The 93023-nt window shown below is 68.6% G+C and carries 98 protein-coding genes, 2 tRNA genes and 5 pseudogenes; 61 read left to right on the top strand and 44 right to left on the bottom strand.

Features of this window, described 5'->3' with window-relative positions; all coding sequences use genetic code 11:
• Window positions 1–818: 818 nt before the first annotated feature.
• The 5 genes and pseudogenes from GI374_RS14010 to GI374_RS13990 form a co-directional block, all read right to left on the bottom strand.
• Entirely contained in the window at window positions 819–1934 is a 1116-nt protein-coding gene (locus tag GI374_RS14010; RefSeq protein ID WP_154337683.1) for an ABC transporter permease, read from the bottom strand.
• Complete coding sequence (locus tag GI374_RS14005; RefSeq protein WP_195759931.1) at window positions 1931–2851, bottom strand: ABC transporter ATP-binding protein; 921 nt, start codon at window positions 2849–2851, stop codon at window positions 1931–1933. The genes GI374_RS14010 and GI374_RS14005 overlap by 4 nt, the downstream gene beginning before the upstream one ends.
• Window positions 2848–3789 (bottom strand): HlyD family secretion protein, encoded by a 942-nt coding sequence (locus GI374_RS14000; protein ID WP_154337681.1) that lies wholly within the window; start codon window positions 3787–3789, stop codon window positions 2848–2850. The genes GI374_RS14005 and GI374_RS14000 overlap by 4 nt, the downstream gene beginning before the upstream one ends.
• A pseudogene (locus GI374_RS13995) lies at window positions 3782–4410 on the bottom strand (CerR family C-terminal domain-containing protein). Before GI374_RS13995 ends, GI374_RS14000 begins: the two are co-directional and overlap by 8 nt.
• 289 nt (window positions 4411–4699) lie before the next feature.
• Window positions 4700–5080, bottom strand: coding sequence for a hypothetical protein (locus GI374_RS13990; RefSeq protein WP_154337680.1), 381 nt, complete (start codon window positions 5078–5080; stop codon window positions 4700–4702).
• Between the two features lie 34 nt (window positions 5081–5114).
• Here GI374_RS13990 and GI374_RS13985 point away from each other — a divergent pair.
• Window positions 5115–6085: pseudogene (locus GI374_RS13985) on the top strand (transposase).
• Between the two features lie 234 nt (window positions 6086–6319).
• Here the strand turns inward: GI374_RS13985 and GI374_RS13980 are convergent.
• A complete protein-coding gene (locus GI374_RS13980) occupies window positions 6320–6901 on the bottom strand; it encodes a peroxidase-related enzyme (RefSeq protein WP_154337679.1) in 582 nt (193 codons plus the stop codon).
• Window positions 6902–7101: 200 nt separating this feature from the next.
• On the opposite strand from GI374_RS13980, the gene ffh reads away from it, so the two are divergent.
• From ffh to rpmE, 7 genes are all read left to right on the top strand, one after another.
• The gene (ffh, locus tag GI374_RS13975; protein WP_154337678.1) at window positions 7102–8604 is read left to right on the top strand and encodes a signal recognition particle protein; all 1503 of its coding nucleotides are present in this window, start codon (window positions 7102–7104) and stop codon (window positions 8602–8604) included.
• 87 nt (window positions 8605–8691) lie between these two features.
• Window positions 8692–8994, top strand: a complete 303-nt coding sequence (locus GI374_RS13970; protein WP_154337677.1) for a chorismate mutase — start codon at window positions 8692–8694, stop codon at window positions 8992–8994.
• A gap of 19 nt (window positions 8995–9013) precedes the next feature.
• Window positions 9014–9451 (top strand): 30S ribosomal protein S16, encoded by a 438-nt coding sequence (rpsP, locus tag GI374_RS13965; RefSeq protein ID WP_154337676.1) that lies wholly within the window; start codon window positions 9014–9016, stop codon window positions 9449–9451.
• A gap of 16 nt (window positions 9452–9467) precedes the next feature.
• On the top strand, window positions 9468–9965 hold the full coding sequence (rimM, locus tag GI374_RS13960) for a ribosome maturation factor RimM (RefSeq protein ID WP_370515362.1): 498 nt from the start codon (window positions 9468–9470) through the stop codon (window positions 9963–9965).
• Window positions 9962–10762 (top strand): tRNA (guanosine(37)-N1)-methyltransferase TrmD, encoded by an 801-nt coding sequence (trmD, locus tag GI374_RS13955; protein WP_370515361.1) that lies wholly within the window; start codon window positions 9962–9964, stop codon window positions 10760–10762. Before rimM ends, trmD begins: the two co-directional genes overlap by 4 nt.
• Window positions 10734–11126: a 50S ribosomal protein L19 gene (gene rplS / locus GI374_RS13950; RefSeq protein ID WP_154337674.1), complete on the top strand. Its 393-nt coding sequence runs from the start codon at window positions 10734–10736 to the stop codon at window positions 11124–11126. Before trmD ends, rplS begins: the two co-directional genes overlap by 29 nt.
• 11 nt (window positions 11127–11137) lie before the next feature.
• On the top strand, window positions 11138–11359 hold the full coding sequence (gene rpmE, locus GI374_RS13945) for a 50S ribosomal protein L31 (protein ID WP_154337673.1): 222 nt from the start codon (window positions 11138–11140) through the stop codon (window positions 11357–11359).
• Between the two features lie 54 nt (window positions 11360–11413).
• Here rpmE and GI374_RS13940 read toward each other — a convergent pair whose 3' ends face one another.
• Window positions 11414–12604: a MalY/PatB family protein gene (locus GI374_RS13940; RefSeq protein WP_154337672.1), complete on the bottom strand. Its 1191-nt coding sequence runs from the start codon at window positions 12602–12604 to the stop codon at window positions 11414–11416.
• Between the two features lie 76 nt (window positions 12605–12680).
• On the opposite strand from GI374_RS13940, the gene def reads away from it, so the two are divergent.
• Window positions 12681–13208, top strand: a complete 528-nt coding sequence (def, locus tag GI374_RS13935; RefSeq protein WP_154337671.1) for a peptide deformylase — start codon at window positions 12681–12683, stop codon at window positions 13206–13208.
• Window positions 13209–13275: 67 nt separating this feature from the next.
• Complete coding sequence (gene fmt, locus GI374_RS13930; RefSeq protein WP_154337670.1) at window positions 13276–14169, top strand: methionyl-tRNA formyltransferase; 894 nt, start codon at window positions 13276–13278, stop codon at window positions 14167–14169.
• Window positions 14170–14183: 14 nt separating this feature from the next.
• Here the strand turns inward: fmt and GI374_RS13925 are convergent, their stop codons facing one another.
• The 9 genes from GI374_RS13925 to GI374_RS13885 all read right to left on the bottom strand — a co-directional run bounded on the left by GI374_RS13925 (window position 14184) and on the right by GI374_RS13885 (window position 21813).
• On the bottom strand, window positions 14184–14339 hold the full coding sequence (locus tag GI374_RS13925) for a hypothetical protein (protein WP_154337669.1): 156 nt from the start codon (window positions 14337–14339) through the stop codon (window positions 14184–14186).
• Entirely contained in the window at window positions 14336–14758 is a 423-nt protein-coding gene (locus GI374_RS13920) for a PaaI family thioesterase (protein ID WP_154337668.1), read from the bottom strand. Before GI374_RS13920 ends, GI374_RS13925 begins: the two co-directional genes overlap by 4 nt.
• The gene (gene ruvB, locus GI374_RS13915; protein WP_154337667.1) at window positions 14751–15770 is read right to left on the bottom strand and encodes a Holliday junction branch migration DNA helicase RuvB; all 1020 of its coding nucleotides are present in this window, start codon (window positions 15768–15770) and stop codon (window positions 14751–14753) included. The genes GI374_RS13920 and ruvB overlap by 8 nt, the downstream gene beginning before the upstream one ends.
• A 115-nt stretch (window positions 15771–15885) precedes the next feature.
• A complete protein-coding gene (locus GI374_RS13910; protein ID WP_154337666.1) occupies window positions 15886–16758 on the bottom strand; it encodes a M48 family metalloprotease in 873 nt (290 codons plus the stop codon).
• A gap of 14 nt (window positions 16759–16772) precedes the next feature.
• Window positions 16773–17435 carry a Holliday junction branch migration protein RuvA gene (gene ruvA / locus GI374_RS13905; RefSeq protein ID WP_154337665.1) on the bottom strand — a complete coding sequence of 221 codons (663 nt, stop codon included), beginning with the start codon at window positions 17433–17435 and terminating at the stop codon, window positions 16773–16775.
• A gap of 85 nt (window positions 17436–17520) precedes the next feature.
• A complete protein-coding gene (gene ruvC, locus GI374_RS13900) occupies window positions 17521–18015 on the bottom strand; it encodes a crossover junction endodeoxyribonuclease RuvC (protein WP_154337664.1) in 495 nt (164 codons plus the stop codon).
• A gap of 51 nt (window positions 18016–18066) precedes the next feature.
• Window positions 18067–19395, bottom strand: a complete 1329-nt coding sequence (locus tag GI374_RS13895; protein WP_154337663.1) for an amidase — start codon at window positions 19393–19395, stop codon at window positions 18067–18069.
• Between the two features lie 62 nt (window positions 19396–19457).
• On the bottom strand, window positions 19458–21494 hold the full coding sequence (gene recQ, locus GI374_RS13890; RefSeq protein WP_154337662.1) for a DNA helicase RecQ: 2037 nt from the start codon (window positions 21492–21494) through the stop codon (window positions 19458–19460).
• 25 nt (window positions 21495–21519) lie between these two features.
• Window positions 21520–21813: a YggT family protein gene (locus GI374_RS13885; RefSeq protein WP_154337661.1), complete on the bottom strand. Its 294-nt coding sequence runs from the start codon at window positions 21811–21813 to the stop codon at window positions 21520–21522.
• A gap of 186 nt (window positions 21814–21999) precedes the next feature.
• Here GI374_RS13885 and GI374_RS13880 point away from each other — a divergent pair, with 186 nt between their 5' ends.
• The 5 genes from GI374_RS13880 (at window position 22000) to GI374_RS13860 (ending at window position 26407) form a co-directional block, all read left to right on the top strand.
• Window positions 22000–22575 carry an acyl-CoA thioesterase gene (locus GI374_RS13880; protein ID WP_154337694.1) on the top strand — a complete coding sequence of 192 codons (576 nt, stop codon included), beginning with the start codon at window positions 22000–22002 and terminating at the stop codon, window positions 22573–22575.
• A 3-nt stretch (window positions 22576–22578) separates the two neighbouring features.
• Window positions 22579–23934 (top strand): MFS transporter, encoded by a 1356-nt coding sequence (locus GI374_RS13875; protein WP_154337660.1) that lies wholly within the window; start codon window positions 22579–22581, stop codon window positions 23932–23934.
• Window positions 23931–24791 carry a penicillin-insensitive murein endopeptidase gene (gene mepA / locus GI374_RS13870; RefSeq protein ID WP_154337659.1) on the top strand — a complete coding sequence of 287 codons (861 nt, stop codon included), beginning with the start codon at window positions 23931–23933 and terminating at the stop codon, window positions 24789–24791. The genes GI374_RS13875 and mepA overlap by 4 nt, the downstream gene beginning before the upstream one ends.
• 56 nt (window positions 24792–24847) lie before the next feature.
• Window positions 24848–25720 carry an esterase-like activity of phytase family protein gene (locus tag GI374_RS13865; protein WP_370515360.1) on the top strand — a complete coding sequence of 291 codons (873 nt, stop codon included), beginning with the start codon at window positions 24848–24850 and terminating at the stop codon, window positions 25718–25720.
• Between the two features lie 63 nt (window positions 25721–25783).
• Window positions 25784–26407, top strand: coding sequence for a queuosine precursor transporter (locus GI374_RS13860; RefSeq protein ID WP_154337658.1), 624 nt, complete (start codon window positions 25784–25786; stop codon window positions 26405–26407).
• 238 nt (window positions 26408–26645) lie between these two features.
• Here the strand turns inward: GI374_RS13860 and GI374_RS13855 are convergent, their stop codons facing one another.
• From GI374_RS13855 to rbfA, 3 genes are read right to left on the bottom strand one after another with little or no spacing between them, the layout of a single operon-like run.
• On the bottom strand, window positions 26646–27224 hold the full coding sequence (locus GI374_RS13855) for an alkylhydroperoxidase (protein WP_154337657.1): 579 nt from the start codon (window positions 27222–27224) through the stop codon (window positions 26646–26648).
• A 46-nt stretch (window positions 27225–27270) separates the two neighbouring features.
• The gene (locus GI374_RS13850; protein WP_154337656.1) at window positions 27271–28038 is read right to left on the bottom strand and encodes a phosphodiester glycosidase family protein; all 768 of its coding nucleotides are present in this window, start codon (window positions 28036–28038) and stop codon (window positions 27271–27273) included.
• Window positions 28016–28489, bottom strand: coding sequence for a 30S ribosome-binding factor RbfA (rbfA, locus tag GI374_RS13845; protein ID WP_154337655.1), 474 nt, complete (start codon window positions 28487–28489; stop codon window positions 28016–28018). Before rbfA ends, GI374_RS13850 begins: the two co-directional genes overlap by 23 nt.
• A 72-nt stretch (window positions 28490–28561) precedes the next feature.
• On the opposite strand from rbfA, the gene dapB reads away from it, so the two are divergent.
• The 9 genes from dapB to trpS all read left to right on the top strand — a co-directional run bounded on the left by dapB (window position 28562) and on the right by trpS (window position 35469).
• The gene (gene dapB / locus GI374_RS13840) at window positions 28562–29380 is read left to right on the top strand and encodes a 4-hydroxy-tetrahydrodipicolinate reductase (RefSeq protein ID WP_154337654.1); all 819 of its coding nucleotides are present in this window, start codon (window positions 28562–28564) and stop codon (window positions 29378–29380) included.
• 297 nt (window positions 29381–29677) lie between these two features.
• Window positions 29678–30289, top strand: coding sequence for a ribonuclease D (locus GI374_RS13835; protein ID WP_154337653.1), 612 nt, complete (start codon window positions 29678–29680; stop codon window positions 30287–30289).
• A gap of 10 nt (window positions 30290–30299) precedes the next feature.
• On the top strand, window positions 30300–31241 hold the full coding sequence (locus GI374_RS13830) for an SIS domain-containing protein (RefSeq protein WP_154337652.1): 942 nt from the start codon (window positions 30300–30302) through the stop codon (window positions 31239–31241).
• Window positions 31241–31834 carry a hypothetical protein gene (locus GI374_RS13825; RefSeq protein ID WP_154337651.1) on the top strand — a complete coding sequence of 198 codons (594 nt, stop codon included), beginning with the start codon at window positions 31241–31243 and terminating at the stop codon, window positions 31832–31834. Before GI374_RS13830 ends, GI374_RS13825 begins: the two co-directional genes overlap by 1 nt.
• A 20-nt stretch (window positions 31835–31854) precedes the next feature.
• Entirely contained in the window at window positions 31855–32337 is a 483-nt protein-coding gene (gene lptA, locus GI374_RS13820) for a lipopolysaccharide transport periplasmic protein LptA (RefSeq protein WP_154337650.1), read from the top strand.
• Window positions 32334–33089, top strand: coding sequence for an LPS export ABC transporter ATP-binding protein (lptB, locus tag GI374_RS13815; protein WP_370515359.1), 756 nt, complete (start codon window positions 32334–32336; stop codon window positions 33087–33089). The genes lptA and lptB overlap by 4 nt, the downstream gene beginning before the upstream one ends.
• 185 nt (window positions 33090–33274) lie before the next feature.
• Complete coding sequence (gene hpf / locus GI374_RS13810; protein ID WP_154337691.1) at window positions 33275–33859, top strand: ribosome hibernation-promoting factor, HPF/YfiA family; 585 nt, start codon at window positions 33275–33277, stop codon at window positions 33857–33859.
• Window positions 33860–33897: 38 nt separating this feature from the next.
• Complete coding sequence (locus tag GI374_RS13805) at window positions 33898–34362, top strand: PTS sugar transporter subunit IIA (protein WP_154337690.1); 465 nt, start codon at window positions 33898–33900, stop codon at window positions 34360–34362.
• 81 nt (window positions 34363–34443) lie between these two features.
• Complete coding sequence (gene trpS / locus GI374_RS13800) at window positions 34444–35469, top strand: tryptophan--tRNA ligase (RefSeq protein WP_154337649.1); 1026 nt, start codon at window positions 34444–34446, stop codon at window positions 35467–35469.
• 10 nt (window positions 35470–35479) lie between these two features.
• Here trpS and argF read toward each other — a convergent pair whose 3' ends face one another.
• The 3 genes from argF to GI374_RS13785 form a co-directional block, all read right to left on the bottom strand.
• The gene (gene argF, locus GI374_RS13795) at window positions 35480–36406 is read right to left on the bottom strand and encodes an ornithine carbamoyltransferase (protein WP_154337648.1); all 927 of its coding nucleotides are present in this window, start codon (window positions 36404–36406) and stop codon (window positions 35480–35482) included.
• Entirely contained in the window at window positions 36403–37197 is a 795-nt protein-coding gene (locus tag GI374_RS13790) for a methyltransferase domain-containing protein (protein ID WP_154337647.1), read from the bottom strand. The genes argF and GI374_RS13790 overlap by 4 nt, the downstream gene beginning before the upstream one ends.
• 118 nt (window positions 37198–37315) lie before the next feature.
• Window positions 37316–38494, bottom strand: coding sequence for an aspartate aminotransferase family protein (locus tag GI374_RS13785; RefSeq protein WP_154337646.1), 1179 nt, complete (start codon window positions 38492–38494; stop codon window positions 37316–37318).
• A gap of 145 nt (window positions 38495–38639) precedes the next feature.
• On the opposite strand from GI374_RS13785, the gene GI374_RS13780 reads away from it, so the two are divergent.
• Window positions 38640–39206, top strand: coding sequence for a GNAT family N-acetyltransferase (locus GI374_RS13780; RefSeq protein ID WP_154337645.1), 567 nt, complete (start codon window positions 38640–38642; stop codon window positions 39204–39206).
• Here GI374_RS13780 and GI374_RS13775 read toward each other — a convergent pair.
• Complete coding sequence (locus GI374_RS13775; protein WP_154337644.1) at window positions 39203–39988, bottom strand: ABC transporter permease; 786 nt, start codon at window positions 39986–39988, stop codon at window positions 39203–39205. The two genes, GI374_RS13780 and GI374_RS13775, sit on opposite strands and share 4 nt — an antisense overlap.
• Window positions 39989–40101: 113 nt before the next feature.
• On the opposite strand from GI374_RS13775, the gene GI374_RS13770 reads away from it, so the two are divergent.
• Window positions 40102–40683: a GcrA family cell cycle regulator gene (locus GI374_RS13770; protein ID WP_154337643.1), complete on the top strand. Its 582-nt coding sequence runs from the start codon at window positions 40102–40104 to the stop codon at window positions 40681–40683.
• Between the two features lie 62 nt (window positions 40684–40745).
• Here the strand turns inward: GI374_RS13770 and ligD are convergent, their stop codons facing one another.
• From ligD to GI374_RS13750, 4 genes are all read right to left on the bottom strand, one after another.
• The gene (gene ligD / locus GI374_RS13765; RefSeq protein WP_154337642.1) at window positions 40746–43184 is read right to left on the bottom strand and encodes a DNA ligase D; all 2439 of its coding nucleotides are present in this window, start codon (window positions 43182–43184) and stop codon (window positions 40746–40748) included.
• On the bottom strand, window positions 43184–44116 hold the full coding sequence (locus GI374_RS13760; protein WP_154337641.1) for a Ku protein: 933 nt from the start codon (window positions 44114–44116) through the stop codon (window positions 43184–43186). Before GI374_RS13760 ends, ligD begins: the two co-directional genes overlap by 1 nt.
• A 112-nt stretch (window positions 44117–44228) precedes the next feature.
• Window positions 44229–45011 carry a division plane positioning ATPase MipZ gene (locus GI374_RS13755; protein WP_154337640.1) on the bottom strand — a complete coding sequence of 261 codons (783 nt, stop codon included), beginning with the start codon at window positions 45009–45011 and terminating at the stop codon, window positions 44229–44231.
• A 107-nt stretch (window positions 45012–45118) separates the two neighbouring features.
• Window positions 45119–45511, bottom strand: coding sequence for a group III truncated hemoglobin (locus GI374_RS13750; RefSeq protein ID WP_154337639.1), 393 nt, complete (start codon window positions 45509–45511; stop codon window positions 45119–45121).
• A 199-nt stretch (window positions 45512–45710) separates the two neighbouring features.
• Here GI374_RS13750 and ileS point away from each other — a divergent pair, with 199 nt between their 5' ends.
• A complete protein-coding gene (gene ileS / locus GI374_RS13745; protein WP_154337638.1) occupies window positions 45711–48671 on the top strand; it encodes an isoleucine--tRNA ligase in 2961 nt (986 codons plus the stop codon).
• Between the two features lie 6 nt (window positions 48672–48677).
• On the opposite strand, the gene GI374_RS13740 is transcribed toward ileS, so the two are convergent.
• Window positions 48678–48761 (bottom strand) — tRNA-Tyr (locus GI374_RS13740).
• A 137-nt stretch (window positions 48762–48898) separates the two neighbouring features.
• Between GI374_RS13740 and GI374_RS13735 the strand changes: the two genes are divergently transcribed.
• The 3 genes from GI374_RS13735 to GI374_RS13725 all read left to right on the top strand — a co-directional run bounded on the left by GI374_RS13735 (window position 48899) and on the right by GI374_RS13725 (window position 50833).
• Window positions 48899–49693 carry an RNA methyltransferase gene (locus tag GI374_RS13735; protein WP_154337637.1) on the top strand — a complete coding sequence of 265 codons (795 nt, stop codon included), beginning with the start codon at window positions 48899–48901 and terminating at the stop codon, window positions 49691–49693.
• Window positions 49694–49798: 105 nt separating this feature from the next.
• Entirely contained in the window at window positions 49799–50218 is a 420-nt protein-coding gene (locus tag GI374_RS13730) for a YHS domain-containing (seleno)protein (protein WP_154337636.1), read from the top strand.
• 189 nt (window positions 50219–50407) lie between these two features.
• A complete protein-coding gene (locus tag GI374_RS13725) occupies window positions 50408–50833 on the top strand; it encodes a CoA-binding protein (protein ID WP_154337635.1) in 426 nt (141 codons plus the stop codon).
• A gap of 277 nt (window positions 50834–51110) precedes the next feature.
• On the opposite strand, the gene GI374_RS13720 is transcribed toward GI374_RS13725, so the two are convergent.
• The 4 genes from GI374_RS13720 to GI374_RS13705 all read right to left on the bottom strand — a co-directional run bounded on the left by GI374_RS13720 (window position 51111) and on the right by GI374_RS13705 (window position 55192).
• The gene (locus GI374_RS13720; RefSeq protein WP_154337634.1) at window positions 51111–52421 is read right to left on the bottom strand and encodes an FAD-binding oxidoreductase; all 1311 of its coding nucleotides are present in this window, start codon (window positions 52419–52421) and stop codon (window positions 51111–51113) included.
• The gene (locus tag GI374_RS13715; protein ID WP_154337633.1) at window positions 52418–53773 is read right to left on the bottom strand and encodes a glutamine synthetase family protein; all 1356 of its coding nucleotides are present in this window, start codon (window positions 53771–53773) and stop codon (window positions 52418–52420) included. Before GI374_RS13715 ends, GI374_RS13720 begins: the two co-directional genes overlap by 4 nt.
• A 112-nt stretch (window positions 53774–53885) precedes the next feature.
• Entirely contained in the window at window positions 53886–54497 is a 612-nt protein-coding gene (locus GI374_RS13710) for an FMN-binding negative transcriptional regulator (protein WP_154337632.1), read from the bottom strand.
• A complete protein-coding gene (locus GI374_RS13705; protein WP_154337631.1) occupies window positions 54497–55192 on the bottom strand; it encodes a type 1 glutamine amidotransferase in 696 nt (231 codons plus the stop codon). Before GI374_RS13705 ends, GI374_RS13710 begins: the two co-directional genes overlap by 1 nt.
• 125 nt (window positions 55193–55317) lie before the next feature.
• Here GI374_RS13705 and GI374_RS13700 point away from each other — a divergent pair, with 125 nt between their 5' ends.
• Both GI374_RS13700 and GI374_RS13695 read left to right on the top strand, forming a co-directional pair.
• Window positions 55318–56469 (top strand): aminotransferase class V-fold PLP-dependent enzyme, encoded by a 1152-nt coding sequence (locus GI374_RS13700; RefSeq protein ID WP_370515357.1) that lies wholly within the window; start codon window positions 55318–55320, stop codon window positions 56467–56469.
• Window positions 56466–56819, top strand: a complete 354-nt coding sequence (locus GI374_RS13695) for a hypothetical protein (RefSeq protein WP_229583259.1) — start codon at window positions 56466–56468, stop codon at window positions 56817–56819. The genes GI374_RS13700 and GI374_RS13695 overlap by 4 nt, the downstream gene beginning before the upstream one ends.
• Window positions 56820–57148: 329 nt before the next feature.
• Here GI374_RS13695 and GI374_RS13690 read toward each other — a convergent pair whose 3' ends face one another.
• The gene (locus GI374_RS13690) at window positions 57149–58450 is read right to left on the bottom strand and encodes an FAD-binding oxidoreductase (protein ID WP_154337629.1); all 1302 of its coding nucleotides are present in this window, start codon (window positions 58448–58450) and stop codon (window positions 57149–57151) included.
• 16 nt (window positions 58451–58466) lie between these two features.
• Entirely contained in the window at window positions 58467–58889 is a 423-nt protein-coding gene (locus GI374_RS13685) for a RidA family protein (protein WP_154337628.1), read from the bottom strand.
• 81 nt (window positions 58890–58970) lie between these two features.
• Between GI374_RS13685 and GI374_RS13680 the strand changes: the two genes are divergently transcribed.
• From GI374_RS13680 to GI374_RS13660, 5 genes are read left to right on the top strand one after another with little or no spacing between them, the layout of a single operon-like run.
• Complete coding sequence (locus GI374_RS13680) at window positions 58971–59762, top strand: ABC transporter ATP-binding protein (protein ID WP_154337627.1); 792 nt, start codon at window positions 58971–58973, stop codon at window positions 59760–59762.
• Window positions 59759–60514, top strand: a complete 756-nt coding sequence (locus GI374_RS13675; RefSeq protein ID WP_154337626.1) for an ABC transporter ATP-binding protein — start codon at window positions 59759–59761, stop codon at window positions 60512–60514. Before GI374_RS13680 ends, GI374_RS13675 begins: the two co-directional genes overlap by 4 nt.
• Complete coding sequence (locus GI374_RS13670; RefSeq protein WP_154337625.1) at window positions 60495–61400, top strand: branched-chain amino acid ABC transporter permease; 906 nt, start codon at window positions 60495–60497, stop codon at window positions 61398–61400. The genes GI374_RS13675 and GI374_RS13670 overlap by 20 nt, the downstream gene beginning before the upstream one ends.
• On the top strand, window positions 61397–62404 hold the full coding sequence (locus GI374_RS13665) for a branched-chain amino acid ABC transporter permease (protein ID WP_154337624.1): 1008 nt from the start codon (window positions 61397–61399) through the stop codon (window positions 62402–62404). Before GI374_RS13670 ends, GI374_RS13665 begins: the two co-directional genes overlap by 4 nt.
• Window positions 62401–63669: an ABC transporter substrate-binding protein gene (locus tag GI374_RS13660; protein WP_154337623.1), complete on the top strand. Its 1269-nt coding sequence runs from the start codon at window positions 62401–62403 to the stop codon at window positions 63667–63669. The genes GI374_RS13665 and GI374_RS13660 overlap by 4 nt, the downstream gene beginning before the upstream one ends.
• Window positions 63670–63718: 49 nt before the next feature.
• Here the strand turns inward: GI374_RS13660 and GI374_RS13655 are convergent, their stop codons facing one another.
• The gene (locus tag GI374_RS13655; RefSeq protein ID WP_154337622.1) at window positions 63719–64543 is read right to left on the bottom strand and encodes an alpha/beta hydrolase; all 825 of its coding nucleotides are present in this window, start codon (window positions 64541–64543) and stop codon (window positions 63719–63721) included.
• Window positions 64544–64620: 77 nt separating this feature from the next.
• Here GI374_RS13655 and GI374_RS19310 point away from each other — a divergent pair.
• Window positions 64621–65339 (top strand): annotated as a pseudogene (locus GI374_RS19310) (pyridoxal phosphate-dependent aminotransferase).
• 348 nt (window positions 65340–65687) lie between these two features.
• Here GI374_RS19310 and GI374_RS13645 read toward each other — a convergent pair.
• From GI374_RS13645 to GI374_RS13635, 3 genes are all read right to left on the bottom strand, one after another.
• Window positions 65688–65764, bottom strand: a tRNA-Arg gene (locus GI374_RS13645).
• Window positions 65765–65814: 50 nt separating this feature from the next.
• On the bottom strand, window positions 65815–67218 hold the full coding sequence (locus GI374_RS13640) for a HAMP domain-containing sensor histidine kinase (RefSeq protein ID WP_154337621.1): 1404 nt from the start codon (window positions 67216–67218) through the stop codon (window positions 65815–65817).
• A gap of 113 nt (window positions 67219–67331) precedes the next feature.
• Window positions 67332–67832, bottom strand: coding sequence for a nucleoside deaminase (locus GI374_RS13635; RefSeq protein ID WP_229583252.1), 501 nt, complete (start codon window positions 67830–67832; stop codon window positions 67332–67334).
• A gap of 142 nt (window positions 67833–67974) precedes the next feature.
• On the opposite strand from GI374_RS13635, the gene rpmH reads away from it, so the two are divergent.
• The 10 genes from rpmH to GI374_RS13585 all read left to right on the top strand — a co-directional run bounded on the left by rpmH (window position 67975) and on the right by GI374_RS13585 (window position 75151).
• Window positions 67975–68109 carry a 50S ribosomal protein L34 gene (rpmH, locus tag GI374_RS13630; RefSeq protein WP_154337620.1) on the top strand — a complete coding sequence of 45 codons (135 nt, stop codon included), beginning with the start codon at window positions 67975–67977 and terminating at the stop codon, window positions 68107–68109.
• A gap of 53 nt (window positions 68110–68162) precedes the next feature.
• Window positions 68163–68543, top strand: a complete 381-nt coding sequence (gene rnpA, locus GI374_RS13625; RefSeq protein WP_195759929.1) for a ribonuclease P protein component — start codon at window positions 68163–68165, stop codon at window positions 68541–68543.
• The gene (gene yidD / locus GI374_RS13620; RefSeq protein ID WP_154337618.1) at window positions 68540–68782 is read left to right on the top strand and encodes a membrane protein insertion efficiency factor YidD; all 243 of its coding nucleotides are present in this window, start codon (window positions 68540–68542) and stop codon (window positions 68780–68782) included. Before rnpA ends, yidD begins: the two co-directional genes overlap by 4 nt.
• On the top strand, window positions 68779–69669 hold the full coding sequence (ttcA, locus tag GI374_RS13615) for a tRNA 2-thiocytidine(32) synthetase TtcA (RefSeq protein ID WP_154337617.1): 891 nt from the start codon (window positions 68779–68781) through the stop codon (window positions 69667–69669). Before yidD ends, ttcA begins: the two co-directional genes overlap by 4 nt.
• A 99-nt stretch (window positions 69670–69768) precedes the next feature.
• Window positions 69769–71646: a membrane protein insertase YidC gene (yidC, locus tag GI374_RS13610; protein WP_154337616.1), complete on the top strand. Its 1878-nt coding sequence runs from the start codon at window positions 69769–69771 to the stop codon at window positions 71644–71646.
• Window positions 71643–72410, top strand: coding sequence for an MOSC domain-containing protein (locus tag GI374_RS13605; RefSeq protein ID WP_154337615.1), 768 nt, complete (start codon window positions 71643–71645; stop codon window positions 72408–72410). The genes yidC and GI374_RS13605 overlap by 4 nt, the downstream gene beginning before the upstream one ends.
• Complete coding sequence (gene yihA / locus GI374_RS13600) at window positions 72407–73057, top strand: ribosome biogenesis GTP-binding protein YihA/YsxC (RefSeq protein ID WP_370515356.1); 651 nt, start codon at window positions 72407–72409, stop codon at window positions 73055–73057. The genes GI374_RS13605 and yihA overlap by 4 nt, the downstream gene beginning before the upstream one ends.
• Window positions 73058–73131: 74 nt before the next feature.
• Window positions 73132–74031 carry an acetylglutamate kinase gene (gene argB, locus GI374_RS13595; RefSeq protein WP_154337686.1) on the top strand — a complete coding sequence of 300 codons (900 nt, stop codon included), beginning with the start codon at window positions 73132–73134 and terminating at the stop codon, window positions 74029–74031.
• 104 nt (window positions 74032–74135) lie between these two features.
• Window positions 74136–74636, top strand: a complete 501-nt coding sequence (locus GI374_RS13590; protein ID WP_370515355.1) for a ferredoxin — start codon at window positions 74136–74138, stop codon at window positions 74634–74636.
• Complete coding sequence (locus GI374_RS13585; protein ID WP_154337613.1) at window positions 74633–75151, top strand: histidine phosphatase family protein; 519 nt, start codon at window positions 74633–74635, stop codon at window positions 75149–75151. The genes GI374_RS13590 and GI374_RS13585 overlap by 4 nt, the downstream gene beginning before the upstream one ends.
• Before the next feature lie 38 nt (window positions 75152–75189).
• Here the strand turns inward: GI374_RS13585 and GI374_RS13580 are convergent, their stop codons facing one another.
• Together GI374_RS13580 and GI374_RS13575 are read right to left on the bottom strand one after the other, a co-directional pair.
• Window positions 75190–75636, bottom strand: coding sequence for a DUF1178 family protein (locus GI374_RS13580; protein ID WP_154337612.1), 447 nt, complete (start codon window positions 75634–75636; stop codon window positions 75190–75192).
• 37 nt (window positions 75637–75673) lie between these two features.
• Window positions 75674–76879, bottom strand: coding sequence for a 3-deoxy-D-manno-octulosonic acid transferase (locus GI374_RS13575; RefSeq protein ID WP_154337611.1), 1206 nt, complete (start codon window positions 76877–76879; stop codon window positions 75674–75676).
• 223 nt (window positions 76880–77102) lie between these two features.
• Between GI374_RS13575 and GI374_RS13570 the strand changes: the two genes are divergently transcribed.
• On the top strand, window positions 77103–77321 hold the full coding sequence (locus GI374_RS13570; protein ID WP_154337610.1) for a hypothetical protein: 219 nt from the start codon (window positions 77103–77105) through the stop codon (window positions 77319–77321).
• Window positions 77322–77387: 66 nt separating this feature from the next.
• On the opposite strand, the gene GI374_RS13565 is transcribed toward GI374_RS13570, so the two are convergent.
• Window positions 77388–77573 (bottom strand): hypothetical protein, encoded by a 186-nt coding sequence (locus tag GI374_RS13565; protein WP_154337609.1) that lies wholly within the window; start codon window positions 77571–77573, stop codon window positions 77388–77390.
• Between the two features lie 26 nt (window positions 77574–77599).
• On the opposite strand from GI374_RS13565, the gene GI374_RS19850 reads away from it, so the two are divergent.
• Entirely contained in the window at window positions 77600–77731 is a 132-nt protein-coding gene (locus GI374_RS19850; protein WP_370515354.1) for a WGR domain-containing protein, read from the top strand.
• 54 nt (window positions 77732–77785) lie between these two features.
• Here GI374_RS19850 and GI374_RS13555 read toward each other — a convergent pair whose 3' ends face one another.
• On the bottom strand, window positions 77786–78052 hold the full coding sequence (locus GI374_RS13555; protein ID WP_154337608.1) for a hypothetical protein: 267 nt from the start codon (window positions 78050–78052) through the stop codon (window positions 77786–77788).
• Window positions 78053–78610: 558 nt separating this feature from the next.
• Here GI374_RS13555 and GI374_RS13550 point away from each other — a divergent pair.
• Window positions 78611–78895 (top strand): annotated as a pseudogene (locus GI374_RS13550) (transposase); the annotation flags it as partial.
• A gap of 129 nt (window positions 78896–79024) precedes the next feature.
• Here the strand turns inward: GI374_RS13550 and istB are convergent.
• Both istB and istA read right to left on the bottom strand, forming a co-directional pair.
• Window positions 79025–79753, bottom strand: coding sequence for an IS21-like element helper ATPase IstB (istB, locus tag GI374_RS13545; RefSeq protein ID WP_195759928.1), 729 nt, complete (start codon window positions 79751–79753; stop codon window positions 79025–79027).
• Window positions 79754–79758: 5 nt separating this feature from the next.
• Window positions 79759–81251 (bottom strand): annotated as a pseudogene (gene istA / locus GI374_RS13540) (IS21 family transposase); the annotation flags it as partial.
• A gap of 116 nt (window positions 81252–81367) precedes the next feature.
• Between istA and GI374_RS13535 the strand changes: the two are divergent.
• From GI374_RS13535 to GI374_RS13485, 10 genes are all read left to right on the top strand, one after another.
• Window positions 81368–81994, top strand: a complete 627-nt coding sequence (locus GI374_RS13535) for an IS110 family transposase (RefSeq protein ID WP_154337607.1) — start codon at window positions 81368–81370, stop codon at window positions 81992–81994.
• Window positions 81995–82494: 500 nt separating this feature from the next.
• On the top strand, window positions 82495–83487 hold the full coding sequence (locus tag GI374_RS13530) for an ABC transporter substrate-binding protein (protein ID WP_154337606.1): 993 nt from the start codon (window positions 82495–82497) through the stop codon (window positions 83485–83487).
• A 127-nt stretch (window positions 83488–83614) separates the two neighbouring features.
• Window positions 83615–84409: an ABC transporter ATP-binding protein gene (locus GI374_RS13525; protein ID WP_370515353.1), complete on the top strand. Its 795-nt coding sequence runs from the start codon at window positions 83615–83617 to the stop codon at window positions 84407–84409.
• Window positions 84348–85196, top strand: coding sequence for an ABC transporter permease subunit (locus GI374_RS13520; RefSeq protein ID WP_154337605.1), 849 nt, complete (start codon window positions 84348–84350; stop codon window positions 85194–85196). Before GI374_RS13525 ends, GI374_RS13520 begins: the two co-directional genes overlap by 62 nt.
• Window positions 85189–85983 (top strand): ABC transporter permease, encoded by a 795-nt coding sequence (locus tag GI374_RS13515; protein WP_154337604.1) that lies wholly within the window; start codon window positions 85189–85191, stop codon window positions 85981–85983. Before GI374_RS13520 ends, GI374_RS13515 begins: the two co-directional genes overlap by 8 nt.
• Entirely contained in the window at window positions 85980–87164 is a 1185-nt protein-coding gene (locus GI374_RS13510; protein WP_195759926.1) for a thiolase family protein, read from the top strand. The genes GI374_RS13515 and GI374_RS13510 overlap by 4 nt, the downstream gene beginning before the upstream one ends.
• 433 nt (window positions 87165–87597) lie before the next feature.
• Window positions 87598–89199: an AMP-binding protein gene (locus GI374_RS13500; protein WP_154337601.1), complete on the top strand. Its 1602-nt coding sequence runs from the start codon at window positions 87598–87600 to the stop codon at window positions 89197–89199.
• Between the two features lie 85 nt (window positions 89200–89284).
• Window positions 89285–90331, top strand: coding sequence for a succinylglutamate desuccinylase/aspartoacylase family protein (locus tag GI374_RS13495; RefSeq protein ID WP_229583250.1), 1047 nt, complete (start codon window positions 89285–89287; stop codon window positions 90329–90331).
• A gap of 88 nt (window positions 90332–90419) precedes the next feature.
• Window positions 90420–91583 (top strand): 3-hydroxy-D-aspartate aldolase BhcC, encoded by a 1164-nt coding sequence (bhcC, locus tag GI374_RS13490; protein WP_154337600.1) that lies wholly within the window; start codon window positions 90420–90422, stop codon window positions 91581–91583.
• Window positions 91584–91875: 292 nt separating this feature from the next.
• Complete coding sequence (locus GI374_RS13485; protein ID WP_154337599.1) at window positions 91876–92694, top strand: SDR family oxidoreductase; 819 nt, start codon at window positions 91876–91878, stop codon at window positions 92692–92694.
• Window positions 92695–93023 lie beyond the last annotated feature (329 nt).

The following is a 93023-nucleotide window of genomic DNA, read 5'->3' as shown; positions in this document are numbered from 1 at the left end:
TGATGGTCGAGGCCTTCGCCCAGATCGACAAGGAGGAGATCGACCCCATCCTCAGCATCACGGCCAAGGCCGCCTGATCATGATCTCAGGCCATCTCACGATTTACACCACGTTGACGGACGTGACCAGCCATGTAGGGCAGGGCGATCGCTCACTGGCCTTCGGTCAGAACAAGTGCCGCGTCTGAGCGGCTTTGGAATCCAGAACCTATCTCTTCGACGAGAGAGGTACGTGAGGCGATCGATTGGTCAATCGGTCTTTCCGCGGCAAGGGACTTCTAAAATGCTCGGAGTAAGCAAGGACAATGACGGCGACTCCCGCGGCACCTCGGGATGGCGCAGACTGCTTCGGCAAGCTCTCGGCGCCTCGCTCGCCGAATACGGGATGCTCGCCGCGCTCGTCGCGGTGGTCCCGATCGCCGCGGTTCCGGCGAGCGGCGGTCAGGTTGCTACAAGTTTCTGCATCGCGGCCGACAACATCCGTTCAGCCATGGGGCGAAGCGTGGCGGGAGATTGCCTTGCAGGCGCTCGCGCGGGCGAAGAGGCAGACGAAGAGGCCGCCGAAGAAGTTGGCGAGAATGAAACAGGAGAGAACTCACCTAACGACGGAAATGGCGTCACCGGAGGATCTCTGCCGCCGCCCTCGCCAGGGCTGGTGCGCCAAGATGGATGGATGCGGGTTCGCACTCAGGCGCGGCTCACCTATGATCGCGTCCGCCCCGACGACGCGGAGGGCAGAGCTGCGCAGGTGCGCAATGGCGGCCATGACGGGGCCAGCGGCCGCCTGGACCCGTCGCAAGGACCTATCCGCCCCGCTGCTCAGTCGAGCGTGCGCTTGAACCGGGTCAATGCCAGTAGTGCAAGCACCACCACCATTGCCGCCAGCGCCATGAACTGCGCCCGTACCTCGCCGAGGCCGGCGCCCTTCAGCATCACCGCCCGGACCAGCCGAAGGAAATGCGTGACGGGCAGCACCTCGCCGATCACCCGCGCCCAGCCCGGCATTCCGCGGAAGGGAAACATGAACCCTGACAGCAAAATCGAGGGCAGGAAGACGAAGATCGACAGCTGCATTGCCTGCATCTGCGTGCGCGAGACAGTCGAGATCAGGTAGCCCAGCAGCACCAGCACCAGCACGAAAAGGAACACCCCGGCCAGCAGCAGGCCGGACGAGCCCTCGAACGGAACGCCGAAGATCGCCCGCGCGGCGATCAGGACCACGGCGACCTGCACCGCGCCGACGGCGAGGAAGGGCGTGATCTTGCCGACCATGATCTCGGCCGGGGTGGCGGGCATCGCCAGCAGGTTCTCCATCGTCCCGCGCTCGATCTCGCGGGTCAGCGCCATGGCGGTCATCATCACCATGGTCATCTGCAGGATGATCCCGAGGAGGGCGGGGACGATGTTGAGCTGGCTCGAGCCCTCGGGGTTGAAGCGGCGGTGGACGACGATCTCGGGGCCGCGGACGGGCGGACCCGGCCCCAGCTCGCGGGTGAGCGCCTGCGCGGCCACGGTCTCGAGTGTCGAGATCGCGCCGGAGGCGGCGGCGGGATCGGTCGCGTCGGCCTCGATCAGCACCTGCGCCCGCTCGCCGGCCAGCAGGTCGGCGCCGAAGCCCGGCGCCATGGTGACGACGAAGGACACGCGGCCGTCGGTCAGCATCCGCTCGGCCTGCGCCGCGGACACATCCGCCTCGACGAAGCGATAGTAGCCTGTGTTCTCGAGCGCCGTGACCATGGCGCGGGCGAACGGGTCGCCCGGCGGCGCGACGAGCGCTGCGGGCATCAGCTTGGGGTCGTTGTTGATCGCGAAGCCGAACAGCATGAGCTGCATCACCGGTACTACCAGCATCATCGCGAAGGTGATCCGGTCGCGGCGCATCTGGATGAACTCCTTGCGCAGCAGCGCGAGGATGCGGGCGGGCGAGAGGATCATCGGATATTGTCCTCGGACTGCTCCATCAGGCGGATGAAGACGTCCTCCAGGCTGGTGTCGGCCGGCAGCGGCGTGGCCCCGGCGCCGAGGATCGCCGCGTCGAGCGCCGCCGGATCGGTGCCGGTGACGTGCAGCGAGGCGCCGAAGGGTTCGACCTGCGCCACCCCCGGCGACCGGCGCAGCGCCTCGGCAAGCGCCGCGGGCCGGCCGGTCTGGACGGTCCGGGTGACGAGGCCGGCCTCGGCGATCACCTCCTCGACCGTGCCGCTGGTGATGAGGCGGCCATAAGCGATGTAGTGGATGCGATGGCAGCGTTCCGCCTCGTCCATGTAGTGGGTCGAGACCAGCACCGTCATGCCCTGCGCCGCGCGGGCGTGGATCTCGTCCCAGAAGGCCCGCCGGGCCTTGGGATCGACGCCGGCGGTCGGCTCGTCCAGCAGCAGGAGGCGCGGGCGGTGCATGATGCAGGCCGCGAGCGCCAGCCGCTGCTTCCATCCGCCCGACAGCGACCCGGCCAGCTGGTCGCGGCGCGAGGTCATGCCCAGGTCCGCCAGCGTGTCGGAGACGGCCTGCCGCGGCAGGCCGTAGAGGCCGGCGACGAAGGCGAGGTTCTGGCTGATTGACAGGTCCTCGTAGAGCGAGAAGCGCTGCGTCATGTAGCCGACCTGCAGCCGGATCGCGCGCTGCTCGCGCATGAGGTCGAGCCCCAGCACCGTACCGCGCCCCGCATCAGGCGTCAGCAGCCCGCACATCATGCGGATGCAGGTGGTCTTGCCCGATCCGTTCGGACCGAGGAACCCCGCGATCTCGCCTGCAGCCACGGTCATGCCGACGCGGTCAACGACCCGGCGGCCGCCGAAGGATTTGGTCAGCCCCTCGACGGCAATGGCCGGAGCCTCGGGCGCCGGAGGGGTCATGGCGCGATCCGCACCTCGACGATCTGGCCCGGCTTCAGCACCCCGGCGGGCTCGGGCACGGCCTCGACCATGTAGACGAGCTTCTGGCGAGTCTCGCGGGAGTAGATGACCGGCGGGGTGAACTCGGCGTGGTCGGCGATCCAGGTGACGCGGGCGGACAGCGGTTCGCAGCCGTCGCATCCGACCGCGAGGCGCGTGCCGACGGAGACCGAAGACAGTGCGGCTTCGGGCAGGAACACCCGCAGCGTGACGGCGCCTTCGGGCAGGTAGGCGAGGACCGGGGCCGAGGGGCCGGCGATCTCGCCCGGATTGCGGATGATGTCGGTGACGACGCCCGCGCCCTCGGCCCGAAGGCTGCGCTGCGCGAGTTGCCAGAGGCTGGTCTCGCGCGCCGCGCGGGCCTCGGCAACCGCCGCGCGGGCGGCCTCGATGCGGTCGGCGCGGGCAGGAAGGCGTGCGGCCTCGAGCCGCGCCTCGGCCTCGGCCACGGCGGCCTGGGCGACTTCGGCGGCAGCCCGCAACGCCGCGGTCTGCGCCTGCGAGGAGATGCCGCGCGCCTGCAGCCGGTCCTCGCGCTGGGCATCCCCGGCGGCGCGGACGGCATTGGCGCGCGCCGCCGCGAGCGCCGCTTCCAGGGCGGCAAGCTCCTCGGGGCGGCTGCCATGTGTCAGGTCGGCAAGCTCGGATTCCGCCCGCTGCAGCCGCGCCTCGGCCGCCTCCACGGCCGCCCGCGCATCCGCGGTCTCGACCTGCGCCAGAACTTGCCCCGGCGCCACGGGATCGCCCCGCTGCACGGCGATGCTGCCGATCCGGGCCGTGACCAGCGGCGCCACCTGCACATACTCGCCCTCGACATAGCCCGTGGCGAGTGGCGGCGGCGGCGCGCAGCTGCCCATCAGGGCCGAGAGTAGCGGCAAGGCGCAGAGGAACTCACCCATCGGCGGCGTCCATCATCGCGTCCAGATTGGCGAGAAGCCGCCGCTGGATTGCTCGCGCCTCGCGGCGCGAATAGCCTGGCCAGCCCATCCGCCGCTGCACCAGCGGCGCCGCGAGCCGGAAATAGGCGGTCTGTCCGATGAGCGAGAACACCGCGAGGCGCGTGTCCTCGCTCTCCGGCCGGTGGCCGCCCCCCAGAGCCGGCAGAGCGCCCGGTGGCGTGGTTCGACCAGCGTGGCATGGAGCCGGTCGAGCACCGGGCTGCCGGGCTGCGCGAACTCCCGCAGCAGGAAGCCGACGGCATCCGACGCCGCGGGCGTCACCAGAAAGGTGACGATCCGGCGCAGCAGCCGGTGCAGGATCATCCGGGCCTGCTCGCGGTCGATCGCGGCGGGATAGGCCGGGATCGTCTGCGCCACCTGCCCGATGGCCGCCGCCACGGCATCGGCGCAGGCGATCCGCAGCCCCTCCTTGCCGCCGAAATGATAGGCGATGGAGGAGATGTTCGTCCCCGCGCGCGCCGCGATGGCGCGGGTGGAGGCCGCCTCGAACCCGTCGCGGCCGAACAGATGCAGGCCGGCGGCGACGAGCTGAGCCGTGGTGGGGAGTTCAGCCTGCCTCATGCCAGCAGAATGGATCAAGCGATTGAACCAGGGAAGGGGTCGCTCGCGAATCGCCGGCGAGACGCTCGACATCAGCGGCTAGCCGTGCGGGAGATGAATCATGTTCCTCAGACCGCGTCGATGGCCGACTTCTTCAGCAACCTGTCAGGACAGAGGCAGACAAGGTCATCCAGGCAGGTAACGATCTCATTTGCGGCATTGCCTAGCGGGTTCAAATGATGCGCGTCGATGATCTATTGTCCCCGGAACAGCTTTCGATAGCCGCACGCTTGACACGTGTTTGAGTCTCTCAGGCGGGCGGCTTTGACCAGCCGGATGTTTCTCGATTTCGTCGGATGCGTCCTCTCAACAGATACTTCTTCCGTCCCTTCAAGGTACGCGGGCTGCAATCTGGCATGTTGTAGACGGGAGTGATACTCGGCCGATGATTGTGCGTCGGGCCGCCGTACCGATTGATGCTCTTGGGACTACGGGTGCTCAAGCGTGGCTCAGGATACCCGAGCCGCAGCCGAATGGATGCCTGGACTTCATTGAGCTCACCGCTCTCGAAGAGCTGGTCGATGTCGCCGTAGTTCTCCTCAATGCGGCCGAGGTCACCGATGTAGGTTAGAACGCTTTTCATACTAACAGGTTGCTGAAGAAGTCGGCCATCGCGCGGTCTGAGGAACATGATTCATCCTCCGCACGGCTACGGCGGGGTGATGATGCGCGGCACGGACGAGACGAACAGGTCGCTGTTCAGCTATGTCGATCTGGAGGCGCGCATCCCGGCGCGGCATCCGCTCGCAAGATCAGGCAGGTGGTGAATGACGCGCTGGCCAGCCTCGATGCCGAGTTCGAGACGCTCTACACCAATTTCGGCCGCCCTTCGATTGCTCCGGAACGGCTGATCCGGGCGAGCCTGATCCAGATCCTGTTCTCGGTCCGCTCCGAGCCGCAGCTGATGGAGCAGATGCAGTATGACCTGCTGTTCCGCTGGTTCGTGGGGCTTTGGGATTGACGATCCTGTCTGGGGTGAAGGGCGCCCGGATATCTGTCCAGTGGACAGATTTCAGCCCTGGACGGGCGAAGCCCCGGGCCGATGGCGGACCGTCTTCACCAAGAACCGCGACCGCTGCTGACCACCGAAATGTCGCGGAAGGTGATGGCGGCGATTCTGGCGCACCGCGAGGTCGCGCCGCTCCTGTCGGACGAGCATTTCTCGGTCGACGGCACGCTGGTCAAGCTGTACTTCATCGGCCATGCGCTGATGGAGAACCGTTCTGGCCTGTTCGTTCAGGGCGATCTGACCCAGGCCGACGGCCATGCTGAACGGCGTGCCGCGCTCGACATGGTTCATCGCCACTCGCCGGGATCGACCCGCAGGCTGACCCTCGGGGCAGACAAGGGATATGACGCCGCCGCGTTCATTGCTGACCTGCGCCAGGCCTGCGTCACCCCGCATGTCGCCCGGAAGTCGCGATACTCCGCGATCGACGGGCGCACCACCCGGCACGAGGGCTACACCCGGTCCCTGAAGCACCGGAAGCGGATCGAAGAGGCGTTCGGCTGGGCCAAGACCGTGGGCGGCATGGCCCCGACCGTCCATCGCGGCATCGAGCGGGTGCGCTCCCGCTTTATCCTGACAATGGCGGCCAACAATCTCGCCCGACTGCCCCGGCTGCTGGCACCGTGAAGTCGAAAGAGGCGGGCGGAACTGTTCACCCCTCGTCAGGACCTGTCTGGATACCCAGGCTTCCCAATCGGCAGGCCGGGAAACCGTTCCCACGCCTCCACTAATTCAGCAGGCCTCTAAGCATCTGGCCCCGCCGAGATCCTCTCATAGCTACTTGTCTACTGAAAAAATCACGAAATCTCGGGTCCATTATCGTTGCTTACCTGTGTCCCGCAAGTTCCACATCTCGTCCTCTCACCGCCCCAACGCATGAAACTCCGCATTCGGCGGGATGTCGAACGCGTTCACCAGCCGGTTCGACATGCCGAAGAACGCCGCGATTGCGGCGATGTCCCAGATTTCGTCGTCGCTGAAACCCTCATCGCGCAGCGCCTGCCGGTCGGCCTCGGTGATCTCCTGCGCGCGCTCCGTCACCTTCAGCGCGAAGTCCAGCATCGCCCGCTGCCGCGCCGACAGCGGCGACTTACGCCAGTTTACCGCTACGAGATCGGCGATCAGCGGGTCCTTGGCGCGGATGCGGAGGATCGCGCCGTGGGCGACGACGCAATACTGGCACTGGTTCGCGGCGCTCGTGGCCACCACGATCATCTCGCGCTCGGCCTTGTTGAGGCCGCCCTCGCGCTCCATCAGCGCGTCGTGGTAGGCGAAGAAGGCGCGGAACTCGTCGGGGCGGCGGGCGAGGGCGAGGAAGACGTTCGGCACGAAGCCGGATTTCTCCTGCACCTTGCCGATCACGGCGGCGATGTCCTCGGGCAGGTCCTCGAGGCGCGGCACGTCGAAGGCGCTGATTGGGCGCACGGGCGACTGGTCGTTCATGGGTTCCTCCTCGGGCTGCGGCCAGACTAGCGCCACAGGGCCGCTGCGCCAGCCTTGACTCGCCCCCCGTGCGCCGCTACCTGCCAGCGGATTCCCGGAAGGTCTCCCTTCCGGTCCCCGCCGGCCGGGGATCGCCCCCCGTCAGCGCGTCGCGCCCACGGGGGCGGCGCCGCATTCAGGAAGCCCGAAGGAGGGCCGCCATGTTCGAGAACCTCTCCGACCGCCTCGGCGGCGTCTTCGACCGGCTGACCAAGCAGGGCGCCCTGACCGAGGCCGACGTGACCGCCGCCATGCGCGAGGTCCGCACCGCGCTGCTCGAGGCCGACGTCTCGCTGCCGGTGGCGCGCGACTTCGTCAAGCGGGTGACGCAGAAGGCGACCGGCGCGGCGGTGACGAAGTCGATCACGCCGGGCCAGCAGGTCGTGAAGATCGTCCATGACGAGCTGATCCGGGTGCTGCAGGGCGAGGACCCGCCGGAGGCGTTGCGGATCGACAACCCGCCGGCGCCGATCCTGATGGTCGGGTTGCAGGGCTCGGGCAAGACGACGACCACCGCCAAGCTGGCGAAACGGCTGATGGACCGCGAGAAGAAGCGGGTGCTGATGGCGTCGCTCGACACCAACCGCCCGGCGGCGATGGAGCAACTGGCGATCCTCGGCACGCAGATCGGCGTCGATACGCTGCCGATCGTGCCCGGCGAGAGCGCGGTCCAGATCGCGCGGCGGGCGAAGCAGCAGGCGTCGCTTGGCGGATATGACGTCTTCATGCTCGACACCGCCGGGCGCCTTCACATCGACGAAGTGCTGATGGACGAGGTCCAGCAGGTCCGCGACGTGGCGAACCCGCGCGAGACGCTGCTGGTGGTGGACGGTTTGACCGGCCAGGACGCGGTGAACGTCGCGAGCGAGTTCCAGGACAAGGTCGGCATCTCGGGCGTCGTCCTCACGCGGATGGACGGCGACGGGCGCGGCGGCGCGGCGCTCTCGATGCGCGCCGTCACCGGCAAGCCGATCCGCTTCGTGGGCCTTGGCGAGAAGCTGGACGCCATCGAGCCCTTCGAGGCCGAGCGGATCGCCGGCCGCATCCTCGGCATGGGCGACATCGTGGCGCTGGTCGAGAAGGCCCAGCAGGTTCTGGAGGTCGAGCAGGCCGAGCGCATGATGAAGCGCTTCCAGAAGGGCCTGTTCAACATGAACGACCTCAGAAACCAGCTGGAGCAGATGCAGAAGATGGGCGGGTTGCAGTCCATCATGGGCATGATGCCGGGCATGGCGAGGATGGCGAAGCAAGCGGATGCGGCGGGCATGGACGACGCCGCGATCCGGCGTCAGATCGCGCTCATCAACTCGATGACCAAGAAGGAGCGCGCCAATCCCGAGATGCTGCAGGCGAGCCGCAAGAAGCGCATCGCGGCGGGCGCGGGCCTTGAGGTGTCGGAGCTGAACAAGCTGCTGAAGATGCAGCGGCAGATGGCCGACACGATGAAGAAGCTCGGCAAGATGGGCAAGGGCGGGCTGATGAAGCAGGCCATGGCCGCCATGCAGGGCAAGGGCGGCGGGCTGCCGGACCTCGCCGATGTCGACCCGGCGAAGATGGCCGAGGCGACGAAGCTGCTGCAGGACCCGCGGGGCCTCGGCGGGCAGCTTGGGGGGATGAACCTGCCGGGCGGGTTGTCGGGGCTCTTCAAGGGCGGCAAGCGGTGAGGCCGGCGGCGCCGGGGCAGGGGGGCGCTGCCCCCCGCCGCGCTTGGCGCGGCTCCCCCCGGGATATTTCTGTCAAGGCGAAGAGCCATGAGTGACGACACCGCCCGCGCCGCCGCGCTGCTGAGGGGGCATCGCGCCTCGATCGACCGGCTGGACGCGATCCTCGTCTATACGCTGGCCGAGCGGTTCAAGCACACGCAGGCCGTGGGCCGGCTGAAGGCCGAGCATGCGCTGCCGCCCTCGGACCCCACGCGCGAGGCGGCGCAGATCGCGCGGCTGGAGAGCCTCGCGCGCGAGGCCGATCTCGACCCGGCCTTTGCCCGCAAGTTCCTCAACTTCGTGATCGCCGAGGTCATCCGGCATCACGAGCAGTTCCAGAACACCGACTGACACCAAGGAGAAACAGCTCATGTCGATGAAGATCCGCCTCGCCCGCGGGGGCAGCAAGAAGCGCCCGCATTATGCCATCGTGGCCACCGATTCGCGCATGCCGCGCGACGGCCGCTTCCTGGAGAAGCTGGGCACCTACAACCCGCTGCTGGCCAAGGACAGCGAGGACCGGGTGAAGATGGACATGGAGCGGGTGCAGTACTGGCTTGGCCAGGGCGCGCAGCCGACCGACCGCGTGTCGCGCTTCCTCGAGGCCGCGGGCGTGAAGGAGAAGGCCGACCGCGCGAACCTCAAGAAGGGCGAGCCGGGCAAGGCCGCGAAGGATCGGGCCGAGAAGCGCGCCGCGCGCGAGGCCGCCGCCGCCGAGGCTGCCAATGCACCGGCCGAGGACACCGTTGCGACCGACCAGACCGCGCTCGACGCGGCCGAGGCCGAGAGCGGCACCGAGTCGCCCTGACCGAACGGAGGCCGCGGTGGAGGAGCGCATCTGCGTCGGCGCGATCGCCGGGGCCTTCGGGGTCCGCGGCGAGGTGCGGCTGAAAAGCTTCTGCGCCGTGGCCGAGGACATCGCCGCCTATGGCGCGCTCACGACCGAGGACGGGGCGCGCCGCTTCACGGTGACGCTGACGCGGCCCGTGGCCGGCGGCCTTGGCGCCCGGCTCTCGGGCGTGGGCACCCGCGAGGAGGCTGAGGGCCTGCGCGGCACGACCCTCTGGGCCGACCGCGCGCGCCTGCCCTCGCTGCCCGATGACGAGTTCTACCACGCCGACCTGATCGGGCTGCCGGTCTTCGATCCCGGCGGGGCCCCCCTGGGCACCGTTCGGGCGATCTACGACCACGGCGCCGGCGACATCCTCGAGGTCGCCGGGCCGAAGGGGCAGTTGCTCCTGCCCTTCACCCGGCAGGCGGTGCCGACCGTGGACCTCGCCGCACGCCGGATCGTGGCCGATCCGCCGGAGAGCGACGAGTGACGCCCTGGCGGGCCGAGGTGGTGACGCTGTTTCCCGAGGCGTTTCCGGGCGTGCTCGGGCTGTCGCTGACCGGCAAGGCGCTGAGGGACGGGCTGTGGAGCCTGCGGACCATCGGCCTGCGCGACTTCGGCATCGGCCGCCACCGCAACGTGGACGACACGCCTGCGGGCGGCGGCGCGGGGATGGTCATGCGCGCCGATGTGATGGCGGATGCGCTCGGGGGCGCGACGCCGGGGCTGCCGGTGATCTATCTCTCCCCACGCGGGCGGCCCTTCACGCAGGGGCGCGCGCGGGCGCTTGCGGACGGGTCCGGTGCGGTGCTGGTCTGCGGCCGCTTCGAGGGGCTGGACCAGCGGGTGATCGACGCCCACGGGATCGAGGAGGTCTCAATCGGCGACTATGTCCTGACCGGGGGCGAACTGGCGGCGCAGGTCTTGCTCGACGCGACGGTGCGCCTTATACCGCGCGTGCTGGGGAACCGGGAATCACTGGCCGAGGAATCCTTTTCCCACGGCCTGCTCGAGCATCCGCAGTACACGAAGCCTGCCCTCTGGGACGGCCGCGCGATTCCGGAGGTCCTGCTTTCCGGCAACCACGCGGCCATTGCCCGTTGGCGGCAGGACGAAGCCGAAAGGCTGACCAAGGAACGCCGCCCCGACCTGTGGCGGGCATATGCGGAGACGCATGTGGACCCGGTGAAGGACCGACAGCTCTCGGGCGCATCAGACCAATCGCGGGACAGCCGCGAGCATGTGAAGGACCAATGCGATGAACCTGATCGCCCAACTCGAGGCTGAGCAGATCGCCCAGCTCGGCAAGGACATTCCCGACTTCAAGGCCGGCGACACCCTGCGCGTCGGCTACAAGGTGACCGAAGGCACCCGCACCCGCGTGCAGAACTACGAAGGCGTCTGCATCGCCCGCAAGGGCGGCAGCGGCATCGGCGCCTCCTTCACCGTCCGCAAGATCTCGTTCGGCGAGGGCGTGGAGCGGGTGTTCCCCCTCTACTCGACCAACGTCGACTCGATCGAGGTCGTGCGCCGCGGCCGCGTGCGCCGCGCCAAGCTCTACTACCTGCGCGACCGGCGCGGGAAATCGGCGCGCATCGCCGAAGTCACCAACTACAAGCCGAAGGCCCCGCGGGCCGACGCCAACGCCTGAGGTCGCCCGAGATGAAAGCCGACATCCACCCCGACTACCACATGATCACCGTCCAGATGACGGACGGGACCACCTACCAGGTCCGCTCGACCTGGGGGAAGGAGGGCGACACCATGACCCTCGACATCGACCCGACCTCGCATCCGGCCTGGACCGGCGGCTCGGCCAAGCTGATGGACACCGGGGGGCGCGTCTCGCGCTTCAAGAACAAATACGCGGGCCTCGGCTTCTGAGCCTTTCGCCTGCACTCGACGGAAGGGCCGCCCCGCAAGAGGCGGCCCTTTTCGTTACTGAAGGTCGGCGAAGGCGTCCTGCAGCCGCGACACCGCCTCGGCCACCCGCGAGCGGGGGCTGGCGAGGTTGAAGCGCAGGAAGCTCTCGCCGCCCTTGCCGAAGCTGCCGCCGTGGTTGGCGGCGATGCGGGCGACGCGCTCGACCCGCGCGGTGAACTCCGGCGGGGCCATGCCGGTGGCGGCGAAATCGACCCAGGCGAGATAGGTCGCCTGCAGCGGCATCGACCGCAGGCCGGGAATCGGCGCGAGCCCCTCGTCGAAGATGCGGCGGTTGCCGTCGATGTAGGCGGTCAGCGCGTCCACCCATGCCGCGCCCTCGGGCGAGTAGGCGGCCGTGACCATCGGCAGCCCGAAGAGGCCGGGGCTGAGGCCGAGGCCCGCCATGCGCCCGGCATAGCGACGCCGAAGCTCCGGGTCCGGGATGATCGCATTGCCGATATGAGCGCCCGCGATGTTGAAGGTCTTGGTCGCGGCGGTGAGCGTGACGAGCCGGTCCGCGATCTCGGGCGCTACGGTCGCCATGACCTGGTGCCGGGGCGCGCCGGGCAGCACGAGGTCGTGGTGGATCTCGTCCGAAACGAGGATCATGTCGTGCCGGCGGCAGAAATCGGCGACCGCGCGCAGTTCGTCTTCGGACCAGACCCGGCCGCCGGGGTTATGGGGCGAGCAGAGGATGAAGACCCGCTCGGACCCGGTCAGCATCCCCTCCCACGCCTTCCAGTCGAAGCAGTAGAGACCCGCCTCGTCGATCCTCAGCGGCAGTTCGCGCACCTCGCGGCCGAGCGCGCGGATGACGCGGGCGAAGGCGTGGTAGACCGGCGTCGTCAGCACCACCGCCTCGCCCGGCGCGGTGAACGCGTCGACGGCCAGCGCTGTGCCGTTCACGAGCCCGTGGACCGTCAGGATGTCCTCCGCCGCGACCTGCCAGCCGTGGCGTTCGCGCATCCACCAGCGGATCGCCTCGGTGTAGGCAGGATGCGCGTCGGGATAGCCGTAGACGCCGTGCTCCACGACCTCCCGCAGCGCGCGGCTGACCGAGGCGGGCGGGCGGAAGTCCATGTCCGCGACCCACATCGGGATGCCGTCGTCGGGCGAGACGCCGTAGACGGCCTCCATCGCATCCCATTTGCTGCAGCCGGTGCCGCGGCGGTCGATGATCTCGTCGAAATCCGGCATCGCGCTCATGCGGCCCTCCCTGGTTTCGCCGCGCACCCTAGGCCGGGTCGTTGCGAAACGCCAAGAGCGGGACTAGATCGCGGCCATGACCCTGCGCCCCATCCTTTTGCACCCCGATCCCCGCCTGAAGAAGGTCTGCGCCCCCGTGGGCCGCGTCACGCCCGAGATCGAGGCGCTCGCCGCCGACATGCTGGCGACGATGTATGACGCCCCCGGCGTCGGCCTCGCGGCGCCCCAGGTGGGGGTGCTCTCGCGGCTGTTCGTGATGGACTGCAACAAGGACCCCGAGGCGCCGCCGCGACCGATGGTGCTGATCGACCCCGAGATCGAATGGACCTCGGAGGAGGGCAACACCTACGAGGAAGGCTGCCTGTCGATCCCTGAGCATTACGCCGAGGTGACGCGCCCGGCGCAGGTGCGGATGCGGTGGACCGGTCTCGACGGGGCCAGTCACGTGCAGGAGTTCGACGGCCTCTGGGCCACCTGCGCGCAGCACGAGCTGGACCACCTGAACGGCAGGCTCTTCATCGACCACATCGGCCCCATGCGGCGGCAGATGATCACGCGGAAGATGGAGAAGATGAAGCGCGAACTGGCGCGGGACATGGCCTGAGGCAAGGCCGGGGGGTTCGCGCCCCCGGACCCCCGCGGGATATTTTAAGACAGAAGAAGGAACGGCGATGCGGGTGATATTCATGGGCACGCCGGAGTTTTCAGTGCCCGCGCTCGAGGCGATTGCCCTGCGGCATGAGGTGGTCGCCGTCTATTCGCAGCCGCCGCGGGCCGCGGGGCGGGGGCAGAAGCCACGGCCGACGCCGGTGGCTGCGGCGGCCGAGGCGCGGGGGATCGAGGTCCGCACGCCCGTGAGCCTCAAGGCGGCCGACGACCAGGCGGCTTTTGCGGAACTCGGCGCCGATGTGGCGGTCGTCGTCGCCTACGGGCTGATCCTGCCGCAGGCGATCCTTGATGCGCCGCGGCTCGGCTGCCTCAACATCCACGCCTCGCTGCTGCCGCGCTGGCGGGGGGCGGCGCCGATCCAGCGGGCGGTGATGGCGGGGGATGCCGAGACGGGCGTGTCGATCATGCAGATGGACGCCGGGCTGGATACCGGGCCGGTGCTGGCCGAGGCGCGCACGGCCATCGGGCCACAGGACACCACCGCCGACCTGCATGACCGGCTGGCGGCGATGGGCGCGGCGTTGATCGTCGAGACGCTGGACCGCCTGCCACTGCCCGCCGCGCCGCAGCCGGAAGCGGGCGTCGCCTATGCCGCCAAGATCGACAAGGCCGAGGCGCGGATCGACTGGACGCGCCCGGCGGAGGACGTCGACCGCCTGATCCGCGGCCTCTCGCCCTTTCCCGGTGCATGGTGCCTCGCGGGCGAGGAGCGGCTGAAGCTCATCCGCTCACGGCTGGCCTCGGGCGAGGGCGCGCCGGGCGAGGTGCTGCCGGGCTTCCGCGTCGCCTGCGGCACCGGCGCGGTCGAGGTGCTGGAGGCGCAGCGCGAGGGCAAGGGGCGCGTGGCCGCCGCCGACCTTCTGCGCGGCTGGACGCCGCCTGCCCGGCTGGGGTGAGCCGGGGCTTCCGTTCAAATATCCGACATGAAGGCGCGGTGAAACGCCCAGCCGGAGACAAGGACGCCCGGTACCGCGGCGACCATCACGCCATGCGAGAAGGCGGCAATGGTGACGGCGAAGGGCACCGCGACCACGAAGATCTTCAGCCAGAAGGGCCAGCCGCTCATGCCGTCACCGGGACCATGGTGCCCAGCATCACGGCGACCGGCTTGCGGCTGCCGTCCGCGGCTTCGGCCTCGACCTCCGACTGCACCGTGACGATCCGCCGGCCCGCGCGCAGCACGCGGCCGGTGGCGATCAGGCGGCTGCCGACGGCGGGCGCGAGGAGATTGATCTTCATCTCGACGGTCACCACGTCGCTGCCCTCGGGCATGGTCGTCAGCGCGGAATAGCCCGCGGCGCTGTCGCCGAGGCCGAAGGCCACCGCCGCATGGGCAGACCCGGCCTGCTGCAGCAGATGCGGCGCGATGGGCGCGGCGATCACCACGCTTCCGCGCCCGACCTCCAGCAACTCCCCGCCGAAGGTCTCCATGATCGTCTGGCGGGCGAAGCTCGCCCGTATCCGCGCTTCAAGATCATCATTCATCGAACAGTCCCGCCTGCACCACCTTCGGCACCTCGAGCCCGAGATGCCGCCATCCCCCTTGCGCCAGCATACGACCGCGCGGCGTGCGCTGGATCAAGCCCTGCTGCAGCAGATAGGGCTCGATCACCTCCTCGATGCTGTCGCGGCTCTCGCTCAGCGCCGCCGATAGGGTCTCGACGCCCACCGGCCCTCCGCCATAATGCTCGGCCATCAGCGCCATGTAGCGGCGGTCGGCGGCGTCGAGGCCGAGGTGGTCCACCCCGAGCCGGGTGAGCGCCCGGTCGGCGATGGCGCGGCTGAGGCGGCCGTCGCCCTCGACGAGCGCGAAGTCCACCACCCGGCGCAGCAGCCGCCCCGCGATCCGGGGCGTCCCGCGCGAGCGGCGCGCGATCTCGGTCACGCCCTCCGGGTCAGCCTCGATCCCCATGAGCCGCGCGCCGCGGGCGACGATCAGTTCCAGTTCCTCGGGCGTGTAGAAGACGAGGCGCGTGGGGATGCCGAAGCGGTCGCGCAGGGGCGTCGTCAGCAGCCCGAGGCGCGTCGTGGCGCCGACCAGCGTGAAGGGTTGCAGCTCGATCCTGACGGTGCGGGCGGCGGGCCCCTCGCCGATCACGAGGTCAAGCTCGAAATCCTCCATCGCCGGGTAGAGGATCTCCTCGACCGCCGGGTTCATGCGGTGGATCTCGTCGATGAAGAGGACGTCGCGCGCCTCGAGGTTCGTCAGGATCGCCGCGAGGTCGCCTGCGCGGGCGAGGACCGGGCCGGAGGTCATGCGGAAGTTGACGCCCAGTTCGCGCGCCATGATCTGCGCGAGGGTGGTCTTACCGAGGCCGGGCGGGCCGTGGAACAGCGTGTGGTCCATCGCCTGTCCGCGGCGCCGGGCGGATTCGATGAAGACCTTGAGATTGGCGCGGGCATCGGCCTGGCCGATGAACTCGTCGAGCTTCTGGGGCCGGAGGGCGCGATCCTCGGGGTCGCCCTCCTGGCGTTCGGGGGAGAGGACGGGGTTCATGCGGTGTGGCACCGGGGGAATGCTGCGTGGAGACCACGCACCCTACGGCGGAGTTTTGCGGACGCGGAAGGATGCGCAGTGTGTGTGGTCTCCACGCACCTCTTGCCCGATACCCTCACCGCCCCACCACCGGCACACCCGACCGCCGCATCGCGCCTCCGCTCCCCATCGCCATCAACCGCGCGATCCGCTCCTCCGTCGGCGGATGCGTGGCAAACATCCGGTCCAGCCTGAGCGCCCCCAGCGGATTGACGATGAACATCGCCGCGCTCGCCGGGTTGCGCTCGGCCGGAACATTCATCACCCGCCCCGCGGCTGACGCAATCTTGGCGAGCGCGCCCGCCAGCCCCTGCGGGTGCCCCGCGATCTCGGCCCCGAGGGCGTCGGCCTGATATTCCCGCGTCCGCGAGATCGCCATCTGCACCAGCCCCGCCGCGATCGGGGCGAGGATCATGGCGAGGATGCCGAGGCCCCGGTTCCCGTCGCCCCGCGCGCCGGTGAACAGGAACATGTTCCCCAGCATCGCGATCGCCCCCGCCATCGTCGCCGTCACGGTCATTAGCAGCGTGTCGCGGCTACGGATATGGGCGAGCTCATGCGCGATCACCCCGGCCAGTTCCTCGCGGTCGAGGATCTGCAGCAGCCCCTGCGTCACCGCCACGGCCGAGTTCTGCGGGTTGCGCCCCGTGGCGAAGGCGTTCGGCTGCTCGGTCGGCAGCAGGTAGACCTTGGGCATCGGCAGCCCGGCGTTGTCCGCCAGCCGACGCACCATCGCCACCAGCTCGCCGCCATTGGCGTCGCTCAGCAGCTGCGCCCCATGCTGGCGCAGGACCGCCTTGTCGCTGTTCCAGAAGGCCCAGAGGTTCGTGCCCGCCGCGAAGATCAGCGCGAAGACCAGCCCGCCGCGCCCGCCGAGAAGCCCGCCGAGGCCCATCAGCAGGGCCGTCATCACCGCCATGAGGATGAAGGTGCGTGCGTTGCCCGACATCGTTGTCTCCCCCGTCAGCCCTGCGGCGCCAGTGACTTGAGCGCCGCGCGGATCAACGCGGGCGTCGCCGCCTCCGGTTCCGCCGCAGCCGCACCGGCGACCGCGGCGGCGGCCTCCGAGGCGCCGTAGCCGAGGTTCTGCAAGGCCGAGAGCGCCTCGGCCGAGGCCGCGGCCGTGCTGGGAAGGGGCACGGCGACAGGCGCCGCCGGGCCCGTGTCGCCCTCGACCACCGCCGCGCCCACGTCCACCGTCAGCGCCCCGCCCATCGCCATGATCGCGGGCGCCTTGTCCTTCAGCTCCAGCACCACCCGCTGCGCCAGCTTCGGGCCCACCCCCGGCGCCCGCCGCACCGACGCCGCGTCGCCGAGCGCGATCGCCCGCCCCAGACCTTCGGCCCCGAGCGTGCCGAGGATCGACAGCGACGCCTTCGCCCCCACGCCCTGCACCGTGGTCAGCAGCCGGTGCCACTCGCGCTCCAGCAGCGAGGGAAAGCCGAAGAGCTGCAGCAGGTCCTCGCGCACCTGAAGGTCGGTATAGAGCGCCGCCGCCTCGCCCACGCGGGGCAGCGCGGCGGCAGTGCGCTCGGAGACATGCACCTCGTAGCCGACGCCGCGCACGTCGAGCAGCACCCGGTCGGCGGCGCGGTGCAGGATCACCCCGGAAAGCCGCCCGATCATGCCCCCCTCTCCGCTTTCTTCTGTCCAAAAATATCCTCGGGGGTCCGGGGGTGGAAAACCCCCGGCCCTGCGCGCGCCACCCGCCTCACGCCACCACCCGCGCGCGGGCCGCGCCGCCCTGCAGGTGATGCGCGTGGCAGATGGCGATTGCCAAAGCATCGGCCGCGTCCGCGCCCGCCAGCACCACGCCCGGCAACTGGAACCGCACCATGTATTCGACCTGCCCCTTGCCAGCGTGGCCCACGCCCACCACCGCCTTCTTCACCGCGTTCGGCGCGTATTCCCCGATGCTGAGGCCCGCCTCGGCCGGGGCCAGCATGGCAATGCCGCGCGCCTGTCCCAGCTTCAGCGTGCCGGCCGCGTCCTTGTTCACGAAGGTCTGCTCGACCGCCGCGGCGTCGGGCGCGTGCTCGGCGATCACCGCGCACAAGCCGCGATAGAGCGTCAGCAGCCGCACCCCGAGGTCGGTCCCTTCCGAGCGCACGATCCCGTTCGCCACATGCCGCAGGCGCGACCCCTCGACCAGGACCACGCCCCAGCCCGTCGCCCGCAAACCGGGATCGATCCCCAGCACCCGCATGACCGCCCCTCGCGTCTTTTCGGCGACGCTAGCACGAAGCGCGAACACCGCCTAGACCGCCAGCGCCGCCTCCATCGCCGCCGCCACGCGCAGCAGCCGCCGGTCCTCATTCGCCGCGCCCATTGCCATGATGCCGCAGGCTGGATGGCCGGTCGGCAGGCTGATCCCGGGCAGGCCCAGTACGTTGCCGATGCGGGTGTTGCGAAGCGTCATCAGGTTCTCGCTGGTGAAGAAAGCCTGGTCGGTCAGCGAGCGTTCGATCGGCGGCGGCGTGATGGCCGAGGTCGGCAGGATCACCGCGTCCACGCCCGCGACCGCCTCGGCCCATTCGGCCCGGTGCCGCTCCAGGGCGGCGCCGAGCGCCGCGTAATCCGCGCCGCTCATCTCCGCGCCGATGCGGAAGCGCGCGAGCGTCGGCGGGTGCATCACGTCCGGCGCGGCCTCGATCTGCTCCCGCCAGATGCCCCAGGCCTCGGCCGCGTAGAGGGGCGAGCCGTCGCGCATCGCCGCCCGCGCGGATTCGGGCGCGCCGTGCAGGATCACCGCGCCAGCCTTCGCCAGCCGCGCCACCGCGTCCTCGAAGGCCGCGACCGGGGCCTCTCGGGCATCCTCGAAGGGCAGCCCGTCCAGCACCATCAGCCGCAACCCGCGGATGTCGGCGCCGCGCAGGTCCACGGCCGTCTCGCCTTTCATTACCGCGAAGACCTCGGCGCAGTCCTCGACCGTCCGGGCCAAGGGGCCGGGCGCGTCGTAGCGCGGGCAGAGCGGCACCAGGCCGTCCACCGGCAGCTGTCCAACCGTGGGCTTGAACCCCACCACGCCGTTCCAGGCGGCAGGCAGGCGGATGGAGCCGCCTGTGTCGGTGCCGATCGCCGCCGCGCAGAGGCCGAGCGCCACGCTGACCGCCGCCCCGCCGCTCGACCCCCCAGCGACGAGCGCGGGGTCATAGGCGTTCGGCACGTTGGCGGTCGCCGGATTGATCCCGACGCCCGAGAAGGCCAGCTCCGTCATATGCGTCTTCCCGAGGCAGACCAGCCCCGCCTGCGTTGCACGCGCGAGGATCGGCGCATCCGCCGCCGGCAACCGCCCCTCGAGCAGCTTCGAGCCGGCCTCGGTCGCGATCCCGGCGGTGTCCACGTTGTCCTTCCACGACAGCGCCACCCCGTCGAGCGCCCCCTGCCGCAACCCGGCCTTGGCCCGGTCATGTGCCGCGATCGCCTCGGCCCGCGCCCGCTCCGGCGTCAGGCGGGCATAGATGCGCTCGCCATAGGGATGCGCGCGGGCGGCATCGAGATAGGCCTCGGCCTGCTCCACGGGGTCCAGCACCCCGTTCATGATCGCCTCGCCCTGCGCGGTGGCGCTCGCCTTGAGCCAATCCATTGGGGCCTCCCGTGGTGATGTCGCGGCAGAGGTTAGGTCGGGGCGGGGGCGGGGGGAAGGGGTCAGGCCTCCGCTTCGATCTCCGCGAGAAACGCCGCCCCGAACCGCTCCGCCCGCGCCTCGCCGACGATCCGCTCCAGCGCCGCCATGTCCCGCGGCCGCGCCTTCGCCACCTGCGCCAGCATCCCGCGCGTGCAGGCGAGATATTTCAGCGTCCCGCACTCGCCCCGGATCAGCGCCGCCTGCGCCGCCTCCAGCCGGTCGGCCAGCGCGCCCTCGGGCCGCCCGGCCAGCCGCCGCCGCGCGGGGTGCATCGGCTCGGGCGCGCCGCCGGTCACGACCTCGAGGAAGGCGGTGCCGTAGCGTTCCAGCTTCACCGCGCCGACGCCGGAGATCGTCGCCATCTCGTCGAGGGTCCGCGGACGGCGCTCGGCGATCTCCACCAGCGTTCGGTCGGGGAAGATGACATAGGCCGGGACGCGCTGCGCCTCGGCGAGCGCGCGGCGCTTGCCCTTCAGCGCGGCCAGCAGCGGTGCGTCTTCCTCCGCCACCATCTCGCGCGGCTCGGGCCGCGGCGCGCGCGAGGGCGTCTCCCGGCGCAGTTCCACCGTCACCTCGCCGCGCAGCACCGGATGCGCGGCCTCGGTGATGGCAAGGCCGCCATGCCGTGCCGGGTCGGGCCGGATCAGGTCGCGGCCGAGCATCTGGCGGACGACGCCCTGCCATTCGGATTTCGACAGCGCCTTGCCGACGCCGAAGGTCGGCAGCGTGTCGTGGCCCCATTGCCGGATCTTGTCGGTCACGCTGCCCACGAGGATGTCGATCACATGCCCGGCCCCGAAGCGCTCGCCCGATCGCAGGATCGCCGAGAGCGCCATGCGGACCGGCTGCGTGGCGTCGAAGGTCGCGGGCGGCGCGTCGCAGAGGTCGCAATTGCCGCAAGGGGCCGCGTCCTCGCCGAAGTAGCCCAGCAGCACCTGGCGGCGGCAAGCGGTGGCCTCCGCCAGCCCCAGCAGCGCGTTCAGCCGCGCGTGGTCGGCGCCCTTGCGGGCATCCTCGGCCAGCCCCTCGTCGATCTGCGTCCGGCGCAGCCGGATGTCGTCCTGGCCGTAGAGGGTCAGCGTCTCGGCCGGCGCCCCGTCGCGACCGGCGCGGCCGATCTCCTGGTAGTAGGCCTCGATCGACTTCGGCAGGTCGGCATGGGCGACCCAGCGGATGTCGGGCTTGTCGATGCCCATGCCGAAGGCAACCGTCGCGGCGACGATCAGCCCGTCCTCGCGCTGGAACCGGGCCTCGGCCTCGCGCCGGGCGTCCGCCTCCATGCCGCCGTGATAGGCGATGGCGGGCTGGCCGGCGGTGTTCAGCGCGGCGGCCACGGTCTCGGTCTTGGCGCGGGTGGCGCAATAGACGATGCCCGACTGCCTCCGCCGGGCGGCGGCGAAGTCGAGGATCTGGCGGCGCGGCCCGTCCTTCGGCGCGAAGGCGAGGTGGATGTTCGGCCGGTCGAAGCCGCGCAAGAACGTCTGCGGCTGCGCGCCCTCGAACAGGCGGGTGACGATCTCGCCCCGCGTCTCGGCATCCGCCGTGGCGGTGAAGGCGGCGAGGGGCACACCGAGCGCCCGCTTCAACTCGCCGATCCGCAGGTAGTCGGGGCGGAAGTCGTGGCCCCACTGACTGACGCAATGCGCCTCGTCCACGGCGATGGCGGTGACGCCCGCGCGCCGCAGCATCGGCAGCGTGGCGCCGGAGGCGAGGCGCTCGGGCGCCATGTAGAGGAGTTTCAACGTCCCCTCGCGCAGGCCGGCGAAGACCTCCTCGCTCTCGGCTTCGGTATTGCCGGAGGTCAGCGCCCCCGCCGCGACCCCGGCCTCGCGCAGACCCCGGACCTGGTCGCGCATCAGCGCGATCAGCGGCGAGATGACCACTGTCACGCCCTCGCGCAGCAGGGCGGGCAACTGGAAGCAGAGCGACTTGCCGCCGCCCGTCGGCATGATCGCCAGCACATCGCGGCCCGCGGCGACCGCCTCCACGATCTCGGCCTGTCCCGAGCGGAAGGCGTCGAAGCCCCAGATCTCGCGCAGCAGCCGTTCGGCGCCCAAGTCCCGCCCTCCGGCCGTCAGTGCCTCAGAAGCCGTAGAACCAGCCGGCGTTGTTGGCGAGCGCCCGCTGCAGGATGATGATGCCGATGAACACCACGAGCGGCGCGAGGTCGAGCCCGCCGGTATTCGGCAGCACGCTGCGGACCGGCGCGTAGATCGGCTCCAGCAGGCGCGTGAGCCCGTCCCAGAGTTGCCCCACGATCGGCTGGCGCAGGTTCAGCACGTCGAAGTTGATGAGCCATGACAGGATGATGTGGGCGATCATGATCCACCACACCACGTTCAGCAGGATCTGCAGCGCCTCGTAGAGGGTTCCCATCGTCGGCCCTTCCCGTTTCCGGCCCCCGAGGTAAGCGAGTGCCGCCCGCTTCGCAACCGGGGCCCGCCCCCCTTCTTCTGTCCGCAAATATCCCGGGGGTGCGGGGGCACGCCCCCGCGGCGTCGGCGGTTGACGCGGCCGGCCCGGACGGGCAGGCGGGGCGCGATGCCGCAGCCCGGAGGCCCGATGTATCCCTTCCTGCGCTTCCACGCCAGTCTGGCCGCGGCCCGCCGGGCGCCGCTGCTGGCGCCGCTCGCCACCCATGTCTCGCGCCACATCTGCTGGCCCTGGGACCTCGACCCCTGGGTGGAGCTGAACAACGGCCGGACGCTGACGCTCTACGACCTCGGGCGCATCCCGATGGCCACGCGCATGGGGCTGATCGGCGTGCTGCGCCGCGAGACGTGGGGGATCGCAGTTGCCGGTGTGTCGGTGCGCTACCGGCGTCGGATCAGGGCCTTCGACCGCTTCACCATGGTCTCGCGGATGATCGGCTGGGACGCGCGGTTCTTCTACATGGAGCAGTCGATCTGGCGCCGGGGCGAGTGCCACAACCACATGCTGCTGCGCTCGGCCGTGACCTCGTCCGCGGGGATCGTGCCGCCCTCCCGCGTCCTGGAGGCAATGGGGCACGACGGTCCCGCGCCCGAGCTGCCCGGCTGGGTGCAGGACTGGATCGCGGCCGAGGCCGGGCGGCCCTGGCCGCCGGTCCTGCCAGCCGATGCGGCTGGGGCCGGGCATCCCGACCTGCTGGACGCCTGAGGCATGGACCGCAAGCGCGTCCTCGGCTGGTGGTGGTTCGACTGGGCCTCGCAGCCCTATGCGACGCTGCTGCTGACCTTCATCTTCGCGCCCTATTTCGCGCAGGTCGCCACCGCGAGCTTCGAGGCCGGCGGCGCGGCCCCCGAGGCCGCGGCGGCGCAGGCGCAGAGCCTCTGGGGCACCGGCCTCGGCCTCGCGGGGGCGGCGATCGCGGTCATGGCGCCGATCCTCGGGGCGGTGGCCGACAACAGCGGGCGGCGGATGCCGTGGATACGCGCCTTCTCGATCCTCTACGTCATCGGCGCGGCAGGCTGTTGGTTCCTCGCGCCCGACGATCCGGCGCTGTGGCGGGCGGTGATCCTGTTCGGGATCGGCGTGATCGGGATGGAGTTCACCACCATCTTCACCAACGCGCTGCTGCCCGGCCTCGGCCCGCGGCACGAGATCGGGCGCATCTCCGGCACCGGCGCGGCCTTCGGCTATGTCGGCGGGCTCGTCGCGCTGATCCTGATGCTGCTGTTCTTCGCCGAGGGCGCGGGCGGCAGGACGCTCATCGGCCTCGCGCCTGCCTTCGGCCTCGACGCCGAGGCGCGCGAGGGCACCCGCTTCGCCGGGCCGTTCACCGCGCTCTGGTATGTCCTCTTCATGGTGCCGTTCTTCCTCTGGGTCCGCGAGACGCCGGGGCAGCCGCGCGGCTTCTCTGCGGCGGCGGCATGGGCCGACCTGCGCCGCCTGATCGGCGGGTTGCCGAAGCGGCCGAGCCTGCTCGCTTGGCTCGGTTCCTCGATGCTGTCGCGGGACGCGCTGAACGGGCTCTACAGCTTCGGCGGCATCTATGCCGCGACGGTGCTGGGCTGGCCGATCACCTGGATCGGGGTCTTTGGCATCGTCTCCGCAATTGCCGCGGCGGCGATCACCTGGGCCGGGGGTCACGCCGACCGCCGCTTCGGACCAAAGCCCGTGACCGTCGCCGCGACACTGATCCTCATCGCCGTTTGCTCCATCGTCATCGGCATGAACCGCGAACAGGTCTTCGGCATCCCGCTGTCGCCCGGCTCGATGGTGCCCGACGCGCTGTTCTTCGCCTGCGGCGCGCTGATCGGCGGTGCGGGGGGCGTCGTCCAGTCGGCCGGCCGCACCCTCACCGTCCGCCACACCACGCCCGAGCGCGCGACCGAGGTCTTCGGCCTCTACGCGCTCTCGGGCAAGGCCACGGCCTTCCTCGCGCCGCTCTCCATCGCCGCGGTCACGGCGGCGACCGGGAGTCAGCGCATGGGCATCTCTCCGCTGATCGTGATGTTTCTCGCCTCGCTTCTGCTGTTAGCCTGGGTGCAAGCAGAAGGAGAGACAGGGACATGATCCGCCGCCTGATCGCCGCCGCCGCCGCGGCGCTGAGCCTCGCGCTTCCCGCCGCCGCCGATCCGCTGGCCAAGGACGTCTTCGGCGGCGTCCCCGGTCCGACCGCGGGACCGGCGCAGGTCATTGGTTTCTACTCCAAGGGCTGCGCCAGCGGCCTCGTGCAGCTGCCCGAGACCGGGCCGACCTGGCAGGCGATGCGGCTAAGCCGCAATCGCAACTGGGGCCACCCTGAGCTGATCGACGTGATCCAGCGCCTCGGCGCGGTGGCGCGGCAGGTCGGCTGGCACGGCATCTATGTCGGCGACATGAGCCAGCCGCGCGGCGGGCCGATGCTGACCGGCCACGCGAGCCACCAGCTCGGCCTCGACGCCGACATCTGGATGCTGCCGGCGACCAATCTCGGGCTCAGCCGCTCGCAGCGCGAGAGCCTCAGCTCGCAATCCGTCGTCGCGTCGAACGGGGTCGAGCTGAGCCGCCTCTGGTCGGCCGCCCATGCCACGCTGCTGAAGGCCGCGGCCTCCGATCCGCGGGTGCAGCGGGTGTTCGTCGATCCCGTGGCAAAGGTGCAACTCTGCCGGGCCGAGCGGGGCGACCGCTCGTATCTGCGCAAGATCCAGACGATCAATGATCACGACTATCATTTCCACGTGCGCCTGCGTTGCCCCTCAGGGTCGCGCGGTTGCGAGGGACAGGCCGAGGTGCCTGCGGGGGACCATTGCGACGCCGCCGAGCAGATGATTCGCGACCGGCTGAACCCGCCGCCGCCCGGACCCGCCGATCCGAACTACCGCCACCCGCGCAGCTACCGGCTGAGCGAACTGCCGGGCGTCTGCACCAACGTGGGCCTCGCGCGCTGAGCCTCGCCGCGGCGCTGATCGCGCTCGCGGTCGCCACCCCGGCCCCGGCGGCGCCGGTGGTCGAGCATCTGGGCACCCATGTCTGGCAGGTCGATCACCCGGATTTCGGCGGCTTCTCGGGTCTCGACATCGGTCCCGACGGCGCCAGCTACACGGCGCTGTCGGACCGCGCGACCCTCTGGTGGGGCAGCGTGCTGCGCGAGCCGGACGGGCGCATCCGCGGCCTCACGGTCGCCGGATCGGCCCGGCTCCAGAGCAGCAAGGGCGAGCCGCTGCCGCCGGGCCTGATCGGCGATGCCGAGGGGCTGGCGGTCGGCAAGGACGGCAGCATCTGGATCAGCTTCGAGGGCTCCACCCGCGTTGCCCGCCACCCGACCCCCGACAGCCCGGCCGAGGTCCTGCCGATCCCGGCGGGGTTCAAGGAGCTTCCGCGCAACGCCTCGCTCGAGGCGCTCGCCATCGACGCGGACGGCACGATCTGGACCCTGCCCGAGCGCAGCGGCGGCCGCTCGCGGCCCTTCCCGGTCTGGCGCTACCGGGACGGCGTCTGGGATCAGCCCTTCTCGCTGCCGCGGCTCGACGACTGGCTGCCGGTCGGCGCCGATATCGGCCCGGACGGGCGCTTCTACCTGCTCGAGCGCCGCTTCCACGGCATCCGCGGCTTCAGCAACCGCGTGCGCCGCTTCGATCTGGGCGAGGGCGGGCTGACCGGGGCCGAGACGCTGCTGGAGACCCGGCCGCTGCAATACGACAACCTCGAGGGGATCGCGGTCTGGGATGACGGGCAGGGCATCCGGCTGACGATGATCTCGGACGACAACTTCCTGTTCCTGCAGCGGACCGAGGTGGTGGAATACCGCGTGCGCGAGCCGGAAGACGGGATCGCGGGCACGAGGGCCGGCGTTGACTCCGGGGCAGGGGCGTCCTAACCGCCCCCCTTGCCCCGGCACCGGGGCCGAGTTCCTCCGCCACCTTGTCAAAACGGAGCCAGCATGACCCGCCCTTTTCCGCTGCTGCCGGCCATTCTTGCCATGGCCGCAGTCGTCACCGCCTCGAACATCCTCGTCCAGTTCCGCCTCGGCGAGGCGCTGACCTGGGGCGCGCTGACCTATCCCTTCGCCTTTCTCGTGACGGATGTGACGAACCGCCTGGCCGGGGCCGCCGCCGCGCGCCGTGTGGTGCTGGCGGGCTTTGCCGCGGGCGTGGTCTGGTCGCTCGTCGCCGCGCTGATGGGCGCCACGACCTTCCGCATCGCGCTCGCCTCCGGCACGGCCTTTCTCGCGGCGCAGATGCTGGACGTGATGGTGTTCGACCGGCTGAGGAACGGAAGCTGGTGGAAGGCGCCGCTGGTCTCGACGCTCTTCGGCTCCACCCTCGACACCACGATCTTCTTCTCGCTCGCCTTCGCGGCCGGGTTCACGGCGCTTGGGCCGGCGGCCGAAGTCGCCTGGGCGAACGGGCTCGTGCCGCTGCTCGGGGCGGGGCCGATGGTGCCGCTCTGGATCTCGCTCGGCACCGCCGACTGGATGGTGAAGCTGGCGCTCGCCGCCGTCGCACTGGTGCCGTTCCGCATGATTGTCGTCATTCTCATGCGACCCCGCGCAGAAAGCCGTTGATTTATTCCGCGGCGATGCCACCTTGTCCCTGTCGCCTGATACCGGGGCGTCGATTTTGAAAGGAGGTGGTCCAGTGTCGAGAGTGATGTTGGAGAGAGGTGTCGGAACAGTCGGAGGCGCGCGCGCCTGAGGGCAGCCCCGAGGGGGCGCACCACCGGCTGGGAGGCGTCAGCCATCCCTCACCGGACCATCTCTTGGTAGCTCGCGGGCCGCTCCATCGGGGCGGCCCGTTCGCATTTTATGGGCGGTGTCCGGTCAATGCCGCCCGGACCTCGGGATCGGCGTCGAGGAACTCCGCCTCGGCCGTGGCGCCGACCGCGTCGAAATAGCGGCTGAGGAAATTGCGGAACGATGCCGCGAGGGCGATGTCAGCGATGTTGAGGTCGCTGAAGCCGACCTCCCGCAGCCGCGCGATGTCGCGCTGGGTGATCTTCGAGGCGTCGCGGGTGATCTGCTCGGCATAGGCCAGCATCTCGACCTGTTGCGCGCTCAGGCCCGCGTTGCGGTAGTCGCGCAGCACCGCGACCGCCTGCTCGCGCCCGATCATCCCCGAGAGCGCGCGGAAATAGACCTGTGCGCAGTAGCTCGACGGGACGAAGCGCGCCGCGACAAAGGTGATGAGCCGGAAGTCCAGCAGGCCGAGCGAGAAGCCGTCGCGGATCTGGTGCAGCAGCGCCTCGACCGGCAGGATGATATCGGGCCGCGCCGACCAGCAGCGCGTCGCCTCCATCACGCGGCCCATCGAGGCGCGCTCGGCCTCGTAGAGCGCGGCGATCTCGCCCTCCGCCTCCTCGGGCGCAATGGTCTTCACAAACAAGCCAGCCTCCCCGCGGACAGGCACGGGAAATCTAGCACGCGGCGGCTCAGCCCGCCACGAATCCGATGATCGGCCCCAGGCTGCGGCCCCAGTCGGCGCGGCCGACCTCGGGCGCGTAGAGGCGCGAGATCGAGCCGTCGAAATAGAGGGCGTCGCGGGCGCCGAGGGCGTCGCGGAAGAAGCGGCCGAACTGGTGGAAGGTGACGGCCGAGGAGGAGATGGCGAACCACGCCGTGCGGCCGTCATCCGAGACGCCGACGCCATTGCGGATGTAGCGGCTGTCGGAATCGGGCAGGAAGCGCGGGTGCAGATCGCCGTCGATCACCAGCATCGGCCCCGACTGGGTGGCGAGGCGGCATTCGGGCTGCGCCTGCGCGAAGGCGCGGCTCTCGATCACCTGGAAGGGCCGCCCGCCGCCGGTACAGAAGACGCCGTTGGGCAGCAGGCCGAAGTTGCCGCCGCCACCCCCGGTGACGAGCGCGCCGCGGTTCTCGCCGTCCATCACCAGCAGCCCCACGGGACTGAAATCGGCGTGATACATGCCCGCGTTCATGGCGAAGCCCAGCACCTCGCCGGGCGGCAATATCCGGCGGATGCCGTCGAAATGCCTCAGCGGCTGCCCGTCCGGGCCGTCGAGCCAGAGGCGCAGGCGCGGCTCGTCCTCGGCCGCGACGGTGCAGAGGACGTAGCCCACGCCCTCGAACTCGGTCCGCTCGCAGAGGCCCTCGGCCGCGGCTGGCAGGCTCAGCGCGACCAGCCAGCCCGCGGCGATGCCGAGGCGGCGGCGCAGCCTAAGGCCGATCCCGTCCGCCATCGCCATCCTCCTGCGCGTGGACCTCGTCCCAGTCGGGCTCCTCGTCGCCGTCCTCCGCCGCCTCGACATCGCGGCGCACGCGCTCGTCGGCGAAGATGCGGCGGGTGTCGTCGAGACGGTCGAAGGTCTCGTCCAGCGCGAAGCGCAGGGCGGGGGCGTATTTCAGGTCGAGCCCCTTGGCCACCAGATGCCGCAGCTCGGCCGTGTTGCGGCGCAGGTCGGCCAGCGCGGCTTCGGCGTCCTGTCCGCCCAGCGGCAGGACATAGGCGGTCGCCACCTTCAGGTCGGGCGACAACCGCACCTCGCCCACGGTGATCGAGTGGCGGTTCAGCTCCGGGTCATGGACATCGGCGCGCTGCAGCACCTCCGAGAGGCGGCGGCGGACCAGTTCGCCCACGCGCAGCTGGCGCTGCGAGGGACCGGAACCTTGGGGAAAGCGCGAGCGTGACATGGGTCCGATCTAGGGTCTCGCCGGGACCGCCGCAACGGGGTAAGCCCGGACGCGGCAGCGGCGGAGGGATCGATGGCAGGCGCAGAGCTTCCGGGCATGGTGGTCACGGGCGTCTCGGGCCGCATGGGGCGGATGCTGGTCGAGACGCTCGCCGCAGACGGGCGCGCGCGGCTGGTCGGCGCCATCGTGCGCGAGGGGCATCCGTGGGTCGGGCGCGACCTCGGCGAGGCGATGGGGGGCGCGGCCAATGGCGTGACCGTGACCGGCGACGCGGTGGCGGCGATTGCGCGGGCGCAGGGCATCCTCGACTTCACCACGCCCGAGGCGAGCCTCGGCTTCGCCGAACTCGCCGCGCAGGCGCGGGCGGTGCATGTGATCGGGACGACCGGCTTCACGGCCGAGCAGATCGAGCGGCTGAAACCGGCGGCGCGGCATGCGCCAATCATCCGGGCTGGGAACATGAGCCTCGGCGTGAACCTGCTGGTCGGATTGACCCGGCGGGTGGCGGCGGTCCTGGGCGAGGACTGGGACATCGAGGTGGTCGAGGCGCATCACCGCATGAAGGTGGACGCGCCCTCGGGCACCGCGCTGATGCTGGGCGAGGCGGCGGCTGAGGGGCGCGGCAGGCCGCTTGCGGAGCTGCGCGTGCCGGCGCGCGAGGGTATGACCGGCGCGCGGCAGCCCGGCTCCATCGGCTTCGCGGCGATCCGTGGCGGCGACGTGGTGGGCGAGCATGACGTGATCTTCGCGTCACCGGGCGAGCGGCTGGTGCTGCGCCACATCGCCACCGACCGGGCGATCTTTGCCCGCGGCGCCGTGGCCGCTGCGCTCTGGGGGCAGGACAAGGGGCCGGGCAGCTACGACATGGCGGATGTGCTGGGGCTGGGGTGAGGTTACGGCACGCCCATTCCTGACCCTTCGCGCGACGGTCTCGCCCGCCCGCCGGCAGCATTCCCGTCCCGCGTCTGCAAATGGGACCCTGTGCCCATTTGCGCGCACCGTCAGCCACGGGACGACCGATCCGCCCCGCGGATCGGTCAGCGTCCGCCCTCCCCACGGCGGACGCTTCGCGTCCGCCAGGGCGGACGCCGCCCTCTGTTGCGACAGCGCCCGTGAAGATCCCCTGCGCGGCATGATTGACCCACCGGAGCCGCGAGCGTAGGGGCTGCGGCCAGCAGCGAGGCCCCCATGACCAACCACCTCCACCAGCACGACCTGCCCGACGGCCTCGACCTCGGGCCCGTGGTCGCCATCGACACCGAGACCATGGGCCTAGACCCGCGCCGCGACCGGCTCTGCCTCGTGCAGCTCTCCTCCGGCGACGGGAACGCGCATCTGGTGCAGATCGCGCGCAATCCGCAGCCGGCGCCGAACCTCGTGCGGATGCTGGCCGACCCGGAGGTGGAAAAGCTCTTCCACTTCGGCCGCTTCGACATCGCCGTGCTAGACAAGACCTTCGGCGTCCTCGCGCGGCCGGTCTGGTGCACCAAGATCGCCTCGAAGCTGATCCGCACCTTCACCGACCGCCACGGGCTGAAATACCTGCTGGCCGAGATCGGCGTCGACATCTCCAAGCACCAGCAGACCTCCGACTGGGGCGCCGAGGTGCTGACCGAGGCGCAGCTCGACTATGCCGCCTCGGACGTGCTGCACCTGCACCGGCTGAAGGCCGAGCTCCAGGACCGGCTGGCCCGCGAGGGGCGGCTGGAACTGGCGCGGGCCTGCTTCGACTTCCTGCCGGTGCGCGCGCGGCTCGACCTGATGGGCTGGGGGGATGAAACCGACATCTTCCGCCACTAGATCGGCGGCCATGAGCTATCTCGACACCGCGCGGCGCGTGATCCGCACCGAGGCTGAAGCCTTGGCGCTACTCGAGGACAGCCTCGGCCCGGCCTTCGAGCAGGCGGTCGAGACGATCCTCGCGGCCCAAGGGCGTGTGATCGTCTCGGGCATGGGCAAGTCCGGCCATGTCGGGCGCAAGATCGCGGCCACCCTCGCCTCGACCGGCACCCCGGCGTTCTTCGTCCACCCGGCCGAGGCCAGCCACGGCGACCTCGGGATGCTGACCGAGGCGGATGTGGCGATGGTGCTGTCGAACTCCGGCGAGACGACCGAGATCGCGGATATCGTCGCCCATACCCGCCGCTTCCGCATCCCGCTGATCGGGGTCGCCGGGCGCGCCGGCTCCACGCTGCTGCGGCAGGCCGATGTGGCGCTGCTGCTGCCCTCGGCGCCGGAGGCCTGCGGCAACGGCATCGTGCCGACGACCTCGACCACCATGACGCTCGCCCTCGGCGATGCGCTCGCCATCGCGCTGATGGAGCATCGCCGCTTCACGCCCGAGCATTTCCGCACGTTCCATCCCGGCGGCAAGCTGGGCGCGCGGCTGGCGAAGGTGGGCGACCTGATGCACGAGGCGCTGCCGCTGGTCGCCGAGGACGCGCCGATGAGCGAGGCGCTGCTGACCATCAGCCGCGAGGGCTTCGGCGTGACCGGCGTAACCGATGCCGACGGGCGGCTGACCGGCATCATCACCGACGGCGACCTGCGCCGCCACATGGACGGGCTGCTCACCCGCCGCGCCGACGAGGTGATGACCCGCAGTCCCCGCACCATTGCGCCCGATGCCCTGGCGGAGTCCGCCCTGGCGGAGATGCAGGGGCGCAAGATCACCACTCTCTTCGTGGTCGGGGACGGGCGGCCGGCGGGCATCCTGCATATCCACGACCTGCTGCGGGCCGGATTCGCCTGATGGCTTCGGTGGGCCTGCGCTCGGTCGTCGTGGCCTGGCTCAGGGTGCTGCTGCCGCTCGCCGCGCTCGCCGTGCTCTCGACGCTGTTCCTGCTCTCGCGCCACCCGGAGGAGGGCCGCGGCATCCCTTATGCCCGCGTGGACGCCGAGGCGCGCGCCCGCGACCCGCAGATCACGGCGCCCCGCTGGGCCACCGTGACCGAGGACGGCGCACGGCTCACCGTCGCGGCCGACAGCGCGGCGCCGGATGCCGCGGGCGGCCTCACCGGGGCGCGGCGGCTGCGCGTCGACTGGCGGGCGGCGGACGGGCTCGCGGCGCAGCTGACGGCGCCGCAGCTCACGGTGGGCGACGAGGCGATCACGCTCGACGGCGGCGTGGCGCTGAGCCTCAACTCCGGCTGGACACTCGACGCCCCGCAGGTCGCGGCCGCCACCGACCGTTCGGCGGTCGAGGCGACGGGCGGCGTGCAGGCCACCGCGCCCTTCGGCGAGATCGAGGCCGACCGCGCCCGCCTCGCCCCTGCCGACGATAGCCAGGACCCCGACTACCTTCTGGATTTCACCGGCGGGGTGCGGCTGATATACCGCCCCTGAACCCGCCGCCGAGGTCCGCCATGCTCCGCCCCCTGCTCGCCGCCGCCTTCCTCCTCGCCGCGCCCGCCTACGCGCAGCAGGCCACCGGCTTCGGCAGCATCCGCGCGGACACCGACGCGCCGGTCGAGGTCGCGGCCGACGCGCTCTCGGTCAACCAGGCGGACGGCAGCGCGGTCTTCAACGGCAACGTGGCGATTGCCCAGGGCGAGATGCGGCTGACCGCCGACAGCGTCTCGGTCCGCTACGCCGAGGGCGACATGAGCCGGATCAGCAGCCTCGAGGCCTCGGGCGGGGTCACGCTGGTCAGCGGCCCCGATGCGGCCGAGGCGGAAGCGGCGTCCTATGACGTGGAATCGGGCACCGTCACGCTGACCGGCGACGTGGTGCTGACGCAGGGGCAGAACGTGCTCTCGGCCGAGCGAATGGTCGTGAACCTCGCCTCTGGCACCGCGCAGGTCGAGGGCCGCGTCCGCAGCGTGCTGCAGCCCGGCGGTAGCCAGTGACGCAGGCCGACGCCGCCGCGCCGGTGCCGCTGGGCCTCGCGGTCCGGGGCCTGAGAAAATCCTACCGCCGTCGCCCGGTGATCCACGACGTTTCGCTCGATCTGGCGCGCGGCGAGGTGGTGGCGTTGCTGGGGCCCAACGGCTCGGGCAAGACCACCTGCTTCTACTGCGTCGCGGGCCTCGTCACGCCCGACGCGGGCGAGGTCCGCATCGACGGCCGCGACGCCTCGGGCCTGCCGATGTTCCGCCGCGCTCGCCTCGGGATCGGCTACCTGCCACAGGAGATGTCGATCTTCCGCGGCCTCTCGGTCGAGCAGAACATCATGGCCGTGCTCGAAGTGGCCGAGCCCGAGCGCCATCACCGCCGCGACCGGCTGGAAGAGCTGCTGGGCGACTTCTCGATCGGCCACCTGCGCCACGCCCCCGCCCTCGCCCTCTCGGGCGGCGAGCGCCGGCGGGTCGAGATCGCCCGCTGCCTCGCCGCCGACCCGCGCTACCTGCTGCTCGACGAGCCCTTCGCCGGGGTGGACCCGATCGCCGTGGGCGAGATCCGGGTGCTGGTCGCGGCGCTGAAGGATCGCGGCATCGGCGTCCTCATCACCGACCACAACGTGCGCGAGACGCTGGGCATCGTGGACCGCGCGGTGATCCTGCATGACGGGCGGATGCTGATGGCCGGGACCGTGGCCGAGGTGGTGGACGACCCGGACGTGCGCCGCGTCTATCTGGGCGAGGATTTCCGGATCCAGTGAAACCCGGCCCCGCGAAGGCCGTTGACACTGCAGGGGGTTCGCGGCCTCATGGGGCCATGTCGCCGCGATTGCGTCACGCCGCATCTTCCCCCTCCGCCACCGGATTCCCACCCGCGCCGGACGCGGGCCGGATGGGCGGTCCCGCAGCGGCCGGCGACGGCTGAGAGATGGAGAACACACCCGAAATGCGCACCCAGATCAGCGGCAAGCAAATCGACATCGGTGACGCGCTCACCACCCATGTCCGTTCGGAGATCGGCGAGACGGTCGAGAAATACGCGCAGCGGCCGACCGACCTGACGGTCATCTTCTCGAAGGACGCGTTCAACTTCATCTGCGACGCCGTGGTGCACCTCTCGACCGGGCTGACGGTCCAGGCCAAGGGGCAGGCGCCCGAGATCTATGCCGCCTTCGAGGCCTGCCGCGAGAAGATGGACAAGCAGTTGCGCCGCTACAAGCGCCGGCTGAAGGACCACCACCAGGGCCGCGCCGAACCCGTTGAGTTCAGCGCCGCCGGTTCGTATGTGCTGACCGGCGACGAGGACGACTGGCACGAGGCCGAGGACGACCAGGGCCTGCAGCCGATCATCGTGGCCGAGATGGAGACGCGGGTGCCGACGCTCTCGGTCGGCGATGCGGTCATGCAGATGGAGCTGTCCGGCATGCCGCTGCTGGTCTTCCGCAACGAGAAGCACGGCGGCGTCAACGTCGTCCATCGCCGCGACGACGGCAACGTGGGCTGGATCGACCCGCGCAACATCAGCAACTGAGGCGTCCGCCCGCGCGCCGGGCGGCAGAAGTGACCGACATGCAGATCGCCGAGATTCTCCCGCCCGCCGCGGTGCGTTCCGTGGCGCAGGTTGCCAGCAAGAAGCGGCTGTTCCACGAAATCGCGGAACTGGCGCAGACGGTCTATGGCCTGCCCGCCGCCACCACCCTGGACGCGCTGCAGGAGCGGGAGGCCCTCGGCCCGACCGGGGTGGGGCAGGGCGTGGCGCTGCCCCATGCCCGGCTGCACGGGGTGGAGAAGGTGCAGGGGCTGTTCATCCGCCTCGACCGGCCGCTCGATTTCGATGCAGTGGACCGGCAGCCGGTCGATCTGGTCTTCACGCTGCTCGCGCCCTCCTCGGGCGGGGTGGATCACCTCAAGGCGCTCGCCCTGGTGTCGCGGACCATGCGCAGCGCCGAGCTGCGCGACACGCTCAGGGCCAATACCGACCCGGTGGCGCTGCACGCGCTGCTGGCTTCGGCGACGACGATCAAGGCGGCCTGAGGCCGGCCGGCAGGCGCGGTTGCGCCCGCCGGCCGCGGGGGCTATCGCTCCGCGACCCGTTCCCCCGCGCGACAGGCAGCCATGACCGAAGCACGCCCCCCGATCAGACGCATCTTCTCCGGCATCCAGCCCTCGGGCGGGCTGACGCTCGGCAACTATCTCGGCGCGCTGAAGCGGTTCGCGGAGTTCCAGGGGACCGGCCCCGAGACGATCTACTGCATCGTGGACCTGCACGCGATCACCGTCTGGCAGGAGCCGGCGGTGCTGACGCGGCAGACGCGGGAGGCCGCGGCGGCCTTCATGGCCTCGGGCGTTGATCCGGCCAGGTCGATCCTCTTCAACCAGAGCCAGGTGCCCGCGCATGCGGAAATGGCATGGCTGTTCAACACCGTGGCGCGGGTCGGCTGGATGTACCGGATGACGCAGTTCAAGGACAAGGCGGGCCGCAACAGCGAGAATGTCAGCCTCGGCCTGCTGGCCTATCCCTCGCTGATGGCGGCCGACATCCTCGTCTATCACGCCGACGCGGTGCCGGTGGGCGAGGACCAGAAGCAGCATCTGGAGCTGACGCGCGACATCGCCGCCAAGTTCAACCACGATTACAGCGTCGATTTCTTCCCCGAGGTGCAGCCGCTGATCGAGGGCGTCGCGACGCGGGTGATGAGCCTGCGCGACGGCTCCAGGAAGATGTCCAAGTCCGATCCCTCGGACGCCAGCCGTATCAACCTGACTGACGACGCCGACGCCATCGCCCAGAAGATCCGCAAGGCCCGGACCGATGCCGAGCCGCTGCCCGGCAGCATGGAGGGGCTGAAGGACCGGCCCGAGGCGAAGAACCTCGTCAACATCTATGCCGCCCTGTCCGATGAGACGCCCGCCGCGCTGCTGGCGCGCTTCGAGGGGCAGGGCTTCGGCGCATTCAAGCCGGCGCTTGCGGAGGTCGCCGTCGAGGTGCTGGGCCCGATCACGAAGCGGATGCAGGACTACATGGCCGACCCGGCCGAGATCGACCGCATCCTCGGCCAAGGCGCCGAGCGCGCGGACGCCATCGCCCGGCCGATCCTGCACCAGACCATGGACATCATGGGGCTGATCCGCTCGCGCTGAGCGGGCGGGGTCAGACCCCGAGGCACCACCGCATGACCGCCTTCTGCGCGTGGAGGCGGTTCTCGGCCTCGTCCCAGACGACCGACTGCGGCCCGTCCATCACCGCGCTCGTCACCTCGTCGTCGCGATGTGCGGGCAGGCAGTGCATGAAGAGCGCGTCGGGTTTCGCGCGCGCCATCAGCGCCTCGTTGACCTGATAGGGGCGCAGCTGGTTGTGCCGCCGCTCGCGGGCGGACTGCGGGTCGTGCATCGAGACCCAGGTGTCTGTCACGACCAGGTCCGCCCCCTCCACCGCCTTCGCCGGGTCGCGCTCGGTCTCGGCCGCGACGCCCTGGCAGCGAGCGAAGTCGATCCATTCACGCTCGGGGTCGAGCGGCTGCGGGCCGGTGAAGGTGAAGTCGAAGCCGAACTGCCCGGCGGCATGGATCAGCGAGGCGCAGACGTTGTTGCCGTCGCCCGACCAAACCACCTTGCGCCCGGCGATCGGCCCGCGATGCTCCTCATAGGTCAGCACGTCGGCCATGATCTGGCAGGGATGGGTGCGGTTGGTCAGCCCGTTGATGACCGGCACCGTCGCGTGCTCGGCCATCTCGTGCAGCGTCGCCTCCTCGAAGGTGCGGATCATGATGAGGTCCACGAAGCGGCTCAGCACCCGCGCGGTGTCGGCCACCGTCTCGCCATGCCCGAGCTGCAGGTCGGCGCCGCTGAGCACCATCGTCTCGCCCCCCATCTGCCGCACGCCGAGATCGAAGCTGATCCGGGTCCGGGTCGAGGGCTTCTCGAAGATCAGCGCCACCATGCGGTTCTTGAGCGGCTGGTCGCGGTCCGGCGTCCCCTTCGGCACATCGCCCCGCGCCTCCTTGATGCGCCGGGCGGCGTCGATCATGGCGCGGAGGTCGGATTTGGCGGTGGTGTGGATGTCGAGGAAATGGGTCATTCGCTGTCTCTGGTGTCCGTTTCAGCGGTGCGAAGGGGCCGGCGCAGGAGATAGACCTCGGTCATGCGCCCCATCACGGCGATGGACGGCGACTGCCAGCGACGGACCTCCACGTCGAAGCCGGTCTGCCGCGCGATCAGCAGCGGCAGGTCGTAGCCGTAGCGCCATGTGACCAGCGAGCCGTCGCCCTGCGGGTTGCCGTGGTATTCCGGCTCGCCCACGATCCTGACCGCGCCGTCCTCGAGGAAGGCGACCTGCTCGGACGTCTCGCGGCCGCCATAGGTCGGCGCGGTGAAGAGGCACAGGCCGCCGGGGCGCAGCGTGCGGTAGATCTCCGTCAGCGCCCGGAAGGGGTGGAACAGGTGCTCCATCACGTCGAGATGCACCACCAGATCGAAGCACTCGTCCTCGAAGGTCTGCGCCTCGAGGTCCTCGTTGCGCACATGGCCCACCATGTCGCCGAAGGGCTGGTCGGGAAAGTAGCCGGTCAGCACGAGGCCGCCCACGTTCTGGTGCAGCCAGAGCGAGATGCCCCGTCCCCCCGGCGCTGCCTCATGAACCCGCATTCGACGCACCTCGCCGCGCGGATAGACCGAGAACAGCGTTGCCGCGAGCGCCCGCTCGCGCGTGACGCAGCCGTTCAGTTCGCAATCCGGGGCGGTGAGAGCGTCCCGCGGGGCGAAGAAGTCGTCCGCCGCCTCGAACCGCCGCGGCTTGGCGCAGATCGGGCACAAGGCCGTGAAAGCGATGGCTGGAGGGGGCTCGACAGAGGCGGGCGGCGCGGCGTTCATGAGACGGCCTGCGCGACAAGGGAACCCCGCGCTTCGCTGGCGGCATCGCTCATGATCGAGGTCGCATGTCCCTGCATTCCCGTCCCTGTTTCACGCCGTCGCGGTCACGGCAAGCGGCTCAGCCGCCATCCTCGACCCGCGTCGCGACGCGGTCCAGCCGCGCAACCGCCTCGGCGATCTCGTCGTCGGTGATCGTCAGCGGCGGGACCAGGCGGACAACGTTGTCGGAGGCGGCGACCGTCAGCAGCTGCTCGGCATAGCCCGCGCGGACCAGATCGGCGGGGGGCACATGGCAGCGCAGGCCGAGGATCAGGCCCTGCCCGCGCACCGATTCGAACACCTCCGGGTGGCTCGCGACCAGGCCCTCGAGCTTCTGGCGCATCAGCGCGCCCTTGCGGCGCACCTCGGCCAGGAAGCCCTCGTCGGCGATGATCTCCATTACCCGCGCGCCCACGGCGCAGGCCAGCGGGTTGCCGCCGTAGGTCGAGCCGTGGCTGCCCGCGGTCATGACCCCGCCGACCGCATCGGTGGCCAGCACCGCGCCCAGCGGGAAGCCGCCGCCAATGCCCTTGGCGACCATCATCACGTCCGGCTCGATCCCCGCCCATTCATAGGCCCAGAGGCGCCCCGTGCGGCCCATCCCGCACTGCACCTCGTCGAGGACCAGCAGCGCCCCGGTCTCGTCGCAGAGCGCCCGGATGGCGCGAAGGTCCTCGTCCGGCAGCGGGCGGATGCCGCCCTCGCCCTGCACCGGCTCGATCATCACGGCGGCGGTGCGGTCGCTGATCGCGGCCTTCAGCGCGTCGAGATCGCCCCAGGGAAGAGGCCGGAAGCCGGGCATCAGCGGGCCGAAGCCCTTGACCATCTTCTCGGACCCGGCCGCGGCGATGGCGCCGGTCGAGCGGCCGTGGAAGGCGCCCTCGAAGGTCAGGATCTCGATGCGGTCGGGGTCGCCCTGCTCGGTCCAGTACTTGCGGACCATCTTGATCGCCAGTTCCGCCGCCTCGGTGCCGGAGTTGGTGAAGAACACCATGTCGGCGAAGCTGTGCTCGACCATGAGGTCGGCCAGCCGCTCCTGCTCGGGGATGCGGTAGACGTTCGAGACGTGCCAGATCTTCTGCGCCTGCCCGGTCAGCGCCTGCACCAGTTCGGGGTTGGCATGGCCGAGGCTGTTGACGGCGATCCCCGCGCCGAGGTCGAGGTACCGGGTGCCGTCCTCGGCGATGGCCCAGCTGCCCTCGCCCTTGGTGAAGGCGATGTCGGCGCGATTGTAGGTCGGCAGCAGATGCGTGCTCATCGGGACTCTCGGGCAGGACGGCGGCTGCGGCCGCAGGATGGCGACGGCGGGGGTGAAGTCAACGCGGTAGCGCGGCGCGGCGGAGGGCACAAGACGCGCGGGCGGCCTGCGTGCTAGACTGCGCGGGCCCGGAAGGGGGGAGGTCATGGCCCTCGCGATCCGCCCGGCGGTCCGAGAGGACGCCGCGTTCCTGATGCCGCTGGTCGATGCCGCGGGCGAGGGCCTGCCGCGTCACCATTGGGCGGGCATGGCCGGGCCTGGGCAGGCGCCCGAGGCGGTCGGCCTCGCGCGCGTGGCGGGCGACACCGCGTCGGTGTCGTGGCGCCGCGCCTTCGTGGCCGAGCGCGACGGCGTGCCGGCGGGGTGCCTCTATGCCTATCGCCTGCCGGACAGGCCCGAGCCGATGCCGCGAGACATGCCGCCGGTCTTCGTGCCGCTGCAGGAGCTGGAGGACGAGGCCGCCGGCACCGGCCATGTCCACATCCTCGCCACCGCCCCCGGCCATCGCCGCCACGGCGTCGGCGCGGCGCTGCTGCGCTTCGCCGAGCGCGAGCGCGGCCCCCGCGGCATGAGCCTGATCGTCGCCGACAGCAACACCGCCGCCCGCGCCGTCTACGCCGCGGCGGGCTACGCGGTCGCGGCCCGGCGGAAGGTGGTGCATGACGGCTGGCAGGGCGCCGGGCGCGCGTGGCTGCTGATGATCCGCGCCTAGGGTTTCATGCGGTAGCCGATCCGCAGCCAGTGCCAGTCCAGTCCGGCGACCAGTGACGTGGCCACGACGCAGACGAGAAGGCCGAGGCGCGGGTCGGCATCCGAGACGCCGGTGAAGCCGTAGCGGGCGCCGTCGATCAGGTAGAAGACCGGGTTCACATAGCTGAAGGCGCGGAAGGCGCCCGGCAGGGTCTCGACCGAGTAGAAGGTGCCGGAGAGGAAGCTCAGCGGCGTCACGATGAAGTTGGTGATCGCCGCCATGTGATCGAACTTCTGCGCGATGATCGCGGCGAGCATCCCCAGGCCGCCCATCAGCAGCGCCCCGAGCAGCACGAAGGCGACGGCCCAGAGCGGATGCGCCACCCGCAGGCCCAGTGCCAGCGCCATCCCCGCCGTGATCACGGCCGCCACCAGCCCCGCCCGCGCCACGCCGCCGGCGAGGTAGCCCGCAAGGATCTCGCCCGCCGAGAGGGGCGGCATCAGCGTGTCGACGATATTGCCCTGCATCTTCGAGCTGATGATCGAGGACGAGGTGTTGGCGAAGGCGTTCTGGATCACCGTCATCATCAGGATGCCTGGCGCCAGGAAGGTCAGGTAGGGCAGCCCCATCACCTCGCCCCGGTCGCGCCCGAGGGCGAGCGCGAAGACCAGCACGAAGAGGCCGGCGGTCATCAGCGGCGCGAAGATCGTCTGCTGCCAGACGGCCATGAAGCGGCGGACCTCGCGCAGCGCGAGGGTCCACAGGCCGAGCCAGTTGACGCGGCCGAAGCGGCGCGCGCCCATGCCGCGGCGGGTTGTGGCGGGGGGTGTTCTTGAAGTCATGGACTGCGAGGGATATGTCTCGGCATTCCCGGATGTAGACCGGGCCAGCCACGAACATGCAAGGGTGGACAAGGATGTCCTGGACCGAAGAGCGGGTCGAGACGCTGAAGCGGATGTGGGGCGAAGGCCAGTCCGCGAGCCAGATCGCCAAGGAACTGGGCGGCGTCACCCGCAACGCTGTCATCGGCAAGGTCCATCGTCTGGGCCTCTCGAACCGCAACGAGGAGCCGGTGGCAGAGGCCGCGACGGAGCCCGCGCCCGCCCCGGTGGTCGAGGCCGAGCCGGAGATCGTCGTCGAGGCGGAGCCGGAGGCCGAGGAGCCCGAGGCCGAACCGGAGGAGGTGGAGGAGACGCCCGTCGCCGTCTTCACCCCGCGCCGCCCGATCGTGCCCGCCGGCCAGCCGCTGCCGCCGCAGCCCTCGGCCAACGAGATCAGCCCCGAGGCCCTCGCCTCGGTCCGCGAGGTCGAGAAGCGGTCGCGCAAGCTCACGCTGATGGAGTTGACCGAGCGGACCTGCAAATGGCCGATCGGCGACCCGGCGACCGAGAAGTTCTGGTTCTGCGGCCTGCCCTCGCAGCAGGGCAAGCCCTATTGCGAGGCGCATGTGGGGGTCGCGTTCCAGCCGATGAGCAGCCGCCGCGACCGGCGGCGCTGAAAGCCGGGGGCTGCCGCCCCCGGACCCCGGCGGATATTTTCAGACAGAAGAAGAGGGGGCGTTCAGCCCCATTCCTTCGCCATCCGCTTGATGGCGGCCTCGAGCCTCACCGGCTTCGGCACGCCAACCGCGTCCCAGTCGCCCTCCTCTAGCGCGCGCTCCATGCCCCAGGCGTTGGCGGCTTCCGTCTCCGCCAGCCGCTGCCAGCTCAGCGGAAAGGCGACCGTCCCGCCGGGGCGGGCGCGGACCGAGAAGGGGGCGATGGCAGTCGAGCCGCGCTCGTTTCTGAGGTAGTCCACGAAGATGCGGCCGGTGCGCTTGGCCTTGGACATGTTGGCGACGAAGCGTTCCGGCTGGGTCTCGGCCAGATGCGAGGCGACGGTGTGGGTGAAGAGCTTCGCCGTGTCCCAGGCGACCGTGCGCCGGATCTCGATCACCACATGGATGCCCTTGCCGCCCGTCACCATCGGCCAGCTCGGCAGGCCGAGGCCGTCGAGAAGGTCGCGCAGGTCCATCGCCGCCTGCCGCACCTCGGGCCAACCCAGGCCCTCGTCCGGGTCGAGGTCGAAGACCAGCCGGTCGGTCCGGTCGAGCCGGTCCCGGCGGCTGCCCCAGATGTGGAACTCGACGGTGCCCATCTGCACGCCCCCGACGAGGCCCGCGGCGCTCGTGACATACATGTAGTCCTCGACCCCGTCCGAGGTCTCGATCGGCACCGGCTTCAGCCCGGCAGGCCAGCCCTTCCGCAGGTGCTTCTGGAAAAACGCCTGCCCGCCCAGACCATCCGGCAGTCGCACCAGCGACAGCGGCCGGTCCGCCGCGACCTTCAGCATCCGCTCGGCCACCGCCTCGTAGTAGCGCGCGAGGTCGAGCTTGGTCGCGCCGTCGGGCGGGAACACCCGCCGCTCGGGGCTGGAGATGCCGACGCCCGCGACCTTGACGCGCTCGCCATCGCTGACCTTGACCACGGTGTCCTCCTCCGGCGGGTCCATTGCCACCTCCCGCGCGGGCTTGTCGCCGCGCAGCGCGAGGAAGGAGGCGTGGCGCAGCTGGCCGTCACCCGTGACCTCGCCGTAGCGGATTTCGGCAACCAGTTCTGGCTGGAGCCAGACGACGCCCTTGAGCCCCGGCGGCCGGGCGGCGAGCGGCATCTTTTCGGTTTCCAAGGCCTCCATCCGCGCCGACAGGTCCGCTTGCGTCTCAGCGTCGAAGCCGGTGCCGACCTTGCCGCGATAGACCCAGGCCTTGCTCTCGCGCGTCCCGAGCAGCAGGGAACTGAAGGCCCGGCCGCGCTTGTCGCTTTTCTGGTAGCCGAGGATCACGAACTCCGCCCGGCGTTCGCATTTGACCTTGACCCATGACGTCGTGCGGCCCGAACGCCAGGGCGCGCTGATGCTCTTGCTGACGATCCCCTCGCCACCCGCCTCGCAGATCGGGTCCAGCACCTCGCCGCCGTCGCCCTCGATCACCGGTGAAAGCTGGATAAGGCCGAGGGGCGGCGCGTCCGCGAGCAGCTTCTCAAGCGCGCGGCGCCGGTCGCGCAGGCTGCGGTCGCGGAGGTCGCGGCCGTCGAGCCAGGGCAGGTCGAAGGCGTAGAAGCGGAACGGCCCGCCGGCCGAGATCGCGTCCTGCAGCGCGCCGAAGCCGCCGAGGTCGGCGCCAGCCATGATCTCGCCGTCAATCAGCGCGGTTTTCGCGGGCAGCTCCTCGAAGGCCGGCAGCAGCGGCGCGAAGCGGTCGGACCAGTCCAGGCCCGAACGGGTGCGGATGCGCGCGCCCTCGGCCCCGATCTGCACCAGCCCGCGATAGCCGTCGAACTTCAGCTCATGCCACCATCCCTTGCCGCCGACCGGCTCGCGGACAAGCGTCGGCAGCATCGGCGCCTCGAACTCCGGCGCCGATGCCGTGCGCCTGGGACCGAAGGGCACCGGCTCGCCGTCGCCGGCGATCTGGGCATGGGTGCGGTTCGAGGTCACGGAGGTGGTGTAGCGCTCCACCGGGTCGGGCCGGTGCGCGGCCTCGTCCTCCTGCTTGATCATCAGCCAGTTCTCGCGCCCGCGATCCTCGGGGCGGCCCTTGAGGCGCACCAGATGCCATTCGCCCGTGAGCCGCCGCCCGTGCAGGCGAAGGCGCAGATGGCCCTTCTCCAAGCCGCGGTCCACGTCATCCACGGGGGTCCAGGCGCCGATATCCCAGAGCATCACGATCCCGGCGCCATAGTTCCCCTCCGGGATTGTCCCCTCGAAGGTCAGGTAGTCGAGCGGGTGGTCCTCGGTCCTGACTGCCAGCCGCTTGTCGGCCGGGTCGAGCGAAGGGCCGCGCGTCACCGCCCAGCTGAGCAGCACGCCCTTCCACTCCAGCCGCAGGTCGTAATGCAGACGGGTCGCGTCGTGGCATTGCATCGAATAGTGCAGCCCCAAGCCACGCGGGCGCGCGCCCTGCGACGGCTCGGGCGTCGCCTCGAAGTCGCGCTTGGACCGGTAGGTCGCAAGCGAGCGCATCAGGCGGTCTTCTTGGCCGCGGGCTTGCGGGCAGGGGTCTTGCGGGCGGGCTTCTCATCCTCCGCCTCGGGCGGCTTGGCCTTGGGGCGCGGGGTGGAGGGCTTGGCCTTGCCGCGCGCCGGCTTCTCGTCATCGCCGCCATCCGAGCCCTTCAAACTCGCCTTCAGCGCCGCCATGAGGTCGATGACGTTCGTGCCCCGCGCCGGCGCCTCGTCATCGTCGGTCCGCGCCCGCTTCACCGTGCCCGACTTGCGCTTCTCCTCGATCAGCGCACGCAACGCCTTGTCGTAGTGGTCGGTGAAGGCCTCGGCGTTGAAGGGGGCGGTCTTCTTCTTGATCAGCTGCGTCGCGACCGCCAGCAGGTCGTCGTCCGGCTCCTCGTCGCCGATCTCGGAGAACAGCGGCTCGGCGCTGCGGATCTCGTCGGCGTAGTAGAGCGTCTCCATCAGCAGCCCGTCGCCGCAGGGCTTCACCGCGCAGAGGTTCTCGCGCCCGCGCAGGGTCAGCTGGCCAAGGCCGATGGTGTCGGTCCGGCGCAGGGCGTCGCGCACCACCCGGTAGGCGTCCTCGGCCAGATCGTCGGTCGGGACCATGTAATAGGGCTTCTCGAAGTAGAGCGGCGGGATCTCGGAGGAGCCGACAAACTGCACCAGCTCGAAGGTCTTCTTCGTCTCCAGCTTGATCGCGTCGATCTCCTCGGGCTTGAGCAGCATGTATTCGTTGTCGCCAATCTCGTAGCCCTTCAGGATGTCCTCGGACTTGACCGGCCCGACGCCGGGCACGGTCTTCTCGTAGCGGATCGGCTTGCCGGTCGGCCCGTGGATCTGGCGGAAGCTGATCTGCCGGCCCGACTGGGTGGCCGAATGGATCTCGATCGGGATCGAGACGAGCGAGAGGCGCAGTTGGCCTTTCCAGATCGCGCGCGAGGCCATGGCGGAGGTTCCTTCAGGTATGACCGGAACCAACGCGCGGGCAGGCCAACAGGTTCTTCTGTCCGAAAATATCCTCCGGGGGTCCGGGGGTGGAAAACCCCCGGCAGGGGCGTCAGAAATCCACCGTGACGCCCGGCAGCTTCAGCTCCGTCACGAGATCGCGCAGTTCCTGACGCGCGGCGATGTTGGACATGGAAAGCTGCGCCGTGCCGATATCCTTGAGGTCGAGCAGCGTCAGCCCGCGCGGGAACAGCTCGCGGAAGATCACCCGCTCGGAGAAGCCCGGCGCCACGCGGAAGCCGATGCGTTTGGAGAGGTTCTGGAGCGCCGCGCCGACCTTGCGCTTGTTGTGCATCTCGGTCGTGCCGAGGCGATTTCGCAGCACCAGCCAGTCGATCGCCCCCGCCCCCGCCTGGCCGCGCATCTGGCGCGCCGACCAGACCATCTCGGCATAGATCGAGGGGCCGAGCACCTTGCCCTCGGGTGTCAGCCGCGCCAGCAGGTCGAAGTCGATGAAGCTGTCGTTCATCGGCGTGACCAGCGTGTCGGCCAGCGTATGGGCCATCTGGCTCAGCCGCGTGTGCGAGCCGGGGCAGTCGAGCAGGATGAAGTCGCTTGTCGCCTCCAGCTCCTCCATCGCCCGGCTCAGCGGGTCGGTGTCGTCGGTGCTGCGCGCCTCGAGCTTGCCGAGGCGGGGGGTGGGCAGGGTCAGCCCCTCGCGGGCGAGGAAGGCCTCGCGGTTCTCGATGTAGCGGCCAAAGCTGCGCTGCCGCACATCGAGGTCGAGGGCGCCGACCCGGTGGCCCATCCGTGCAAGCGCCGTCGCAACATGCATCGAGGTGGTCGATTTCCCCGACCCCCCCTTCTCGTTGCCGACGACGATGATATGCGCCATTGCCCGTTCCGCCCGCTGTCCGCGACGCGCGGCACCCTAGAGCCGCCCGCGGCACAGGGGAAGCGGCCAGCCGGAACCGTCCACAGCCTTGTGGCGCGGGCGGCCCGTCAGCGCAGCCGCGGCGGCCCCTCGGCGAGGCTCACGCCGAAGCTCAGCGACTGCCCGATGCGATGGGCGAGGGCCGACCAGGCGGCGGCGCTCTCGGAGGGGAGGGTGCGGCGCAGGGTCTCGTCGAAGAGGGCGAGCCAGACGGGGAAATGCTCGGGCCGCACATCGCCGGCGCGGCGGTGGACCAGCATCGGGTTGCCGTCATAGGCGCGCTCGCTGAGGATCGCGTTGCGCCAGAAGCGGGCGATCTTGTCCTCGTGCTCGGGCCAGTCGGTGACATGGCCGGCGAAGATGGGCCCCAGGCTCTCGTGGCGGCGGACGGCGGCGTAGAAGACGGCGACGACGCGGTCGATCTGCTCGGGCGTGATGGGGAAGCGCGGCGGGATGGACATGCCGCCAATGTCGGGGTCCGGGTGCGGGCTTGCAAGCGGGCATGGCGTCGCGGCTTGTCCGGGCGGGCGGGTCTGCCTATAAGCGCGCGGATGTTGGGCCATCGGCACATCGCGCGAATTACCCGCCCGGCGGCGTGAGTTCCTCCGCCGCCGGGTCGCCCCCGCCTGCCACTCGCCCCGAGAGCCAAGGACCGCCCCGATGAGCGCCGACACCGCCGCCCCGACCGTGCCCGACTACCGCGACACCGTCTTTCTGCCCGAGACCGATTTCCCGATGCGCGCCGGCCTGCCGCAGCGCGAGCCGGGCTGGCTGGACCGCTGGGAGGCGCTTGGCATCTACGACCGGCTGCGGGCGAAGGGGGAGGGTCGCGAGCCCTTCATCCTCCACGACGGCCCGCCCTACGCGAACGGCCACCTGCATATCGGCCATGCGCTGAACAAGGTGCTGAAAGACTTCATCACCCGCAGCCAGCAGATGATGGGCCGCGATGCGCGCTATGTCCCCGGCTGGGACTGCCACGGGCTGCCGATCGAGTGGAAGATCGAGGAGCAATACCGCGCTCAGGGCCGCGACAAGGACGCCGTGGACACGGTCGAGTTCCGCCAGGAATGCCGCCGCTTCGCCGAAGGCTGGGTCGAGGTGCAGCGCGAGGAGTTCAAGCGCCTCGGCGTGATCGGCAACTGGGACGATCCGTACCTGACGATGGACTACCACGCCGAGGCGGTGATCGCGGCCGAGTTCATGAAGCTGGTGATGAACGGGAGCCTCTATCAGGGCAGCAAGCCGGTGATGTGGTCGCCGGTGGAGAAGACCGCGCTGGCCGAGGCGGAGGTCGAGTATCACGACCATACGAGCCATCAGGTGTGGGTGAAGTTTTCGGTGCTGGCGCAAGGGAAGGGGGGCACGGCAGACCCGTCCATTCCGACGATTGAGCAGGTGTCGGAAGGCTTGGGAGATCTTGTCGGCGCGTCGGTGGTGATCTGGACCACCACTCCTTGGACCATTCCGCAAAACCGAGCGGTCGCCTATGGCCCGGAGATTGCTTACGGCCTTTATGAGGTAGAGGACGGGCAAAGGTGTCTCTTGGCCGATGCGCTGGCCGCGCAGGTATTCACCGCCGCCAAGCTGGAGCTGGGGCAATGGCACCGTGTCCGTGACGTGTCGGCCGAGGAACTGGCGGGCTTGACCCTCGCCCACCCCTACCGCGGCATCGAGGGCGGGCAGGGCGAATGGGACTACGACGTCCCCCTCCTCCCCGGCGAGCACGTCACCGAGGACGCGGGCACCGGCTTCGTCCACACCGCCCCGAGCCACGGCGAGGACGACTACATCCTCGCCCAGAAACACGGCCTGCCGATGACGTATAACGTCGAGCCGGACGGCAGCTACCGCGCCGACTTGCCGGTCTTCGGCGGGGAGGCGATCCTGACGCCCGAGGGCAAGGAAGGCCCGGCCAATGTCAGCAACATCAAGGCCCTCGCCCAGCAGGGCGCGCTGCTCGCCAAGGGCAAGCTGAAGCACAGCTATCCGCATTCGTGGCGGTCCAAGGCGCCGGTCATCTACCGCAACACGCCGCAGTGGTTCGCGGCCATCGACAACCCGCTCGCGGACGGCATGAGCGACTGCGGCGACACCATCCGCCAGCGTGCGCTCGCCTCCATCGACCGGCTGGTGCAGTGGACCCCGCCCTCGGGCCGCAACCGCATCTTCAGCATGGTCGAGAACCGCCCCGACTGGGTGCTGAGCCGGCAGCGCGCCTGGGGCGTGCCGCTGACCTGCTTCACCCGCGCCGGGGCGCGCCCGGACGCCCCCGATTTCCTGCTCCGCGACGAGCGCGTGAACGCCCGCATCATCGCGGCCTTCGAGGCCGAAGGCGCCGACGCCTGGTATCGCCCCGGCTTCAAGGAGCGGGTGCTGGACGGCCTCTACAACTCTGCCGAGTGGGATCAGGTCACGGACGTGCTCGACGTCTGGTTCGACTCGGGCTCGACCCACGCCTTCGTGCTGCGCGACCGCGCCGACGGCAGCCCGGACGGGATCGCCGACCTCTATCTCGAAGGCACCGACCAGCACCGCGGCTGGTTCCAGTCCTCGCTGCTGCAGGCCTGCGCCACCAAGGGCCGCGCCCCCTATCGCGGCGTGCTGACGCATGGCTTCACGCTGGACGCGAAGGGCATGAAGATGTCCAAGTCGCTCGGCAACACCACCGTTCCTGCCGAGGTCATCCAGCAATACGGCGCCGACATCCTGCGCCTCTGGGTGGCGCAGGCGGACTATACCGCCGACCAGCGGATCGGGCCGGAGATCCTCAAGGGCACCGCCGACAGCTACCGCCGGCTGCGGAACACGCTGCGCTTCATGCTCGGCGCGCTCGGCGGGTTTTCGGAGGCCGAGCGGGTGGCGCCGGCCGAGATGCCGGGGCTGGAACGATGGGTGCTGCACCGTCTCGCGGAACTGGATGCCGAGGTGCGCGAGGGTTACGCGGCCTACGACTTCCAGGGCGTGTTCCAGCGGCTCTTCGCATTCGCGACGGGCGACCTCTCGGCCTTCTGGTTCGACATCCGCAAGGACGCGCTCTACTGCGACGCGCCGGGCAGCCTCCGGCGCCGCGCAGTGCGGACGGTGATGGACGAGGTCTTTCGCCGCCTGACCCTGTGGCTGGCGCCGATCCTGCCCTTCACGGCCGAGGACGTCTGGCTCTCGCGCTTCCCCTCCGCGGAGGACAGCGTCCATCTGCACGACTTCCCGCAGACGCCCGCCGACTGGCGCGACGAGGCCTTGGCGGCGAAATGGGAGGCCGTCCGCCGCGCGCGGCGGGTGGTGACGGCCGCCCTCGAGTTGAAACGCGCCGACAAGACCATCGGCGCCAGCCTCGAGGCGGCGCCCGTGGTGCATGTCGACGATCCGCAGGTGCTGGCCGTGCTGAAGAGCGTCGATTTCGCCGATATCTGCATCACCAGCGATCTCTCGCTGACCGCCGATCCCGCCCCGGCCGAGGCTTTCCGCCTGCCCGAGGTGCCGGGTGTCGGCGTCGTCTTCGAGGAAGCGCCGGGCGGCAAATGCGAGCGCTGCTGGAAGGTCCTGCCGGACGTGGGCAGCCACTCGCACCCGGCGACCTGCGCGCGTTGCGATGCGGTGCTGGATGGGATGGAGTTGTGAGGGGGATGGTGGGCGACCCTGGAATCGAACCAGGCATGGGTCTCCCCGGCGGAGTTACAGTCCGCTGCCGCACCTTGCAGCTCGTCGCCCGTGACCGCATCGCGGCACAGGGCGGCTGATTAGCGGCGCCGGGGCGCGCCGTCAAGGCATCGCGGCGGCCTCGGCGGCGGGGGTTTCACACCCCCGCACCCCCGTGGGATATTTGCGGACAGAAGAAGGGGATGGGGATGGCCGAGCCGGCGAAGAAGCCAGCCTGGGTGATCGAGAAGGAGCGCGGGCGGCGGGCGGCGGCGGCCGAGACGCTGTGGCTTTTCGGGCTGCATGCGGTGCGCGATGCGCTCTCGAACCCGCGGCGCGAGAAGCTGCGGCTTGTCGTGACGAAGAACGCGGCCGACAGGCTGGGCGATCTGCCGATGCCGGCCGAGGTCGTGGATGCGCGGAGCTTCGACAAGGCCGTGCCGCTCGCCCCCGACAGCGTGCATCAGGGGGCGGCGCTCGAGGTGAAGCCGCTGCACTGGGGGAGCCTCAGCGAGGTCGCGCTGCGCGAGGGGGCGGCGGGGCTGCGGCCGGTCGTGGTCGCCCTCGACCGGGTGACGGACCCGCATAATGCGGGGGCGATCCTGCGCTCGGCCGAGGTGTTCGGGGCGCGGGCGGTGATCGCGCCGGCGCGTCATGCGGCGCCGGAGACGGGGGCCCTGGCGAAGACGGCCTCTGGCGCGCTCGAGCGGCAGCCCTATCTGCGGGTGCCGAATCTCGGCGATGCGCTGCGCGACCTGGCGGGAATGGGGTTCACGCTGATCGGCCTCGACGGCGAGGCGGAGCGATCCTTGGGCGAGGTTCTGGCGAGCGGGCCGCGCGGCGCCGCGGTCTGCCTCGTGCTCGGGGCCGAGGGGCCGGGGCTGCGCGAGGGCACGCGGGCGGCCTGCGATCATCTGGCGCGCATCCCCTCGCCGGGCGGATTCGGCTCGCTCAACGTCTCGAACGCGGCTGCGGTGGCCCTCTACGCCGCGACGGTGGAGTGACGGGGCCGGATCACAACCCCGCCAGAACGCGGCCGCGCGCGTTGCACGGGCGGCCGGTTCGCGCCACATCGGGGGCCAGCCCCACCATTGCCGGACGCCCCGCCGATGCGCTCGATCCTCGCCCCGCTCCTTGCCCTGATGCTGCTGCTGCTACCGGGGGCGGCCGCGGCGAACTGGGCCCTCGACGGGATGGACGTGGTCGCCTACCGCACGCAGGGTCAGGCCGTGCCGGGGCGCAGCGACATTCGCACCGAATGGGCCGGGCAGGACTGGCACTTCGCCAGCGAGGAGAATCGGGCGGCGTTCGAGGCCAATCCGCGCGACTATGCCCCTGGCCTGCGCGGCCTCTGCCCCAAGATGCTGGCGGTAGACCACCAGGCCGTCAGGGGCGATCCGCGTTATTTCGTGATCGTCGGCCAGCGGCTCTACCTGCTCAGCTCGCCCGCCGCACGGGACGCCTTCATGGCGGATCCGCGGCGCATGCTGATGGCGGCAAAGGAGACCTTCGTCGAACTCGGCCTCTAGCTGCATTCCGCACGGGGAAATCACCTTTGCGTGAATCGGTGGGAACTTCCCGGATGATGTGGCATTATGGTCTCGAACATGACCTCGGAACGGTCGTGTTCGGATCACTGTCCCTCGTTCCGCCACTTGCGCCCGGTCCTGGACCGGGCGCTTTTTCTTTGTGACCAGCGTTTGGACGGAAGGGACATCATGACCCGCAGCATCGACGAGACCATCGCCGAGATCGCCCGCAGCACGAAGGTGATCGCCGTGGTCGGCCTCTCGCCCAAGCCCGAGCGGCCGTCCTGGGGCGTGGCGCGCTACCTGCAGGCGAAGGGGTTCAAGGTGGTGCCGGTCAATCCGGGGCATGAAGGGCAGGAGATCCTGGGCGAGCAGTGCTATGGTAGCCTCGCGGCGATTCCCGGTGAAATCGCGGTGGACATGGTGGACATCTTCCGCCGGTCCGACGCCGTTCCCGCGGTGGTGGACGAGGCGCTGGCCTCGCTGCCGGGGCTGCGGACGATCTGGATGCAGCTGGGCGTCAGCCATGCGGAGGCGGCGGCGAAGGCGCGGGCCGAGGGCGTCACGGTGATCGAGAATCGCTGTCCGAAGATCGATTTTCCCCGCTACATCTGAGGTTCGCTTTCACCGTTTCCGAACCGGCGGCGCAGTGGCGCAACTCCTCGGCCACCAGCCGCTCGATCGCGGTCAGGAGGCGGGTGGAGGCGCTGCGGCCCTGCTCGGCAGGGCGGGCGGATCGTCGGCCAGCCGAGGCGGCCGCTGGGCCGGAGGGTTGCGACCGGCTGGCCGGCGATGCGGAAGGCGCGGTGCGGGGCAGTGTCTGGGTTCATGGCGCGCACCGCGAATCGGGGTCCAGACCGGGATAGCAGCCGCGCGTGAATCGCCGGTTGATCTACCAGCCGAGACGGTCGCGCAGCGAATACCAGCTCATGCCCGCGACCAGCAGCGGCCAGCGGAAGGCCGCGCCGCCGGGGAAGGGGCGCGAGGGGAGCACCGCCATGGCGTCGAACCCCTCGGCCTCGCCGCGAATCGCCTCGGCCATCAGGCGGCCGGCGTGCAGCGCGAGCGCGACGCCGTGGCCGGAATAGCCCCCGGCGGTGAGGCAGTTCGGGGCCGGGCGGCCGAACCAGGGCATCCGGCTCATGGTGATGGCCAGCGTTCCGCCCCAGGCATGGGTGATCGCCACCTCCGCAAGCTGCGGATAGACCTCCAGCATCGGCCTGCGGACGATCGCGGCCATGTCCTTGGGGAAACGGTAGCTCACCGTCTCGCCGCCCCCGAAGAGCAGGCGGCGGTCGGGTGTCAGGCGCCAGTAGTTCACCACGAATCGGGTGTCGTGCGCGGCGATGTCGGCCCTGAGCACCGTTTCGGCCAGGTTGCCCAGCGGCTCGGTCGCGATGATGTAGTTGTTGATCGGCATGACTCGTGCGGCCACGCGCGTGTCAAGATGGCCGAGATAGCCATTGCCGGCCAATATCAGGTGGTCGCAGAGGACGCGGCCGCGGCCGGTCAGAACGAGGGTCTTCTCGCCCGCCGCCCGCGCGTGGCGGATGGCGTGGACCTCGCTCAGCTCGTGCAGCCGCGCGCCCGCCTCGGACGCGAGACGCGCGACGCCGAGGGAGAGGTTCAGCGGATGCAGGTGCCCGGCGCCGCGGTCGATGTCGCCGCCGATATAGGCGTCGGAGGGGACGAGCGCGCGGAGGCCCTCGCGGTCCAGCGGCTCGATCAGGTCGTAGCCATAGTCACGGGCCATGCGTTCGGCGTTCTCGCGGGCATGGGCGACCTCGGCCGGGGTGCGGGCGCAATGGGCGATGCCGGGGGTGAAGGGCACGCCCGCCTCGGCCGCGAGGCCGATGGTCAGGTGCCGCGCCTCCTCGGCCATGCTCCAGAGCGCCCGCGCTGCCTCCCGCCCGGCGAGCTTCTCCAGCTCCGCCACGTCCAGCCGCTGACCCGAGCCGACCTGCCCGCCGTTCCGCCCCGACGCGCCGAAGCCCACCCGATGCGCCTCGAGCAGCACCACGTCGCGCCCGGCACGCGCCAGATGCAGCGCCGCCGACAGCCCGGTGTAGCCGCCGCCGACCACGCAGACATCGGCCCGCGTGTCGCCCCTCAGCTCCGGGAAGGGCGGCAGCGGGTCGCGGGTCTCGGCATACCAGCTTGCCGGATACGCGCCGCGGCGGTCGTTTGCGTGCAGCAGGTTCATACGTTCAGCAGCAGATGCTCGCGCTCCCACGGGCTGATGACCTGCAGGAACTCCTTGTATTCGTCGCGTTTCACGCTCTGGTAGACATCCACGAAGCCGGAGCCGAGAACCTCTCGCATTGCCTCGCTCTCGCGCATCAGGTCGAGGGCGTCGCCGAGATTGGTGGGCAACTCGTCCTCGGACATGTAGGCGTCGCCAAGGCATTCCGAGCGCGGCGCGAGCTTGTCCTTCAGCCCCAGCCAGCCGCAGGCGAGGCTGGCGGCGAGGCCCAGATAGGGGTTGCAGTCCATGCCCGCGAGCCGGTTCTCCAGCCGCCGCGCCTCGGGGGAGGAAATCGGCACCCTGAGCCCCGTGGTGCGGTTGTCGCGGCCCCATTCGAGATTGATGGGCGCGGCGAAGTCGGGGACGTAGCGGCGGTAGCTGTTGACGTAGGGCGCCAGCAGCGCGATCGCAGCGGGCAGGTGGTTCTGCATGCCCGCGATGAAGTGCTGGAACCCGGGCGTCTCGCGGCCCTGCTCGTCCGAGAAGATGTTGCTGCCGTCCGTGGCCGACAGCACCGAATGGTGGATGTGCATGGCCGAGCCGGGCTCGCCCTCGATGGGCTTGGCCATGAAGGTGGCGAAGCAGTCGTGGCGCAGCGCGGCCTCGCGGATCATGCGCTTGAAGAAGAAGATCTGGTCGGCGAGGTGGACCGGGTCGCCATGGGCGAGGTTGATCTCGACCTGGCCCGCGCCGCCCTCCTGCAGGATGCCGTCGATCTCGAAGCCCTGCGCCTCGGCGAAGTCGTAGATGTCGTCGATCACCTTGCCGTATTCATCGACGGCGCTGACCGAATAGGCCTGCTTGGCAGCCGCCCGGCGGCCCGAGCGGCCCATCGGCGGCTCGATCGGCTGGTTCGGGTCGATGTTGCGCGCGACGAGGAAGAACTCCATCTCCGGCGCGACGATCGGCCGCCACCCCTCGGCCTCGTAGAGGCCGACGACGCGTTTCAGCACATTGCGCGGCGCGGCCGTCACCGGATTGCCCTGCTGGTCGTAGGCGTCGTGGATGACCTGAAGCGTCCAGTCATGCGTCCAGGGCGAGGCCGTGGTGGCCGAGAAATCTGGCACGCAGATCATGTCGGGCTCGGTGAAGGCGCCCTGCGGGTTGTCGGCCCAGTGGCCGGTGATGGTCTGCAGGAAGATCGAGTTCGGCAGGTAGAAGCTCTCCTGCCGGGCGAACTTGGAGGCGGGCATGGCCTTGCCGCGCGCCACGCCCGCGATGTCGGGGACGACGCACTCGACCTCGTCGAGACGCCTGCCCTCGACATAGTCGCGGGCGGCCTGTGGAACCTTCGCGAGCCAGTCGGCCATCACGCGGCCCTCCCGTTCTGCGGGGGATTGGGGCGGCGGGTCGGGGGGCTCATGGTTGTCGCTTTCCGGGCGCGTCGGCCCTTGTGTGCTTCGGTGGTCAGGTGGTGGCGGATCAAGCCCCCTGGGGAGGCGGGACCGCTGAGGCGAAGGGGCTGCCCTCCGCCGCGAGGTTGCGGATCACGCCGGCGCGGTCGGCGTCGTTGCGGTTCTGGCTGGCCTTCCACTTGCCGTCCATGCGGGTGATCGAAAGCTCGAGGCCGACGATCCCGCGCAGCTGCGCCGCGATGAATTTTTCCGGCGCGTCCGTCACCTTCCACGGGTCGGCGCGTCCCGCCTCCTGCCCGTCGGTCAGGTCCGTCACCTGCGCCAGCAGCCAGTTGGCATCGTCAATGACCCGCGGCGTGCCGTGAACCTGCACGGTGAGATAGTTCCAGGTCGGCACGACGCGGCCATGCTCGGCCTTCGAGGCATACCACGATGGCGTCACATAGGTTTGCGGCCCCTGAAAGACCGCCAGCGTCTCGGTCCCCTGTCGCAGGTCGTCGAGCTGCAGGTTGGCGCGAGCGAGATGCGCCGTCAGCACGTCCCCGCGCAGCAGCATCGGCACCGGGTTCGCCTGCAGCCCGCCGGACCCGTGCGTGACCAGCAGCGCCAGCGGATGCGCGGCGATCAACGCGGCCATGACCTCCGGCCGGTCCTCGCGGAAGGCGGGCGGGAGATACATCAGGCGGCCCCCCTCATGGCGCGGGGCTGCTTGAGGAAGGCCGCGATCCGGTCGGCCACGGCCGCGCCGCCATCGGCATCGCCGCGGCGGGCGCGGGCTTGGTCGAGCAGTTCCTCGGGCACGAGGCCCGCCCCGCGGTGCTCGATCAGCCCGTCGATGAAGCCGTCCGAGAACTCGGGATGCGCCTGCACCGTGAAGGCGCGGTCGCCGTAGATCAGCGCGGCATTCGGGCAGAACGGGCTCGCCGCTGCCAGCTGCGCGTCGGCCGGGGCCTCCGCCACCTGGTCCTGGTGCCAGCAGTTGAGCGTCAGCGTCGTGCCGCCAAACGCATAGTCATGCGCGCCGACCGCCCAGCCGTCGCCATGCTTCAACACCCGCCCGCCGAGCGCCTGCGCGATCAGCTGGTGCCCGAAGCAGATGCCGACCAGCGGCACATGCGCGAGATAGGCGCGGCGGACGAACTGTTCGAGCTTCGGGATGAACGGCAGGTCGTCATAGACGCCATGCTTCGAGCCGGTCAGCAGCCAGCCGTCCGCCTCGTGCACGTCGTCGGGGAACTCCATCTCCTCGACGTGCCAGCTGCCGAAGGTGAAGCCGCGCCCGGCGAGCAGGCGCTCGAACATGGTGTCGTAGTCGCCGTGCCGGTCGCGCAGGTCGTCAGGTGCCACGCCGCATTTGAGGATGCCGATACGCATCGAAAAATCCGATATTGTTTGCACCAAGGTAGGTGCCCGGGGGGGCGGGCCGCAAGGGGGGGCGCCGGGCTGCATCCGCCCGCGCTTCGTGCTAGGCGGGGCGGGACGCCATCTGGAGATGCCCCATGACCCTGCCCGCGACCGGACCGATCCACCCCAACCTCGACCCCGGCGGGCTGATGGAGTTCTCGGTGGTCTTCACCGACCGCAGCCTCAACCACATGTCGCAGCGCTTCCAGCAGGTCATGCGCGACATCTCCGGGATCGCGCGCGAGGCCTATGGCGCCGAGGGCGTGGCCGTGGTCCCGGGCGGCGGTACCTGCGCGATGGAGGCGGTCGCGCGCCAGTTCGGCCGCGGCGCGCATGCGCTGATCGTCCGCAACGGCTGGTTCAGCTACCGCTGGACGCAGATCTTCGAGGCCGCCGGCAACGCCCGCGAGACCACCGTCATGATGGCCCGCCCCGCCGGCAACGAGCCCCGCGCCGCCTACGCGCCGCCACCGGTAGAGGAGGTGGTGGCGAAAATCCGCGAGACCCGCCCCGACGCGGTCTTCGCCCCCCATGTCGAGACCTCGGCCGGGCTGATCCTGCCAGACGACTATATCACCGCGCTCGCCGAGGCCGCGCATGAGGTCGGCGCGCTGATGGTCCTCGACGCCATCGCCTCGGGCGCGGTCTGGGTGGAGATGAAGGCCACGGGTGTGGACGTCCTGATCTCGGCCCCGCAGAAGGGGTGGAGCGCGCCGCCCTCGGCCGGGCTGGTGATGTTCTCGAAGGCCGCGCTCGAGCGGCTGGAGGCGACCACCTCGGACAGCTTCGCGCTCGACCTGAAGAAATGGCGCGCGATCATGGCCGCCTACGAGGGCGGCGGACACGCCTATCACGCGACCCTGCCGACCGACGCGCTGCTGGTCATGCGCGACGCGATGGCCGAGACGCGCGACATGGGCTTTGCCGAGGCGCGGGACGCCCAGTGGCGGCTCGGCCGCGCGGTGCGCGAGGAACTGGCGCGGCGCGGCGTCCGCTCGGTCGCGGCCGAGGGCTTCGGCGCGCCGGGCGTGGTGGTGAGCTACACCGACGACGCGGAAATCCAGAGCGGCCGCCCCTTCCTCGCCGAGGGTGCGCAGATCGCCGCAGGGGTGCCGCTGCAGGTCGGCGAGGGGCCGGAGTTCCGCACCTTCCGCCTCGGCCTCTTCGGGATCGACAAGCTCAAGGATGTGGACGGCACGGTGGCACGGCTGACACCCGTGCTGGACAAGGTCGTGGGCGAGGCGTGACGATGCTGAAGCCGATCCTGATCGTCCTGACCGCCGCGGCAGGCGGCCCGCCGCACCTGTCCCTCGCCCCCGCCGAGACGGCCGAGGAATGCCTCGGCCGGGCCGCGGTGCTGGGCCGGGTCCTGACCGAAGCGGAGACCGAGATCCACGCGATCCGCTGCGGCGCGACGTCGCTCGCGGTCGAGCCCTATGTGCCGGGGGCAGAGGCGTCGGCCTATGTCCACCGCTGGCGGGTGGAGATCGGCGAGGACGCCGCGGAGATTGCGCCGCTGGCGGAAGGTGAGGCATGCGAGGCGAGCGAGGGCGTGTTCTGCGCGGTGTCCGCGCAGGCGGTGATCGGGGCGGAGTAGGCGCGCGGCCCCGCGCGTCTCTGTAGCGGCAGGCTTGGAACTGCGGTTACCGCTGACCCCTTCGGGGGGTTTGCGGTAGCCCGATGCACAGGCGGGGGAAAGGCTGGCCGTCAAGCAAGCCTGAATTGCCACGGCCCCGTGCGCTGAAAACAAGGAGCTAAATGGCGGACCCGAGCGTTTCGAACGCCCGACCCCCAGATTTGCAATCTGGTGATGTTGTAGTTGCTGTTCAGAAAAAGCGGCAACTGGCATCTGGAACGCTGCTTTCGGATCGAGCCGTAAACTTTGCGCTGCCAAGCCGAAGCGGCGCTTGGTGACCCGATTTTCGTTTAATTTTCAGCCGATGACCGCTCGTCCCATCGGTCACGAAGTCGGCTCCATGGCAGGAGCGCGTTCGGCGCGTGGCGCATCAGGCCGTGGAGCGGGATCGGCTGTGGTGCAGCTGAGGGCAGTGCCAACTCCCCCAACGGGCGTCCTGCTGCCCATGCGGCGAGTTCGGGCCCGAGGGCCGTGGTCATGGCGATGCCGCGGCCGTTGCAGGCGAAGGGTGCGATCAGGCCTGACCCGAGTTCGATCACGCACGGCAAGAAATCCGGCATCACCGCCGCCTGACCCGACCATGCGAAGGCGATGGGCGGAAGGTCTGGCAGGTCGAGCAGGCGGGCGAGCCGCGCATGGATCTCGCGCGGAACCCTCGTCTCGGCCCCGGCCGAGAGGACATGCATCCCGCCCGAAATGAGCCGGTTCTGGGCGTCAAAGCGGAACGTGAAGAGATTGCGCCGGGTGTCCGAGACGCACTGGCCCCCCGGCAGCACTCGCTCGCGCACCGATGCGGGGAGCGGTTCGGTCGCGATCTGGAACACGCGGAGCGGGAAGAACGAGCGCGCCGCGGCGGATGCGATTGCCGCGCCATAAGCGTTGGTGGCGAGGACCACCCGTCGCGCGCGGACTATCGCCCCGCCCGTGCCAAGTTTCCAGCCGTGGCCGTCACCCGATATCGAGATGACGGCGCTGTTCTCATGGACCCGCGCCCCTGCCGCCTCTGCCGCGTCGGCAAGGCCGCGGGCATAGGCCACCGGGTTCAGCACGCCGCCGGAACGGTCGATCCAGCCGCCGAGATAACCTTGCGCACCCGTCAGCGCCGTGACTTCCGCCTTGCCCAGAGGCTCGGCCGGTCGGCCAAGCCCAGCCCATTGCCGCGCGCGCTCATGCGTCCTGCTCAGGGCGGCTGCCGTCGGCGCGGGTTGTATCCAGCCGGACTGCAGCGCGTCGCAGGCAATGCCGTGCCGGCGAATGAGTCCGAAGACCAGATCGGCCGAGCCGGCAGCGAAGCCCACGAGCCGCCGGCCGCGCTCATCGCCCAGTCGCGCAACGACGTCCTCCGGGTCCACCTTGGCAAAGTTCGGCACCACGAAACCGGCGTTGCGGCCGCTCGCCCCCCAGGCAAGAGTCGCGCCTTCCAGAAGGATCACGGAGAGGCCCGCTTCGGCCGCATGGAGCGCGGACGAGAGGCCTGCAAAGCCGCCGCCGACGATGGCGAGATCGGCCTCCATCTCTCCGGCCGCGGCCGGGCGAACGGGCGCGGCCGCCGTCGTCGCGTGCCAGAGCGTCGGAGGCGCCTCTACGATCATCCGTGCGCCCCTACTGTCACCGCCGAGCGGAGGGGCTCGGGTTCTGTCCCGACGCGCCGCGTTTCAGTGCCGTGACCTCCAGTTCCACCTTCATCTCCTCCATCGCGAAGCCGCAGATGATGGTGGTGTTGGTCGGCCGCGGATCGGAGAAGGTGGCCCCGAGGACGCGCGAGACCGGTTCGACATGGGCGCGGTCGGACAGGAACACCCGGACCTGGACGATGTCGGAAAGGCTCGCGCCCGCCTGCTCGAGCGTGGCGGCGATGGTCCTGAGGGACTGGCGCGCCTGCTCGGCCGGGTCGGGCGAGATCTCGCGCGTCTGGAAGTCGTAACCGGCGGTGCCCGAGACGAAGACCCAGTCGCCCTGGATCACCGCGCGCGAGTAACCGGCCAGTTCCTCGAACACCGAGCCCGAGTTGATGGTCCTGCGCTCGATCATGGCCTGCCCCTTGGTGCTTGACGTGATCATATGATCAAATCTAGCCTGTGCGTCAATGTCGCACCCGAGAGTCCCAGACTGATGCAATCCGATGAGTTCGTTGGCGCCGGGGGGGTGCTCAGCCTCTCGGGGGTGAGCCGCAGTTTTTCCGGGCTGCGCGCGGTGGATAACGTCAGCTTCGAGGTCGAGGCGGGGCGGATCACGGGTCTGATCGGGCCGAACGGCGCGGGCAAGACCACGCTCTTCAACACCGTCTGCGGCGAGCTTGTCCCCGACACAGGCGACATCCGCCTCGACGGGCAGCCGGTCGCGGGCTTGCCGCCGCATAGCATCTTCGCCGCGGGACTGGCGCGCACTTTCCAGATTGCCCGCCCATTCGCCCGCCTCAGCGTGCGCGACAACGTAATTCTGGCGGCGAAGAACCAGCCGGGCGAGCGTTTCTGGAACAACTGGGTCCGCCGCGGCGCAGTCGCCGCGACCGAGCGGCGGCTGCGGGACGAGGCGGACGCGATCATCGAGTTCTGCAACCTCGCGCGCGTCGCCGATCAGCCTGCGGGCGCGATCTCGGGCGGGCAGCAGAAGCTGGTGGAGCTGGCGCGGGCGCTGATGTCGCGGCCGCGGATCGTGCTGCTGGACGAGCCGGGGGCGGGCGTGAACCCGGCACTGCTGGAGATCATCACCGACCGGATCGCCGAGCTGAACCGGCGCGGCATGACCTTCCTGATCATCGAACACAACATGGATTTCATCACCGCCCTGGCCGACCGGCTGGTGGTCATGGCGGCAGGCCGCAAGATCGCCGAGGGGCCGCCGGCCGAGATCATGGCCCGCGACGACGTGATCGACGCCTATCTGGGCGGCGAGGCGGCATGAGCGCGCCCGTGCCGCGCCTGCTGGTCGAGGCGCTCGTGGCGGGCTACCGCCGCGACCTGCCGATCCTGCACGGCGTCGATCTGCGCGTCGAGGCGGGCGAATTCGTCACCGTGGTCGGTCCGAACGGCGCCGGAAAGTCCACGCTGCTGAAGGCCGTCGCCGGGCTGATCCCGGTGATCGGCGGCACCGTCACGATAGACGGCAAACCTGCCACTGGGATCGCCACCCACTGCCTCGAGTCGGTCGGCCTGGCCTATGTCCCGCAACTCGGGAACGTGTTCGCGAGCCTCACGGTGGCCGAGAACCTGCGCCTCGGCGCGTCGTCGCTGTCGCGCGATCTGGCTTCGTCGCGGATCGACGAGGCCTTGATCCGCTTCCCCGATCTGGCGCGGCACCGCCGCCACCGGGCCGGGGCGCTGTCGGGCGGGCAGAGGCAGATGCTGGCGGTGGCCCGCGCCATGCTGATCCAGCCCGCGATCCTGATGCTGGACGAGCCGAGCGCTGGCCTCTCTCCGCGCCTCGTCGGCGAGGTGTTCGAGCATCTCGTGGCGCTCTCGGCCGCGGGCACCACGATTCTGATGGTCGAGCAGAACGTGAAGGCGGCGATGCGAATTTCAGACCGCACCTATGTGCTGGCGGACGGGCGCAACGCGATCGACGGGCGCTCGGACCAGCTGGCGCAGGATCCCGAGATGCGGCGCGTCTATCTGGGCGGCGGCCACCGGAGGGGTCATGCTGCAAGCCATAGCTGACGGGCTGCTGAACGGCTCGATCATCGCGCTGGGCGCGATCGGGCTGACGCTGACGATGGGCATCCTGCGCTTCGCCAACTTCGCCCATGCCGAGTTGATCACCTGGGGCGCTTATGTGGCCCTCGCGGTCGTGGCCGTGCTGCCGCCGCTGGTCGGGGCGATCGCGCCGTTCTCCTTCGGGCTACCGCTGCTTATCGGGATCGTCGTTGCGATGGCGGCAAGTTCGGCCTTGGCGCTCGCCGCTGATGCCGCCGTCTTCCGCCCGCTCCGGGCGCGGCGCAGCGAGTCGATGACGCTGGTCTTCGCCTCCTTCGGCGTCGCGCTGCTGGTGCGGATGGCGGTGCTGCTGATCTTCGGTGGCTCGGCGCAGTATTATTCTAACGAGCTGACCTTCGCGGTGGAGGTGCTGCCGGGGCTGATGCTGCTGCCCGATCAGGTGTTCACCTTCGGCCTGACGGCGGCGCTGTGGCTGGCGCTGCACCTGTTCTTGCAGCGCACGACGCTCGGACTGTCGATGCGGGCACTGGCCGAGAACCCGGACCTGACGCGGGTGAACGGCGTCGATGTGGCGCGGGTCACGCGCTGGACCTGGATCATCGGCGGCTCGATGGCGGCGATCGCGGGGGTTCTCTACGGGCTGAGCGTGCAACTCCGGCCCGAGATAGGCTTCCACCTGATCCTGCCCCTGTTCACCGCGGCGATCCTGGGCGGTCTGGGCAACGTCACCGGCGCGCTCATGGGCGGCATGATCGTCGGGCTGGCCGAGTCGCTGTCGGTCCTGATCATTCCGCCGGAATACAAGCCGGCGGTGCCGTTCCTGATCCTGCTGGCGGTGCTGTTCATCCGGCCCGGCGGCCTCTTCGGCGCCCTCGGAGTCGCGCGATGACTGGTCTGGCCATCTATCTGGTGTTCTTCCTGACCGTGGCGTCGATCTACGCGATCGTTGTTCTGGGGCTGAACCTGCAATGGGGCTATACCGGGCTCTTCAACGCCGGGATCGTCGGTTTCTACGCCGTGGGCGCCTACGGGACGGCCATCCTCGCCGGACCCGACCGCGCCGCGCTGATCGGCGGCTTCGGGCTGCCGTTTCCACTCGCGCTGTTTGGCGGGATGGTGCTGTCGGGAATCGCCGCCCTCATCGTCGGCCTCGCCACGCTGCGGCTGCGGGGGGAATACCTCGCGATCACGACCTTCGGCATCGCCATCTCGATCCAGCTCGTCGCGCTGAACTTCGAGTCGCTCACCGGCGGCGCCAACGGGCTCGTCGGCCTGCCGCGGCCGTTCGCTGACCGCTTCGACGATCCCGACCTCTACGGCCTCGTCTTCCTGGCCGCCATGCTGGCGACCGTCGGCATCATCTATCTCGCGCTTGAGGCGGTGGTGCGTTCGCCCTGGGGCCGGCTGCTGAACGCGCTGCGCGAGGACGAGGTCGCGGCACGTGCGCTGGGCAAGAACATCGCCGCGATCCGGCTGCAGGCCTTCGTGCTCGGCTGCATGCTGACCGGCCTCGCGGGAGGCCTCTACGTCGGCTTCATCGGCTTTGTCAGCCCGCTCGACTTCCTGCCGATCCTGACCTTCCAGATCTGGGCCATGCTGATCGTGGGCGGCAGCGGCAACAACGCCGGTGCGCTGGTCGGCGCGGTGACGGTCTGGGGCCTCTGGACGATGAGCGGGCTGCTGATCTCGCGGCTGGTTCCCGTCGGGTTCCACGCGCAGGCCGGGGCGATCCAGACCATGCTGATCGGGCTGGTGATCGTCTCCACGCTGCTGTTCCGGCCGCAGGGCATGATCGGCGAGCGCGCGGGAGGAGCGCGCTTCGGGCGGAGCAATGCGCCGCCGGTTGCAAAGGACAGGAACTGGTCCACAGGAGGAGGAGGACAACAACCATGATCCGACAGAGGCTTTTGGCCTGCCTTGCGGCAGCCACCGCGATCGCGGCGGCGCAGTCGGCGGCGGCGCAGGACTGCACCATCAACATCGGCGCGGTGCTTTCGATCACCGGCCCGAACGCGGCCATCGGTTCGGCCATCGGCGATGCCGGTCGCCTTGCGGTCGACCACTTCAACGAGGCCGGCGGCGCGGCGGGCTGCAAGCTGAATTTCGTCCTGCGCGACGATCAGGGCCAGCCCAATGTCGGCGTCGATGCCGCGAAGACGCTCGTCTCCATCGACCGCTCGCCGGTCATCCTCGGCGCGATCGCCTCGGGCGTCAGCCTGCCGATCCTGACCTCGGTCTCGGTGCCCAGCAAGGTCACGCAGATCTCGTGCTGTTCCTCGGCGCCAACCTTCACCGAGCTTGCGGAGGAGGGCGGAACGCAGGGCTACTTCTTCCGCACGCTGCCCACAGACCGCCCGCAGGCGGTCGTCATGGCCAAGATCGCGAAGGAGAAAGGCTACGGGTCCGTCGCGATCATCTACGTGAACTCGGACTACGGCAACGCCATGGCAAAGAACTTCACCGCGGCGGCCGAGGCGCAGGGGATCGAGGTCACGGATGTCGTCGGCTACAATCAGGAGCAGGCGTCCTACCGGGCCGAGGTCAGCGCCGCGCTGAAGGGCAAGCCGGATGCGCTGTTCCTGGTGGCCTTCCCGGCCGATGGCGCCACGATCACGCGCGAGTGGCTGGCCTTCGGCGGCAGCAAGCAGTTGCTGCTCTCGAACGCGATGCGGGCGCGGGAATATGTCGAAGCCGTCGGCGCGCAGCACCTGACGGAGGCGGTGGGCATCGACAACGCTCAGACCGAAGGCCCGTCAGTCGAGGCCTTCAACGCCGCCTGGACCGCCGAGAAGGGCTCGCCGCCGGAGGGGCCGGGCCTTCACACCATGTATGACGCGACGGCGGTCGCGCTGCTGGCGCTGGAGAAGGCCGGTGCGCCGGACGGCACGGCCATTCGCGATGCCGTGCGCGAGGTCACGGGCGGGCAGGGCACCACCATCTATCCGGGCCCCGAGGGCTTCGCGAAAGCCAAAGAGTTGATCGCGGCCGGTGAACCCATCACCTACGAGGGCGCGACAGGCCCCATCAAGTTCGACGAGAACGGCGACGTCACCGGCCCCTACCTGATCTGGGGGGTGGCGGACGGCGAGCTGACGACGCTCGACCAGTGGGACATGGCACGGGTGGACGCCGCACTGGCGGAGGTCAGCGGGCAGTAACGTCGGCCGCGCAAACAACACCGATTCGGGCGGGGCGCCGCCCGGATCTTCAGCCGGGCAGGCCCATCCGCCTCAGCACCTCCCGGTGAAAGCCGGTGCCCGGAACCGCCAGTTCGTCCAGCAGGACCGTGATGTGGTTCGCGCCGGGAACCTCGAGGCACGGCGCGTCGCAGCGCGCGGCGAAGGCGCGCGACTGGCGCAGGAACTCCGCCGTCTCGGCGCCTCCCACGGCCACCAGCAAGGGCGCGTCCGGGCTGATCTCGCGGCTGAGCGGGCTGAAGCGGGCCACCTCCTCCGCGGTCAGGCCCAGGTCCGCGTTCTGGAACGAGCGCGTGACCGGCTCCAGGTCATAGATGCCGCTGATCGCGGTCACGCCCCGGATCATCGGGCTCAGCGCCGGCATGTCGAGCAATTCGGCGACCACATGCCCTCCGGCGGAATGACCGGAGATGTGCAGCCGCTCCGGGTCGCCGCCATGCGCGGCGACGTTGGCATGGAGCCACCGCAAGCCCTCCGCGCACGCCGCTATCAGATCCGCCATCCGAACCGAGGGGATCAACGGATAGTCGATCAGCGCGAGCAGCGCGCCATGTTCCACGAAGGCGGGGGCCAGAAAGGCAAAGCTGTCGGCGTCCAGCGACTTCCAGAACCCGCCGTGAATGAACATCTGCACCGGCGCCGGACCACGCGCGCCGGACGGAGCCATCAGAGTCATCCGGTGAGCAGTTTGCGGTCCGTAGGCCACGCGGGTCGCAGAACAGCGCGAGAGGGCGGCCTCTGCCGCCGAACGGCGCCGCGCGAACAGCGCGTCGAGCCCCTGAACCGAGTCGAGCGAGAAATCCCGGTCCATCACCGGATCCGTCCTTGCCATCATCTCGCCCTCCGCTCCGACTTGTGAACTGAGACCCTACTGGCCGGACCCGCGCCGGCAAGCACACCGAGAGGACCGCCATGCCCCACTTCGCCCGCCGAGTGACCGCCACCTCGAAGAAGGATTTCGGCATGGTCCGCCGCGCCGCGGAGATGGCGGGCGACCTGATCCATCTGGAACTGGGAAAGCCCAGCCACGACACTCCCGAGCATATCAGGGAAGCGACCATCGCCGCGCTGCGAGCCGGCCATGTCCACTACAGCGACCTTGCCGGGCTGCCTGAACTTCGGGCTGCATTGGATCAGAAACTACGCCGCGACAACGGCATCGCCGTCGGGCCCGACGGCATCCTGGTGACGAACGGCCTGACGCAGGCCAGTTTCGCCGCCTTTATGGCCCTGATCGACGAGGGTGACGAGGCGATCCTGCTCGAGCCCTATTACCCGCAGCACATCGGCAAGATCGAACTCGCCGGAGGCCGGGTAGTTACCGCCCCCTTGGACGCGGCCGCAGGTTTCCGCATCCGATCCGACCTCATCGAGCTGAGGATCACTCAGCGCACCAAGGCGATTGCGCTCGTGAATCCTGCAATCCGACCGGGCGCGTCTACTCACGCGAGGAGCTGGACGAACTAGCCGCGCTCGCCATCGAACACGACCTCATCGTGGTCTCAGACGAGGTCTATGAGGAAATCGTCTTCGATGGTAACCGCCGCATCTCGATCGCGTCGCTGCCGGGAATGCGCGAGCGGACGATCAGCTGTTTCGCCTTCACCAAGGCCTGGGCCATGGATGGCTAGCGGATCGACTATCTCGCCGCCGATCCGGCGATGATCCCGACCCTGCTGAAGATCACGACCAAGGAAGTGACCCACCTTAACACCTTCATCCAGCACGGCGCCCCTGCGGCGATCACCGGACCGCGCGAGCCGCTGACGGAAATGGTGGAAGCCGACCGTGACGCCCGCGATCGCTGCAGTCTGCAACACGGATTCTTTAGAAGTATCTGGCTAAGACCCTTTGTCTGTCCCGGGCCGCGATTCTTGCCTTCGAGAACAGCCCGAACAGCGTTTGCAAACCGGCTGCAAGCCGGCCCTTAAAAGGCCGACTACCCTCACGTAAAACTTCAAGGGGAGCAATAGGCTAAATGGCGGACCCGGAGCGATTCGAACGCCCGACCCCCAGATTCGTAGTCTGGTGCTCTATCCAGCTGAGCTACGGGTCCGTCGTGGCGCGTGATCTAGGGCGCGCGCGCGGCACATGCAAGCGGGAAAGTCAGCGGTCGGGCGCGAAGTCCTGCAGGTCGCGCGGCAGATAGAGGCGGAACTCGGTCCCGGTCTCGTCGCTGCGGAACAGCTCCAGCCGGCCGCCATGGCCGCGCACGAGGTCGGCGGCGATGGCGAGGCCGAGGCCGGTGCCGCCCTTGCGGCCGCCCGCGGCGAAGGGCTTGAAGAGCGCGTCGCGCGCCTTCTCGGGCAGGCCGGGGCCGGTGTCGCCGACGCGCAGGCACCACAGCGCCTCGTCCTCGGAGGCGCCGATCTCGACGGTGCCGGGCCGCGCCGTCGCCTCGATCGCCTGGCGGGCGTTGCGGGCGAGGTTCGCCAGCACCCGGTAGAGCTGGTCCCGGTCGGCGCGGATCTTGAGGCCGGGGGCGACGTCGGTCACGAACTCCACCGGCGCGTCGCCCGCGGCGAGGCTTTCGGCCTCCACAACCTCGGCGATCAGCCCTGCGGCGCTGAAGCGGCTGAGCGAGGGCGCCGGCTCCTCGGCCTTGCCGTAGGCGAGCGTCGTCTCGCAGAGGTTCACGGCGCGGCTGATCGAGTTGACCAGCTTCGGCGCGGCGCGGCGCACCGCGGGGTCGGCGCTGTCCTCCAGCCGGTCGGCGAAGATCTGGCTGGTGGTCAGGATGTTGCGCAGGTCATGGCTGATCTTCGCCACCGCCTCGCCGAGATTGGCCAGCCGCTCGCGCTGCCGCAGCGAGCTGGTCACGCGGGTCTGCATGATCTCGAGGGCGGTCTCGGCCTCGCGCAGCTCGACCGTGCGCGCGGTGGGGCGGATGATGGCGCGGCTGTCGCCCGGGGCCTCGGCGAAATCCGACATGTGCGAGATGACGCGGCGCATCGGAACGAGGATCAGGCGCTGCGCCGCGAGGTTCAACAGGAGCGCCGTCAGGATCGAGAAAAGGGCCGAGATCGCCAGCACCCGCGCGCCCGCGTCGATCATCCCCTGCCGGAGCGGCGCCGTGGAGAGCGTGATCTCGATCAGCTGCCCGGCGCCCATCACCGGGGCGCCGATCACGCGGATCACCCGCGGCTCGGGATCGGCCAACCGCGCCAGGGCGTCGCGGATGCTGCCCCAGAACGAGACCTCGCGCAGGTCGTAGGTCGCGGCCACCGGGCCCGGAATGGGCGACGAGAGGACCAGCTGGCGCACGTCATCGCGGCGCAGGACGACGTTGTAGACGCCCGCGTTCTGCAGCAGTTCCCGCTCGAGGTCGGCGGCGATGGCGGCGTCGCTGGCGAGCAGCGCGAGGCTCGCGATCTGCGCACGCTCGAGGCTCGCCTCGAAATAATCGAGGCGGAAGTTCGCCACCGCGGGCAGCAGGATGAAGACCTCGGCCAGCACCACGAACAGCAGCGTGAGGATGGCGAATCGGCCTGATAGTGTGTTGAGCTTCATTTCGTCCGGTATGAACGCCGCCGGGTCGCCGCCCGCGACTTAGCGATTCTGGTGATCGGCTGCCCCTCACGAAACCGCGAGGTGGCGCCATGGTTCCCGGCGGGTCTGTGGCCTCAACCGGCTTGCCCGCCAGCCCGGAACCCCGGCTGAAGCGCCGCCGCCTCGTCTTCCAGCAACGGTCCGCGAACGACGACCCGGTTCGGCCCGGCATCGAAGACGGTCCGGCAGGGCAGGGGGAGCGTGGGGTTGTCGACATCGCCCCCGCCCCGGCGCCCGAGGTCCGCCACGCTCTGCCCGAAGACGACACGGCCGATGCCGGCCCAGTAGATCGCGCCGGCACACATGGCGCAGGGCTCGGCCGAACTGTAGAGCGTGCAGCCGGCGAGGAAATCCGGCCGCCAGCGGCGGCTCGCGCGCGTTGCCAGTAGGCGCTCGGCATGGGCGGTCATGTCCTTGCCCTCGGCATAGGTGTTTCCCTGCTCCATCAGCAGGGAGCCGTCGGGCCCGACGAGGATGGCGCCATAGGCCGGGTTTCCGGCGTCGCGGGTTGCACGGGCGATGGCAAAGGCGCGGCGCAGCATCGGGTCGTCGTTCGTCTCGTCGAAAACAGCCAAGGTGTCCTCCCTCGTGCGCGCGGCTTGACTTGGTCCGGGGGCGCCGCTATCTGCCGGGCTTCGCAATTCGCCCCCCCATTGCCTGGGCCGGCCCTGATGTGCCGCGCAGCCGCAGACACCGTGATACCCCGGAGTAAGACCGATGAAACGCACTTTCCAGCCCTCGAACCTGGTTCGCGCCCGCCGGCACGGTTTCCGGGCGCGGATGGCGACCAAGGGCGGCCGCCGGGTCCTGTCCGCGCGTCGCGCCAAGGGCCGCCGCGTCCTCAGCGCCTGAGCCCAGCCGGCATGGCCCGCCTCGCGGCGCCGTGCACGCCCGAGCCTGACGGCATGACCCCGCCCGCGCCCGAGCCGGCGGGGCTTCCGCGTCTGGAGATCATGGCCCGGCGCGCCGACTTCCTCAAGGCGGCCTCGGCCCGGCGGCACGGCACGCCCGGTTTCCTGCTGCAGGCCCGTGACCGCGGGCCGGAGGGCGGCGAGGCGGTGCGGGTGGGCTTCACCTGCTCGAAGAAGATCGGCAACGCCGTGACCCGAAACCGCGCCAAGCGCCGGCTGCGCGCCGTCGCCCGCGAGGTGCTGCCGCGTCTGGCCCGGCCCGGCTGGGACTACGTCCTCGTCGGCCGGCCCGGCGCCACAGTAACGCGCGACTTCGCGGCGCTGACCGCCGACCTCGAGGCCGCCATGGCGCGGGTCCACGGGGGCGGGCGATGACCCTGCTCGCGCGCATCCTGTCGCTGCCCGTCCACGCCTACCGGCTGCTTCTGTCGCCCTGGCTCGGCCATGGCTGCCGCTTCCAGCCGACCTGCTCGGCCTATGCGCTCGAGGCGCTCGCCACGCATGGCGGCCTCCGCGGGGGCTGGCTGACGCTGCGTCGCCTCGCCCGCTGTAATCCCTGGGGCGGCCACGGCTACGACCCCGTCCCGAGACCGCGCGAGAGGGCACCGCGATGAACGACCTCGCCTACATCGACGCGGACGAGATTCACCCGCTGTTCCGCGGCGCCCCGTCCTCGACCGAGTTCCGCAAGCTCCGCAAACGCCTCGTGCGCGAGGTGCGCGCGGCGATCGACACCTACGGCATGATCCGCGAGGGCGACCGCTGGCTGGTCTGCCTCTCGGGCGGCAAGGACAGCTACACGCTGCTGGCCGTCCTGCACGAGCTGCAATGGCGCGGGCTGCTGCCGGTGGAGCTTCTGGCCTGCAACCTCGATCAGGGCCAGCCGGGCTTCCCGGCGACGGTGCTGCCGCAGTTCCTGACCGAGCGCGGGGTCGCGCACCGGATCGAGTACCAGGACACCTATTCCATCGTCACCGACAAGATCGCGCCCGGCGGGACCATGTGCTCGCTCTGCTCGCGGCTGCGGCGCGGCAACCTCTACCGCATCGCCCGCGAGGAGGGCTGCGCGGCGGTGGTCCTCGGCCATCACCGCGACGACATCCTCGAGACCTTCTTCATGAACCTCTTTCACGGCGGCAGGCTCGCGGCGATGCCGCCGAAGCTGCTGAACGAGGACGGCGACCTGACGGTGCTGCGGCCGCTGGCCTTCGTTGCCGAGGCCGATTGCGACCGTTTCGCCCGCACGATGGGCTATCCGATCATCCCCTGCGACCTCTGCGGCAGTCAGGACGGCTTGCAGCGGGTGCAGGTGAAGCGGCTGCTGGACGAGTGGGAGGCGCGCACGCCCGGCCGCCGTCAGGTGATGTTCCGGGCGCTGATGAACGTGCGGCCCTCGCATCTGGCGGACCCGTCGCTCTTCGACTTCGCGGCGCTCATGGGCGCCGCGGGGACGCGCCAAGCCCTGGCCGAGCCGCCGATACCCGACCTTCGCCCCGGTTGACCTGGGGGAGGGCGGGGGCGAATGCGCTTGACCTCACGTCCCCCCTTCTGTTGAACGGCGCGGATTTCCCCCCTCCCCCCGACAGGCCCCGCATCCAGCATGGACGACAACAACCGCAATCTCATCCTGGCGACCGTGCTGTCGTTCCTGGTGGTCGTGCTGTGGTACACGCTCTTTGCGCCGCCGCCCCCGGCCACCGCGCCCGCGCCAGAGGCCGTCGCCACCGCGCCGGGCACCGCCGCGCCCGCGCCTGACGGGACCACGACCACGACCGCGGCAACGCCGGGCCTCGACGCGCCGTCCTCGGACCCGAGCGCGAATGCAGAACGCGTGACCATCGCCACGCCCTCGCTCTCGGGCTCGATCTCGCTCGCCGGTGGGCGGATCGACGACCTGCTGCTGACCAGCTACCGCGAGACCCTCGACGAGAACTCGCCGCATGTCCGCCTGCTGTCGCCGACCTTCGGCCCGCGCGAGCCTGCGGTCGCCGCCCCGGTGACGCCCGACGCCCAGCCCGACGTGCCGCCCCAGAAGCCCTATTACGCCGTCTACGGCTGGCTCCCCGGCCCCGGCGTCGATCCGGCGCTCGTCCCCGGCCCGGCAACCCTCTGGTCACTCGAGAGCGGCGCCGAACTCGCCCCCGGCGCGCCCGTGACGCTCGCCTGGGACAACGGCGCCGGCCAGATCTTCCGCCGCATCTTCGCGGTGGACGACCGCTACCTCTTCACCATCACGCAGTCGGTCGAGAACCTTGGCGACGCCGCCTTCTCGGCCGCGCCCTACGGCATCATCGCCCGGCATGGCCGTCCCGACACGCAGAACTTCTTCGTGCTGCACGAGGGCGCGGTGGGCATGGCCGACGGCTCGCTCGAGGAGCTGAAATACAAGGCCATTGCCGACCTCGACCCGCAGGGCATGGAAGGCCCGGCCGAGATCGTGCAGGTCGCGGCCAACGGCTGGATCGGCTTCACCGACAAGTACTGGATGACGACCCTCGCCCCGGCGCCGGGGCAGGGCTTCACCTCGGTGGTGAAATACGCGCCGGGCGCCGACATCTACCAGACCGAGGCGCGGATGCCGCTGCTGACGGTCGAGCCCGGCGCCCGCACCGATCAGGCGAGCTATCTGTTTGCCGGGGCGAAGGTCGTGGACGTGCTGCGCGGCTACCAGGAAACGCCCGGCATCCAGGGCTTCGTGGACGCCGTGGACTGGGGCTGGTTCTTCTTCCTCACGAAGCCGATCTTCTCGCTGCTGCACTGGCTCAACGGCATGATCGGCAACGTGGGCTGGTCGATCATCGCGCTGACGGTGGTGCTGAAGCTGCTGGTCTTCCCGCTGGCGCGGAAGTCCTACATCTCGATGGCGCGGATGAAGGAGCTTCAGCCCGAGATGGAGGCGATCAAGGAGCGCACCGGCGACGACCGGATGAAGTTCCAGCAGGAGGTGATGGCCCTCTACAAGACGCAGAAGGTCAACCCCGCCGCGGGCTGCCTGCCGGTGCTGCTGCAGATCCCGATCTTCTTTGCGCTCTACAAGGTGATCTTCGTCACCATCGAGCTGCGCCACGCGCCCTGGATCGGCTGGATCCGCGACCTGAGCGCGCCCGACCCCTCGTCGCTGCTGAACCTGTTCGGGCTGCTGCCCTGGGCCACACCCGCGCCGGGCACGATGCTGCACATGGTCGCGCTGCCGGCGCTCGCCATTGTGCTCGGCATCTCGATGTGGCTGCAGCAGAAGCTGAACCCGACGCCGACCGACCCGACGCAGAAGATGATCTTCGCCTATATGCCGTGGATCTTCATGTTCATGCTCGGCGGCTTCGCCTCCGGGCTGGTCCTCTACTGGATCGCGAACAACACCATCACGATCATCCAGCAATACTGGATCATGTCCTCGCACGGGCACCGGCCGGACCTGTTCGGCAACATCACCTCGAGCTTCCGGCGCCAGAAGGCGGCGGACAAGCCGAAGAAATGACCGCCGCGGCGGGGCGGCTGGCCGAGATCCACCGCTTCCCGGTGAAGTCGATCGGCGGCGAGCGGCTGGATCGGGTCAGGCTGGAACCCGGCCGGACGCTGCCCGGCGACCGCGAATGGGGCGTGCTGCACGCCGATTCGCTCCATCACCTAGAAGGGGATGCGCTGACGAAGTGGCTGCCCAAGTCGGCGATGCTCCGCGGCGCGGCGTCCGCCGCCCTGCAGGGCGTCCGCGGCGGCTGGGGCGAGGATGGACGGCTGCATCTGACGCATCCGGAGCGCCCGCCGCTGTCGCTGGACCCCGCGCGCGACGAGGCCGCGCTTCTCGACTGGCTCGCCCCCCTCTGGGCTGACAGCGGCAAGGCCCCCGCCGCGCGTCTGGTGACGGCCCCTCAGCCGCTGACCGACAAGCGCGAGCCCTTCATCTCGCTCCTGTCCCTCTCCAGCCTCGCCGACCTCGAGGGCCGCCTCTGCCGCCCCCTCGGCACCGACCGCTGGCGCGCGAACCTCTGGGTGGACGGCTGGGAGCCCTACGCCGAACACGACATGCGCCTGATGACGCTCCGCATCGGCCCCACGACGGTCCGGGTCCGCGAGCGGATCGAGCGTTGCGCCGCGACCTCGGCCGACACCAAGGCCGGCCGCCTCGACGGCGACATGCCGGCCGAGATCGAGGCACAGTTCATGCACCGCAACTTCGGCGTCTATGTCGAGGTGCTGGAAGGCGGCGAAATCGCCCCGGGCGATCCGGTGGAGGTGCTGTGAAGCTCGATTTTCTCCCCGCGCCCGAACCCTCGACGGAGGAGGCCGAGGCCGGGCGGCTGCTGTTTGCCGGGCCGGTGGACTTCGTGAAGGGCGTCGTCGCGATGGACGGGCTGCCGCCCGCCGACCGGCCCGAGGTCTGCTTCGCCGGCCGCTCGAACGTGGGCAAGTCCAGCCTCATCAACGCGCTGACCGGCCGCAAGGGCATCGCCCGGGCCTCGAACACGCCGGGCCGCACGCAGGAGATCAACTATTTCGACCTCGGCACCCGCAGCTACCTCGTGGACCTGCCCGGCTACGGCTTCGCCAAGGCGCCCTTGCCGGTGGTGCGCCGCTGGCAGGAGCTGCTGAAGGCCTATCTCTCCGGCCGCCCGACGCTGCGCCGCGCCTTCGCGCTGATCGACTCGCGTCACGGCGTCAAGGACGTGGACCACGAGATCATGACGCTGCTCGACCGCTCGGCGGTGCCGTTCCAGGTGGTGCTGACCAAGGCCGACAAGATCGGCCCGAAGGCGATGGAGGACACACTCGCCCAGGTGGCCGAGGCGCTGCAGCGCCACCCGGCGGCCTTCCCGCAGCTGGTCGTGACCTCGTCGGAGAAGGGTGAGGGCATCCCCGCCCTGCGCGCCATCATCGCCGGGATCGAGTGACGGTTGCACCCCCAGGCCGCGCGCCATAGCGTCGCGGCCCGGACCCGAGGGATGCGAGGATGAAGGCTCAGCACATGGACCGCGACTGGACGACGACCGCCCGCACGCTCTCCGAGGCGCTGCCCCATATCCAGCGTTATGCGGGCGCCGTGGTGGTGGTGAAGTTCGGCGGCAACGCCATGGGCGACGACGAGGCCATGGCCGAGTTCGCGCGCGACATCGTGCTGATGAAGCATGTCGGCATCCATCCGGTCGTGGTCCATGGCGGCGGGCCGATGATCAACGACCTGCTCGGCCGGCTCGGGATCGAGAGCCGCTTCGTGCGCGGCAAGCGCGTCACCACGCGCGAGACCGTCGAGGTGGTCGAGATGGTCCTCTCGGGCCTCGTCAACAAGCGCATCGTGCAGGCGATCAACGACGCGGGGGGGAGGGCGGTCGGCATCTCCGGCAAGGACGACGACATGATGGTCTGCGAGGCCGACGACCCCGAACTGGGCTTCGTCGGGCGACCGATCGAGATGAACGTCCAGATCATCCGCGACCTCTACAACGCCGGGCTGATTCCGGTGATCGCCCCGGTGGCGACCGGCATGGCCGACAACGAGACCTTCAACGTGAACGGCGACACCGCCGCCGGTGCCATCGCCGGGGCGCTGAAGGCCGACCGGCTGCTGCTGTTGACCGATGTCGCGGGGGTCAAGGACGCCTCGGGGCAGGTGCTGACGCAGATGAACCCCGACCAGGTCCGCGCCATGATCGAGGACGGCACGATCGCGGGCGGCATGATCCCCAAGACCGAGACCGCGCTCGCCGCGCTCGACGAGGGAGTGCGCGCGGTGGTGATCCTGGACGGCCGGGTGCCCCATGCCGGGCTGCTGGAGCTGTTCACCGAACTGGGCGCGGGCAGCCTGATCCGCTCGACCGAGCCGCGGGTGAAGCCGCACGGGCTGCGCCAAGGGGGCAGCGGGCTCTGACCCCTTCGCCGCCTGACGGGCTTTTCGTCGCGGGCTTCGCCCCGGAGGCGGGCGGCACAGCGGTCCTGCTGGCGCCGGACGGGGCGCGCTTCTGGGAGGTGCTGGTGGCCAGCCCCGAATGGCAGGACGGCGAGCCCAACCCGGTGGACCGCTGGTCGGCGCGGGTGATCGGGGCGCTTGCAGCCGGTTGGGACGGACGGGCGGTGCTGCCCTCGGACGGCCCGCCTTATCCGCCGTTTCAGGCCTGGGCTGTGGCATCGGGCCGCGCTTGGGTGTCGCCCGTCGGCATGCTGGTCCATGCCTGGATGGGCCTCTGGGCCAGCTTCCGCGGCGCGGTGCTGCTGGACGCCCCCTGCCCGGCGCCGCCGGCCCGGCCGGCCCCCTGCGAGACCTGCCCCGACCGCCCCTGCCTGAGCGCCTGCCCGGTCGGTGCCCTCGGCCCCGCGGGATACGACCTCGCCGCCTGCCACGGCCAGCTCGACCGGCCCGGCGGGGCCGACTGCATGACCGCCGGTTGCCTCGCGCGCCGCGCTTGCCCCGCGGGTCAAGGCTATGGCAGGCTCCCCGGGCAGTCGGCCTATCACATGAGGCAGTTCCACCGATGACCCCACCGGGCCGCCGCCGCCTGATCCTCACCCGCCACGCGAAATCCGACTGGGACGACCCGTCGCTGCCCGACCACGACCGGCCGCTGAACGCCCGCGGCCGCCGCTCGGCCCGCGAGCTCGGCGACTGGCTGGCGAGTCGCGGCTACGAGCCGGAGGAGGTCCTCTGCTCGACCGCGGCCCGCACCCGCGAGACCTGGGAAGAGGTCGAGCGCGCCGCCCTCGCCGTCCTCCCGGCGATCCGTTTCGAGCGCAGCCTCTACCACGCCGAACCGGCGCAGATGCTCGCCATCCTGCGCACGGCCACCGCGCCGACGGTCATGATGATCGGCCACAACCCCGGCATCGCCGCCTTCGCAGCCGGCCTTCCCGCCCGCCCGCCGCTGACCTCCGACTTCCGCCGCTATCCGACGGCGGCGACGCTGGTCGTGGATTTCCAGGGAGACGACTGGGCTGCGGTCAGCCCCGGCGAGGGAAGCGTGATGGATTTCGTGCGGTTCGACGGGCGGGAGTAGGCCGCCGCGAGCGCGTCCGGCCTGTCCGCCCGAACCCCTCAGTTCATCCGCTGCTTCGGCAGGAACGGCAGCGGCGCGACCGGCAACCCGTCCTCGATCATCTGGCGGGCCTCCTCCGGCTTCGCCTCGCCGTGGATCGGGCGATGCGGGGCGTGGCCCTCGTGCATGGCGCGAGCCTCGCTGACGAAGCGCATGCCGACATAGTTCGAGTTCGCCTCGACATGGGCGCGAAGCTCGGCGATCGAGCGGGCGATTTCCGCCGGGTCGGGCGCGGGCGCCTCCGCTTCTGGTGCGGGGCGATCCGGGACGGCCTTGGCGCGGCGCGATGGCAGGGCCGGGGCCATCAGCGCGCGATCGACCGCCGTGATGCCGCAGCGGGTGCAGGTGACGAGACCGTCGTCACGCTGGCTCTCGAAGATCTGCGAGGAGCGGAACCAGCCTTCGAACTCGTGCCCCTCGCTGCAGCGCAGCGCATAACGGATCATCGGCTTTCCCCCCACTCACATATGCCATTCTCGGCATTCAGTTGCGCTGCGGCAAGGGCGTTTCCTGTCCAAGTCTACGGATCGCCCCCAGTAGAGGGGCCAAATCCCCGGCCTGCGACGCCAGAACTGCCCGCGCCCCCGCCCCCATCCGGGCCAGGGCAGCCGAATCAGCCATCAGTCGGCCGATCATGCCGGCCATGGTCCCGGCGGTCACATGGGCCGAGGCGCCCGCTGCGTCAAGCATGTCGTAGGCGGCGGTGAAATTCGCGACATGGGGGCCGTGCAGCAGGGCGCAGGCCTGCGCCGCGGGCTCCCAGGGCGTATGGCCGCCCAGCGGAACCAGCGAGCCGCCGGTGAAGACGAGCCCGGCGGCGGCATACCAGAGGTCCATCTCGCCCATGCTGTCGGCGAGCAGGGTCCCGGCGCTCGCATCCGCCCCCTGCGAGCGGCGCGCCGGGGGCAGGCCGGCCGCCGTCATCAGCCGGGCCACCTCGTCGAACCGCTGTGGGTGACGCGGGGCGAGGATGAGGCGCAGCGGCAGACCCTGCGCGCGCAGGGCCAGGCAGGCGGCGAGGACCGGCGCCTCCTCGCCCGCATGGGTCGAGGCGGCGAGCAGCGTCAGCAGCCGCGTCGGCGGATGCGGCAGCACCGGACGGGCGAGGGCGGATTGCAGCTTCAGGTTCACCCGCGGCAGCAGCACGCGCCGCGGCAGGCCGAGCGCCAGCAGCCGCGCCTCGCTGCCCTCGTCCTGCGCCGAGACCGCATCGAACCGCGCGAGCATCGGCCGCAGCAGCCCCCCGAGCCGCCTCCACCGTGCCGCCGAACGCGCCGAAAGCCGCGCCCCGGCCAGCACCTGAGGTATCCCGCGCGCGGCGAGGGCGGCCGAGCGATTGGGCCAGAACTCGCTCTCCAGCGTCACCGCCACGCAGGGCACGAGGGTGTCGAGGAAGCGGTCGTGGGCGCGGGGCAGGTCGAGCGGGGCGAGAACGGCGGGCAGTCCCTGCGCCAGCGCGGCATCGCGCCCGGTCGGCGTGTTGGCCGTCGCGATGACCGCAAACTCCCGCGACAGCGCGGCGGCGAGGCTCGCGGCCGAGGCGATCTCGCCGACCGACGCGCCATGCAGCCAGATCGCGCCCCGCGGCAGCCCCTCGAGGTCACGCCCGAACCGCGCCCGCCACCCTCCCCGCCGCGCCAGCGGGTCGAGCGCCGCGCCGGCAAGGGTGGTCAGGGAACGATAGATCATGCGCTTGGGAGGTCTTGGAGGTGGGTACCGGAATCGAACCGGTCTTCACGGATTTGCAATCCGAGGCGGACCCCTTAGAATCAAGCACATATCACCGGAACACAGGTCGGACAAACGCAAAACAAGGTTTGAACCTCGGAACAGCGCCGAATCTGTCCGTGGTTGAAGCTGCGCCCGTAGGGATCATCCAGAAGCGTGCGCGAGCGTCCGTGTCGGCGTCCGCATGACCCTCGCCGCGCACCCCCGCCGCTTCCTGCTCCACCACACGGCCGAGCGCAGTGCTGGCCTCTGCGCCGAGGACGACCCGCGGCCGCCGACGGAGGAGCGCATCATCGCCCGGCTGACCTTCGAGCAGAGGGTCAGCCTGGCCGAGGACATCCACGAGACGCTGACCGACTGCGCCAAGCGCGACGGCACGCATGAGGAGGACGACGACCAATGATCGAAGCCCTGTTCCGGCTCCCGAACGAGGACGCGGCGGGCATCTGCCACCAGGTGAGCCGCGCCTTCAGGCCGCACGGTAGATCAGCATCGAGATGATCCTGATCCCGCAGCCCGTGATCATCGCCCCCGCGGAGTGCCAGTCGAAGCTGTTTTCTCGCGCAACGCGGATCCATCCGTAGAGGATCATCGCCGTGGCCGCCTCCGCGATTAGCACCGCGCTGATCACGCCGAAGAACATGGTGCTGCTCATCGACGCCGGATCCCGGCGAGTGCGGGGTGGTCCGCCACAGGGGGCGGATCGGGACCTCGGGCCGGAGCCGGACGGAGTGGTTCAACGAGCCTCAACAGGCAGAGGCCGCCTTCTTGATCCTGCTGAGGGCGAAGCGCAGTCGGGGATACGCGCTCTGAGGGCGGCCGCGGTGCCGTGCCGCCGCTAAAGTCACACAGAAGGAAGAACAGAGACTAGGGCAACCAAATCTCAACGGTGCCGTTCCTGGGCGACGGTTGGAAATGGGTAAAGTCGGACACAGTCGCCCGACCGCCTCCGCCTACCATGTCGCCGATGATGCCCGACACGTCCCGGTCGGCTGCGTGGAAATAGCGGACGCTCTGCCGTTCGACCGAATAACGGACCGGGCGGGTCTCGACCTCGGCGGTGCCTGCGGCACGCAGGAGGCGGACCAACTCCTCGGATCGCTCGTATCCGCCGCGTTCGGGATAGTGGATCACGACCCGCGCCTGAGCCAGCGTGCGGGACGGTACGATCGTGGTGGCCTGGGGCACACTCGGCCGGGACGCAGCAGCAGGTGCACTTGGCGAGGTCTCGGTAGCAGGCGCGCTTGGTCGGGGTGCGGCCGAAGCGGGTGGTGTGGGCTTGGGGGTCGGAGCAGGTGCAGCCATGGGCTCGGGCTCGGGCTCGGAGGTCTGGTCGGGCGGCGGGTACAGATGCCGCCAGATCTCCTTCGCAGTCGGGAAATCGCTCCCACTTGCCTGAGCGCCCGCCTGTGTCGCAACCAGGAAGGCGATCATGGACAGCGCCCCAAGACGGGCTTTCATATGGCTGCGGCGTTGCGTCATGGCGCGGGGCTCCGCTTTCGATGCGCGGCACCTCGGTGAAATCGATCGCGCCGCAAGTTTGAACCACCACAAGAGGCGGGCGCAACCCGTCAGTTTGGCGCCTCCACCGATGCTGTCCCCCAGCGTGGTGTAGTCCTGTCGGAGGTGGTCACCGGCGCTGTTCCGGTAGGGTCTGGTTGCTGACACCAACCTGGACCGGAGCTTTCACCGATGACCACCGACATGATGAACTTCCGCGATCTCGTGGAGAAGGCCCCTGACGCGGATCTGCTGCGCGAGATGATCGGCTTCGCGGCCGAACGGCTGATGGAGCTGGAGGTCGGCGCCGTGACAGGCGCGGCCTACGGGGAGAAGGACCCCGCGCGCCGGGCGCAGCGCAACGGCTACCGCGACCGGGACTGGGAGACGCGGGCCGGCACGGTCGAGCTGCGCATCCCGAAGCTGCGCAAGGGCAGCTACTTCCCCGGCTTCCTCGAGCTGTCAACCAGCACGGAAACGGGACCCCCTATCGGCGTCGACAAGGGACCCCGGCTGGGCGAGGAGCAGAACCCGGCCCGGCGGAGCGGTGCGGGTGGCGGAGACGGGCCGGGTTCTGCTCCGGGGGGGGGGGGGGGCGCTGTGGGATCAGGCGCGGTTCTTGAAGCGCCAGCTCTCGTTGCCGGTCTCGACGATGTCGCAGTGGTGGGTGAGCCTGTCGAGGAGCGCGGTGGTCATCTTGGCGTCGCCGAAGACGCTGGGCCACTCCCCGAAGGCGAGGTTCGTCGTGACGATGACCGAGGTGCGCTCGTAGAGGCGGCTGATCAGGTGAAAGAGCAGCTGGCCGCCGGACTGGGCGAAGGGCAGGTAGCCGAGCTCGGCGAGGACGACGAAGTCGAGGCGGGTGAGATGATCGGCGATGCGGCCCTGGCGGCCGGCGCGGGTCTCGGCCTCGAGCTTGTTGACGAGGTCGACGACGTTGAAGAAGCGGCCGCGGGCGCCGCGGCGGATGCAGGCGCGCGCGATGGCAATGGCGGCGTGGCTCTTGCCGGTGCCGGTGCCGCCGATCAGCACGACGTTGCGCTGCTGCTCGAGGAAGCCGCCGCCGGCGAGGTCGCGCAGCAGGGTCTCGTTCACCACGGCCGCGTCGAAGTTGAAGTCGTCGATGTCCTTGGCCAGCGGCAGCTTGGCGATCGTCATCGGGTACTTGATCGAGCGCGCCTTCTTCTCGTTGATCTCGGCCTCGAGGAGGTCGCCGATTACCCGCTGCGGCTCGTGCTGCCGCTTCACGGCGGTGGTGACGATCTCGTCGTAGGCGCCGCGCATGCCGAAGAGCTTGAGCTCGCCCATGGCTTCGAGGACTTGGGAACGCTCCATCAGATCGCCCTCCTGAGGCTGTCGTAGCGGGTGCAGTCGGCGACCGGCGCGCAGGCCAGCCGCAGCGCCTCGGGCGTCATGATCGTGACCGGCGGTCCCGGATCGCGGCGCCGGGCCAGGATGTTGAGGATGACGTCAGCGGAATGGACGCCCTCGCTCAGCGCCTCGGCGCAGGCGGCCTCGACCGAGGGCAAGCCGTCGGTCAGCACGGCGCCGAGGATCTCCACCATCTGGCGGTCGCCGTCCGGCGCGGCACGAAGCTTGCGGCGCACCCGCTCGATGCCGGCCGGCGGCACCCAGTGCTTGAACGGCGCGCCGTTGCGCAGGGCGCCGGGCTTGCGAGCCAGTACCGGCACGTAGTGCCACGGGTTGTAGACTACTCCGCCCCGGCCGAAGGCGCGGGCATGCTCGCCGACGACACGCCCGTCCTGGCGCAGCTCGATGCGGTCGGCATAGGCGCGCACCTCCACCGGGCGGCCGACGGCGCTCGCCTGGACGGAGTACTTGTTGTTGTCGAAACGCACCAGGCAGGTCTTCGAGACCGAGGCCTGGACGGCGTGGAACCCGTCGAAGCGGCCGCGATACGGCACGAGGCTCGCCCTTTCTTCCTCGAAGACCTCCCAGACGGTCTTGCCACCGATCTCCGGATGGGCCTGGAGCTTCGCCTGGGCGACGCACTGGTCGACGAGCCAGTCGTTGAGTTCTTCCATGCTCTTCACCCGCACCCGCGGCGAGAACAGCCGCTCGCGGATCGTGCCGACCTGGTTCTCGACCTGTCCCTTCTCCCAGCCCGAGGCCGGTGTGCAGGCCACCGGATCGACGAGATAATGGCTGCACATCTGCTGGAACCGCCGGTTGTAGGCGCGCTCCTTGCCCACGAAGATCGCGTCCACCGCCGTCTTCATGTTATCGTAGATGCCCCGCGTGCAGGCACCCTTGTAGAAGGCGAAGGCCCGGTCGTGGGCGTCGAACACCATCTCCTGGGTCTCGCGGGGATACGCTCGAACGAACGGCATCCGGCTGTGGCAGAGCCGCATATGCGCCACCTTCACCGTCACGGTGACGCCGTCGATCAGCACGACCTCGTGGCTCCAGTCGAACTGATAGCCTCGCCCGGATCGAAGCTCAGCGGAACGAAGGCCGCCGACGTCCCCGTGCTTCCCGCCCGTCGCCAGGCCGCGGCGTAGCGCCGGACGGCGTCATACCCGCCCTCGTAGCCCAGACCGCGGAGGTCCTCGAAGACCCGCAGCAGCGTCACCCGCTCCCGGCTGCTCCGCGCGGCATTCGCCGCCAGCAGCCGGTCGAGCTCGTCCCGTCACGCGCCGAGCTTCGGCTGCGGCTGGACGCTGCGCCTGTACTCGAAGGCGGTCTCCTCCGACCGCAGAACCTTCCGGACAACCTTCCGCGACAGCTTCAGCTCGCGGCAGATCTGCTTGATCGGCTTGCCCTGAACAAAATGTGCCCGGCGGATCTTGGCAATCGTCTCCACAACCAGCATCCCAAACTCGGCTCCCGAAAACCTCGAGTGCACTGTGAACCCCATCGCCGAGGGGGTCCCTTTTGGAAGCCGATCACCCCGGAAACGGGGTCCTTATTGCGCGCCTCTCCACAACCATGCTGCTCAATGCCGCGCGGGCACAACTGGCCGAGTTCGGGATCGTCGTCGCACTGGGACCGCGCAATACCCTGAATGCCCTGCAACGGCTGAAGGAGGACGAGGCCATGGCCGGGCTGCCCGAACTGCTGCGCTCGACCCTCCAGGTATTCGCCGCCCAGTTGGAAAGCCTTGGCCAGGGGATCCGGGCACTCGAGCGCAAGCTGATCGCCTGGCACCGGGCCGATGAAACCAGCCAGCGGCTGGAAACCATTCCGGGGGTGGGCGTCCTCACCGCAACCGCCCTCGCCGCCAGCATCGAGAACCCGGCGGCATTTCGCTCCGGCCGGGATCTTGCCGCCTTCTTGGGACTGGTGCCGCGCCAGAACTCCACCGGCGGCAAGCCACGGCTGGGATCGATCTCGCGCAAGGGCAACGGCTATCTCAGGCACCTGCTGGTCGTCGGGGCGACCTCGGTCGTGCGGCGCGCGGCGCGCAATGACACCGCGTCAGGACCCTGGCTCCGCGCACTCCTCGCCCGCAAGCCGGCACGGCTGGTCACGGTCGCCGTCGCCAACAAGACCGCTCGGATCGTCTGGGCTCTCATGGCGCGCGGCGGCACCTATCAGGCTCATTTCAGGGTCTGACCCGATCCGGTCGGGGTAACCCGGCCGGTGTGATGCAGGGACCGGAAGCAGGATGAGGATCGAACGGTAGCCGCAGCCAGGCACACCCCGGGGCGTTGTCCGGACTTCGAGTCCGCTCCTCTGATCGGGAGCCCGGCATGCGGACATCATCAGGGCCAGCGGCCAGCGTGCCGCGCCGACAGGCCGGACACATGACCGAACCCGCATCGATCATCCCAGCCCTGTAAACACCCTTGCGTCACAGGAGCCGTCCACACATGACAATGCCCCATCGACGGCTTCGGACACCATGCCGACAGCCGTGGACAGCCGAAGATCTCCCTCATCTACGGTCGTTTTCCTCCATGATAGGGGAGTACAGACTGCGCACGAAAACCATTGAGGCTTGAAATATTTTCTGTTAGCCCAAAGGGTAGGAGCCACGGGGTGGGGGCTCCTGGCGCAGCATCAGGTGGAGATCCGAACCTGTGCCAGCAAAATCAGCGGGGAGAACAAGACTTATGACACGGATGCATGTGTTAGCGTCTGTCGCGGGAGCGCTGTCGCTGCTTACCTTGGGCTCAAGCCCGGCGGCCGCCGATGATATTCCTGTCATTCGCGTGGCCTGGCAGGTTCCGGCCAATGATGTCTTTTACGCAGCGATGGAGTACCCGGAGCTCCTTCAGGGAGCGGGGAAGGACTACGAAATTGTCTGGAGTCAGTATGAAAGCGTGGCCCCTACCATCCAGGCTATGCATGCTGGCATTATCGACGCGGCTTCTGCCAATCCTCTGACGATAGGAGCCGCGATCGAGAGAGGCTTCGACCCAATTATCCTTGGCGCCTGGATTGTAGAATCGAGTTCTGGCTTCTCCACAACTTTGGTCACACCGCTTGACAGCGGAATCGAAACACTGGCTGACGTTGCAGGAAAAACGCGTGCCGCGAGCAACACAGGCGGGACCGCATACTATGTGTTCCGTCTCGCGCTTGAGGATGCAGGGCTTAAAGAGGGTCAGGACTACAACACCGTTCAGATTCCTTACCCGTTGATGGCGGATTCCTTGTTGGCAGGCCAAGCGGCGGTAGGGGAGCTTGCACAGCCCTTTTATGCCGCTGCAATGATGACAGGGAACTTCAAGCCGCTGGTCAGCATTGCGGACGTTGTAGACGATTTTCCAGTCATTATGCCGATGATGAACAGATCTTATACAGAGCAGCACCCCGAGGCCGCAAAGAGCTTTGCACGCGACCTCGCCAGCATTCAGGATTGGTTGCTTGATCCGGCTAATAGAGAAAGGGCGAACGCCGCAACGGCAAAGAGTACGGGGCTGGATATCAATGTTCTTGATGCGTACATGTACACTGAGGAGGACTACAAGCGGCCGCCGGCTCAGAAGTTGAATGTTGAGGCACTCAACAAAGCGTTTGAATTTTTCCACGACGTCGGTCTTCACAAGCAGCAAATCGACGCGGCTAGCCTCGTGGACCCGGAGTTTTCAAGTCTAGAATAGCTCAGATTTCGGGGGCGGCGAACGGGTCGTGCGGGACCATTCGCCGCCTAGAGCATGGGTCGCGGTGCATAGTGCGTGAGTTGTGCGGGCTATTGCTTGCGAGAGGACGTTCCGGAGGCTTTAGCTCGTGCACACCACTAAGTCCGCTATCTTGTCCGTCTCTTCGGTTACAAAAATCTTCCACGATCGTCGGCTGCGTCGATCGATCGCTGCCATACGTGACGTTAGCTTCAACGTCGGACAGCGTGAAGTGGTCGGTCTGATTGGGCCGTCTGGGTGCGGGAAATCAACGTTACTATATATGATCGGCGGCTTCATCAGGCCTAGCCACGGGATCATAGAAGCCAGCAATGCTCCGATCAACGGACCCGGCGCCGACCGGGGGATCGTTTTTCAGAGTTTTGCGCTATTCCCTTGGAAAACGGTGAGGCAAAACGTCGAGTTTGGGCTGAGAACGCAGGGAGTGCCCAAGTCCGAGGCCAGGTCCAGGGCCCAAGAGATGCTTTCAATGGTTCGGCTCGACAACCGCGGTGACTACTTCCCGCGTCAGCTCTCCGGCGGGATGCAGCAGCGCGTCGCAATCGCGCGAAGCCTAGTAACGGGCCCGCGCCTATTGCTGATGGACGAGCCGCTCGGCGCGCTCGACGCGCAAACACGAGCCAACCTGCAGTTGGAGGTGTCCAAGCTTATCAGCGATCTCTCGATATCTGTACTCCTCGTGACGCACTCAATTGATGAGGCGATCTTCATGTCGGATCGGGTCCTGGTGATGGCCTCCGAACCCGGCCGGATAATCGACGAGGTCCGTATACCTTGGTCTCGCCCAAGGGCCAGATCGGACGTGCTGGCTGATCCGGAATATGTCCGACTTTACGATCGCCTTTCAGCAGCCCTACACCAAGATGCCGATGATGCGGACTGAACAGAGATTGCTCCCTGTAATTCCGCCGCTGGCGATTAGCCTAGCTTCATGCATAATTGTACTCGCGTTCCTAGAGTGGTTTCCGCGCTTCGGGTACGACAGTCAGCTGCCCAGCCTTAGCGGGGTACTCGGCCGGGTCTACGAACAGTTGAGGAGCGGGCAGCTTACACAAGCTTTGCTAATCTCGGGACAGCGGTGGGGTATAGGCTTCGGCGCGGCAACAATATTCTCCCTCCTTTTGGGCCTCCTGATGGCAAGATCTCGGTTCTTGGCGGGAGTAGTACAGCCCGTCCTGGGGTTCATCTACCCGATGCCAAACGCGATCCTCATCCTGATTTTTGCGGGCTGGCTTGGTGTGGGTCTGTTGACGATGTCCGGCATTGTTATGCTTGCCGCGATGGTCCCAGCGAGCATGCTGATGTATCATGCCTTCATCGAAGTCGATGAAAAGCAGATATGGGCAGCACGGTCACTCGGCTGTCACGGTTCTCGTCTCGCCTGGTCAGTCACAATCCCTGCGGTAGCGCCTCGCTTGCTAACGGCGTTGAGGATCGCTCTTCCAACTTCGTTGTTTGCGACTATTGGCACGGAGCTGTTGATTCGGAATGGAGGGATAGGCGCCTTCCTGTTCAATGCATACGCCATCGGGGACTACCAAACGGTGTGGGGAGCTGCATTGGTGGCAACTTTTATCGGGGTAGGTCTTGATTCCCTGTTCTACCTATTCGGCAGGCTTCTTTTTCCATGGGACGCGCACCTCAAGGAATGGTCAACACTCGATGAGTAAGCTCAAACCGTCTCGGGATACGCTGATAAGCGGGATCGTGCGGCAGATAGTTTTTCCTGCGTTGGTGATTCTCGCTTGTTGGCAGCTTCTTAGTTCTGTGATTGGGGTCTCGCCACTCATATTGCCGCCGCCCAGCGCAATATACCGCGCGTTCTTCTTGGAGGGTCGATTCGGCGCCCATCTTCCTCTGATCGGCGTCACGGTACTACGAGTTGCCGTCGCGTTCTCGGCCGCAATGGTTGTTGGAACCCTCATCGGTTTACTGATCGGGCGGTCACCGGTCGTGCGGTCGGCTGTCTATCCGATTGTTAAGCTCTTGTTCCCCGTACCAAAAGTAGCTTTTATCCCGGCTCTATTTCTTATACTCGGGAGAGGGAACCCTTCGATAATCGGGTTGGGTTTTATAGAGGCGGTATTTCCTGTCATCGTTGCGACGGCAGAAAGAGTGCTGAGGACGGAAAAGGAACTCGTCTGGTCAGCTCGTTCCCTTGGGGTGTCACGCGGGGCAGAACTACTGGTGGTCTATCTCCCCAATGCGCTTCCAGCTATCCTGGCTGCCGGAAGGTTCGCACTCCTGGGCGCAATTATCGGAGTTTTCTTTGGCGAGGTCCTGACGACTGCTGGGAACGGGCTCGGTGGGGCTCTGATTAACTCGTACAACCTTTTTGATATTCACGGACTGTACATGGCCTTGATACTTGTATGCTTGGGGGCGGTCGTCAGCGATTTTGTATACACTCGATTCCGCGATCGGCAGCTCAGGTGGTCGGCAGAGGGAAGCAGATGACAACGACTTCTGAGCTAACATTCGAAAACGTTGCCGTGGTGGATTTTGCCGAGTCTGGCGTCACGAAGACCGAGGTCAGGACCAGCGAGCTTATGCTATCCGACGTGGTGTCGGCAGTTTTGAGAAGAACCGGCGTCGAGAAGTCGAAGATTGATGGGTTTGCCCTGTCATCTTACACTGCTTTACCTGATCGTGCAGGCGACACTGCAGTTTCTCTCGGACTCACACCGAAATGGATCGACAGCCCAGATCTAGGTGGAGTAAGCGGCTTGTCTGCAGTTCTCAGAGCGGCACGCGCCATAGAATCGGGCGAGTCGGAGTATGTCCTTTGCTGTGGTGTTGATGCGTTATCAACCGAGAATTTGCAGACCCTCTTGGCAGAGAACAACAAGAGCCTGCGGGACTTCTTGGCGCCCGTAGGGGCGGCCAGCTCGACCACATTGCTGGCGCTTCTTCAAGACGCCTATTCGCGAGAGTTTAACCTCGACGCCGAGATATTGTTCAAGATAGCGAGTGAACAGAGGAGGTATGGTAGCCGAAATCCACTGGCGATGTTTCGGTCTGAGCTGACACGTGCCGAATATGACGCGTCACGCCAGATTGCAGGCGGGCTGAAGCTCTTCGACTGCCTACACTCCGGCTTTGGGGCGGCTGCGGTTCTTCTGACGAACGCGTCCAATGCGCGGGCGACATCTGAAAGGGTGGCCTACATTCGCGGCGGCGGCGAACAACACGGGCACGACTTCTCATGTATTGATCATCCGCGCGAAATCTTTCGTTCAGACTGGCCGGCCCGAGTCGCGCGTCTACTGCGAGAATGTGGCATCGATCATTCCGATATCGACATGTTCCAGTGCTATGATGATACGCCCTTCTTGACGTTGATGCAGTATGAGGCCGCTGGCTTCTGTGAGACCGGTCAAGGTAGCGTTTTCCTCCGAGAGTTGGATATTTCGCGCGACGGCGATCTGCCGGTCAACACGGGCGGGGGTATGCTGGCATGCGGCCAAGCTGGAGTGGTCGGTGGCTTCGTTCCTGTAATTGAAGCAGTCAGGCAGGTTAGTGGGCGCGCTGGGGAGAACCAGGTTGAAGACGCGAACAATGCTCTCGTAATGACGGTCGGCCTTGCATCCCAGTTCGGGCCACGTTCCAGCGGAGTTTTGTTGGTCGGCGGACACTGAGCGCAATGGTACTTCCTTCTCAGATCTCACAGATGCGGGGTGAAGGCGTGGGTGATGCGGCCAAGGTTTTATTTCCCAAGTGTCGGGGATGCGGAGCCTGGTGCTGGTTCCCTCGCGTAAACTGTCCGAGTTGCGCTTCATCAGCATTTTCTTGGCAGCCGGTGGGGGGCCTTGGCACGGTCATTTCAGCTGTCAGCGTCGTTCGCGGAGTACCCAAAAAAATGCTTGCTGGAGGCCCTTATGAAATTGTCGGCCTTCGATTGGACGAGGGGATTGCGTTTGTGACTCGGTCCGGGCGAGCCATGGGGTCCGCACGACGAGCAAGACTTGTCTGGTTACCTGTAAATGGAATGTTGTGGCCCTGTGCTGAGCCAATCAGCTAGGCAGTCGCCGGGCGTCCGAATCCCATGTGAGGTGAACTGTGGATACTCCTGTGCTGGATATATTGAGCGAGCGTGCCGTACGCCAGCCACACCGGCGGTGGCTTTCGATGGTGGATGGCAGAAGTTTCACCTTCAGTGAAGCTTGGTATCAGATCTTGCGATTCGCTTCGGCGCTGAAAACTTTCGGAATAGGCGAGGGCGACACGGTCGGAATCAGCCTGCGAAATCGTGAAGAGTTTGTGTTTCTTTGGTTTGCCGCCAAGTATCTCGGTGCTGCGGGAGTGCCGCTCAACCCGGAGCTGAAGGGGCGGATTCTCTCGGGCATGCTCGGCCGCAGCCGGCCCAAAATTGTGTTCGTCGAAGAAGATCGTCGATCTTCTATGGATGAGGCGCTCGCTCAAGCGTTGGTGACGGATGCTAGGACGATTGCTCTGCCACAATGGGGCCGCATGGATGAGGCTTGCTCCGTCGAGACATCAGAGTTTCATCCGTTTCTCGATGCCGCTCCTATCGAAGTGCCGCCGGCGTCACCCGATCCGATGCAGCCGGTTATCATCTCGTTTACGTCAGGCACCACCGGCCCCTCAAAGGGTATTCTGGGCACCGCACCACACGTCGGCGCCACTGCAAGGATCAATGCGGAGCAGCAGGGGTTTACCGACGACGACGTTGTTTACACATGCTTGCCGCTCTTTCATAGCAATGCACTGATCTCCGCCACTTGCGCCACCATTTACGCGGGCTGCGAAGTCGTTATCAGTCGGCGATTCAGCGCCTCGAGATTCTGGCGAGAGGTCGTTGACTACAATGCGACGACGTTGAGCTTCCTCGGTTCAATGATTGCGGTACTTCTGGCTCGAGAGCCGGAGCCGATAGAACGCGAGCATCGTCTCAGGCTAGTACTAGCCGTACCCGGCACAGCAGCCCAAATCAGGGAGTTGAGCGCGCGCTTTGGTTTTCAGACCGTATCGGCGTACGGGCTTTCTGATATGGGCATCGTACTATGGACGGATACTCAGGGTCGAGCTCCGGCAGGATCCTGCGGTCGGCCGATTGATGATTTCGAGGTGATGCTGGTCGACGATTTGGATGCTCCGGTCGCTTTGGGCTCGGTCGGTGAACTGATTATCCGCCCAAAGACGATGTGGGTAGCGCCTGGCGGTTACCTTAACATGCCCGAGGAGACGCTTAAGTCATGGCGTAACTGGTGGTTTCATTCAGGCGATCTACTCAAGCAGGATCAAGCCGGATGGTATTACTTCGTGGATCGAAAAAAGGAAGCCATCCGCCGTCGTGGCGAAAACATTTCAACTCTCGAGCTTGAGGATGTCGTACACTCGTCGAAGCTGGTCGAGGAGTGCGTGGCTTACGCGATCAAATCGGACCTGGGTGACGACGATGTGGCTATTGCTGTGATCTGGCTCGGCGGAAAAGAACGCGTTGACGATCTTCTGCGCTATCTGGTAGCCGAGCTCCCCTCGTATGCGATGCCGCGCTACATCCGAACGGTTACCGAGTTTGAGAGAACGGGCACGGAAAAAGTGCAGCGCGCGGGGTTAGTGTCAGACGGAGTGATCGACGGTATGTGGGATGGAGGGCCGCTCACGGGAACTGTCAAAGGGATGGACGAGTTGGTTCAGCGCATCACCTAGTTGCTGCGGGCTCGGAATCCGTGGCTCGGCCGATTCAGAAAGGTGCCCGGCGTCATTGTATCGCGGGACCGGTCATCTCTACCTCATGTCCAGGGAGAAATTGATGTCATCAACGTCGCCGAGTCGCCTCTTCTCCGAGGTTCCCTTCGAAACCGACGGGAAGCACACCGGGTTCATCCGCCTTTTTAATTCAGTGCACGAGTCGGCATTTGGCTTCATTCCGATCCCCATTGTTGTTGTCCGGAACGGCGAGGGCCCGACGGCACTGCTTGTATCTGGAAATCACGGTGATGAATATGAGGGACAAGTAGCACTTTGCAACCTTGCGAGGGGATTAAGTCCGGACCGCATCTCGGGCAGAGTTATAATCACGCCGATGGCGAACTTTCCGGCTGGCAAAGCCGGTTTGCGCACTTCTCCGATTGACGGTGGCAATCTCAATCGGGCCTTTCCAGGTGACCCCTCCGGCAGTGTTACCGAGCAGATCGCCTACTTCTACGAGACCGTCCTGGTGCCCATGTCCGACTACATCTGCGACCTGCATTCAGGCGGCAGCTCTTTGATGTACGTCCCCTCGACTCTTACAGTTCGACCGTCCGATCCAGCGAAGCTTGGCCCCCTCCTCGGTATGCTCAAGGCATTCGGCGCTCCCTATGGATACGTCTCGGCAGGGGGCAACGGCACCGGCGGTGAGAGCTCGTTATGGGGAGCTGCCGAGAGATGTGGTAAGTTAGCGATCAATACGGAACTTGGCGGCGCAGGCTCGGTTCATGCTGGCGGGCTTCGAATCGGTTGCAGGGGGATTAACAACCTGTTGGTTCATGCAGGAATCCTGCCGCAGGAAGACTTCATTCCTGTCGATCGGCCCACGCGGCTCCTGGAGTTGAAAGGACCTGACTACTACGTGTATGCTACAGAGGATGGCATTTTCGAGCCACTGGTGGAGCCGGGCGACGAGGTGATTTCCGGGCAAGCTGCAGGTCGGATTCACTCTCCGGAGACTCCATGGCTCGAGCCCACTATCAGCTACTTCCAAAGAGAAGGAATCGTCATGTGCAAGAGGATCCCCGGGAGGACTAAACGGGGCGACTGCTTGTTTCATCTGGCGAGTGAGCTCCCTTCGGGAGCATGATCCAGCAGCGTGCATGGACGGGCCATGCCGGTGTTTTTAGCGATGCCCTGAGTGTTGCGCGCTGAGGTGTTTCGGGAGTGATGTACCCATGGATTCAGCAAGTGCCTTCGATGGTCTTGAGGTTGGTTTCGATGTGCCTGCATTGCCTGGCATGCACGAGTCGGAAGTTCAGACACCTAGCTTGATTCTCGATCTCGACGCCTTAGAGCGCAATATTGCGAAGATGGGCGCCTACGCGAAAGCTCATGGGATGCGACACCGCGCACACGGCAAGATGCATAAGTCGGTGGATGTTCTAAGGCTTCAGCAGGAGCTGGGTGGGGCGGTCGGGGTTGCCTGCCAGAAGGTCAGCGAAGCTGAGGTTTTTGCTCGCGCCGGGGTCGGCGATATCCTCATCAGTAATCAGGTGAGAGATCGGGAAAAGATCAATCGCTTGGCGCGCCTGCCACAGTGGGGTGCGCAGGTGACCGTCTGTGTGGATGATATTGCGAATGTCGCGGCCCTATCTGCTGCCGCGCAGGCGCACGGGACAACAATTGAATGCTTCGTTGAGCTGGACTGCGGCGCAGGAAGGTGTGGCGTTACCTCCACGCAGGACCTCTTAGATATTGCAAAGGCGATTGATGGTGCCGCGGGCCTAAGATTCTCTGGTTTGCAAGCCTATGAGGGAATGTTGCAGCACATCGAGGTGTACGAGACCCGCAAAGCCAAGTTTGAGATAGCGGCTGCGAAGGTTAGGACGGCAGTCGACGCTTTGGAACAGATCGGACTTAAGCCGTCATTGGTTTCTGGAGGCGGTACCGGATCATACTACTTTGAATCCACTTCTGGGATTTATAATGAACTTCAGTGCGGTTCCTACGCTTTTATGGATGCCGACTACGGCCGTGTTCGAGACAAGGACGGGAATCGTATTGATGAGTCCGCGTGGGAAAACGCGTTGTTCCTCTTGACAAGTGTTATGAGCCACGTGCAGCCATCCCGGGCCATTTGCGATGCAGGCCTGAAGGCACAGTCAGTGGATAGCGGTCTCCCGGTTATCTACGGGCGGAATGACGTCAAGTATGTCGAGTGCAGCGATGAACACGGGACCATCGATGATCCGGACAATGTCTTAAAGGTCAACGATAAACTGAGATTAGTTCCCGGCCACTGCGATCCGACCTGCAATCTTCATGACTGGTATGTCGGTGTCCGAAATTCGCGAGTGGAGAAGCTGTGGCCGATCTCTGCGCGGGGCAAAGCGTACTGATAGTGACTCTCAGCGGCCTGTCCGCTCAACTGGCCCCTCGGGGACATCACGTAGCCCTTCAGCGGGCCTCGGCACTCTCACACAAAGCGGTGGCACTCCGGCGGCTGGTCCGGGGCGAGCTCGCGATACAACTCACGCACGGCGATCGTTGCTCCGCTAGGGGTGCGGGACCTCCGGGAAGGCGTTGTTTGTTTACTGATGAGCAACTTTGTCCTCACAAGAAACCAGCATCGTCGGTGCCTCTGAAGTTGGGTTGGCAGTCGGTCGACAGGCATCCAGACAGGGTAGAACAATGAGAGATCTTGACGAAAAGGTAGTCCTCGTAACGGGCGCGACCCGCAGCATCGGCGAGTATATCGCACGCGGCCTTCACGCCCGCGGGGCATATGTAGTCGTCACCGGAATCGAGGACGACCTCGGCGAGGCCATTGCGACGGAACTAGGCGCACGAGCCGTCTACCGACGTATGGACATAACTTCAGACGCCGAGATCGATGGCTGCCTCGATGAAATTCGTGAGGTTCACGGGCATCTTGACGCCGTGGTCAACAACGCCTGCTCCTACCTTGATAACGGCATCTCGACCCGCCGCGAGGACTGGCTCGCCGCGCTGAACGTCAATGTTGTCGGGGCGGCGGTTCTTGTCGACAAGGCAGTGCCGTTGATGACGCGCCCCAACTCGGTTGTCGTCAACATCGGAAGCGTGGCAGGCAAGTTCGGCAACGGCTTTCGGGGGCCGTATTCCGTCGGCAAGGCGGGCCTGATGCATTACACGCGGTTGGCCGCCGTTGCGCTTGGCAATAGGGGCATCCGTGTCGTGACGGTGTCTCCGGGATGGACCTGGTCACCGCCAATGGAGGCGATGACCGACAACAATCGCGATCTGGCTGATAAAGCCGGTGCTGAAGTCGTCCCGCTGGGACGGGTCGGCCGGATGCCAGAGGTTGCCAATGTTGTGGCCTTTGCCATTTCAGATGACGCCAGCTGGGTGAATGGCTGCGATCTGCCAGTCGACGGTGGATTTTCCATGATCGGACCCGACCGGGGGCTCGGCCCGCGGTACTGGACCGCCCACTACGCGCCGGAGTTCAGTACCGGTGAGCCAAGCTGACGCCCGCGTGGGCGTGGCAGAGTAACGGCTCGCGCACGACGAGGCGGCGACGTTGACGCTGCTTGTCAGTAAGCGCCTCCCCGGTCCCCTCCTGCCGTTGCTGACCGAGGCATGCGACTGATCCTTGGGTGCTCACGGGATTGGACGTCGCGATGGACGGCTACTTGGACGGCTCTTCAGACGGCTTTTCGGGCCGCATCGAGGTCACGTCCGTCAACGTGGTGTAAATCGTGAGATGGCCTGAGATCATGATCAGGCGGCCTTGGCCGTGATGCTGAGGATGGGGTCGATCTCCTCCTTGTCGATCTGGGCGAAGGCCTCGACCATCA

The sequence above is a fragment of the Paracoccus sp. S-4012 genome (assembly GCF_009674885.1).
Taxonomy (GTDB): domain Bacteria; phylum Pseudomonadota; class Alphaproteobacteria; order Rhodobacterales; family Rhodobacteraceae; genus Paracoccus.
This window is presented reverse-complemented; position numbering and strand designations above follow the sequence as displayed.

What these genes read in the sequence shown, in the direction of transcription:
- GI374_RS14010 (WP_154337683.1), bottom strand. Translation starts at nt 1,934, where the DNA reads ATGATCCTCTCGCCCGCCCGCATCCTCGCGCTGCTGCGCAAGGAGTTC.
- GI374_RS14005 (WP_195759931.1), bottom strand. Translation starts at nt 2,851, where the DNA reads ATGACCCCTCCGGCGCCCGAGGCTCCGGCCATTGCCGTCGAGGGGCTG.
- GI374_RS14000 (WP_154337681.1), bottom strand. Translation starts at nt 3,789, where the DNA reads ATGGGTGAGTTCCTCTGCGCCTTGCCGCTACTCTCGGCCCTGATGGGC.
- GI374_RS13990 (WP_154337680.1), bottom strand. Translation starts at nt 5,080, where the DNA reads ATGTTCCTCAGACCGCGCGATGGCCGACTTCTTCAGCAACCTGTTAGT.
- GI374_RS13980 (WP_154337679.1), bottom strand. Translation starts at nt 6,901, where the DNA reads ATGAACGACCAGTCGCCCGTGCGCCCAATCAGCGCCTTCGACGTGCCG.
- ffh (WP_154337678.1), top strand. Translation starts at nt 7,102, where the DNA reads ATGTTCGAGAACCTCTCCGACCGCCTCGGCGGCGTCTTCGACCGGCTG.
- GI374_RS13970 (WP_154337677.1), top strand. Translation starts at nt 8,692, where the DNA reads ATGAGTGACGACACCGCCCGCGCCGCCGCGCTGCTGAGGGGGCATCGC.
- rpsP (WP_154337676.1), top strand. Translation starts at nt 9,014, where the DNA reads ATGTCGATGAAGATCCGCCTCGCCCGCGGGGGCAGCAAGAAGCGCCCG.
- rplS (WP_154337674.1), top strand. Translation starts at nt 10,734, where the DNA reads ATGAACCTGATCGCCCAACTCGAGGCTGAGCAGATCGCCCAGCTCGGC.
- rpmE (WP_154337673.1), top strand. Translation starts at nt 11,138, where the DNA reads ATGAAAGCCGACATCCACCCCGACTACCACATGATCACCGTCCAGATG.
- GI374_RS13940 (WP_154337672.1), bottom strand. Translation starts at nt 12,604, where the DNA reads ATGAGCGCGATGCCGGATTTCGACGAGATCATCGACCGCCGCGGCACC.
- def (WP_154337671.1), top strand. Translation starts at nt 12,681, where the DNA reads ATGACCCTGCGCCCCATCCTTTTGCACCCCGATCCCCGCCTGAAGAAG.
- fmt (WP_154337670.1), top strand. Translation starts at nt 13,276, where the DNA reads ATGCGGGTGATATTCATGGGCACGCCGGAGTTTTCAGTGCCCGCGCTC.
- GI374_RS13925 (WP_154337669.1), bottom strand. Translation starts at nt 14,339, where the DNA reads ATGAGCGGCTGGCCCTTCTGGCTGAAGATCTTCGTGGTCGCGGTGCCC.
- GI374_RS13920 (WP_154337668.1), bottom strand. Translation starts at nt 14,758, where the DNA reads ATGAATGATGATCTTGAAGCGCGGATACGGGCGAGCTTCGCCCGCCAG.
- ruvB (WP_154337667.1), bottom strand. Translation starts at nt 15,770, where the DNA reads ATGAACCCCGTCCTCTCCCCCGAACGCCAGGAGGGCGACCCCGAGGAT.
- GI374_RS13910 (WP_154337666.1), bottom strand. Translation starts at nt 16,758, where the DNA reads ATGTCGGGCAACGCACGCACCTTCATCCTCATGGCGGTGATGACGGCC.
- ruvA (WP_154337665.1), bottom strand. Translation starts at nt 17,435, where the DNA reads ATGATCGGGCGGCTTTCCGGGGTGATCCTGCACCGCGCCGCCGACCGG.
- ruvC (WP_154337664.1), bottom strand. Translation starts at nt 18,015, where the DNA reads ATGCGGGTGCTGGGGATCGATCCCGGTTTGCGGGCGACGGGCTGGGGC.
- GI374_RS13895 (WP_154337663.1), bottom strand. Translation starts at nt 19,395, where the DNA reads ATGGATTGGCTCAAGGCGAGCGCCACCGCGCAGGGCGAGGCGATCATG.
- GI374_RS13885 (WP_154337661.1), bottom strand. Translation starts at nt 21,813, where the DNA reads ATGGGAACCCTCTACGAGGCGCTGCAGATCCTGCTGAACGTGGTGTGG.
- GI374_RS13880 (WP_154337694.1), top strand. Translation starts at nt 22,000, where the DNA reads ATGTATCCCTTCCTGCGCTTCCACGCCAGTCTGGCCGCGGCCCGCCGG.
- GI374_RS13875 (WP_154337660.1), top strand. Translation starts at nt 22,579, where the DNA reads ATGGACCGCAAGCGCGTCCTCGGCTGGTGGTGGTTCGACTGGGCCTCG.
- mepA (WP_154337659.1), top strand. Translation starts at nt 23,931, where the DNA reads ATGATCCGCCGCCTGATCGCCGCCGCCGCCGCGGCGCTGAGCCTCGCG.
- GI374_RS13860 (WP_154337658.1), top strand. Translation starts at nt 25,784, where the DNA reads ATGACCCGCCCTTTTCCGCTGCTGCCGGCCATTCTTGCCATGGCCGCA.
- GI374_RS13850 (WP_154337656.1), bottom strand. Translation starts at nt 28,038, where the DNA reads ATGGCGGACGGGATCGGCCTTAGGCTGCGCCGCCGCCTCGGCATCGCC.
- rbfA (WP_154337655.1), bottom strand. Translation starts at nt 28,489, where the DNA reads ATGTCACGCTCGCGCTTTCCCCAAGGTTCCGGTCCCTCGCAGCGCCAG.
- dapB (WP_154337654.1), top strand. Translation starts at nt 28,562, where the DNA reads ATGGCAGGCGCAGAGCTTCCGGGCATGGTGGTCACGGGCGTCTCGGGC.
- GI374_RS13835 (WP_154337653.1), top strand. Translation starts at nt 29,678, where the DNA reads ATGACCAACCACCTCCACCAGCACGACCTGCCCGACGGCCTCGACCTC.
- GI374_RS13830 (WP_154337652.1), top strand. Translation starts at nt 30,300, where the DNA reads ATGAGCTATCTCGACACCGCGCGGCGCGTGATCCGCACCGAGGCTGAA.
- GI374_RS13825 (WP_154337651.1), top strand. Translation starts at nt 31,241, where the DNA reads ATGGCTTCGGTGGGCCTGCGCTCGGTCGTCGTGGCCTGGCTCAGGGTG.
- lptA (WP_154337650.1), top strand. Translation starts at nt 31,855, where the DNA reads ATGCTCCGCCCCCTGCTCGCCGCCGCCTTCCTCCTCGCCGCGCCCGCC.
- hpf (WP_154337691.1), top strand. Translation starts at nt 33,275, where the DNA reads ATGCGCACCCAGATCAGCGGCAAGCAAATCGACATCGGTGACGCGCTC.
- GI374_RS13805 (WP_154337690.1), top strand. Translation starts at nt 33,898, where the DNA reads ATGCAGATCGCCGAGATTCTCCCGCCCGCCGCGGTGCGTTCCGTGGCG.
- trpS (WP_154337649.1), top strand. Translation starts at nt 34,444, where the DNA reads ATGACCGAAGCACGCCCCCCGATCAGACGCATCTTCTCCGGCATCCAG.
- argF (WP_154337648.1), bottom strand. Translation starts at nt 36,406, where the DNA reads ATGACCCATTTCCTCGACATCCACACCACCGCCAAATCCGACCTCCGC.
- GI374_RS13790 (WP_154337647.1), bottom strand. Translation starts at nt 37,197, where the DNA reads ATGAACGCCGCGCCGCCCGCCTCTGTCGAGCCCCCTCCAGCCATCGCT.
- GI374_RS13785 (WP_154337646.1), bottom strand. Translation starts at nt 38,494, where the DNA reads ATGAGCACGCATCTGCTGCCGACCTACAATCGCGCCGACATCGCCTTC.
- GI374_RS13780 (WP_154337645.1), top strand. Translation starts at nt 38,640, where the DNA reads ATGGCCCTCGCGATCCGCCCGGCGGTCCGAGAGGACGCCGCGTTCCTG.
- GI374_RS13775 (WP_154337644.1), bottom strand. Translation starts at nt 39,988, where the DNA reads ATGGGCGCGCGCCGCTTCGGCCGCGTCAACTGGCTCGGCCTGTGGACC.
- GI374_RS13770 (WP_154337643.1), top strand. Translation starts at nt 40,102, where the DNA reads ATGTCCTGGACCGAAGAGCGGGTCGAGACGCTGAAGCGGATGTGGGGC.
- ligD (WP_154337642.1), bottom strand. Translation starts at nt 43,184, where the DNA reads ATGCGCTCGCTTGCGACCTACCGGTCCAAGCGCGACTTCGAGGCGACG.
- GI374_RS13760 (WP_154337641.1), bottom strand. Translation starts at nt 44,116, where the DNA reads ATGGCCTCGCGCGCGATCTGGAAAGGCCAACTGCGCCTCTCGCTCGTC.
- GI374_RS13755 (WP_154337640.1), bottom strand. Translation starts at nt 45,011, where the DNA reads ATGGCGCATATCATCGTCGTCGGCAACGAGAAGGGGGGGTCGGGGAAA.
- GI374_RS13750 (WP_154337639.1), bottom strand. Translation starts at nt 45,511, where the DNA reads ATGTCCATCCCGCCGCGCTTCCCCATCACGCCCGAGCAGATCGACCGC.
- ileS (WP_154337638.1), top strand. Translation starts at nt 45,711, where the DNA reads ATGAGCGCCGACACCGCCGCCCCGACCGTGCCCGACTACCGCGACACC.
- GI374_RS13735 (WP_154337637.1), top strand. Translation starts at nt 48,899, where the DNA reads ATGGCCGAGCCGGCGAAGAAGCCAGCCTGGGTGATCGAGAAGGAGCGC.
- GI374_RS13730 (WP_154337636.1), top strand. Translation starts at nt 49,799, where the DNA reads ATGCGCTCGATCCTCGCCCCGCTCCTTGCCCTGATGCTGCTGCTGCTA.
- GI374_RS13725 (WP_154337635.1), top strand. Translation starts at nt 50,408, where the DNA reads ATGACCCGCAGCATCGACGAGACCATCGCCGAGATCGCCCGCAGCACG.
- GI374_RS13720 (WP_154337634.1), bottom strand. Translation starts at nt 52,421, where the DNA reads ATGAACCTGCTGCACGCAAACGACCGCCGCGGCGCGTATCCGGCAAGC.
- GI374_RS13715 (WP_154337633.1), bottom strand. Translation starts at nt 53,773, where the DNA reads ATGGCCGACTGGCTCGCGAAGGTTCCACAGGCCGCCCGCGACTATGTC.
- GI374_RS13710 (WP_154337632.1), bottom strand. Translation starts at nt 54,497, where the DNA reads ATGTATCTCCCGCCCGCCTTCCGCGAGGACCGGCCGGAGGTCATGGCC.
- GI374_RS13705 (WP_154337631.1), bottom strand. Translation starts at nt 55,192, where the DNA reads ATGCGTATCGGCATCCTCAAATGCGGCGTGGCACCTGACGACCTGCGC.
- GI374_RS13700 (WP_370515357.1), top strand. Translation starts at nt 55,318, where the DNA reads ATGACCCTGCCCGCGACCGGACCGATCCACCCCAACCTCGACCCCGGC.
- GI374_RS13690 (WP_154337629.1), bottom strand. Translation starts at nt 58,450, where the DNA reads ATGATCGTAGAGGCGCCTCCGACGCTCTGGCACGCGACGACGGCGGCC.
- GI374_RS13685 (WP_154337628.1), bottom strand. Translation starts at nt 58,889, where the DNA reads ATGATCGAGCGCAGGACCATCAACTCGGGCTCGGTGTTCGAGGAACTG.
- GI374_RS13680 (WP_154337627.1), top strand. Translation starts at nt 58,971, where the DNA reads ATGCAATCCGATGAGTTCGTTGGCGCCGGGGGGGTGCTCAGCCTCTCG.
- GI374_RS13675 (WP_154337626.1), top strand. Translation starts at nt 59,759, where the DNA reads ATGAGCGCGCCCGTGCCGCGCCTGCTGGTCGAGGCGCTCGTGGCGGGC.
- GI374_RS13670 (WP_154337625.1), top strand. Translation starts at nt 60,495, where the DNA reads ATGCTGCAAGCCATAGCTGACGGGCTGCTGAACGGCTCGATCATCGCG.
- GI374_RS13665 (WP_154337624.1), top strand. Translation starts at nt 61,397, where the DNA reads ATGACTGGTCTGGCCATCTATCTGGTGTTCTTCCTGACCGTGGCGTCG.
- GI374_RS13660 (WP_154337623.1), top strand. Translation starts at nt 62,401, where the DNA reads ATGATCCGACAGAGGCTTTTGGCCTGCCTTGCGGCAGCCACCGCGATC.
- GI374_RS13655 (WP_154337622.1), bottom strand. Translation starts at nt 64,543, where the DNA reads ATGATGGCAAGGACGGATCCGGTGATGGACCGGGATTTCTCGCTCGAC.
- GI374_RS13640 (WP_154337621.1), bottom strand. Translation starts at nt 67,218, where the DNA reads ATGAAGCTCAACACACTATCAGGCCGATTCGCCATCCTCACGCTGCTG.
- rpmH (WP_154337620.1), top strand. Translation starts at nt 67,975, where the DNA reads ATGAAACGCACTTTCCAGCCCTCGAACCTGGTTCGCGCCCGCCGGCAC.
- rnpA (WP_195759929.1), top strand. Translation starts at nt 68,163, where the DNA reads ATGACCCCGCCCGCGCCCGAGCCGGCGGGGCTTCCGCGTCTGGAGATC.
- yidD (WP_154337618.1), top strand. Translation starts at nt 68,540, where the DNA reads ATGACCCTGCTCGCGCGCATCCTGTCGCTGCCCGTCCACGCCTACCGG.
- ttcA (WP_154337617.1), top strand. Translation starts at nt 68,779, where the DNA reads ATGAACGACCTCGCCTACATCGACGCGGACGAGATTCACCCGCTGTTC.
- yidC (WP_154337616.1), top strand. Translation starts at nt 69,769, where the DNA reads ATGGACGACAACAACCGCAATCTCATCCTGGCGACCGTGCTGTCGTTC.
- GI374_RS13605 (WP_154337615.1), top strand. Translation starts at nt 71,643, where the DNA reads ATGACCGCCGCGGCGGGGCGGCTGGCCGAGATCCACCGCTTCCCGGTG.
- argB (WP_154337686.1), top strand. Translation starts at nt 73,132, where the DNA reads ATGGACCGCGACTGGACGACGACCGCCCGCACGCTCTCCGAGGCGCTG.
- GI374_RS13585 (WP_154337613.1), top strand. Translation starts at nt 74,633, where the DNA reads ATGACCCCACCGGGCCGCCGCCGCCTGATCCTCACCCGCCACGCGAAA.
- GI374_RS13580 (WP_154337612.1), bottom strand. Translation starts at nt 75,636, where the DNA reads ATGATCCGTTATGCGCTGCGCTGCAGCGAGGGGCACGAGTTCGAAGGC.
- GI374_RS13575 (WP_154337611.1), bottom strand. Translation starts at nt 76,879, where the DNA reads ATGATCTATCGTTCCCTGACCACCCTTGCCGGCGCGGCGCTCGACCCG.
- GI374_RS13570 (WP_154337610.1), top strand. Translation starts at nt 77,103, where the DNA reads ATGACCCTCGCCGCGCACCCCCGCCGCTTCCTGCTCCACCACACGGCC.
- GI374_RS13565 (WP_154337609.1), bottom strand. Translation starts at nt 77,573, where the DNA reads ATGAGCAGCACCATGTTCTTCGGCGTGATCAGCGCGGTGCTAATCGCG.
- istB (WP_195759928.1), bottom strand. Translation starts at nt 79,753, where the DNA reads ATGGAGCGTTCCCAAGTCCTCGAAGCCATGGGCGAGCTCAAGCTCTTC.
- GI374_RS13535 (WP_154337607.1), top strand. Translation starts at nt 81,368, where the DNA reads ATGCTGCTCAATGCCGCGCGGGCACAACTGGCCGAGTTCGGGATCGTC.
- GI374_RS13530 (WP_154337606.1), top strand. Translation starts at nt 82,495, where the DNA reads ATGACACGGATGCATGTGTTAGCGTCTGTCGCGGGAGCGCTGTCGCTG.
- GI374_RS13520 (WP_154337605.1), top strand. Translation starts at nt 84,348, where the DNA reads ATGTCCGACTTTACGATCGCCTTTCAGCAGCCCTACACCAAGATGCCG.
- GI374_RS13515 (WP_154337604.1), top strand. Translation starts at nt 85,189, where the DNA reads ATGAGTAAGCTCAAACCGTCTCGGGATACGCTGATAAGCGGGATCGTG.
- GI374_RS13510 (WP_195759926.1), top strand. Translation starts at nt 85,980, where the DNA reads ATGACAACGACTTCTGAGCTAACATTCGAAAACGTTGCCGTGGTGGAT.
- GI374_RS13495 (WP_229583250.1), top strand. Translation starts at nt 89,285, where the DNA reads ATGTCCAGGGAGAAATTGATGTCATCAACGTCGCCGAGTCGCCTCTTC.
- bhcC (WP_154337600.1), top strand. Translation starts at nt 90,420, where the DNA reads ATGGATTCAGCAAGTGCCTTCGATGGTCTTGAGGTTGGTTTCGATGTG.
- GI374_RS13485 (WP_154337599.1), top strand. Translation starts at nt 91,876, where the DNA reads ATGAGAGATCTTGACGAAAAGGTAGTCCTCGTAACGGGCGCGACCCGC.